The organism is Bacillus sp. FSL K6-2944, assembly GCF_038005385.1.
Taxonomy (GTDB): domain Bacteria; phylum Bacillota; class Bacilli; order Bacillales; family Bacillaceae_G; genus Bacillus_A; species Bacillus_A cereus.
Window position 1 is genome coordinate 286,525 of the sequence record NZ_JBBOTE010000001.1, and the last position, 115,343, is coordinate 401,867.

A 115,343-nucleotide genomic window follows, 5' to 3' on the forward strand; every position below is an offset into this window, starting at 1 on the left:
TTAGAGCAATTAAAAAAGAAAACAAAGGATATATACGTACTGTTTAACAACAATTCAGGTGGGGATGCAGCAGATAATGCGAAACAGCTTATGAAAATGATGAACATTACATATGGTGAGCCGAAGCCGGAGCAATTAAATTTTTTTGAATGATAATAAACAAGAAAGGCACTGTACAAACAGGGGGAATGTACAGTGCCTTTCTATATGAAAAAGAGGGGTAACAATGTTACTGAGCGTTTGGTTGATTCATCAATTGTTGGCTTCATAATAAATGATAATGGTTATCATTATCATTGTCAATGGTTTTTCTAAAAATATATAAAAAACTTTGTATATTTTAAATAGAGATAAAAAAAGAACAGCAATTAATGCTGTTCTTTTCCAGTGATGAATTGTTGTAAATCAAAAGGAGTTATCGCCTGGATAAATTCTTTTGAGATAAGTGTTTGAACAAGAGTACTCTCAGAAATAGAAGCACCTGTTTTCTTTTCGTAAGCTTGTTTTAATAAATCAAGTTTTTCAGCCGTTTCTTTCGGTAATTCAATTGTTAAAGTGTTCATAATTTCTCCCCCTTACTATTAGAGTACCACTACAATATAGGAGAGACAAGAAAAGAGAATGTGAAACATAAAAAAGGTTACCATTTATAAATGGTAACCTTTTTTATGTATAAGAGTTATTAAGCAATACCGATATACTTTAAAGTTTTTGATGGAGTACTATGATCAAAGAAGTGTTGTAAAAATGCGATATCAACACCTGATTTGTATGCACAATATCCCCAAGTTTTTCGAAGTGTATGTGAGCTAATCCCTTCTAATCCAACTTCTTTTGCGGCTTTGTTTAAAATGTACCATGCATGTTGTCTCGTAATAGATTTTGTTCCTTTTTGAGATTTTAACAATGGTTCATTACGTTTCCAAGTTTTACGTTCTTTCATGTAGTCTTCGATTGCGTGCTGTAAGTCTTCATTTACAGCAAACCATTTATGTTTCTTCACTTTTTCATTGTAAAATAAAATGGAATGGCGAACATTTTCATTTTCATCGATTACATCACTAACTTTTAATTGTAAGATTTCACTTACTTTTAAGCCAGAATTTACAGCTAATACGAATAATAAGCCATCACGTTTCGAAGATTGTAAAAGTATATTTTTGATAGTTTCTAATTGTTTTTCATTTTGAATAGGTTGTCCTGCTTGTTTCATTTCACGCACTCTCCTCTTTTATATGTGTAAAGGAAAGGATTAACTTGTTTCTTACTATAAAGGGAGAGTGTGAATTTCATGTGAACTCCTAGTGAAATTAAGACAAATTATTTGACTTCTTTTACTTTTTGTAAATTGAAATAGAATACAACACTGTTAGTCGTATTATACACACCGTATTCGGCATGATGGAGGTCTAAAATGTTTTTTACAATAGATAATCCGAGACCGGTACCTCCAGTGTGACGGCTACGTGATGCATCTAGACGATAGAAGCGATCCCAAATTTTTTCAAGACTTTCTTCAGGGATAGGGTTTCCTGTATTCTCGATTTCGACTTTTACGGTATCTTCTGCTTCTATAATGGAGACTTGTATTTTTTCTCCCTCTGGCGTATAACGGATTGCATTACTTAGTAAGTTCACAACTACTTGCTCAATGCGACTGCGATTTGCTTTAACAAGTATAGAAGGGTCTGCATCGATGTTCACTTGTAAATGTTTTTCTTCCATGCTAAATAATAATTTTGTGTAGACTTGTTGTGTTAATTCACCGATTGAGAACGTCGTCATATCTAGTTTGTAAGTACCAGATTCCAACTTTGCTAATTCTAACATTTCAACAATCAGCCTGTTCATATTTTCTGTTTCTTCTAAAATAACATCAGTATAATACGAAGTATCCTTACTAACACCATCTTTAATTCCTTCTGCAAAACTTCTAATTACACTTAGCGGTGTTTTTAATTCGTGTGATACGCCAGAAATGAATTCTTTTCTTGTTTTTTCTAATTGACGTTCACGTTCAATATCTTGTTGTAACTTTGTATTAGCAACATTTAATCGATCGATTCGATCTTTTAAATTTACAGATAATGTATTGATACTGCCAGAAAGCCCGCCAATTTCATCGTCAGCTGTAACAGGTAATTTCTCGCTGAAATCAAAATTAGCCATTTTTTTTGTAACACGATTTATTTTAATTAATGGCTTAACAATGATTTTTGAGTAGTAGAAGGATAACAAAATAATTACGAGAAACACGATGATTAAGGCATAGACATAATAATCTTTTAAAACGAGCATCGCTTCATTAACAGGCTGCAAAGATGCTATCGCAAAAGCGTATTCTGTAATCCTTCCATTTTCTATAATCGGTTTTACAAAGATACTATTTTTTATATTTTCTCCGCCATCTAATATGAAAGTACTTAATTGGTTCGAGTTAGAAGTTCCCTCTCTAATCATATCTGCAAAATATTGAACGGCTTGTAATGTTTCAATATCATTTGCAAGACGAACCTCCGCTTTGGATGGGAGCTGTAACTTAGTTATAACACCTGTAAAGACGATTCGAGTTGTAGATTTGTATCGGCTTGCAAGTCTGTTCTTAGAAGGGTTACCATTAATTGACTGAAAATCCGAATAGAAATGTTCGTTCTGCCATTGATTATAATTCGTTCCTAATTTTTGTGGTGTGATTATATTATTCTCTTGTACGACTCCATCAACATTGATTATTACATCTTTTTTTAAACCTAAATTTTCGAATTTATTATATTCTTCTGGTGTTAAAAGATTGTTGAGTGGAATGGAATACTGTTTATTATTGTTGGGATTAAATACATCGATATAGTAATTGTTATCACTTTTAATAATACCGTTAGAATCCAAAAACTGCATATCGGCATTTGTTTTATCATGAAATTCTTGTTTTAGTTTTCTAACCTGCTCATAACTTTTATCACTTTTATCATAATTATCTACGAATTTTTCAAAAGCAGTTTGGACTGTTTTTACTTTCTTATTAATATAAAATTTCTCTAAAAATAGAGATTGTCCTAGGAAAAAAAGTAGGAATATGATTGTAAATAAAGTGGATGTTAATAAAAATAGTTTAAAGACAATACTTCTGTTTTTCACTGCGTCACCTCTTATGAGAAATACTGTAAATGATTTCTTTATCCCGTTAAATCCGATTGGTTCAACTAATAATCAGTGGGGGATGGAAAAAACCTCCACTGATTAAAGTTTCACTTCATTATAACAAACGTTACAAGAAAGTAGAGGGGAGAAATCTGTCTCTTTATAAAGTAGTTATTTATAAAAAGTCACATAAAAAGAACTCGCCAGACGTATGACAAGTTCTTTAGTGTATTATTGTTGAATTGCTGCATCTAAAGCGATTTCAATCATTTCGTTAAATGTAGTTTGACGCTCTTCAGATGTTGTTTCTTCGCCAGTGAAGATGTGATCGCTAACTGTTAATACAGATAATGCATTTACACCGTATTTCGCTGCTAATGTGTAAAGAGCAGTTGTTTCCATTTCTACTGCTAATACACCGTAATCTCCAAGTTTTTTAACTATGTCCATGCTTTCACGATAAAACACATCTGCTGTTAAAACGTTACCGACACGAACGTGTAATCCTTTTTCAGTTCCAGCATCATAAGCTTTCTTTAAAAGGTCAAAGTTTGCAGCTGGTGCAAAATCAAATCCTGGGAATGTTAAACGGTTCATATTAGAATCAGTACAAGCCGTCATTGCGATAATAACATCACGAACTTTTACATCTTTTTGAATTGCACCGCAAGTTCCAACGCGAATTAAATTTTTAACTCCGTAGCTTTGGATTAATTCGTTTACATAAATAGAAATAGAAGGAACACCCATACCTGTACCTTGAACAGATACACGTTTTCCTTTATAAGTTCCAGTGAAACCTAACATACCACGCACATTATTATAGCAAGTAACGTCCTCTAGAAATGTTTCAGCGATATATTTTGCACGTAATGGATCACCAGGTAATAGAATAGATTCAGCGATTTCGCCTTGTTTTGCTTCGATATGTACACTCATAAAAAAGTCCTCCTTATAATGTATTGATAGAAATCAATATCATTTGCATTATACACTACGAATCCTTTCAATTAAAATCTTTTTATTATTTGTAATATGTGCAAAATAGGAGGATTTCATAAATCATAATCTAGAATATATATCTTAAGAAGTTTTGTATGAATAGAGACAATAAAAATGGTAGGTGATGTTTTGAAAAATCTTGTCATTGGGCTTATTGCGTTAGTACTTATTGTGGCAGGAGGATTTTACATAAAAAAATATCAAGAAAACGAAGAGACTGTAGGAGATGTTCAGGAAGTAAAGTGGGATGTTTCAAATGGAAAGGGAAATGAGAAAGTAGATATTGTATTTCAGTTGTTAAACAACAAGAATAATGAAATTCGTGGTGTAAATGATCAAATGCGGGCAGTGATTGTAGATGGACAGTTAAAAAACATACAACAAATTAAACCCACATTTGCAGGGAACGGGTCATATAAGTTATCTTACAAAATAGCAAAAGACGAAGAATATACAATATTTTTATACGAAGACAAAAATAAGTCCGTAGAGTCATTCGCTAGGAAGAATTTTGGTAGAACGAAAGAGGAGAACAATAAGAAAAAAGTGAAATTTCCAATCGACAGTGTACTTACAAAAAAAATAGGAGAGTATGAAGTTTCTCTTTTATTTGGCGCATTACATCCGAATGAACCAGTTACGTTAACATTTCAGTTTCAAGCGAAAAAGGGTGAAAAATTGAAATTGCATTCAGAGAGAGGAGAAGTAGAGTCACTCTATATAGTGGATGAAACGAAGGAGAATTTTTTATACGCTATGCCTGTAGATACGGATGAGCAATTACAATACCGAATTACATTTCCTGCCGAGGGCACGTATAAAATGTGGGGGGATTTCTATATAAATGGTAAGAAGTATGAAAAAGAATTTATTGTACAAGTTCAAAAAAGAAAAAACAGCTAAGAATTTAGCTGTTTTTTCTTTTTCCTATTAATTTTGTTACAGAGAGCATTGTAATTGGTAAAGAATGATTCTTCCTAAATGCTAAATATTTACCGCTCCATGCTGGTTTATATTTTTCTTTAAAATGTCGTAATCCGCTGAAACTATACGTATAACGAACGTTATTAAAGATTGCAGCAGCCACTCGTTCAGACCAGAAAGACTGTGTGGATAAACCAACATTTGAAAGTGGTGCCATACCGATATTAAAGGAGTGGTATTCATTTTCTTTTGCCCACTGGAATAAGTGGATGAAAATTGCGTCCATAATGCCGCTAGGCGCATCTGGATAATATCGCATTAAATCGACAGATAATGATCCGTTTTGATATACAGGCATGAATGTTGTGAATGCAATAATTTTTCCATCCGCATCAGATAATGTTGCGATAGGAGCGCGACTAATATATTCACGATCGAAGTATCCGAGTGAAAAACCTTTCTCTTTTTTTCCACCAAGCCATGCATCTGAAACTTTTCTTAACTCTTCATATAATTCGTCGGAGAAAGGTGGCTCATGAATAGAGAATGTATAGCCTTCTCTTTCAAAACGGTTGAAAGTAGCTCGCATGCCAGCGCGTTTCTTTCCTGTTATTGTAAAGGTATTTAAATCAACAACAGCTTCTTCACCAAGCTTAAAGAAGTTATAACCAAAATCGTGGTATAAACTCATCCATTTACTTTCAATTTGATAGAATACACAAATGTATCCAAATCGATCAGCCTCAGCTAAAAACTCTTGCAATACAGTACGATAGGAGGAAGGGTCCCCAATTGGATCACCCAGTACAATAAGTCGTTTTCCAGTTATTGAGAAGAGAATGAGTGCTTTTCCATCACTACTGAAAAAGAACTGTTTATCTCCTAAAAAACCTAAATGACTAAGTACATTTCCACCATGTTCATCTAAGAAGTTTTGTAATCGTTTATCATTAGCTGGTTGCCCGGGAAATTCATTTCGATAACGATTTGCAATGAGTGAACCAATTAGTAAAAAAGTAGGAACAAAAAAGGCAGCTGCTAATGCACTTCGTTTTACTTGTGTAATATTACGAACGACAAAATCAGGTTTGAAAGCTTCTTTTGCACCTGCAAATAAAATACCTAAGTTTTTATATAAATATAACGTTACAAGTAGGAATATAAAAACTTTTACGATATCGGAAAGTGAGACTTCCATTTTCTCACGTACAAACCTTTTACGAAGCATATACAATACAGCGAGTACGATTAATAAAATAAAAGTTTCTTCAACATCAATTCCTTTTAGTGTGTTAAAAATAGCCGCTCCAATTAAAGAAACAATCGTCATATAATAAGAACGTTTTGTTCCGTAATATATCCCCCGCGAAAGAATGAGGAGGAGAATACCGAATGTTAGCGATAAGCTAAAAGAAAATTGAATAAGATGTTTTGGAGCTAGAATATGTAAGGCGTGTGCCCGATTTATACTTGTCGGTAGAATGGTTGATAAAATAACCATTAAGCCAGCAAATACTGTTAAAGCAGCAGATGCCCAAGAACCTAACTTTCCTAGAAAGTCACGCTGCAAAGTCCATATAACACCAGTTGTCTCTAATGCAGGCGCAATAAAAGGTTTATCTTCAAACTTTTTAATGGCTACTCCTGTCATTTCAAAAGCTGCAAAAATGAGACCAAGGCAGAAGGGCAAGATGTAATAGACGAGACGATATAATAACATAGCAGGGAGTAAAACACCTGTATCGATGCCGTATTGCCCAAGCCCAGTTAAGAAGACAAGATCAAATGATCCAAGGCCACCAGGAACAAGACTAACGACACCAGCTAAAGCAGCAATAACATATACGCCTAAAAACTTTTGGAATTCGATTTCAATGCCAAATAATAGTAATATGACGTACATAACAATACCAGCAGATACCCATTCGACTAATGAAACTAATGAGTATAAAACAGTTGGGTTTTTCTCCTCTTCTTCTTGTTCCTCTGTTTGCGTCGCTTTTCTATTTTTTAATTTAGAAAATCCGATATATATAGGGACGAAAAGAGCGAAGAAGATAAGAACAGGCCATAGCCATGGTTTTTCATGCAAAATAAATCTCGTGTCTAATATTCCGATAAGACCAAGAAATGAAAGAATGGCTAATCCATTAATAAAGGCAGTTGTCATCCAAGCGATACTTTTAATAAGTTTTCCATTTTCTTTTATATATGGACGATAAAGCATTGTGCGTACGCCGGCTCCAACAAGACCACCAAACCCGATAAATCCATTTAAAGTATTAGCAATCCACGAGATACGGAAAATCTTTTGGACAGGAATATCAGCTTTTAAGTAACGAAGCATAACATAGTCATAAAAGAACATTGTTGATACAGCGAATGCACCAAGTGTAATTGCTAAAAAGACTCCTCCAGTTGGAATGTTTTTAATTGTATCAATCGCTTCTAAAAAAGAAATGCCCGCTAATTCTTTTTTTGCTTGAAAGAATACAATTGTTAATACAACAAATGGGAAGATAATTTTCCCGATTTGTAAGAAACGTTTCCATGAAAACGACATAAATACAACTCTCCTTGTATAAGAAAACTGAGACAATAATATTATTATGACAAACTTCAAGAAAAATAAAAAGGTAATTTCCTGTATAGGGGAGCTATTTTTTATATAGGTATATTTAAAAGAATATTTTGTTTATCGGAAAATTAAGTTAGAATAAGGTGAAAGAAGGGTGAGGGGGGAGTATATGATTATAAAAGGTTACGTAGGATATGAGTTAGAAAAAGAGAAACCTAATACATCAGAAGATTTTTTTAACAGATCTGAAGTGACATATATATTAAATGGTAAAGAGAAAACTTTTTCGGTTTTATACGTTCGATATTTTGAAGAAGTTTTACAAGAAATTACTCCTTTTGAAGGGAATCCAGTGTATAAAGTAGAAGAACAAAACATATATTTGCGCGATATTGTAGCGATATGTTGTTTAATGAAAGATAAGGATCTTCGTGCGCAAAAACGTTTGTATTTAAATAATATGGAAGAATTTCAACAATATTTTGATGAGGGAACGGTGTCGAAAGTACAAGAAATATTGGCTGAATTACATAAAAATAAAAGAGTAGAAATAGCGTGAAATGGCAAAGGAGAGAGAAAAAATGTCTAATTTGATGGTTGAAAATCAAACAGAACAAGTTTCTATATTTTTAGAAGATGCTATTAATTTGATAACCAATTATGTAAATTATCATACGTTACCTTCTTTATTAGAGGAAACACCAGCAGGGAATGAGCGATATTATAAAGGGTTATTAGCATCAATGAGACGACTTCTCGTTTTTTGCGAAGAAGGACAGGATGCATGTTTTGTTTTGTTGAATAGCCAGCCATTTCGAAAAACAGCAGCTGAAAAAATTTTATATAAGATTTACCATCAAGTAATTGCAGAGTTTTTTTCACCGAAGAGTGATCATTGGTATGAAAATAGTCGGTCTGCATATACAGGGAAAAATTCTATCGTTTTTCAACAAACACCACCTGCATCTTTAGAGCAAGTGATGAAGAGTTTAGAAGGTAAATTTCAATTGATGCGTGAAGAACTAGAATATTATGAGACGGATTATCAGACAAAGATGTTACACAAATATTGATTGAGGAAAAGAAGCTAAGGTGACTTAGCTTCTTTTCCTTTTGTACAGTTATATAAGGGATTTTCATTGAATATAGTTAAGTGGATAGCATTAGGGAGGTGCAACATGAATCAGCAAGGTGTATTTACAGATTACTTTCATGAAGTAGAAAATTGGTGTGAAAGTGTTCTTCACGTGTTAGATAGTCGCGCAATGGAAGTGTATGATGTCCATATGCTTGCTTATAAAATTCAGACGTTATTAGAGCGTATGAAAGAGCATGAGTATGAAACAGATGCAGAGTTTATGTATGAAATAAGCGATGATGTAGAACATATTCAGCATCACTTGCAGGAAGTATTTATGCAAGAAGAAGAGGAATATGAATTATATGAAAGAGGGGATAGTGAACGAGCTGTCCCAATTGGAGGACATACACTCCCGCCATTACCTTATCCATATAATGCGTTAGAACCGTATATTTCTAAAGAAATTATGATGTTACATCATGATAAACATCATCGGAGTTACGTGGAAGGATTAAATAAAGCAGAGAAGATGATGGAAGAAGCGAGAAAAACAAATAAATTTGATTTAATTAAGCATTGGGAAAGGGAAGCGGCTTTTCATGGGTCAGGTCATTACTTACACACGATATTTTGGAATAACATGAAAAAAGACGGTGGTGGAAGTCCAAGAGGAACTTTTTCACAACAAATTGAACAAGATTTTGGGAGCTTTTTACGTTTCCAAAAACATTTTACAGAAGCAGCCTCTAAAGTAGAAGGTTCAGGCTGGGCAATTCTCGTTTGGGTACCCCGGTCTGGAAGGTTAGAAATTTTGCAAAGTACACTTCATCAATTATTTACACAATGGGATACGATACCGCTCCTTGTACTAGATGTCTGGGAACATGCGTATTATTTACAATACCAAAATCGAAAAGATGAATATATTAAAAACTGGTGGAATGTTGTAAATTGGCCTGATGTAGAAAAAAGGTTTGAAACTGCGAAACAAATTGAATGGACACCATATTAGACGCAAATTCTCTGCGTCTTTTTTAATGGAAGTAGAAGGAAGATTTCGTTCATATTTTAAAAGGCCAAGCATACACTTGTACAAAAAGTGCCAAAAGGACGTGGGGGGAAATATGAGACGAATTTGTGTAATCATTACGCTTCTTATGATGTATGCAAGCGTTATGCCGATTCCTACATATGCAAAGATGAACAGCAATGTTAGTGCTCGAAATGCTGTATTAATGGAGCAACAGTCTGGTCGTGTATTATACGGAAAGGCAGAACATGAGCCTCAAAAAATTGCTAGTATAACAAAAATTATGACCGCCTTATTAGCTGCTGAATCAGGGAAGATGAAAGAAATGGTATCAGTTAGTAATGAAGCGGTGAGGGTGGAAGGATCGGCAATCTATTTAAAGCCTGGACAAAAAGTGAAGTTAGAAGATTTAGTATACGGACTCATGCTTAGATCTGGTAATGACGCAGCGCAAGTAATTGCTGAAAGTGTGGGTGGGAGTATAGATGGATTCGTATATTTAATGAATCAAAAAGCGAAAGAAATTGGAATGAAAGATACGCACTTCTCAAACCCTCATGGCTTAGATGGAGATGGATCACATTATTCGTCGGCTTACGATATGGCATTATTAACGAAATATGCAATGGGAAACGAGACATTTAAGAAAATCTTTGGAACCAAAACATATAAATCAGATTCTTGGGATTACCCGTGGAAAAATAAACATAAGCTGGTAACGTCTTATTATGAATTTGCAACAGGGGGAAAAACAGGCTTTACGAAGAAAGCTGGGCGAACGCTTGTTACAACGGCATCAAAAGGTGGACTAGATTTAATTGTCGTAACTTTGAGTGCCTCTAGTGATTGGGATGATCATATGAATTTGTTTGATAAAGGTTTTGACCGTTTCAAACAAACGAAAGTTTTAGGACAAGGAGCAATTGCTGAAATAAATGAAAAGAAGTATGCCAACCATGTTTATACGAAAAATAGTTTTTCGGTACCGTTAACTGAAGAAGAAAAAAAGAACGTAGTATTAAAAGTTGAACTCGATAAAAGTACAAAACTTACGGATGGAGTAAAGGTTGGGAAGACAGACATTTATGTTGGTAATGAAAAAGTTGGAGAACGGAATTTATTTTATAGTAAACGAAAGTTAGTAGCTACAACGGGACTTTACTGGAATAATGTGAAAGAAATTTTTTCTTACATGATAGGTGTTGGGAACGATGGTTAATCTCGTATGGGTAGCGATGGCTGTCATTGGGATTGTATACGCCATGATAAATGGAACGATGGAAGAAGTGAATAAAGCTGTATTTGACGGAGCAAAAGATGCGGTAACGATTTGTATAGGACTTATTAGTGTTTTAGTATTTTGGCTCGGTTTAATGAAAATTGCAGAGGAAGCCGGATTGTTAAAAAAATTAGTTACACTTTTTATGCCGATAGTAAAAAGGTTGTTTCCAGAAATACCAAAGGATCATCCGTCTATGGGATTTATTCTATCAAATATGATGGCAAACTTTTTTGGTCTAGGTAATGCAGCGACCCCTCTTGGTATTAAAGCGATGGAACAACTGAAAGAGTTAAATGGAGGAAAGGATTCGGCGAGCCGTTCTATGGTGACGTTTCTAGCATTAAATACATCAGCTATTACATTAATTCCTACGACAGTCATTTCCATTCGAATGACGTATGAATCAGCGAATCCTACTGAAATTGTTGGGGTAACATTTATTGCACAAGTACTTTCTATGATTGGGGCAATTTGGATTGACCGCTATTTTTACCGAAGAAGGAGTAGAAAGGGGCGGAAAAAATGAGCATTGTAAATACAATTTCCTTATGGGTAATCCCTTGTGTAATTGGTTTTATCCTTTTATATGGCACAATAAAGAAAGTGCCGACGTATGAATCGTTCGTTGAGGGAGGAAAAGAAGGGATTCAAATTGCAATTTCCATCTTACCGTTTATGGTTGGAATGCTTGTGTCTATTTCTATATTCCGGTCTTCAGGTGCGTTAGATGCAATGATATCGGTAATGAAGCCAATGTTAGATTTGATCCATGTTCCAGCAGAAATTGTACCCTTAGCACTTATACGCCCTATTTCAGGCTCTGCTGGTTTAAGTATTACGACCGATTTAATTGCAACATATGGGCCAGATTCGTTTATTGGGAGATTGGCTTCTACGATGCAAGGGAGCACAGATACGACTTTCTATATTTTAACTGTATATTTTGGAGCGGTTGGGATTAGAAAAATGGGGGATGCACTAAAAGTAGGACTTTTTGCAGATTTAATCGGGATTATATGCTCAATTGTGTTCGTTTCTTTATTGTTTCAGTAATACTATTCATTTTTTACGCTATTTCGCTTATAATACGTATACGACCACTATTAAGGTGTAGCTTAATAGTGGTTTTTTTATGTGGTATTTTTGACAAAATGATGAACTTTTATTGTGAGAAATATGAAAAATATGGACAATAATAAAGGGTAAAAACATGATTTGACCTTTATATGTTTATTATCATCGCTATGTTGTTTAAGTAAGATGAAGCGAATAGCCGTAAAGCGTATGCGGTTGCCAAGTCTTTCTAATGTAAGGTAAGATAAATTCGAGGTGAAAAAAAGAAATGGAACGATTACAAAAAGTGATTGCGCAAGCAGGTATTGCATCGAGAAGAAAGGCTGAGGAATTAATTCAGCAAGGAAAAGTGAAAGTTAATGGAAAAATAGTGAAAGAGTTAGGGACAAAAGTAACTCCTCAAGATAAAGTAGAAGTAAATAATATCCCTCTTGAAAAAGAAGAACCTGTTTATTTTTTACTATATAAACCAACTGGCGTAATTTCAAGTGTATCAGACGATAAAGGAAGAAGTGTTGTAACGGACTTTTTCCCGGAAATTACACAACGTTTATTCCCAATCGGACGCTTAGATTATGATACGTCTGGCGTATTATTAATGACAAACGATGGGGACTTCGCAAACGTATTAATGCATCCTAGATATAAAGTTGAAAAAACATATGTTGCAAAAATAAAAGGGCCATTAACAGGTGAGAAAATTCGCATGTTAGAACGCGGTGTTACGTTAGAAGACGGTAAAACAGCACCAGCACGTGTGAAAATTATTTCTTGGGACAAGCGTAAAGAGATGGCTATTGTACAATTAACAATTCATGAAGGACGTAATCGTCAAGTACGTCGTATGTTTGAAGCGTTAGACTGTAAAGTAGTGAAATTAAAACGTGAACGTTATGCTTTCTTAGAAGTAGGAAGCCTGCGACCTGGTGATGCGAGAGAATTGACACCACATGAGGTGAAACAATTACGCGCGCTTGCTTCTACAAAGCCAAGATAAGCTATAGAGTTAAAAATTCACCAGTGGAGTGCTCTGCTGGTGATTTATTCAATACAACATTTACAGAAGATAATACATAACATTTACCGAGGAGAGGAGAGGAGAGGTAATATGAAGAAAAATCGCTTATTATTTCGCGTTATTATTCTACTCATTTTATGTGGTGCTGTAGGATTTACCCTTTATCAAGGATTCTTTGCTAATAAAGAGAAAATGCAAATCGGAAAAGAAGCACCTAACTTTATTGTGACGGATTTAGAAGGAAAGAAAATTGAACTAAAAGATTTAAAGGGAAAAGGTGTATTTTTAAACTTTTGGGGCACGTGGTGTAAACCTTGTGAAAAAGAAATGCCTTATATGAATGAATTATATCCAAAGTATAAAGAAAAAGGCGTTGAAATCATAGCGTTAGATGCAGATGAAACGGATATTGCAGTAAAGAACTTTGTGAACCAATATGGTTTGAAATTCCCAGTTGCCATTGATAAAGGACAAAAGATTATAGGAACATATGGAGTAGGTCCTTTACCGACAAGCTTTTTGATTGATAAAGATGGAAAAGTAGTGGAGCAAATTATAGGGGAACAAACGAAAGAACAGTTAGAAGGGTATTTAAAGAAAATTACTCCGTAATAAAGAAAGCCTTTACATAAGGGGTGCGTGTTTATAGTGCCTCTGGTTTAAAAATTCTGAGTATTGCGGTAACTCGAGGTTAGAATATACAATAGTACATATAGATACAGGGGCGGTGAGAGTGTTGAAAGAAATTAAATGTGAATGTGGACATGTTAATCCGATAGGAACCGTTTTTTGTGAAGCTTGCGGGAAACCATTTGAAAGCAATGAAAATGCAAAACTATTGGATATGCGCTATGAGGGGAGTGCACGGAGATCTCTCACGCAGACAAAAACAATAGTCGATAAAATTTGGAGCTTTTTCTCTTCTGTAAAAGTAGGTGTATGGCTAATCGTAATAACTTTAGCTGCATCAGCGATAGGAACTATATTTCCGCAAGAAATGTACATAACTCCAGGTATTGCACCAGCTGAATATTATAAACAAGAATACGGATTTTTAGGACAATTATACTATCAATTAGGGTTTAATAATTTATACGGTTCATGGTGGTATATGATTTTGATTGCTTCTATCGGTATTTCACTTGTGATATGTAGTTTAGACCGCGTTATTCCACTTTATAAAGCTTTAAAAAAGCAAGGCGTAAAAAGACATCCTAGTTTTTTAAAGAGACAGAGATTATATGGGACTGGTACACCGCAAGAAGGTGACCTGGAAAGAGTGCAAGAGAATTTAAAGAAAAGAAACTATAACGTGAAAGTGGAAGACGGAAACGTTTTAGCAGAAAAGGGACGCTTCTCGCGTTGGGGTCCATATGTAAATCATATCGGTCTTATTATCTTTTTATTCGGTGCGATGCTTCGTTTTTTACCGAGTATGTACGTAGACGAAGCACTTTGGTTACGTGACGGTGAAACGAAAGAAATACCAGGGACGGATGGACAATACTACTTAAAAAACGAGAAATTTATAAAAGAAGTTTATGATAAAAGTAAGGACAAGGAAGTTTTTGATGAAGCGATTGATCGTGTAGGCGATAAAATGATTGCGAAAAACTTCCAAACGAATGCCGTATTATATAAAGCAGTAGGAGAAAATATAGCAGGACAAAAACCGAAATTAGAAAAAGTAAAAGAAGCGGAAATTCGAGTGAATGAACCACTGAAATTTGATCAATTTGCAGTGTATCAAGTGGATTATAAAGAAAGTGAATTTAAAAGTATGTCCTTTAACTTGCAAAATAAAGAAAATAATCAAAAGTGGGGACCAATTAAAGTAGATTTAACGAATCCTAAGGAAAAATATGATTTAGGAAATGGTTATTCTCTAGAACTATTAAGCTATTTTCCTGATTTTTATTTTGATGAGAATGGAAAACCAAATACAAAAACGAAATTACCAAACAATCCTGCATTTGTATTTAAAATGTTTACACCTGAAACACCAGATGGTGAAGTGAGTTTTGTTGGTATTCAGCAAAATATAGAACCAGATGGAAACAACAAATATAAAATGTCGTTTGCAGGTGTTGAAATGCAAAATGCAACAGCACTTACTGTAAGAAAAGATTTAACGCTTTGGATTCTCGGCATTGGAGGATTTATATTTATGGTTGGTGTCATTCAAGGTATGTATTGGAATCATCGCCGTATTTGGATACAACGTGTTAATGATGAATGGTGGATTGCAGGGCATACAAATAAAAATTGGTTCGGTTTAAAGAAAGATATTGAAAGAGTACTAGAAGGTACAGCAATTCCACAGCCAAATGATAAAGTAATTGATAAAAAAATTAGTTAAGGTGGGGAAACGATATGGTGCAAATAAGTAGTAACTTTCTCTTTACCGCATTTATTTTATATTTAATTGCCACTCTATTTTTCGGGGGAGCAATTAAAGAAAAGGGTCATAAATGGGCAAATGTAGGAATAACGATTACAATTTTAGGGTTTATTGCACAAACAGTATATTTTGTTACAAGGTGGATTGCATCAGGACATGCGCCAGTTAGTAACTTTTTTGAATTCGGTACATTTTTCGGCATGATGCTTGTAGGAGCATTTATTGTCATGTATTTTATGTACCGTGTAAGCATAATCGGACTATTTGCATTACCAGTTGCGCTTTTATTAATTGCCTATGCAAGTATGTTTCCGAGGGAAATATCCCCGCTTATTCCATCTTTAAAAAGTAATTGGTTACATATTCACGTGACGACGGCAGCAGCAGGACAAGCCATTTTAGCGATTAGTTTTATTACAGGTGTTATGTATTTATTGAAAAATGTAGATCAATCGACGAGAAGTAAACGTACATTTTGGCTAGAGACGGTAGTATTTACACTTGTTTGTACAGTTGGATTTATTGGAGTAACAACGGTATTTTCTAGTATGAAATATGAAGCGAAGTTTCAATGGATTGATAAAAATGAACAACAAGTGGAAATGAAATACAATCTTCCGGCTTTAGTTGGACCGCACGAAGGGAAGTTACTGACAGAAAATAAATTAGAACCGGCAGTTGAAGTTCCAGCGATTGTAAATGCGAAAAAATTAAATACTGTTATTTGGTCAGTGTTAGTTGGAACATTACTGTATATTGTATTAAGACTTGTTTTACGGAAGCGAGTATCGGCGGCACTTCAGCCGTTAGTAAAGAATACGAATAGTGATTTACTAGATGAAATCGGATATCGATCTATTGCAATTGGATTCCCAGTGTTCACATTAGGTGCATTAATTTTTGCGATGATTTGGGCACAAATAGCGTGGACACGTTTTTGGGGCTGGGATCCAAAAGAGGTTTGGGCACTTATCACTTGGCTCTTTTATGCGGCAGTATTACATTTACGCCTATCAAAAGGATGGCATGGAGAGAAGTCAGCTTGGCTTGCAGTAATTGGTTTTGCAATCATTATGTTTAACTTTATTGTAGTAAACTTAATTATTGCCGGTTTACATTCATATGCATAGAGAAATAAAATAGGGGAGTGCATGTCACTTTCCTATTTTGTTTTTGTCAACTTTTCTTCTTTTTTGAGAAAAACATGACAAAGTAGCGGTTGATTTTGTAAAATGATGTCGAGGACATTATATGCTGTTCAAAAAAAATACATAGTTTTGGAAAAAAAATGAACAAAATTTATTATTCTTGTGAAGCATAATATGGGAAGTGAAACATTTAGAAGATTGCTTAAATAAACGAGAATAGCGCAACATAATAGTTAAAGAAGGGTAGGTGTGAACCGCTGAGGTGAGAGTGCGCAGCGGGTAGAGATGGAAAATGAATCAAGAATTTTAATTGTAGATGATGAGGATCGTATTCGTCGTTTATTGAAAATGTACTTAGAAAGAGAACAATATACGATTGAAGAAGCAGATAATGGTGATACAGCTTTAGAAATGGCGTTGCAAAATGATTACGATTTAATCTTATTAGATCTTATGATGCCTGGTAAAGATGGCATTGAAGTATGTAAAGGGGTTCGTGAGAAGAAAGCGACACCAATTATTATGCTGACAGCAAAAGGTGAAGAAGTAAATAGAGTACAAGGATTTGAAGTTGGAACAGATGATTATATTGTAAAGCCATTTAGTCCACGTGAGGTCGTACTACGTGTGAAAGCGGTATTACGTCGTGCTGTACCAACAACATTCTTTACACAAGATACAACGACAAAAGATGTTACTGTATTCCCGCACTTAACAATTGATAACGATGCACACCGTGTTACTGCAGATGGTAATGAAGTAAACTTAACGCCGAAAGAATATGAGTTACTATTATTTTTAGCGAAAGCTCCTGATAAAGTATTCGATCGTGAGCAACTGTTAAAAGAAGTATGGCAATATGAATTCTTCGGAGATTTACGTACAGTTGATACACATGTAAAGCGTTTACGTGAGAAGTTAAGCAAAAAATCACCAGATGCAGCGAAAATGATCGTTACTGTTTGGGGTGTAGGTTACAAATTTGAGGTTGTGAACGACTGATGCTTTGGAGAAGTGTAGTAGGGAAGTTATGGATGACCATATTACTTCTCGTTTCGTTTGTTCTTGGATTTGTTGCGATTTTACTTTCACAGTTTTTTAGAACGTATTATGTTGATATGAGTGAAGCTAGGCTTCAAAAAGTTGCAACAAGTGTTTCAGAGTTAATTGAAGAAGGTGCCGATGTAAAAACGATTGAGAATATCGCTTACAAATTCTCTGACCCACTTTCAAGGATTATTATTGTAGAAGATGGTAAAGAAATCTCTTCTTCACCGAAACAAGAAGGGTTAGTCACTCTTACAATGGATGACTTAAAAGAAGATAAAGAATTAGCGGCTGTGTTTACAGACAAAAAAGAAATTAAGAATAATATTAGAAAAGCGTCTAATAGTAGGAAGAATAAAAACACCGAAAATGATATTATGATCGTCGGAAAACCAGTGCAATCAAAAAATCAAAGTGCAGTGTTCGTATATGAATCTTTACAAGTACCGATACAAGGTATGGAAAGAACAACTGATTTTATTTTCTTATCGGCTGGAATTGCGATTATATTAACAACTTTCTTTGCGTTCTTCTTATCTACTCGGATTACAGCACCGCTTCGTAAAATGCGTGAGGTTGCTTTTGAAGTGTCACGTGGGAAGTTTGATGCAAAGGCTCCTATGGTATCTCAGGATGAGATTGGTGAGCTTGCAACGGCCTTAAATCAAATGGGAAAACAGTTGAAGTTTAATATGAACGCCTTGCAACAAGAAAAAGAGCAGTTAGCAAGTATTTTGAGTAGTATGGCAGATGGGGTTATTACGTTAAATCAAGAAGGTGAAGTCGTTGTAATCAATCCGCCGGCCGAACATTTCTTACAAGTTTGGCAAGAAGAAAAAGAGATAGAGCTCAGTAAAAAACTACCTTCTGAACTTGTGGAATTATTCCATCTCGTTGTAGAAAGCGAACAACAACAAGTTGTTGAAATTAATTTACAAAAAGGAAACTATGTAGTTCTTATGACGCCGCTTTACAATCAAACGAAAATTCGTGGAGCTGTAGCAGTACTGCGAGATATGACGGAAGAACGTCGTCTTGAAAAGATGCGTCAAGATTTTATTGCGAATGTATCACATGAACTTCGTACACCAATGGTCATGCTGCAAGGGTATAGTGAAGCGATTTTAGATGATATTGTGCAAACGAAAGAGGAAATAGATGAGTTTGTTCAAATTATTTATGATGAATCTGTTCGTTTAGGTAAACTTGTAAATGAATTGTTAGATTTAGCTCGTATGGAAAGCGGTCATGTAGAGTTACATATTGGTGAAGTGGATATACATCCGTTTGTTGAAAAAATTGGTCGTAAATTCCAAGGGATTGCAAAGGATAAAGAGGTCGCGTTAACGGTTGATTTCAAAGGTCCAATTGAACAATACCCGTTTGATGCAGATCGTATGGAACAAGTATTGACGAATTTAATTGATAACGCAATACGTCATACGAATGCAGGCGGACATGTAACGCTTGTAATTGATACGAAAAATAACGGTCTTATTTTTGAAGTACAAGATTCGGGTGCAGGCATTCCAGAAGAAGATATTCCATTTTTATTTGATCGTTTCTATAAAGCTGATAAAGCAAGAACACGTGGGAAAAAGGGTGGAACAGGACTCGGGCTTGCGATTGCGAAAAATATTGTTCAAGGCCATGATGGTAAAATTTCTGTATCAAGTGTTGTTGGAGAAGGAACTACATTCTCTGTATATTTACCGAATCGTATAATTTAGATATGCGTTTTTAAAGTTGATAATGAATAAAGTTCTGCTGTTTTTTATTTTTTTGTAAACTCAATTAAATAAAGAATGGTAGAACTTTTTTCTATGTTGCTCGAATAAAGAATAACAAGAGAGGTGCTGTGAAGAAATGAAATTATATACAAAAACAGGAGATAAAGGAACGACAAGTGTAATAGGTGGCAGGGTTGATAAAGATGATATCCGTGTGGAAGCGTATGGAACAATAGACGAGGCAAATTCTCATATTGGATATGCAATGACTAAGCTTCAAGGCGGGGCTTTTATAGATATTTACAATGAGCTCGAAAATATTCAACATGAACTATTTGATTGCGGAGGAGACTTGGCAATAGTGGAACAAAAAATTCCTTATAAAGTGACAATTGTGATGGTTGAAAGTTTAGAAAGAAAGATTGATTTATATATAGAAGAAGCCCCGCCACTAGAACGCTTTATTTTGCCAGGTGGTAGCGAGGCAGCGGCTACTATTCATATTGCACGTACTGTTGTAAGGAGAGCAGAACGCTCTATAGTATCATTGCAAAAAGAAGTGAAAATAAATGAAGTTGTATTAAAGTATGTAAATAGATTATCTGATTATTTGTTTGCGATAGCTCGAGTAATAAATGCCCGATTACAAGTGAAAGATGTGGAGTATAACCGTAGTGCATTAGTTTTTCGTGATAAGAAAGAGAAGGAAGTGGAGTAATTCACTTTCTTTTTTTGTATACTTTTTTCTGTAATATACCAAAATAGAGAAGGTATGGTGGTAATTAGAAAACGGAGGATGTATATGAAAGTTTTAAAATGCGGTGTCATGTTATTGAGTATACTGTTTGTATCTCAATTACATGTTTATGCAGAAGAAAATCGATGGACATGGCCTGTTGAAGGTCAGATAAGTGATTATTTTGGGACAAGGCATGGAAAACACTATGGTATTGATGTAGCTGCGCCGATTGGAACGCCTGTGGCAGCTATCCAAGATGGTAAGGTAACGAGGTCTTATTATTCAAGTAGTTATGGAAATGTTGTATTTATTAAACACGGAGAATATGAGGCTGTATATGCACATTTAAATAAGAGATATGTGGATCAAGGAGATTATATTTCCAAAGGAGAAAAAATTGGAGAAGTAGGGAACACGGGAGAATCGCGAGGTGCGCACTTACATCTAGAACTTCATCAAGGAAGATGGACGATGGCGAAAAAGAATGCGATGAACCCATTGCTTGTTTTAAGTGAACAAAGAAATGAAGTTGTTTCTTCGTCATTATATGTCGTACAAAAAGGGGATACTTTAGTTAGTATTGCACGGAAATTTAGTATGACACTTAAGGAAATTAAAGAAAAAAATGGATTGCAGCAAGAGCTAATTTATCCTAATCAACAATTATATGTTAAGTAAAGGAAACGCTTCAAAAATTAAACTTTGAACAAATTTATGTTCTTCTTAAATAAGATTCAATGTAAATGAAATTATATGGGCGCTTTTGCTAGAACTATTGAGTGAATCAGAGCATCTATATCTAAAAGAAAACCGTCCCAAAATTTATTTTGGGACGGCTTCTTTTACCAAAAAATAAAGACACATATAAATCCAGAAATAGCTAAATAGCTATATAAGTAAAAAACTTTTGTTCTTGTTTTCTCTTTTGTTCGAAACAGTACGATAGTCGGTTCAATTAAACCGATTGTCAAACAAAGTAGGCCAAGAAGCATACAACCAATCGAGATAGAATACAGGGCGATTTGTGGTGCTTGAAATGGAATCATCCATTTTAATAAAAATGCAATAAGTGCAGTGTAACAAATACTACCGATGTATTTATTCAGTGGTGTATTAGAACGAAAACCAGGAAGTTTTTTTAAGAAAGAGCGGGAAACAACTTCTGTTTGTAAAGATGTATGCTCTTCAATAATTTTTTGAGCTTCTTTTCCTTTTTGAAAAAGAGATAAGATCCAATTTCGCTCACCCTGAAAAATAAATTGAGAAGTTGTCAAATAGTGATCAATCTTCACTTTATTCCAACTCTTCCACGGATGACGCTCACACAATTTTAATTTACTTTCTGTTTTTTTATCATACTGATAAATACTGATGCCATCTTCATCGAAAGTAGCATAGTATGTCTCGTTTGAGAATGTGCCTAAATCAATTGGGCAGTAGAAAAGTAATTCTTTTTTTAAGTAAAAGTATTCTTTTCTTAAGTTTTTTTTCATTGCTTCTCGAATAGAATGTCTCTTGTCTTTTTTCATGACATTTCCTCCATAACTCAGAAAATGTTCTTATCTTAACAATTCAATATCTTATCACTTTTAATTATATATGACTAGGTAATTCAAAAGAGAAATGCCGAATAATAAAAAATATGGATTGTATTGTAAAATATCTCGCAATTTATTTGTTGTTACGAAAAATAAATAACTAATTTTAAATAAGTTACAATTTTTTAGTTCACAATGTTATGAGGTTGTTGTATAATGAAGGGGAAAATAGAATATCGGTCTATCTTCGGGGCAGGGTGAAAATCCCGACCGGCGGTGATGAACTATTTATGATTTTGTTCTAAGCCCGCGAGCCGTTAAGGCAGGATTTGGTGTGATTCCAAAGCCGACAGTATAGTCTGGATGGGAGAAGATGGAGGTTCAAGCGTTCAAAAAAGATATGGATTTGAACGTCTGTTTGATGTGCCTTAAATTCTCCCTTTGTGTAAAACACAAAGGGTTTTTTCGTTCTATGAAAAAATAGGCATAGCAGAACCTTTCCACTTTCCATGAGATGATCGATGGAAAAGGAGAGAGAAAGATGAAACAAAAAAACAGTGTAGTGCAGATGGTGAGTGTAGCGATGCTAAGTAGTATTGCATATTTACTAATGATGTTGGATTTCCCGTTCCCAGGGCTTCCGCCATTTTTGAAAATTGATTTTAGTGATGTACCAGCTCTAATTGCGGTAATTATCTTTGGACCAGTAGCAGGAGTGATTGTAGAGGCGATAAAGAACATTTTACATTACGGGATTCAAGGAAGTTTAACGGGAGTACCAGTTGGAGAAATTGCAAACTTTATTGCAGGATGTTTATTTATTGGGCCAGCAGCTTTCTTATTTAGAAAGTATCGTACTGTGAAGAGTTTAACTACAGGATTAATGCTAGGGACAATTACAATGGCACTTATTATGAGTGTATTAAACTACATCATCATATTCCCGGCGTACACTTGGTTTTTAAATTCACCAGCTATGTCTAGCGAAGCTATAAAAACAACGGTTGTAACGGCAATCTTACCATTTAATTTAATTAAAGGGATTGCTGTAACAATTGTATTTGTAGCATTATTCTCACGCCTGAAAGTATGGGTGTTTGCAAAAATGAAAAATGCATAATATATACTAAAACCATTAGTAGTGTGAAACTACTAATGGTTTTTTATTAAGGAAAATAAAATTTAGATACAAAAAACGCCCCTCATCAATAGGAGGGGCGTTTTTTGAAGTTAATAAAAGACTATTCGAATTTTAAAGCGTCTCCGTCGAATGATTCGTCAGCAACTTTAATTGAGTCAGTTGGACAGCCTTCGAATGCATCCATCATATCTTCAATTAATACATCTGGAATTTCAACGATACCTTGGTTATCATCTAATGTTACAAATGCAATACCTTCATCATCATAGTCATAAATGTCTGGTGCAGCAGCGCCACAAGCACCACATGCAATACAAGTATCTTTATCAACGATTGTATATTTTGCCATCTTTTTTCCCTCCTGATAATATGTATGTGAAAAGCTCGCCATAAAAATTATAACCTTATTGTAAAACGGTTTGTAAAACTTTTCAACATAAAATTATAATGATAATGCTTATCAATTAGAGTGTCAACTTATTTTTGAATTATGTCATAAGATTTTCAAAATACGTAAATATGATTTCGTTTGATACAATAGAATATATACAAGTATATAGTTCTTATATGATAAGTTTAATGAGCGACAGTAGATAGTGTAATTGTACTGAAAAGAATGAAGTTAAGATTGGAAGGTGGAAGCGGTCATGCAAATACAATATACTTTGTTGCATTGTTTAAAACAATTGAATGGTGAAAGAACCGTTTCTTCTATTTATTATTTACTAAAGGGCAAACGTTCTTCGCAAACTTTACAAGATGGAAATATGTTCCGAATTTCTTTTTTGTTCGGAATATATAAATCATTAAATAGAAATGACTATGATGGTGAAGTTGCAAAGTTGTTGCAAGCGGATTTTATTCAAGAAATACATGAAAATACATATGTGTTAACACCTACGGGTAAAATGCAGTTACATAAATGGGAGGAAGTTTATGCTTTTCCGGCGCATTTGCATGGTTTACATTATGGTGAATTAGGTGAAACATTTTGGAAAAGATTATCATTAATTATTCAAACCATATCAAATTTACAACAGAATAATACGAGATTTATTCCAATTCAGCAAGATACAGAAATAATGATGTGGGTGAAACGTTTTCTAACAGGAAGGCCATATAAGAGAAGTGAGTTGGCGAGAAAACTATGGACGGAAGTACATAATCTTTTAGAAAAGAGTAATGCGATAGAAGCGACGATTGTAACATATCGATTAACGGGTTATGAACGCATTGGTTGTACATTGCAACAATTAGCAGAAATTACGAAACAAGATATATTCAGGGTGTATTTTTTATTTTGGGGTACAATACATTTCTTTATACAAGAAGTTCGTGATAAAGAAAATGAATTTCCACTATTAGCTGAAATTATATCTTATCCAAATGAGAGAGCTGAATTATTTAGTTTATCCACGAAAAAAACATATGATTTTTGGAGACAAGGACGTTCTTTAGAAGAAATAGCGACGATTCGGAATTTAAAGGTTGCAACGATAGAAGATCATTTTGTTGAAATTGCTTTGCGAGAAAAAGATTTTTCTATTGAAATGTTTATGGAAAAAGAAAAGATAGACAAAGTAATAAAAGTAATTGAAGCATTGCAAACGCGGAAGTTACGTGTTTTGAAACAAGCGGTTGGAGAAGATATCTCTTATTTTGAAGTTCGTCTTGTATTAGCGCGGATGGAGGGTGTAAATGAAACTTGAAGAATATTTATATAAGTGGTTTGGATATTCTGAATTTCGTCCAGGTCAAAAAGGAGTAATTACAGATTTATTAGAAGGAAAAGATGTGATAGCAATGCTTCCGACTGGAAGAGGGAAATCTATGTGCTATCAGTTTCCGGGGCTTATGCGAGAAGGAACAGTGCTTGTTGTATCACCGTTATTATCTTTAATGGAAGATCAAGTGACACAATTAAAGTATGTTGTGAAAAACCGAGTGATAGCATTTAATAGTTTTCGGACATTAAATGAAAAAAGAGAAGCGATGAAAAAATTATCTTCATATAAATTTATTTTTGTTTCACCAGAGATGTTGCAGTCGGAGTTATTAATTAGGGAATTGAAGAAAATTCATATTTCATTATTTGTTGTTGATGAGGCTCATTGTATTTCTCAATGGGGTTATGATTTTAGACCGGACTATAAAAAACTAAATGTAGTTATTGAAAATATTGGTTCTCCTACAGTATTAGCATTGACAGCCACAGCGACAAAAGGGGTACTGCAGGATATCGCAGATAGTTTAAATTTAAAGGGTGCCGCGGAACATGTATACTCTATTGATCGTCCTAATATTGCAATGGATGTGCAATTTGTAGAGACGATAGAAGAAAAGAAAGAGGCGCTTTTAGAGCAGGTGATGTATTTACAAGGGCCGGGGATTGTATATTGCTCAAGTAGAGCGTGGACAGAAAGGTTAACGGAATACTTGAGAGGGAAAGGTGTTACTGGTGTAGCTTTTTATCATGGTGGTATGGAACATGAAGAGCGTATGTTAATTCAACAGCAGTTTATGAACGATCAATTACAACTTGTAATATGCACAAGTGCATTTGGTATGGGGGTAAATAAGGCGAATACGCGATATATTATTCATTTTCATTATCCAACTAATATAGCCTCTTACTTACAAGAAATCGGAAGAGCTGGAAGAGATGGCGAACCGAGTATAGCTATTTTATTATGTAGTCCGTTGGATCATGATTTACCAATTTCAATCATTGAGGATGAATTGCCAAGTAAGTCACAAATAAAATTTTTATTTTCTTTACTACAAGAAAGAATATTTCAAACGAAGGAATTACCAATAGAAGATGTAGAAGAAATTTGTTATAATGCAGCAAGATTTAATGAGCAATATTGGCGTTTCGTTCGTTATCATCTCGAACAGGTTGGAATTATACAACAACGAAGATTATTATTAGAAGGTTTGTCAGATGAAATCATGAACCGATTAATAGCTGAAGTAGAAATAAGGTTGCGTAATAAATATAGTGAGCTAGAAAATATGAAGTCATGGATACAAGTTAAAGGGTGTAGACGTGAATATGTGCTGCAACAGTTCGGTTATAGGAAAGAGCAAGAGTTAATTAATTGCTGCGATTATTGCGGTATTACCAAAGAAGATTATAAAAAAAGACGAGCGCAACAATCGGATTTCGACTATAATTGGGAAACAGAGTTACAAAAGCTTTTCGGCCTAGAAAAGATGGAGGAATGATGAACATTCAAAGGCATAATGTTGAAGATATGAGTCCGCAGGAAATAAGGCTGAATCTATATATAACACAGTTAATTATTATCGGTATTGGCTGTTTACTGGCATATATATTATTTCAAGATGTAAAAGAAGTCTTTAATTTATGGAAATGGGAACCAGTATCTATACTTATTATAGGTGGTTTGTTAGCGATTGGTATTGTGTTATTAGATTATGTTGCAATGCGAGTGTTTCCGGAGTCATGGTTTGATGATGGTGGTATTAACGATAAGATGTTTCGAGGAATGTCCGTTCTACACTTACTCGTTATTACGTTCTTGATTGGTTTTGCAGAAGAATTTTTATTTAGAGGTGTAGTACAGACTCATTTTGGAATTGTAATTGCGAGCTTCGTATTTGCAGTGTTACATATTCGTTATATAACAAAGCCATTTTTATTTTGTTTCGTCTGTTTTATTAGTTTTGTCTTTGGTTATGTATTTGAATGGACAGGAAATTTGTTTATAACAATCTTTGCACACTTTCTTGTTGATTTTATAATGGGACTCCAATTAAGAAAATAAATGGAAGGTGGTGGTGAACAACATGAGGAAACGAATTCCTGATTTTGAAGAGGAATTAGAAGTTGAGCGAGTGGAAGAAAAAGAAAGTTTACCGCCGCGTAGTGAAATTCATAGAAATAAAGAGAAAAAACAAAAGTTTAAAATAAATCACATTTTCGTCCGGGTTTTAACATTTCTATTCATTCTTCTGCCGATTAGTATTTTGTGGTACACGGATAAATATATTCAGGTGAAGGGTGATAGTAATAATGCTGGAAAAAGTGCGTTTGAAGTAATCTTCTTTGATTCAGCTAAATCTGAGTCGCAGAAACATTCTGAAAAAGTAATAACGCATACTGTGAAAGAGGGAGAAACTTTAGAAAGTATAGCGAAGCAATATTTTTCAGATGGAAATGGAATTGAAGTAATTAAAAAGTATAATAACTTGCAGGAAGATGAAGTGAGTGCAGGTCAAGAATTAAAAATTCCGATAAAAGATAAGTCCACAAAGCAAGAAAGCTAGCGAGTTAAGCGATCACAGTTTGTTATAAAAGCCTAGGATTATCTTTATGAGGAGGGAGTCAAAAATATGATATGGATTATATTATTCAGTACTCTCATAGGCATGGGGATTTTATTACTTTTTGTGATGTATAAAGAAGCGATGCGTAATACGGTGTTGGAACATACTTTAGTATTTAAAGAATTTCCGAAAAGTTTTCAAAAAGTAAATGTGTTTTTTATTTCTGATATTCATAGAAGGGTCATTTCGAATTTGTTAATTGAACAAGTAAAAGGAAAAGTAGATCTCGTAATTATCGGAGGAGATTTAGCAGAGAAAGGTGTCTCTTTATCAAAAATCTCTGCGAATATTCAAAAGTTAAGAGAGATAGGTCCTGTATATTTTGTGTGGGGAAACAATGATTATGAGATAGAATATCATGAATTAGATGCGTTATTATTAGAAAATAACGTAAAAGTTTTAGATAATACAAGAGTGGTATTTGAGTCTGAATTAGGAGAGAAAATTTGTTTGCTCGGTATAGATGATGTTGGATTGCACCGTGATCGTCTAGATTTGGCATTGGCGGATTGTAAAGAAGATGGTTTTCGTATCCTAGTTAGTCACAACCCTGATATAATAAAAAAAATGTCTGGAAATGAACAGATTTCACTTGTGTTAAGTGGACATACGCATGGAGGACAAATCCGATTATTCCCATCTAAAAAATATTTAAAAGGTGGCGTATATAACCATTTGAATACGATTCTCTTTGTTAGTAATGGGTATGGAACAACATTGATACCACTTCGTTTCCGAGCACCTGCTCAAACACATATCATTACATTGTGCGGAGGGAAATGATGCCAACTCTTAGTGGGAAATATAATATAAAAGCCGTTTCGAATATAATTGGAGTTCAGCCGAGTACGCTTCGTGCATGGGAAAGACGATATCAAATTATTGCCCCAAAGCGGAATCAAGCTGGGCATCGCTTATATACAGAAGAGCATATTCAAATTTTAAAATGGTTAATGGAAAAAGTTTCTTCCGGTATGATGATTGGACAAGCAGTTCAGTTATTAGAAGAGAATCGTTTGCAGAGTACAGTTCAAAAAGAGATACATTTCGATAAAGAAGTTGTTTTAGTGGACGATTTGCTACAAGCTTTGTTAAAATTTGATGAAATTACAATTGCTGCATTATTAAACGAAGCTTTTAGTATATATTCAACAGAAAAGGTTGTTGCCAGTATCGTTCTTCGAGTGACAGACAAATTATTAACGTCAAAAAATAATAATGAGATTTCAATGGTGCAATTTCAATATGCACTATCATTTTTACAAACGCGTCTAGGGATGGTGTATCACAATGCCTCAATGTTTTCCTCTTTACACAAAGTTATTGTGTTAGAAAAGGATGCATTGAAAGGATTTATTTTTTTAACTTATTTACGCTTAAAAGGATATGAGGCGATATATATTAGGACAAGCTTAGCTGAAGATGGTATGTTATCAGCGGTAGAGGAAATACAGCCGAAATATGTATTTATATCTTTTGCTGACGAACAAGAAATGAAAAAGACGATGAACTTTATAAATTTATTACAAGAAAAAAGGGAATCTCTTTCTGTTGGATTTATCGGAAAGCTAGGCGTTCTAAACCAGTTGGACATTGAAACAATCTTAATTGGTGATACGAAAGAAGAATGGGATGGATGGTTAAAAATGTCGGAATAGTTGTTCGAAAAGAACCATCTATTTTCTATTTCATATAATAAAAATTAGATGCATTGGTTACGTAGGGAGGGTATGAGATGAGGCTGGAACGATTAAATTACAATAAGATAAAAATTTTTCTAACATTTGATGATTTATCTGAACGAGGATTAACGAAAGAAGATTTATGGAGAAATGCACCGAAAGTACAGCAATTATTTCGTGATATGATGCAAGAAGCAAATAAGGAATTAGGGTTTGAAGCAGATGGTCCGATTGCAGTTGAAGTGTTTTCTCTACAAGCGCAAGGGATGGTTGTAATTGTAACGAAAGAAAATCAAGAAATGGATACAGATGATGAGTTCCGTGACGAGTTTATTGAAATGCAAGTGACTCTAGATGAAAGTGAGCATATATTATATGAGTTTGCTACGCTAGATGACGTAATTAACCTGTCGAATCGCTTATATAACCTTGGTGTAACTGGCGGAAAGCTATATACGTGGGATGAGCGCTTCTATCTTTGGGTGGAAGAAGAGGAACAAATTCAATTGTTAAAGGCGGATTTTATAGCTATTTTAGCGGAATACGGTAATCCGTCTACAGCAACCATTTATCGCATCATGGAGTACGGTAAAGAATTAATGGATGTTAACGCGATAGAACAAATACACAATTACTTTGTGAAAAAACAAAACCTCAGCTAATACAACATAGCTGAGGTTTTGTTTTTATTTGGAGAAGGGAAGGGATGATTGTAAATACTCGAACATACTTTTTGAAAATAAAATATGCAGTTTTATGGGAGTGTGGTTGATGAAAATAAAAAATATTTAAATATTTAAGTATTTTACTTTTCTAAAAGTAATAAAAGGACTATAATAATAGTGAAAACGCTTGCAACAGAAAATAGTTTGTATATATTTGTTAGCGTTTTCTATTGCATTCCAAATTTAAGGGTGTATACTAGGCAATGAAGGTTTACTAAACAAGTGAAATTACAGGGGGTTTACTTACTATGGTAGCCGAAAAGGGAACTCAAACAAAAACACAACAACAAAGGGAACAACATTTTGAACTATTGAATTCAACACAAATTGTTATTAGTGAAGCGTTAGAAAAATTGGGTTATCCAAACGAAGTATATGAATTATTAAAAGAACCAATTCGTATGATGACAGTGAAAATACCAGTTCGTATGGATGACGGGACTGTTAAAATATTTACAGGATATCGTGCGCAACATAATGATGCTGTTGGTCCAACGAAAGGTGGAATTCGCTTCCATCCGAATGTAACAGAAAATGAAGTGAAAGCACTTTCGATCTGGATGAGTTTAAAATGTGGTATTGTTGATTTACCATATGGTGGAGGTAAGGGTGGAATTATCTGTGATCCACGTGAAATGTCATTCCGTGAGTTAGAAAGATTAAGCCGCGGTTATGTACGAGCAATTAGCCAAATCGTAGGTCCGACGAAAGATATTCCAGCTCCAGATGTATTCACAAACTCTCAAATTATGGCGTGGATGATGGATGAGTATAGCCGTATTGATGAATTTAATTCACCAGGATTTATTACAGGTAAACCGCTTGTATTAGGTGGATCACATGGACGTGAAACAGCAACAGCGAAAGGTGTAACAATTTGTATTCGCGAAGCTGCTAAAAAACGTGGCATTGATATTAAGGGTGCACGCGTTGTTGTTCAAGGATTCGGTAATGCTGGTAGCTTCTTAGCTAAATTTATGCATGATGCAGGTGCGAAAGTTATTGCAATCTCAGATGCTTACGGCGCGTTACATGATCCAAACGGATTAGATATTGATTATTTATTAGACCGTCGTGATAGCTTCGGTACAGTAACAAAGCTATTTAACAATACAATTTCAAACAAAGAATTGTTAGAACTTGATTGCGATATTTTAGTACCAGCTGCAATTGAGAACCAAATTACAGAAGAAAATGCTAATGATATTAAAGCGAAAATCGTTGTTGAAGCTGCAAATGGTCCAACAACATTAGAAGCGACTAAAATTTTAACAGATCGCGGAATTTTGCTTGTTCCAGACGTGTTAGCAAGTGCTGGTGGTGTAACAGTATCTTACTTTGAGTGGGTACAAAACAACCAAGGTTACTACTGGACTGAAGAAGAAGTAGAACAACGTTTAGAAAAAGTAATGGTAAGATCATTTGATTCTATTTATGAAACAGCACAAGTTCGTAAAGTGAACATGCGCTTAGCGGCGTACATGGTTGGTGTTCGTAAAATGGCTGAAGCAAGCCGCTTCAGAGGTTGGGTATAAAATATTATATCTTGAGAAAACGTGATTTCCTTTCGAGGGAATCACGTTTTTTTGTTGAAGTATTAAATGAGGTGTTGTATATGGAGAATGAAATGCTGGAACGAGTAGAACAATTAGAAGAGAAGGTTAAGAGGTTAGAGGGAGAACTTGCAAGAACGATGAAAGCTCGAAAAATAAGTACCGTTCGGATGTTCGGGGAAGGGTTACTGTTTTTGGTATTTGGTGTGGTTGTAGTAGGGCCGATTATTGCCGTTGTAATCTCGATTTTTACTTGGCTTGCTGAAAAATAAAATAAAAATAAAAAGAACGCTTGTTCTATACGAACAAACGTGCTATACTCTCCTTAGATAAACAAAACGGAAATGATTTTAAGGAGAGATAAATGATGAAAATGACAGTAGACCAAAGATTTATGATGCCAGCAGATGTTGTAGAGCGAGTGGAAGTATTACGAAACAAACAAAGCAAGCGTGGCACATTATTACAATCGGTAAATAAATTTTTCGGTTTAGATACGAAAGAAGATTGTGTTTGGTTTTACGGTTTTTATGGAGTGGCTGTAAGTATCTTGTTGTTTATGGTGTTCACTTCAAATATTTTCGATTTTCTCTTCGCGTAAGAAATATGCGATAAGGACATTGCTACCGAATACATATATAAGGAAGTAAGGTAATCTTCTAGAGCGGGAGTTGGTAGCAATGGCGATGTTTCCTATAGAGCGCAACTATATTGGATATGGAAGTTCACGACCGGGGATTCCTCTGACTAAAGTGAGATTTATTGTAAACCATGATACGGGGAATCCTGGAAGCAATGCGATAGGGAATCGAGATTACTTTAATGAATTACAACCGAAAGCTTCGGCGCATACATTTATAGATGATAAAACAATATTGGAGATTATTCCTATAAATGAAGTTGCGTATCATGTTCGATATGGTGTGCCGACGGATAATGACTTATATGGCTATGACGCGAATAAGGCGGCCATTGGAGTGGAACTTTGTTATGGTGGTGATGTTAACTTTTGGGAAGCATATAATCGTTTTACATGGTATCATGCGTATTTATGCCAAAACTTTGGCTTAAATCCGAAAAAAGATATCGTGTCACATAAAACGCTTGATCCAGCTAGAAAGATTGATCCTGAGAATGTATTAGGGAAACAAGGTATTAAATTTCAGCAGTTTTTAGCAGATGTCTATCGGATGTACGTTTCGTTTAGATGACAAATATATGAAAAATGAATACAATAAAGATAGGTGCCTACTGCTGTAAGTAGGTTTTTTCTTGTTTTTATAAATAGTGTATTGGTAGAAGACTAGGAGTGGACGAGTATGCAGAAAGAAACAGTTATTATAATCGGAGGCGGTCCGTGCGGATTAGCGGCTGCAATTTCGTTGCAAAAGGTAGGGATAAATCCGTTAGTAATTGAAAAAGGAAACATTGTAAATGCCATTTATAATTATCCAACTCATCAAACATTTTTCTCTTCTAGTGAAAAATTAGAAATTGGTGATGTAGCTTTTATTACAGAAAATCGTAAGCCAGTTCGAAATCAAGCGCTTGCGTATTATCGTGAAGTAGTAAGACGTAAATCTGTACGTGTAAATGCTTTTGAGCGAGTGGAGAAAGTTCAAAAAGATGGAGAAGCTTTTCAGGTTGAGACGACAAAGCGTGACGGAAGTAAGGAAATATATATAGCGAAATATATTGTTGTAGCAACTGGATATTATGATAATCCAAATTATATGAATGTTCCAGGTGAGGAATTGAAGAAAGTAGCTCACTATTTTAAAGAGGGGCATCCTTATTTTGATCGAGATGTAGTAGTTATAGGTGGGAAAAACTCGAGTGTAGATGCCGCGTTAGAACTTGTTAAATCTGGTGCACGTGTAACGGTACTGTATCGTGGAAGTGAGTATTCACCAAGCATAAAGCCTTGGATTTTGCCGGAATTTGAGGCGTTAGTACGAAATGGTACAATTCAAATGCATTTTGGGGCTCATGTGAAAGAAATTACTGAGCATACATTAACGTTTACAGTTGATGGTGAAGCTCTTACAATCAAAAACGATTTTGTATTTGCGATGACTGGTTATCATCCTGATCATAGCTTCTTAACGAAGATGGGTGTTCAGATTGATGAAGAAACAGGACGTCCAATTTATACAGAGGATAGAATGGAAACGAATGCTGAAAATATTTTCATTGCAGGTGTCATTGCTGCTGGAAATAATGCAAATGAAATATTTATCGAGAACGGAAGATTTCATGGAGATGCGATTGCGCAAACCATTGCATCAAGAGAAAAATAAAAAGGAGCTGTCGGGAAAACCTCGACAGCTCCTTTTTATTCGTGCATAAACATATTTTGAATGGATTCATGAGAATTTGTATTCTCTAATGCAACAAGTAATTTAATGCGTGCTTTTTGTGCATTTAAGCCGTATGTGAATACAATGCCCATATCTTTTAAGTGTTTACCGCCACCTTCATACGAATATACGTCTTGAACGATACCGTTGAAACAGCGAGAAACTAATACGACAGGAATACCTCTATTTAATAATCTTTCTAGACTAGGCAGTGTTCTTGGAGGGAGATTACCTTGTCCAAGAGCTTCGATAACAATGCCGTCTACAGGAAGATTTTCGATTGCTGCTAATAATGTATCATCCATGCCAGCATATGCTTTTAGAACAACTACATTTTTAGACACTTTGTTTATCGTATATGTTTCGTGATGTACTAAAGCGTGATGGAAGACAACGCCGCGTTTTGTTACCATTCCAATTGGTCCGTATTGTGGGCTTTGGAATGTTGCAACATTACTTGTATGTGTTTTCGTTACATTTGTAGCGCAATGAATTTCGTCGTTTAATACGACTAAAACACCTTTTTCTGCAGCTTCATCACAACTAGCAACTTTTACAGCTGATAAGAAGTTATATAGACCATCAGCACCTAACTCATTGCTAGAGCGCATTGCACCTGTCACTACGATCGGAATAGTTGCTTGTACTGTTAAATCTAAGAAATAAGCTGTTTCTTCTAATGTATCCGTGCCATGCGTAATGACTACGCCATGAATGTTGTCTTGTTTTACTCTTTCATCAATGATGACTTGTAATTGTAACATTTCGCTCGGTGTCATATGAGGAGATGGTAGGTGGAACACATCTTCAACGATTAAATCAACATCGCCTTCTAAATCAGGAATGAATTTTAAAAGAGGATTTTTTTCACCTGGTTGTACGACCCCAGTTTCTTTATCTTCCTCCATTGCAATTGTTCCACCTGTGTGTAAAACTAGGATTCTTTTCAATGCTTATACCCCTTTCAAGTAAAAAAATACATTTAGAACATAACATGTTTTGAGTAAATTCGACAATGGAAATGTATAAAAGTATGCCTCGAAAATGACAATAAAATTAACTGCTATATGTACGATGTATAAAATCATGAAACGAAATGTGCAAATATAGTATAGGAGGGAAGAATTCCGGTGAAAAAGATGGAGAGAATTTTTATTCGTATATTAATAATACAATTCATTTGTCTTTCTGTTGTGCAATTGTTATTTATACATAAGTCATCAGTGAAATATTTATCTAAAATTGTTTATTATGAGGGTGTCATGGTAAAAAACAAAGTGGAAATCTTGCAGGTGAATAGGTAGTTTTCATTTTCTTCTATGAAGGATTATGCTACAATAATTGAGGATTTAATGACGTGAAGCAAATGAGAAGAAGCAGGGTGAACACCTGCTTTTCGTTTTGTTTTATAAGTGAAAAAATGAGGTGTTACAATGGATAAACGAATTTCAATTGCTATAGATGGTCCAGCAGCTGCTGGGAAAAGTACAGTGGCAAAAGTTGTTGCGAAGGAACTTTCTTACGTTTATATTGATACAGGCGCAATGTACCGTACGCTTACATATGCAGCCCTTGAACAAAAAGTAGACATTGAAAATGAAGAGCAGTTAATGGAAGTTGTAAAGAATGTAAATATTGAGTTTCAGCAAGGAGAAAATACACAGCTTGTATTTTTAAATGGACAAGATGTTTCTGAAGTAATTCGTACACCTGATGTGACGAATCGAGTATCTATTGTAGCGAAACATCGCCTTGTTCGTGAAGAAATGGTACGTCGTCAGCAAGAGTTAGCGAAAAAAGGCGGCGTTGTAATGGACGGCCGTGATATTGGTACACATGTATTACCGGATGCTGAAGTGAAAATCTTTATGCTTGCTTCTGTTGAAGAAAGAGCGGAAAGAAGACATTTAGAAAATTTAAATAAAGGTTTCGATTCTAATTTAGAGCAGCTAAAAGAAGAAATTGCTCAGCGTGATAAATTAGATTCAGAACGCGAAGTTTCTCCACTAAAAAAGGCTGATGATGCATTGGAATTAGATACGACTTCTTTATCAATTGAAGAAGTTGTCCAAAAAATTATGAGCATTGTTTCTGGAGTGTTTGCGAAATAAAGAAAGGGGATAGTCCTCTTTCTTTTTTTGTTTAAATAGAAATGTAAAGGATACGTGAATTGTGAGTCTCTTTCCTTGACAAATGAGCTGATTTGTAAGAAGTTAGTTAAAGAGGAATAAAACTGTCAGAATATATTCGCTATTATATTTCAAAACATACTTTTTTCAAGCTGGTTTTGCTGTATACTATTTATATAGGTTTAATATATTTTCTTGTGAATGTTATTGAAAAAGAGTATGTGATGAGAAATTCTTAAACATGCAAATGAAAACTTTGTTTTCATTTCGTATATACATAAAAAATGTTTTGTCAATTCTGTAGGGAGGTATTTCCATGGTAGAGAAAATGAATGAAGAAGTTATGGATTCAAAGGAATTACAAGTTGGTGACGTTGTTACAGGTTCTGTAACGAAGGTTGAAGAGAAACAAGTGCTTGTAAATGTTGGATACAAAACAGATGGCGTAATTCCAATTAGTGAATTAGCTAACGTTCATATTGAAAAAGCAAGCGATGTTGTAGAATTAGATCAAACACTAGAGTTGAAAATTATTAAATTAGAAGAAGATGATCTTGTCTTATCTAAACGTGCTGTTGATGCAGAAAAAGCATGGGTAGAACTACAAGAGAAATTTACTTCTGGTCATGTATTTGATGTTACTGTAAAAGATATTGTGAATGGCGGATTAGTTGTGGACCTTGGTGTTCGCGGTTTTGTTCCAGCTTCACTTGTAGAAGTACATTATGTAGAAGACTTTACTGACTATAAAGGTAAAACATTAGCGGTGAAAATTGTTGAATTAGACCGTGAAAAAAATCGTGTAATCCTTTCGCATAAAGCGGTAGTAGAATTAGAACTAGATTCTAAGAAAAAAGAAGCAATTTCTTCATTAAAAGAAGGGGACGTTGTTGAAGGAACAGTACAACGATTAACTGACTTTGGCGCATTCGTTAACGTTGGTGGAGTGGACGGTTTAGTTCACATTTCACAAATTTCACACGAACGTGTAGAGCAACCTTCTGAAGTGTTAGAGCAAGGTCAAAAGGTTAAGGTAAAGGTGTTATCTGTTGATGCTGATACACAACGTATTTCTTTATCAATTAAAGCAGCTCAACCAGGACCTTGGGAAAACGTTGCTGGCGAAATAAAAGCTGGAGATATTCGTGAGGGAGTAGTAAAACGCCTTGTTACATTTGGTGCATTCGTTGAGATTTTACCGGGCGTTGAAGGGCTTGTACACGTATCTCAAATTGCAAATCGTCACGTGAAAAATCCGAATGAAGTATTGGAAATGGGACAAGAAGTAAAAGTGAAAGTACTTGAAGTTCACGTAGCAGAGAAACGTATTTCTTTAAGTATAAAAGAAGCGCTTGAGGAAAATAATGTAACTGAAGATTATAGTCAGTATGAGCCAAATGCTGATTCTGCTACTTTCCAATTAAGTGATATTATTGGTGAACAACTGAAAAAATTAAAGAAATAATGAGGGGTACAAGTGGTAAGGGCAAAACGTAAATTAGATCATATTGAATACGCTCTTTCTACTGGTCAGTCTCGTACGCATGGCTTTCATGATATTGATTTTGTGCATCAAAGCTTGCCAAATTCAAATTATGACACAATAACATGTGAAACAAAAATCGGCGAACTTTCACTAAGTTCGCCGATTTTTATCAATGCGATGACTGGTGGTGGAGGAGAGAAAACGTTACATATTAATGAGCAATTAGCATATGTAGCGAAACATCATAACCTTGCTATGGCTGTAGGTTCGCAAATGGCGGCGTTAAAAGATGAAAGTGAAGCTGCTTCTTATAAGGTGATTAGAAAGGTAAACCCAAATGGTATTTTCTTTGCTAATTTAGGTAGTGAGGCAACTATCGAGCAGGCAGAGCGCGCCGTTGATATGATTGAAGCGAATGCATTACAAATTCATTTAAATGTCATACAAGAGTTAACGATGCCAGAAGGAGACCGTGATTTTACTGGAGTACTTCAGCGCATTGAGAAAATTGTTTTAAATAGTAAAGTTCCTATCATTGTAAAAGAAGTTGGATTTGGGATGAGTAAGGAAACAATGCAACAGTTAGTGAACGTAGGTGTAACAGCAATTGATATTGGTGGGCAAGGTGGTACGAATTTTGCTGCTGTTGAAAACGAAAGAAGACAGCGAATGCTTTCTTATTTTAATAACTGGGGCATACAAACAGCAACCTCGATTATTGAAGCAACCTCTACAAATAATAACCTCTCTTTTATTGCATCTGGGGGTATACAAACAGCGCTTGACGTAGCGAAAGCAATCGCATTAGGGGCGAATACAACTGCGTTTGCTGGTTATTTTTTACGTATTTTAATGCAAGATGGTATCGAGAAGTTAGTAGATGAAATTGAGCTTCTACATACAGATTTGAAATTTATAATGACAGCTCTTGGTGCGAAGACGATAGAAGAGTTGCAATCTGTACCTCTTGTTGTAAAGGGTGAAACATATCATTGGTTAATGCAGCGTGGTATTGATACTGCGCATTATAGTAGGAGATAAAAAATCAACCATTCGGTTGATTTTTTTTTTGTTCTATTCTTTTTCGTAATATAAAGTGGAGAATGGAATTAGTATTATATAAAAATATCATTTCGTAAAAATTGTAATTGAAAAAGGGTTGAAAAATGTAGATGGTGTGTTGTCGAATTACTGGAGAGAACTTAATTTTTAATGGGAATAGGTGAAGGTAAAAAGAAGTAATGGGAAGATATAGTATGCGAAATATTATTTCGATATAAATAGAAATCATTAAACTGATTATGTAAAAGACGGTTTCGTACAATATAGAAACCGTCTTTTTGTATTAATTAGTGCTGGTTTTGTTTTCGAGCCTGTTCTGGTGTATCAAGTCCAGTTGCACCTGGATATTGTAGTGATTGATCACGATCGGATTCAACGCGGCGTGATTCTCGTAGTTTTCGTTCTTGGCGATCTTTACCCATAATGAATAACACCTCCTTGTTAAAAGTGTTGCTGTTATAAGAAAAAACTATGCGTAAATAAAGTGGATTAACTTTCATAAAAAGTTCCCATAATGGAAAACATAGGAGGTGAAGTTGATGGATGGAAGTACTTTTTATTTTGTAGCTTGGATAGGGTGGATCATTGTAACCTTTTTTATGAAAAAGGACCCTATCCGATGGAAGTTAGGCGCTTGTATACTGATTTTTATAATTTGCTCTCCGTTACATGTAACGATTGCCTCATTCGTGGTATCAGTAAATGCTCTTTTACTTTGTATTATTTCTTTTATAGGGATCACGCTATATTCCGTCTGGAAAAAATTGTATAGCTTACTTTCGGCACTTATTATTGCAATGTTATATACAAGTTTTCATCTGTTAGAAATATATGATCCGATTTGGATTGTGGTGGATAGAGTGTTTCTGCTAAGTAGTGCTCTTGTGTATGCATCGGTGTTATTGCATGGGGATCGCATATTACGATTATGTTCTCTATATGTAGGGATGTTACAAGGAGAGCTGCTAGTGACATTTATTTTTAGGAAATTGAATTTTCCATATGATTACGGTAGTTTAGCATTTTTTGATATCGTCGCCATTTCTACATTATTCATGGCAATATTGTTTTGGATTGCAAAAGCATCAGTATACATGGAACGGTTTAAGAGAAAAACACGTAAAAGAAAGGCGAGGGTAATACATGACTGAATATACACCAGCCATTTTATGCGGCGTAATAGCGGGGACAGTTACAAGGGTGCTAATGCTTCGGACGGATACGCGGCAATATCCGACGAGGCTACATGGGAAAATTATTCATATTGCAATGGGGTTAATTGCAGCTGCTTTAGGAGCGATTGCAATCCCGTCTATTTTGAAAAAAGATTTTTCTGCCATTACATTTCTTACATTAGCAGCGACACAATTTCGTGATGTACGTAATATGGAAAGAAATACGCTTCAACAATTAGATGGGTATGAGCTCGTACCGCGTGGAAATACATACATTGAAGGAATTGCATTGGTTTTTGAAAGTCGCAACTATTTGGCAATGTTAACGTCGTTTGCAACGACGTTTGCGTATATAGGATTCCGTTCATGGATTGCAGGAGTAATTATGGCTATAATCGCATTTTTTATCGCGAAAAAATTAATGTCTGGTAAAAGGCTACATGATCTTGTTGAAATTGAGCACGTTCCGCTTCGTTTTGAAGGAGCAGGGCTTTATATTGACAATATTTACATTATGAATATTGGATTGCCAGCAAGACAAGAAGAAATTATGAAATATGGTATGGGTTTTATTTTAAAGCCGAAATCAATTGATGCGATGGTTACAATCTCAAATTTAGGGCAACGACAAGCTATTTTACACGATGTTTCAGTAGCGTTAGGGATTTATAGAGATTCTGGTACACCAGCGCTTGTACCGTTAGCAAAGCGTGATTTAGAGGATGGCAGGGTTGGGATTTTTGTCCTGCCGCAAGATCAAGATGCAGAGAAAGCGATAGGTGTCATAGGAAATGTACCAACGTTAGAAAGTGCTGTCCATATGTCATCGGAAGCCCCAAAAGGAAGGGGAGATAAGAGATGATGTTAGAAAGTGTTATTCTGGCAGTTATAACAACGACTCCAGAAAAATTTGCAGGTGGTGCTCCTTTATTCGTTTGCGAATCGACGGAGGAACTAGAATTTGTTGCAAATAATTTAGAAGCAATTTTAGATGGTATAGCACATCGCTTACAAGAGAATGTATATATTATTGTGAAACATTAGCAACGTGTGTTATAATGTGAGGTGTTTTGATACGTTGAGAAATATTCTGGAATGCAAATCCCTTCTTGCACAAAGAAGGGTTTTTTACATAATAAACAGAAGCAAGTTGAAAGGATGAAAGTATATGCCGAAACCAGTAATAGCGATAGTAGGTCGCCCGAACGTAGGGAAATCTACTATTTTCAATAGAATTGTTGGAGAAAGAGTTTCAATCGTAGAAGATATTCCAGGTGTAACGCGCGATCGTATTTATAGCGCTGGAGAATGGTTAAATCATGAATTTAACATTATTGATACGGGCGGAATTGATATTGGAGACGAGCCGTTTTTGACACAAATTCGTCAACAAGCTGAAGTAGCAATTGATGAAGCGGATGTTATCATTTTTATGACAAACGGTCGTGACGGTGTAACAGCAGCTGATGAAGAAGTTGCAAAAATTTTATATCGTTCAAATAAACCGGTTGTACTTGCAGTAAATAAAGTAGACAATCCGGAAATGCGCAGTGACATTTATGACTTTTATGCATTAGGATTTGGCGAACCATTCCCAATTTCAGGTACACACGGATTAGGGTTAGGTGACTTACTAGACGAAGCTGCACAACATTTTCCAAAGATTGAAGAAGACGGATATGATGAAGACACAATTCGTTTCTCTTTAATTGGACGTCCAAACGTAGGGAAATCATCACTTGTAAATGCTCTTCTTGGTCAAGAGCGTGTAATTGTTAGTAATGTAGCAGGAACAACTCGTGATGCTGTCGATACACCATATAGTAAAGATGGAAAAGATTATGTAATTATTGATACAGCTGGTATGCGTAAAAAAGGAAAAGTGTATGAAAGTACAGAAAAATATAGTGTACTTCGTGCGCTAAGAGCGATTGAACGTTCTGACGTTGTTTTAGTCGTTTTAGATGGTGAAGAAGGAATTATTGAGCAAGATAAAAAAATCGCTGGATATGCTCATGATTCAGGGCGAGCTGTTGTTATCGTTGTAAATAAATGGGATGCAGTGAAAAAAGACGAAAAAACAATGAAAGCATTTGAAGAAAATATCCGTGCTCATTTCCAATTCTTAGAATACGCACCAATTGTTTTCTTATCTGCAAAAACGAGAAAACGTACACAAACATTAATACCGGTTATCGATGAGGTAAATGAAAGTCATAGTATCCGTATTCAAACGAACGTATTAAACGATGTAATTATGGATGCGGTAGCGATGAATCCGACGCCAACTCATAATGGTAGCCGTCTGAAAATTTTCTATGCAACACAAGTTGCGGTAAAACCACCGACATTTGTTGTGTTTGTAAACGATCCAGAATTATTGCACTTCTCATATGAGCGTTTCTTAAAGAATCGCTTACGTGAATCATTTGGCTTCGTAGGAACGCCGATTCACATTATCGCTAGAGCAAGAGACTAATGGAGAGGATGTGATTTTATGACAAAAATCACAGTAGTAGGAGCAGGTAGCTGGGGAACAGCGTTAGCGATGGTATTAGCTGACAATGGACATGATGTACGTATTTGGGGAAATCGCCCAGAACTTATGGATGAAATGAATACGAAACATGAGAATAGTCGATATCTCCCAGGCATTACATTGCCAAGCACAATCGTAGCCTACTCTTCTTTAGAAGAAGCATTAGTAGATGTAAATACAGTACTGCTAGTAGTACCAACGAAAGCGTACAGAGATGTATTACAAGAGATGAAAGAAATTGTTACTGAACCAATTACTTGGATTCATGCGAGCAAAGGAATTGAACCTGGTACGTCAAAACGTATTTCGGAAGTGATTGAGGAAGAAATTCCAGAGCACTTAATTAAAGATGTTGTTGTACTGTCTGGACCGAGTCATGCTGAAGAAGTCGGTTTACGACAAGCGACAACAGTTACGTCTGCAGCAAAGCGTATGGAAGCGGCTGAGGAAGTACAAGATTTATTTATGAATAGTTATTTTCGTGTATACACAAATCCAGATATCGTTGGAGTTGAACTTGGTGGTGCGTTAAAAAATATTATCGCATTAGCTGCTGGTATAACTGATGGTCTTGGATTAGGTGATAATGCAAAGGCGGCATTGATGACACGTGGTTTAACAGAGATTGCTCGTTTAGGAAGAAAAATGGGCGGGAATCCGTTAACGTTTGCTGGTCTAACTGGTATGGGAGACTTAATTGTAACTTGTACAAGTGTTCATAGCCGAAATTGGCGCGCTGGAAATATGCTTGGAAAAGGACACTCTTTAGAAGAAGTGTTAGAAAGCATGGGTATGGTTGTGGAAGGTGTAAGAACAACGAAAGCTGCTCATGAATTGGCAGAGAAAATGGAAGTTGAAATGCCGATTACAACTGCTTTATATGACGTGCTGTTCAATGGGAATAACGTAAAAGATGCAGTAGGCTCATTGATGGGACGTGTTCGAAAACATGAAGTGGAAGCTATACCTGATTTACTGTAAAGAAAAGCGACAGAAGTACATTTGTACTTCTGTCGCTTTTTTATTTTTTGGGTCTTTTCACCATTTTTTCATTTTTGCATAGGATGAAGAGTAACTTGAGGAGAGGGTGAAAAGAATGGATAATAATATTTTTAATAATATTGAGAAGGAAGCGAAAGTAAATAAAGAGGATATTTTTAAATTAGCATCATCCGTGCAAAATGCGAATTTACGTGATGAAACTGTACTTCGTCAATTAATTCATCAAGTGGCTCTTATGGCGGGACGTGAAGTGCCGAAAGAGCAAGAGGATCAAATTGTAAAAGCGATTATTAATAATAATATGCCAACAGATTTTGGTTCGTTAAGCAAAATGTTTAAAAAATAAATTATGAGAAACAAAGAGTTTGGAGATTGCATATGATAGCCATGAAAGAATGGGAATAGAGCTGTTTTTGGGCATATTTGGTCAACCGAAGCGAGAGATACAATCGCTTCGGTTTTATTTTTGCCTAGATTGGTGAGAAATGCTGGAAAACCTATTGATTAAAGTTACATACTCGCGATTTGTAGTAAAATGTTCTTTTTGTATTTGTTTAAAGATTTTAATTTGTTAAAATAGTATAAAAATAGATTAATAAAAAGGGGTGTGTATATGTCAGAAGGGCTTATGAAAATGTGGTTGGCTTTAGGGGCAATTGGATTTATGTTTTTTGCAGTAAGTTTTATTTTATTAAGTAGACATAGAATAAAGAATAAATTTTTGAAAGGGATTACAGCGTTAGTAGCGTACACCCTTATGATTGTGTCAGGAATTGTTATTTTTCTTGTTGTATTTAGTGGACCTGTACAGCAGTAAATGGAATGGTCTCGAAAATACTACATACGGAGCAAATTAGATTAGTATGAAAAGGTGATGCTAGTGAAAAAATTCCATATTATTTTAATATTTTGTTGTATGAGCCTTTTAACGGGGTGTCTGTATCCGAAAGAAAATATGAAGCAAAATGCGGTTCCTTATGAAGATCAGCTACAGGTTGTTCAAAAAGCTGTTGTGACATTTAAGGAGCAAAATGATGGGATATTGCCAATTAAGACGAGGGATATGAGTACACCTATTTATCAAAAGTATCCAATCGATTTTCAACAGATTGCCCCGCGTTACATACAAGAAGCGCCAGGGAATGCGTATGAAAGTGGAGGAGTATATCAATACGTATTAATAGACGTTGAAACAAATCCGACAGTAAAGTTAATTGATGTTAGGATGGCTGAACAAATTCAGGAACTATCTTTAAAGCTTAGGATGTATCGTGATGAACATCAATATCCACCTTTTAAAAAAGTAATTTCAGATGGTGTATATGAATTGGATTTCAAAAAACTAGGATATAAAGATGTGCCACAAGTGACAAGTCCATATTCTGGTAAAGGACTTCCTTTTGTAATTAATGAAAAAGGAGAAGTTTTTGTTGATTATAGAATCGACTTATATGACGCTTTGAAAAAAAATGAAGGGCAGTTTACAGAGGGAGAAGATATTCGAAATATACTTTCGAAAGGTTCCCCGTTTGTACCAGCTTATTCTTTACCGTACACAGTAAAGGACGGAGAACCAATTTTTTTAAAATGATAAGTCATGAACCTTTCTTTTAGTGAATAAGTTCTAGAAGAAAGGTTTTTTATGTTATACAACTTACGATGCAAACAAAAGATATTTTTTAATAGTCATATGAAATTGGACAAAATTATATGATATATTGTCCGAACTTCTAGAATACCATTATATTATATCAGATATTATAGGCAACGTTAGAGAAGGTATTAGTTGACTATAAACGCGGAATTATTCCCAAAAATTTTGAGGGAGGGAATCACTTGGAAAAGGTAGATATTTTTAAAGATATTGCAGAACGAACAGGCGGTGATATTTATTTTGGAGTTGTAGGAGCTGTTCGAACAGGGAAATCAACATTCATTAAAAAATTTATGGAACTTGTAGTTATTCCAAATATTGAGAATGAGTCTGACCGTCAAAGAGCGCAGGATGAATTGCCTCAAAGTGCTGCTGGTCGTACAATTATGACGACGGAACCGAAGTTTGTTCCAAACCAAGCGGTTTCTATCGAAGTAGATGAAGGACTTGAAGTGAATATTCGATTAGTAGATTGTGTTGGATATACGGTTCCTGGAGCGAAGGGCTATGAAGATGAGAATGGCCCGCGTATGATTAATACGCCTTGGTATGAAGAACCTATTCCATTCCATGAAGCTGCAGAAATCGGCACGCGTAAAGTAATTCAAGAACATTCAACAATTGGTGTTGTAATTACAACAGATGGAACAATTGGTGAAATTCCAAGAAGAGATTATATAGAGGCAGAAGAACGCGTTGTAAATGAGTTGAAAGAAGTAGGAAAACCTTTCATTATGATAATTAATACGGTACAGCCGTATCATCCAGATACAGAGCAATTACGCCAAAGTTTATCAGAAGAATATGATATCCCGGTTATTGCAATGAGTGTGGAGAGTTTAAGAGAAACAGATGTATATAATGTACTTCGTGAAGCGCTATTTGAATTCCCTGTATTAGAAGTGAATGTGAACCTTCCGAGTTGGGTAATGGTGCTAAATGAAGGGCATTGGTTGCGTCAAAGTTATCAAGAAGCAGTTCAAGAAACTGTGAAGGATATAAAACGTCTTCGTGATGTGGATCGCGTTGTTTGGCAGTTTAGTCAATATGAATTTATTGATCGAGCGAGCCTAGCTGGCATTGATATGGGGCAAGGTGTGGCGGAGATTGATTTATATGCGCCAGATGAATTATATGATCAGATTTTAAAAGAAGTAGTAGGAGTAGAAATTCGAGGGAAAGATCATTTGTTAAAGCTTATGCTCGATTTATCTCATGCGAAAATAGAGTACGATCAAGTGGCGGATGCACTGCGTATGGTTAAGCAAACAGGATATGGTGTAGCAGCACCTGCATTAGCGGATATGAGCTTAGATGAGCCAGAAATTATTCGTCACGGTTCAAGGTTTGGTGTGAAGTTAAAAGCGGTAGCGCCATCTATTCATATGATTAAAGTAGATGTAGAGTCAACGTTTGAGCCGATTATTGGTACTGAAAAGCAAAGTGAAGAATTAGTTCGTTATTTAATGCAAGATTTTGAAGATGACCCGTTATCAATTTGGAATTCTGATATATTTGGACGTTCACTTAGCTCGATTGTTCGAGAAGGAATTCAGGCGAAATTATCTTTAATGCCAGAAAATGCTAGATATAAATTAAAAGAAACGCTAGAAAGAATTATTAATGAAGGATCTGGCGGATTAATTGCGATTATACTATAAGAAAAAATCCCTCTCATTGTAGAGGGATTTTTTGTTTTTTTTGATTATGAAATAGAAAAATAAACAGTCATTATCTAATACATTGTTGTAAATTGTCAAGTTTCATCAGATTTTCACATTTTAAGAGTAACAATTTCCTTAAAAATATTGAATTATAAAGGAGAATCGTATAATATAGGCGTTGATAATGATTTATCTACATCTTTGTAGTATAGAATTTGCAAAAATTGCCTACAAATGAAAGTAAGACTCATTTTATGATCATTATACAGTCTTATCTTTGGGAGGAGGTGAATGGCATGAACAAGACAGATTTAATCAATGCTGTTGCAGAAGCAAGTTCCCTTTCTAAAAAGGACGCAACAAAAGCAGTAGACGCTGTTTTTGATTCTATCTTAGAAGCTTTAAAACAAGGTGATAAAGTACAACTGATCGGATTCGGTAACTTCGAAGTTCGTGAGCGTGCGGCTCGTAAAGGTCGTAACCCACAAACAGGTGAGGAGATTGAAATCGCTGCAAGTAAAGTACCTGCATTCAAACCTGGTAAAGCGTTAAAAGATGCGGTTAAATAATCCTTACATATTAACAGGGAAGAAGAGTTTCCTTTTTGGGAACTCTTCTTTTTGCTTTTAAAAACATAAATATGCTAGAATGTGTTCGTATCACTTTTAGGTTTTCGGGAGGGCTAGCGGATGGCAAAAGTTAATTTAGAACAAATTGAACATGCAGTACGCCTTATTTTAGAGGCGATTGGGGATGACCCAAATCGTGAGGGAGTACTTGATACACCAAAGCGTGTTGCAAAAATGTACGCAGAAGTGTTCTCAGGTATGCATGAAGATCCGAAAGAGCATTTGCATAAAGTATTCGGAGAAGATCACGAAGAGCTTGTACTAGTAAAAGATATACCATTTTATTCGATGTGTGAGCATCATTTAGTACCATTCTATGGAGTTGCTCACGTTGCATATATTCCGCAAGGTGGAAAGGTAACAGGGTTAAGTAAATTAGCTCGTACCGTAGATACAATTGCACGTCGCCCACAACTGCAAGAACGTATTACATCAACAGTAGCGAACTCTATTATGGAAGTACTAGAGCCTCATGGTGTAATGGTAGTAGTAGAAGCAGAACATATGTGTATGACGATGCGTGGTGTGAAAAAACCAGGTGCGAAAACAGTAACGACAGCAGTGCGTGGTGTGCTTGAAAATGATGCTGCAGCGCGCAGTGAAATTTTATCGTTTATTAAAACGAAGTAAAGAAAAGCGGGAAACTGCTTTTCTTTTTTTTTTAGTAAATAAATGATATAGTTTTAACTAGACAGAGTGAGATTAGAAAGATTGCTTACATGAATGGTAGGTGTAGCCAAGTTTTGGTTATAGAAAATAGAGTGTATGTGTTATAATAAGTTTTATGAATTAGAAAACAAGGGTGATTTTTTGTGTGTGACATCTACGGAGGGTATGCGGGTATAAAAGAAAAATTGATGGAGAAATTACGCCATCCTTATTTTATAAACTATATTAAAGAACCATTTATTGATGAAGAAAAGATAGCATTGTTATATGGTGCTTTAAAGAGTGCAAACTTACATATAGAACAAATTGAGCATTACGTAGTAACAATTATGCTTGTACAAATTGCGCTTGATACGCATGAAAGGGTATCAAATAAAGCAGGCGAGGAAGAGATTGAATTCCATAAATGTCGTCAATTAACAGTACTTGCAGGCGATTACTATAGTGGACTATATTATTATTTATTGTCTATGAATCGTGATATTGTTTTAATTCGTGCACTTGCTGAAGGAATTAAAGAGATAAATGAGCACAAAATTATGTTATACCAAAAAGCGCATGAAACGACGGATGACATAATGAAAAGCATAGTAACGATTGAGTCTGCGCTCCTTCAAAAAACATGTGATCATTTTCAGTTATCACATTGGAAGCCATTTATCACATACGTATTAGGTGGAAATCGCCTTCAAAAAGAAATTCAATTGTATGCTGATAAGCAACATTCACCTGTTTTTCAAGCTATGCAAGATGCTTTAGGGGATAAAGCAGAAGTAGTGATTAATGGTTGGATGAAGGAATTGAGAAAGAAAGAAAAACAATTTTTAGAAAATCACACAGACATAAATGAAATAAATTCTGTGTTAAGGAATAAATAGAAGACATAAGCAATTTTACATTGGAAGAAGGTACGAGCATGCAACAATCAAAAGAAGAAAGAGTACATGACGTATTTGAAAAGATTTCTGATAAATACGATGTGATGAATTCTGTAATTAGTTTTCAAAGACATAAAGCGTGGCGGAAAGAAACGATGCGAATTATGGATGTACAACCAGGCAGTCAAGCGCTTGATGTATGCTGTGGAACCGCAGATTGGACAATTGCGCTAGCTGGAGCCGTAGGTGAGCAAGGAAAGGTTGTTGGCTTAGACTTCAGTGAAAATATGTTATCTGTTGGTAAGCAAAAGGTAGAGGCGTTACAATTAAAACAAGTAGAACTTCTACATGGGAATGCAATGGAACTTCCGTTTGAAGATAATACGTTTGATTATGTGACGATTGGGTTTGGTTTACGTAACGTACCGGATTATATGCACGTATTAAAAGAAATGACGCGTGTAGTAAAACCAGGTGGAAAAGTAATCTGTTTAGAAACATCTCAACCAACAATGATTGGTTTTCGACAAGGGTATATTTTATACTTTAAATATATCATGCCGTTATTTGGAAAGATGTTTGCGAAAAGTTATAAAGAATATTCATGGCTTCAAGAATCTGCTAGTACGTTCCCAGGGATGAAAGAATTGGCTCGAATGTTTGAGCAAGCTGGACTTGAACGTGTGCAAGTGAAACCATTTACTTTTGGGGTAGCAGCAATGCATTTAGGAATTAAACCAGAATCAAAATAGAAAAAAGAAGTTTTAGGTTAAGGTGAACAATATGAAGTTACAACTTATGTACTCTTTTTTACGATCGGATATTAATGTGATAGAAAAAGAATTAAAAAAGACAGTCGCTTCTGAACAGCCATTAGTAGAAGAGGCAGCATTACAGCTTATTGAAGCTGGTGGGAAACGAATTCGTCCTGTATTTGTGTTGCTTGCAGGGAAATTTGGAGATTATAAGTTAGATGCGATTAAGCATGTTGCTGTTGCGTTAGAACTTATTCATATGGCTTCTCTTGTTCACGATGATGTTATTGATGCTGCATTTTTACGACGCGGCAGTGCGACTGTGAATGCGAAATGGGGAGATCGTATTGCGATGTATACAGGGGACTATCTGTTCGCTAAGTCTCTTGAATGTATAACCAATATCGAAATTCCAGAGGCACATCAAGCGTTATCACATACTATTTTAGAAGTCTGTAAAGGTGAAATTGAACAAATTAAAGATAAATATAATTATGACCAAAATTTAAGAACGTATTTAAGAAGAATAAAGCGAAAAACAGCATTATTAATTGCCGCGAGTTGTCAATTGGGAGCGATTGCTGCTGGTGCTAATCGTGATACGGTAAATCGTCTATTTTGGTATGGGTATTTTGTAGGAATGTCTTATCAAATTATTGATGACATTTTAGACTTCGTTTCTACAGAAGAGAAACTTGGAAAACCTGCTGGTGGGGATTTACTACAAGGGAATATTACACTTCCTGCTTTATATGCGATGGAAGATCCCGTACTTCGTCAGAAAATCACATCTGTACATGAAAATTCAACAGCAAGTGAAATGCAAGAAATTATTGATGCTGTAAAAAATAGTACAGCAATTGATCAAGCATTTGCGTTTAGTGAACGTTATTTACATAAAGCTTTAGAAATAATAAAACCACTCCCACGTGGAAAAGCAAAGTACGCATTACAAAATGTTGCAAAGTATATTGGAAAACGAAAATTTTAAGGTTTATTCTAAAAAATAAAATAATCTCTCTATTTCAAAACTATTGCACAATTGTGATAAGGGTGATAATATGTGTGTGGGGATATACAATTACATACATAATTCAGAAGTGGAGAGATTTTTTATGGAAAAAACATTTCTAATGGTAAAACCAGACGGTGTACAACGTGCCTTCATTGGGGAAATTGTAGCTCGTTTTGAGAAAAAAGGCTTTCAATTAGTTGGTGCAAAATTAATGCAAGTCACTCCAGAAATTGCTGGACAACACTACGCTGAGCATAAGGAAAAACCTTTCTTTGGTGAGTTAGTAGACTTTATTACATCTGGACCTGTATTCGCAATGGTATGGCAAGGTGAAGGTGTAGTAGATACAGCTCGTAACATGATGGGGAAAACAAGACCACATGAAGCAGCTCCTGGAACAATTCGTGGAGATTTCGGTGTAACTGTTGCGAAAAACATTATCCATGGTTCTGATTCTTTAGAAAGCGCAGAGCGCGAGATTGCTATTTTCTTTAAAGAAGAAGAATTAGTTGACTACTCAAAATTAATGAATGAATGGATTTACTAATTATTTTGAAATAATTTGTAAACGCTTTAATCACTGTGATAATAGTAAAAAGTGCAAGGAGAATAGGGGTATTCTTCTTGCACTTTTTTTATTTTCAGTTAGTTACGAAGTTTGAACTGTTATGATATGTTGATATTTAAATTAGGACTATCGGAAATATAGAATAAGAAAATGGTCGATTTATGATATAATTTCTTTAATATTTTTAGAATGATAAAAGTTAATATAGTGAGATAAATACATATACGAAAAGAGGAATAACGTATGCGATATATTACAGCTGGTGAATCTCATGGTCCACAACTTACAACGATTATAGAAGGTGTTCCGGCAGGATTGTCTTTAGTAGCAGATGATATAAACGAAGAGTTAGCTAGAAGGCAAAAGGGATATGGGCGCGGTAGACGCATGCAAATTGAAACGGATCAAGTGCAAATTTTAAGTGGTGTTAGACATGGAGAAACATTAGGTTCCCCTATTGCACTTGTTGTTGAAAATCGTGATTTTGCACACTGGACAAAAATTATGGGGGCGGAGCCTTTAACTGAGCAAGAAGAAAAAGAGATGAAAAGGAAAGTGACAAAACCAAGGCCTGGGCATGCTGATTTAAATGGTGCGATTAAATATGGTCATAGAGATATGAGGAATGTACTGGAACGTTCGTCAGCGCGCGAAACGACGGTGCGTGTTGCTGCTGGTGCGGTTGCTAAAAAGGTGTTAGCAGAACTTGGTATTAAAGTAGCGGGCCATGTAATTGAAATTGGCGGTGTACAAGCTAAGGAGATTACGTATAGTTCAATTGAAGAATTAAAGAGTATTACCGAAGCATCTCCTGTACGTTGCTTAGATGACGAAGCTGGTAACCAAATGATGAAAGCGATTGATGATGCGAAAGCAAATGGTGATTCAATTGGTGGAATCGTTGAAGTAATTGTGGAAGGGATGCCAATTGGAGTAGGTAGCTACGTGCATTATGATCGAAAACTGGATGCGAAATTAGCAGCTGCAATTATGAGTATTAATGCTTTTAAAGGTGTCGAGATTGGAATTGGTTTTGAAGCAGCGCATAGACCAGGAAGTGAAGTTCATGATGAAATTCTGTGGAATGAGGAGCATGGATATACACGAAGAACAAATAATGCAGGTGGATTAGAAGGCGGTATGACGACTGGAATGCCAATTGTTGTGCGCGGTGTGATGAAACCGATACCTACACTTTATAAACCTCTTCAAAGTGTAGATATTGATACGAAAGAGCCTTTTACAGCGAGCATTGAACGTTCAGATAGTTGTGCAGTGCCAGCAGCTAGTGTCGTTGCAGAAGCGGTTGTGGCTTGGGAATTAGCGACAGCTTTAATAGAACAATTCGGATTAGATCGTATGGAACTAATTCGTGAAAATATTGAGAAACATAATGAATATGCGAGGGGATTTTAATGGGAAACATACATATTCAAACGAAATCAAAAGAATATGATGTACATGTTGGTAAAGAAGTGTTGTCAAACTTAACAACGATCGTTCAAAATATGCAGCCAGCGGTATCTAACGTAATGATTATTTCAGATGAAGCTGTTGCATCACTACATTTACAGACAGTTATCGATGCATTACAAGTAGAGCAGCACGTGTTTTCGTTTGTTGTACCAAGTGGGGAAAAAGAGAAGTCTTTCGAAAATTTCTATGCGGCTCATACGTCAGCTCTTGAAAATAAATTAGATAGAAATTCTTTAATTCTTGCACTTGGAGGCGGAATGATTGGAGATTTAGCTGGTTTTGTTGCTGCATCGTTTATGCGTGGTATTCGCTTTGTGCAGGTTCCGACAACTTTATTAGCGCACGATAGCGCAGTGGGTGGGAAAGTAGCGATTAACCATCCGTTAGGTAAAAATATGATTGGTGCATTCCATCAGCCAGAAGCAGTTGTATATCATACACCGTTTTTACAGTCTCTTCCTGAAAAAGAGTGGCGTTCAGGTTATGCAGAGGTGATAAAGCATGCTCTTATCGGTGATGTGGAGCTATACCATTGGTTAAAAGAAGAAGTGCAAACATTAGCGGATCTTCATGATGAGAAGTTAATCCATATATTAACGAAGGCGATTCCTGTAAAGGCAAATGTTGTGTCACAAGATGAAACAGAGAAGGGTGTACGTGCTCATTTGAATTTTGGACATACGTTAGGACATGCTCTTGAAAAAGAGCTAGGGTATGGAAATATTACTCACGGTGACGGTGTAGCGGTTGGAATGTTATTCGCCATATTTTTAAGTGAGCGAGTGTACAAGGTTGATCTTGCTTATGAAGATATGAAGCAGTGGTTCTTGAAATACGGCTATCCAAAAATGCCAGGAGATTTGAATGTAGAGCGCCTCGTTCAATTGATGAAACAAGATAAGAAAGCAAATGCAGGAGCAATTCATATGGTGCTTATGCAGGAATATGGGGTAGTGAATGTCGTATCTATTTCAGATGAGACTGTTCATATTGCGTTAGAGGCATTTCAAAAAGATATGGTTTAAAATGATAGCGAAGTGCTGTGAAGTGCTCATTTAGAGGTATTCTCGTAATAGTGACGGTTATGACAAAAGATTACAGTAAGGGGCTATAACCGTATTGTAATCAAATTGAATGAAATGACTGGGGGAAGAAAAATGAGAGTGAAAGAGCAATTGTTAACTTTGAGAGCGTATGTGCCTGGGAAAAACATTGAAGAAGTAAAAAGAGAATATGGTTTATCAAAAATTGTGAAATTAGCATCCAACGAAAATCCATTCGGTTGCTCAGCACGTGTGACAGAAGCATTAACTTCTTTAGCGAGCCAATATGCCCTTTATCCAGATGGATATGCCTTTGAACTTCGGACAAAAGTAGCGGAACATTTAGGTGTAAAAGCAGAACAACTACTATTTGGTAGTGGATTAGATGAAGTCATTCAAATGATTAGCCGAGCGTTACTACATGAAGGAACAAACGTTGTAATGGCGAATCCTACGTTTTCACAATATCATCACCATGCTGTTATTGAAGGAGCAGAAGTTCGTGAAGTATCACTTAAAGATGGTATTCACGATTTAGATGCAATGCTAGAGCAAGTAGATGAGAAAACGAAAATTGTATGGATTTGTAATCCGAATAATCCAACAGGTACATATGTTGAGAAACAAAAATTACTTTCATTTTTAGAATCAGTTCCTAAGTCGGCTCTCGTTATTATGGACGAAGCATATTATGAATACGCGGAAGCAGAAGACTATCCGCAAACATTACCACTTCTTGAAAAGTATGAAAATCTTATGGTTTTACGCACGTTTTCAAAAGCATATGGTTTAGCTGCTTTTCGTATCGGATATGCGATTGGGGATGCGAAGTTAATCGGACAGCTAGAAGTAGCTAGGTTACCATTCAATACATCAACTGTAGCCCAATCTGTAGCACTCGCTGCATTAGAAGATCAAGCTTTTTTACAAGATTGTGTGCAAAAGAATGCTGAAGGTTTAAATCAGTATTATGCATTTTGTAAAGAATATAACGTATTCTATTATCCATCTCAAACAAATTTCATTTTCTTAAAACTCGGTATACCAGGTAATGAAGCTTTCGAACGATTAATGAAAAAAGGATATATCGTTCGTTCTGGTGCTGCATTTGGTATCGATGATGGTATTCGTATTACTGTCGGTTTGAAGGAAGAAAATGATGAAATTATAGAGTTACTGAAAGAGCTTGTAAATGAGCAAGTACAGAAAGAAGAAACATATTCTTAAGAGATTGTGAAGGCTCCTATTATAGGAGCCTTTTTTATCGCATTCAAAATAAAGGTTGAAGACTGCTAATTAAGTTATTCTGTAAACCACGGTTTGTATGGCTTGATAATTAGTGAGAGAAGTTATTTGCACGGTCATAAAAGAAAGCGGTACAATAGAAGATGATGATAAGGTATCGGTGTCATATCCGAACCTTTTGAACAATTAACTACTCTGTAGGAAGAAGTATAAGAAGAAGCATGCTCATTCTAAAGGTTGCGTTCTAACAGTGAGTTGCTTATGATAAATGAACAGAAGAGAATATTTTTTAGAATTAAAGGAGACGTTTATGCAAAAGTTTGAACAAGCTGTTTCATATATTGAAAATGGTGAAGCAGAAAAAGGATTACAATTATTAAAAGAACAATTAAAAATTGCGAATGATGAAGAGAAGTATGATATCGCTCGTTACTATCATACACTTGGATTTACAGATGAGGCATTAGCAATTACTGAAGACTTACGTTTACTGTATCCAGAAGAAAGTGAATTCACTGTATTTTTAGCAGAATTATATATTGATCTAGATAAAGAAGATGAAGCGATTGAAGTGCTTCATGATATTCCAGAAAATGACGATTTATATGTTCAATCGTTATTACTTGTTGCAGATTTATTCCAAATGCAAGGTTTTGATGATGTAGCAGAGCAAAAACTATTAAAGGCGAAAGAAATGATGCCTGATGAACCTGTTATTACGTTTGGGTTAGCAGAATTATATAGTAGTAAAGGTGAAGAACAAAAGGCAATTACTTATTATGAATCGCTATTAGCGGAACATAAAGTAATGGGTGGTGTTGTGATCGCACTTCGCCTCGCAGAAACGTTAAGCGCGATCGGAAACTGGGAAGAAGCGATTTCTTATTATGAAGCAGGCCTAGAGGAACAAAAAGATATTCACTCATTATTTGGATATGCCTTCACATTATACCAAGGTGAAGAATATCAGAGAGCAATTGGTGCTTGGCAAGAACTAAAAGAATTAGACCCTGAGTACGCATCACTGTACATGTATTTAGCGAAAAGCTATGAAAAAGAAGGAATGCTTCAAGAAAGCTATGAAACGCTTCATGAAGGAATTAAAGTAGATGAGCTTTCAGTTCCATTTTATGTAGAGTTAGCGAACATTGCGGCGAAATTAGGAAAAATAGTAGAAGCAGAGGAAGTTCTTCAAAAAGCGCTTGAGTTAGATCCAGGGCATTTAGGTGCAACATTAAAATATGCATATATCTTAAAAGAACAAGAAAAGTACGAAGAGTTAATTGCAATTGTAGAGCGTGCTATTGATAGTGGAGAACCAGATACACAACTACTTTGGGATCTTGCGTATGCAAAAAAACAATTAGAAATGTATTCGGATGCATTAAAACACTATGAAAGTGCATATACTTCTTTTAAGAATCATCCAGACTTCTTAGAAGAGTACGGTTATTTCTTATTGGAAGAAGGAAAACGAAAAGAGGCGAAAGAAGTATTTACCCAGTTATTACAACTAGACCCGACACAAATTCATATTGAAGAGTTGTTATATAATTTAGAGGATTTTTCATAAGTTGGAAGGAAACTGAATGCCGCTTCTTGAATCTAAAAAGAAAAGAGAAAGACAGAGGAGGGACTTAATTGCTATGAATACCCCTGTTTCTGTAAACGAGAAGAAGGATTTTGTAAAATGGTTTTTGAATAATTACCAACTGAAACAGCGTGAATGTGTATGGATTCTGAATTATTTAATGAGTCACGACCAATTGATGCATAAAGTCCACTTCGTAGAGCATGCAAAATATTGTCCGCGTGGCTTAGTGATGTCAGCGAATTGTGTGAAAGACACACCGTTTCACTTTTTTAAACAAAATGTTATGACAACAGATGCTGAAAAATCGTTTCATGATATTCGTTTAAATCGAGATGAGGATATTTATATTCAACTCAACTTTAAATCATCGTTTCAAAATGCGAATTATGTAGCTGTATTAGAAGAAAACCCATATCTACCAAAGCATATTGAAGTAAATGAAAAAGATCGTTTACTTGCAGAAAGGTTTTTGGAAGAAAGTGTATTTTCGTTTAGGAGAGAACGCCTTTTGAAACAAATTGATGAAGCGTTAGATAAGCAAGATAAGGAAGCGTTTCATAGATTAACGGCAGAGTTAAAAACTTTATAGAATTTATTTGGATTAATAAATTTTTACAAATTTCAGACTTTCATCAAGAAAAACTACCTATATTGGGTAGTTTTTCTTTTTTTACCTCTTTTAGTATGGTTTAATATATATAAAGTGAAAGTTCTGTCATTTGTAAGTGAAGGAGGGAAGGAATTTGAAGTGGATTGTAAAAGATGTGGAACAGTTTGAGCAAGCAAGAGAGTATGTTGATACAGGAGTAATACCGCTGTTATCAATTTCGGCAGCAAAAGAAATGAAAATGGTTGTAGAACAAGGTGAATTTATCGAATTGTTGAGCACGGAATTGGAAAGAGAGTATAAGGGAAGAGTGCTTTTACTGCCTGCGTTTACGTATTTGGTAGAAAGTCAAAAGAATGAAAAAGGTCGTTTGCAAGAATGGACAAATCATTTACGAAGTGAAGGTTTTAAGCATATTGCTTATGTTACAAGTGATTTTTCATGGAAAGAGGATATGCAAGAGTTACAGGGAGATTTGTTTTGGTTTCCTTCATTAGCATTAGAACAATTTAGTGATCAAGCAAAAAGAGAAGTTATTCATGCACATATAAAAAATATAATGGTGATGTTGGAAGAGAAATGGGGAAACTCATAATAAACAGAAAGTTCTTATTATTATGAGTAGTATGATATTGACCTGTGCATGAGCGTATTATATCATGATAGTGTCCTAGTTTTTATTTTTTATATAATTTATCACGAGGGGACAATTTCTGATAGAGGGGGGAAATTTTCGTGAGCGAGAAAGAACATCGCGTGTCAAGAAGACAATTTTTAAATTACACACTCACAGGGGTAGGAGGCTTTATGGCTGCCGGTATTTTAATGCCGATGACGCGATTTGCGCTTGATCCGGTGTTAAGAAAAGAAGCGGGAACGGATATGGTTGCTGTTGCGCAAGTAAAGGATATTACAACAGAGCCGAAGCGTTTCGATTTTAAAGTGAAGCAGGTTGATGGTTGGTACAAGTCTGAAGAACCAAAATCAGCTTGGGTTCATAAAGATGAAAGCGGAGACATTGTTGCGTTCTCTCCAGTATGTAAACATTTAGGATGTACAGTTAACTGGAATTCGGACAAAGCACATCCGAATCAATTCTTTTGCCCATGTCACGGGGGGCGTTATACAAAAGATGGGATTAACATTAAAGGTACGCCACCCCTTGCTCCGCTTGATGTGTACGAGTCTAAAGTGAAAGATGGAACGCTGTATCTAGGAAAAGCGAAGCCAAGAGGGGGTGCAAAGTAGATGTTAAATAAAATTTATGATTGGGTGGATGAAAGATTAGATATTACACCAATATGGCGTGATATCGCTGATCATGAAGTACCTGAACATGTAAACCCGGCACATCACTTTTCTGCATTCGTCTATTGCTTTGGAGGACTTACCTTTTTCGTTACTGTAATTCAAATTTTATCTGGAATGTTTTTGACGATGTATTATGTGCCTGATATTAAAAATGCTTGGGAATCAGTTTACTATTTACAAAATGAAGTTGCTTATGGGCAAATTGTTCGTGGTATGCACCACTGGGGTGCTAGTCTCGTAATTGTAATGATGTTTTTACATACACTCAGAGTTTTCTTCCAAGGTGCGTATAAAAAGCCCCGTGAGTTAAACTGGATTGTTGGTGTTCTTATTTTCTTTGTTATGTTAGGTCTTGGTTTTACCGGATATTTATTACCGTGGGATATGAAAGCTTTATTTGCTACAAAAGTAGGGATTCAAATTGCAGAGCAAACACCGCTCATTGGTCCTTATATTAAAACATTACTCGCTGGTCATTCCGAAATTGTTGGCGCTCAAACATTAACTCGCTTCTTTGCTATTCACGTCTTCTTCTTACCAGCAGCACTTCTAGGTTTAATGGCCTTCCACTTCATCATGATTCGCAAACAAGGTATTTCCGGTCCACTATAAGAGATTGCTAAATTAAAGGGGAAAGAACTAAAGGAGGGAGATTATGCATCGCGGCAAAGGGATGAAGTTTGTAGGAGATTCTCGGGTACCAGTAGCTCGGAAACCAAATATTCCAAAAGACTATTCTGAATACCCAGGGAAAACAGAAGCATTTTGGCCGAACTTCTTGTTAAAAGAATGGATGGTTGGTGCAGTTTTTTTAATCGGTTATTTATGTTTAACAGTGGCGCATCCGTCGCCGCTTGAGAGAATGGCGGACCCAACAGATGCTGGATATATACCACTTCCAGATTGGTATTTCTTATTCTTGTATCAGTTATTAAAGTATTCGTATGCTTCCGGTTCATTTACTGTAATTGGAGCATTTATTATGCCAGGGATTGCGTTTGGAGCATTACTGTTAGCTCCATTTCTTGATCGAGGTCCAGAAAGACGTCCATTGAAGCGTCCTGTGGCAACTGGATTTATGCTTTTAGCAATTGCATCGATTATCTTTTTAACTTGGGAATCTGTAGCACACCACGACTGGGAAGCTGCAAAAAAACAAGGAGCAATTGTAAAAACAGCGCCAGTTGATAAAAATGATGATGGCTATAAATTAATGCAAAAAAATACTTGTTTAACATGTCATGGTGACAATTTACAAGGCGGGGCAGCAGCACCGGCACTGCAAAACTTAACTTTAAAGCCAGAAGAAATTGCTAAAATTGCGAAAGAGGGAAAAGGTTCAATGCCTAAAGGTGTATTTAAAGGTACGGATGAGGAACTGAAGAAGCTTTCGGAATTCGTTGCAAAGTATAATAAAAAATAATAAAAAAGCTGACTACAAAATTTGTAGTCAGCTTTTCTATTTAGTTGGATGAAGTTTGTTATAATAGAGTAGGATTTAGTGAATGAATTACTTTGCTTGAAAGGTGTTGGACATACGGATTGGTGTACTTGTATGCAATGTTAAGACAACGCTCGGTATTATTATTTTTATTAATTGTTAACTTATTAGGTACAATTTATGGATTTATATGGTACGGAAATCAATTGAAAGAAACGTCACCTATATTTTGGCCGTTTGTACCAGATAGTCCTATGGCGACTCTCTTTTTTGTCTTTGTTTTAATTGCTTTTTTGGCAAAGAGAAACTGGGGATTAATAGAAGCGTTAGCGATTGTAACTTTAATAAAATATGGTATTTGGGCTGTTGTTGTAAACGCGATTATGATTTACGTAAAAGGGCCTATAGGCTTTATGGGCTACATGTTAATGCTTTCGCACTTCGCGATGGCAATACAAGGATTTTTATATGCTCCATTCTATCGTATAAAAAAATGGCATTTTATAGTAGCAGCTGTGTGGACGTTGCATAACGATGCAATTGATTATTTATTTTGGCAAATGCCGCGATATGGAATTATGCATTTGTTTGTAGAGGAAATTGGTTATTTTACGTTTTGGTTAAGTATTGCTGTACTATGTATTACATATTATTGTTGCTTACGTGAGCAAAGAAAACAATTTTCTTTATGATGGTTAGAACATTTAGGGGGAGAACATGGAGAAAAATAAGAGTGGTACAAAAATATTGGATCGATTGATTACTTTAGTTGTTTCATATAGCATAGCATTTTCTATTTTTGCACTCGCAACAACGGCAGTTGTGTATGGAAAATGGTTGTATTATTTTGAAATTGATTTTTTAAATATTCCTGATTTAGCGGATATGACGAAGGATGAAATTAAAAGAAATTACGATGTGCTTATTACATATTTATCCCCGTTTTATGACGGAGCATTACATTTGCCCACATTAGATATGTCCACAAATGGCCGTATTCATTTTGTAGATGTTAAAAATATTTTAGTAAAGATTCAATATGTGATGTATGCGACAATTATGATTGCAGTGATAGGCGGAATTTATTTATTAAAAAAGAAAAATGAAAAGTTTTTACTGCACGGATCGATTTTAACAATCATTTTTCCGATAGCGCTTATGTTACCAATTGCTATTAATTTTGAAAAGAGTTTTGTATTATTCCATAAACTTTTATTTAGTAATGATTATTGGGTTTTTGATCCTGAAAAGGATCCAATTATATTAATGTTACCAGAAGAGTTCTTTATGCATGCTGCGTGTGCTATTTTATTATTCATTTTAGGTGGGAGTATACTTTGTTACAGTTTATATAGATATCTCGTAAAAAAGAAAAGGATGTCACAGAAAAAATTCTCTGCTTAAAGAGAATTTTTTTCTTTGTAAAACGATAATATATTTTTCGGTCTAGTTCTGTTCTATTCTTGTCCAAATTAACATATTTTGTACTAGTAGTTAAGGGGGGACCGGGATGAAGAGAACATTAATTGGATTGATAGCATTTCTAATTATAATGTTTCCGTTACGTATATATGCTGAAGAGTGGAATGAGCTAACAGGGTTGTTAGACGACTCGTTACAGTTAGTGAAGCGTAATGAAGATGAAAAAGCGGTACAAGTATTACAACATTTCTCGGAGCAGTTTTTAATAAAGGGGAATGAAAAGAAGCAGGAAGTAACACCAGATCAAGTTAGAGTTATTTCTTTAGCTTACGATAAGGCGCAACAATCGCTCTCTGAAGAAGGTTTAGGTAAGCAAGCTAAAATTGATAATGTGCTGGCATTACAACTTGCTGTTGATGCACAAGTATCGAAATATCAACCACTTTGGATGGAAAGAGAAAGGAAAGTAATGGATGCCTTTTCTCAAATGGAAAAAGCGATGGAAAAAGAAGATGCTGGGCAGTTTCAACAAACGTTAAATACGTTTTTAAATGAATTCAATATTATTTATCCAAGCTTAATGATTGCTTTGCCAGAAAACGAGGTCCAGCGTGTAAATGTTCATTTATCTTATTTAGATGAATTTCGTAACGTTATGTTAAAAACGAAAGGCGGCCAAATGCAATTAGGGATTATTAAAGGGGATTTGCAAAAGATATTTCACACAGTAAAAAAAGATGAAATTGCACCCTCTCTCATTTGGTTTATGACAATTACTGGGGGACTTATTTTATTCACATTAACTTATGTTGGATGGAGAAAGTATAAAGGAGAGAGAGAAAAAAGAAAAAGTAATGTACATTCTAAAAATAGATAATGCAATAAATAAAGATATGGATTGTAAGGTTTATTCATTGACAATAGTGGCAGAAGAAAATAGAATGAGAAGTACTATAATTAAAACTTCAATGGAGGTTCATGATGTTTTATTTAATTTACTTCGCGATCATAATGATCATACCGTTGTATGCACAGTCAAGAGTACGTAGTGCCTATAGCAAGTATTCACAAGTTTATTCAACATCAGGTATGACAGGAGCGGAAGTGGCTCGAAAAATTTTAGATGAAAATGGATTATACAACGTAGCTGTAGAAGAAACACCAGGTCATTTATCAGACCATTATGATCCAACCGCTAAGACGGTTCGATTATCAACAGATAACTATTATGGACATTCAGTTGCTGGTACAGCAGTTGCAGCACACGAAGTAGGACACGCAATTCAAGATGCACAAGATTATAACTTTATGCGTATTCGTCATTCGTTAGTTCCTGTGGCTAATTTTGGATCGAATATATCATGGGTATTTATTATGATTGGTATATTTGCGACAATGTCAAAACTATTGTTATTAGGTATCATTTTAATGGCAGCAGGTGTTGTGTTCCAGCTCGTTACATTGCCAGTTGAGTTTGATGCGTCAAAGCGCGCAATGCAACAAATTGAAGCGTTAGGTATTGTATCAACAGATGAATATGGGCAAGCTCGTAAAGTATTAAATGCGGCAGCATTAACATATGTAGCAGCTGCAGCTGTAGCTGTATTTGAATTATTACGTCTCGTATTAATGTATACTGGTATGCAGCGTAGCGACGACTAAAGACTATCAATTTTGATAGTCTTTTTTTGTTGTGTGGATTGAATTATATAATGTATTGCAAATAGAAATAATAGAAGTAATGCGGAAAGGTGGTGGGGGAAATGAAATATCCAGACCATTTAGTAAAACAAGTGCAAAAGCGTAGTGCTCCTTATCAACTAGAAGGTTTTTTAAGTGGACAAGGTCCTGAAAATCCCAAATTTATGTTGTTAGGAGAAGCACCTGGTGAAACAGAAATTCATAATGGGATTCCGTTTAGCGGGAGGGCGGGAAAACAATTAATGGTTTTTTTAGAGCGTATCCACGTTACAAGGGAAGAAGTATATATTACGAGCGCTGTTCGGAGTAGACCTTATAAATGGCGAGAGAAAAAAGAACGAAATGGTGAAATCATACAAAAAAAGTATAATAGAACGCCAAATCAGGGAGAAATAGTTGCCCATGCGCCTTTGTTAGATTATGAATTAGAGAAAATACATCCGAAGCTTATCGTCACGCTTGGAAATATCGGTCTTCAACGTTTAACAGGAAAAAATAAAAAAATCACAGATGTACACGGGCAATTATTAAAACAGCCCATTCAAAAATTAAAGGATATGCAAAGTGCAGAGTTTACATGGTCAGAGAAAGAATATCATGTTTTTCCGACTTTTCATCCAGCTTCCATTTTTTATAATCGGAGTTTATTGGAGTTTATTCATGAGGATTTTGAGAAGCTTAAAAGACTTGTAATAAAAAACTAGAAAAGCTAAGGCGCTTTTCTAGTTATATTTAATTATGTAAAGGGTTTTTATTTTCATCTAACGTAAACCCTTCACCAACTACATCATGTACATCACTTACAGCGACAAAAGCATGAGGATCTACAGAAGTAATGATATTCTTTAATTTCACGATTTCATTTTTAGCAACAACGCAATACAATACATTACGTTCCACTTTTGTATACGATCCAACAGCTTTTAAAAAGGTTGCTCCGCGCTCCATTTCAGATAAAATTTTGGCAGCAATTTCATCGTTTTTCTCTGAGATAATAGTCGCTCCTTTGGCAGCATAAGCTCCTTCTTGCATAAAATCAATGACTTTAGCACCGATAAAAACAGCAACTAGCGTATACATGCCCTCACGGTATGATAAATAGGTAAGAATAGAGACGACGATAACGACAGCATCAAACATAAACATTGTTTTCCCCATACTCCAGCCAACATATTTGTGCGCTAGTCGTGCGATAATATCTACACCGCCAGTAGTCCCGCCATATTTAAATATTATTCCAAGGCCGATACCGATAAATGCCCCGGCGAATAAAGCTGCGAGTGTCATATCATTTTGCAAGTTTAAATGTAAGTTGAGTACTTCGTAACGCTGGAAAATCCATAGAAATAAAGATACGCTAAAGGTTCCAATTAATGTATATAAAAATGTCGTTCTGCCAAGTAACCTCCAGCCAATAAAAAATATAGGGATATTTAAAATTAAGTTTGAGTAGGAAGGATCAAACTTAAATAAAAAATACAATAATAGTGTAATACCAGTAAACCCACCCTCTGCAAGGTGGTTTTCAATATTGATATTGACAATACCGAAAGAAAATATAGCGGAACCAATTAAAATAAAAATAATATTTCGCATCTTCAATTTTGATGTCATATAGAAATCCCCCTAATTATGTAATGATTGCATTGCTCCGCTGAAACGGTAAAACATAATAATAAGTAATTTCTAGTTGCTAGTGAAAATAGTAAGAACCTGATTGATGTGGGCTGATTTTTTGTGAAAAGTGCAAAAGAAAGTTTCACTTTATCCCGCTCTAAAGGCTGATAGGAGATGAAGCAAAGAAGAGGGGCAAACCAGCCGTAGGAACCCGGTTGGTGTGGGCTGATCTTTTGCAAAAATCGCAAAAGAAGTTTCACTTTACCCCGTACCAACGGCTGGTAGGAGATAAAGCTCTGAAGAAAGGCAAACCAGCCGTAGGAACCCGATTAGTTCAACTAATCTTTTGCAAAAAAATCGCAAAAGAAGTTTCACTTTATTATAGTCTATCCAAAAATGGGTCGCAAATAGGTGTTTGGCGGGGAATAATATTTGTCAAATCGCGATGAATTGGCTAACATGAAAGAGGAAGGATTAGAGGTGAATAGTATGGAAGCAAAAACGATGAAAGATATGCAGAAAGAAGTAGATGCATATATTGGTCAGTTTAAAGAAGGTTATTTCAGTCCGCTTGCAATGATGGCTCGTTTAACGGAAGAAATGGGAGAGCTTGCAAGAGAGGTAAATCATTATTATGGTGAGAAACCGAAGAAAACAACTGAAAAAGAAAGAAGTATTGAAGAAGAGCTTGGAGATGTATTATTTGTTATGATTTGTATGGCAAATAGTTTAAATATTGATTTAGAGACAGCACATAACATTGTAATGAATAAATTTAATACACGTGATAAAGATCGCTGGACACGTATTGATGAGGGAGAGAAAGAATAATGAAAGAAATTAAAGTAATTATCGCCGGACCAAGAGGACGTATGGGACATGAAGCAGTCCTTCTTATGGAAAGAACGGAACATTTTAATTTAGTAGCAGCGGTGGATTATAAGCATGGTGGTGAGAAGATTTCTGATTTACCTGGCATGCCAGCATTACATGCGCCGATTTACGCTGATTTACATACTTGTTTAGATGAAGTAGAAGCAGATGTGTTGTTAGATTTAACAACACCAGAAGTGGGGAAACAACACGTTACACTTGCAGTTGAGCGTGGACTTCGTTCGGTTATTGGTACAACTGGATTTACAGAAGAAGAATTGACACGTTTAACAGAGAATGCAAAAGAAAAAGCAGTAGGAACAATTATTGCTCCAAACTTTGCAATTGGTGCAGTTCTTATGATGAAATTCTCACAAATGGCAGCGAAATATTTCCAAGATGTTGAGGTAATTGAATTACATCATGATCAAAAATTAGACGCACCATCTGGTACAGCTGTAAAAACGGTAGAGTTAATTCGCCAAAATCGTGAATCAAAGCAGCAAGGTCATCCAAATGAAGTAGAGCAACTAGCAGGTGCACGAGGTGCAAATGTAGACGGTATTCACATTCATAGTGTACGTTTGCCAGGGCTTATTGCACACCAAGAAGTAATGTTTGGTGGAGATGGACAAATGTTAACAGTTCGTCATGATTCATTCAATCGTGCATCATTTATGTCAGGTGTAAAACTATCAATTGAGACAGTAATGAACCTTGATCATCTTGTGTACGGTTTAGAAAATATTATCGACTAAAGGGGAGACAACGGATGAAAATTGCCTTAATCGCACATGACAAAAAGAAAAATGATATGGTTTCGTTTGCATACGCATATAAACCAATTTTTGAACAACATGAATTATTTGCAACAGGAACGACAGGGCTTCGCATTATGGAAGCGACTGGATTAGTTGTAACAAGATATCAATCTGGCCCTCTTGGTGGAGATCAAGAAATTGGTGCAATGATTGCAAAGAACGATTTAGATATGGTGATTTTCTTCAGCGATCCATTAACAGCACAGCCGCATGAACCGGATGTGAATGCATTACTTCGTTTATGTGATGTATATGCGATTCCACTTGCAACGAATATGGCAAGTGCTGAAATGTTAATGCATGCATTAGAGCGAGGAGATTTAGATTATCGTAAGTTAAGAAAATGAGGGGAACAATTATGAGTGGATTACATATATTAGCGTTTGGTGCTCATGCCGATGATGTTGAAATCGGCATGGCTGGTACCATCGCTAAATATACAAAGCAAGGGTATGAAGTAGGTATTTGTGATTTAACAGAAGCTGATCTTTCTTCAAATGGAACGATAGAGTTGAGAAAAGAAGAAGCGAAGGTCGCAGCTCGTATAATGGGAGTAAAAACGAGGCTGAATTTAGCGATGCCAGACCGTGGTTTGTATATGAAAGAAGAGTATATACGTGAAATTGTCAAGGTGATCCGTACATATAAACCAAAACTAGTTTTTGCGCCGTACTATGAAGATCGCCATCCAGATCATGCAAATTGTGCAAAGCTTGTGGAAGAGGCTATTTTTTCAGCAGGAATCCGTAAATATATGCCGGAACTTTCACCACATCGTGTGGAGTCTTTTTATAATTATATGATTAATGGTTTTCATAAACCGAATTTTTGTATAGATATAAGTGAGTACCTCTCTATAAAGGTGGAAGCATTAGAAGCGTATGAAAGTCAGTTTTCAACAGGGAGTGATGGTGTTAAGACACCGTTAACAGAAGGTTACGTTGAAACTGTGATTGCTCGTGAGAAGATGTTTGGAAAAGAAGTTGGAGTCTTGTATGCCGAGGGATTTATGAGTAAGAAACCGGTTTTATTACATGCTGATTTATTAGGGGGATGTAAATGAAATTAAAAATAGGTATTACATGTTATCCTTCTGTAGGTGGTTCTGGAGTTGTTGGAACAGAATTAGGAAAGCAATTGGCGGAACGTGGGCATGAAATTCACTTTATTACATCGGGTTTACCATTCCGGTTAAATAAAGTATATCCAAACATTTATTTTCATGAAGTGACGGTAAATCAATACTCTGTATTTCAATATCCACCATACGATTTAGCGTTAGCAAGTAAAATGGCCGAGGTTGCACAAAGAGAAAACTTAGACATTTTACATGTGCATTACGCAATACCACATGCAATTTGTGCATATTTAGCAAAACAAATGATCGGAGAGCGTATTAAAATTGTTACAACCTTACATGGAACAGATATTACTGTGTTAGGTTCCGACCCTTCGTTAAATAATTTAATTCGTTTTGGTATTGAGCAATCGGATGTTGTTACTGCTGTCTCGCATTCATTAATTAACGAAACACATGAGCTTGTAAAACCAAGTAAAGAAATTCAAACGGTATATAACTTTATAGACGAACGTGTATATTTCAAGCGTAATATGTCTCAATTAAAGAAAGAATATGGTATAAGTGAGAGTGAAAAAGTACTTATTCATATTTCGAATTTCCGTAAAGTGAAACGTGTGCAGGATGTTGTTCAGGCATTTGCTAAAATTGTTAAAGAAGTAGATGCGAAGTTGCTTCTTGTTGGAGACGGACCAGAATTCTGTACGATTTTACAGATAGTGAAGAATTTACATATTGAAGATCGCGTTTTATTCCTAGGGAAGCAAGATAATGTTGCAGAACTACTTGCGATGAGTGATTTAATGTTGCTTCTATCAGAGAAGGAAAGTTTTGGTCTTGTTTTATTAGAAGCAATGGCGTGTGGTGTACCTTGTATCGGAACACGGGTTGGAGGTATTCCAGAGGTTATTCAACACGGGGAAACAGGATATTTATGTGAAGTTGGCGATACAACAGGAGTGGCAAATCAAGCTATTCAGCTATTAAAGGACGAGGAACTTCACCGTAATATGGGAGAACGAGCAAGAGAAAGTGTTTATGAGCAATTTCGCTCAGAAAAAATTGTTTCACAATATGAAACGATTTACTATGACGTACTAAGGGATGACAAAAATGGAAAGATTTAAAAAAGCTAGTTCTATTATTGAGACATTAAAGCAACAAGGACATGAGGCTTACTTTGTTGGTGGGAGCGTACGAGATCTTATTATCGATAGGCCGATTGGAGATATTGATATTGCGACATCTGCTCTACCAGAAGAAGTGATGGCTATATTCCCAAGAAATGTTCCTGTTGGTCTTGAGCATGGAACTGTAATTGTTGTAGAAAATGGTGAGCCCTATGAGGTAACTACTTTTCGAACAGAAAGCGAATATGAAGATTTTCGAAGACCTAGTAGTGTTCAATTTGTTCGTTCATTAGAAGAGGATTTAAAACGTCGTGATTTCACGATGAATGCAATTGCTATGACAGAAGAAGGCAAAATGGTCGATTTATTTGCTGGACAGGAAGCCATTCAACAGAGAGAAATTGTGACAGTTGGAAATGCTGCGGATCGTTTTCAAGAAGATGCCCTGCGAATGATGCGTGGTATTCGGTTTGTAAGCACGTTAGGTTTTTCATTAGAAATGAAAACGAAGCAAGCGATTGAAACGTATGGGCATTTGCTAGAACATATAGCAATTGAGCGTATTACAGTAGAGTTTGAGAAACTGTTAACTGGTACATATTGTGTGAAAGGTCTCAAAGAATTAGTAGAGACGAAGCTATTTTCTCATTTGCCATATTTACAAATGTCAGAAGAGAGACTGTTAAAAGCTACGCAGTATAAATGGGATTCTTTCGAAACGGATATTGAGGCGTGGGCATTTTTCTTATATTGTATCGGAGAAGAACATCCATCTGTCTTTTTACGTCAATGGAAGTTTTCGAATAAAAAAATAAAAGATATTGTTGCAGTTTTATTGACAATCCGTACTAGAAAGGAGAAGGATTGGGATACAGTCCTTCTTTATAAAACGGGAATTCATATCGCTGAAATGGCAGAGAGAGTATATGAAGCGATGATTGAACGCTATGACCCTACATCTGTTGAACGAGTACAATCAATGTTTCATGCATTGCCAATCCAGGAGCGTCAAGAAATGAATGTGACTGGTAATGATTTATTAAACTGGGCAAACAAAAAGCCTGGTCCGTGGGTTGCTGAGATGCTTCAGAAAATCGAAGAAGCAATCGTACAAGGAAACGTAGTTAATGAGAAAGAGCGTATAAGGGAGTGGCTACAAGGATGCAATCTACTATAAGAAAGCAGTTATTGCAAGTTTTTTCTGAAGCGGATGGCGAGTTTGTATCCGGCCAAACAATTAGTGATAAACTTGGTTGTTCAAGAACTGCTGTGTGGAAACATATGGAGGATCTGCGGAGTGAGGGATATGAACTTGAAGCTGTGCGTCGATTAGGTTACCGAATTGCAAGTAAGCCAGACAAAGTGACCGCTAATGAAATTCAGTTAGGGCTACAAACGCAGCGGATTGGTAGAACAGTGTATTTTGAAGAAACTGTTGAATCAACGCAGCACATTGCAGCAAAACTTGCTTATGAAGGTGCAGAAGAAGGAACAGTCGTTGTAGCAGAAGAACAAACAGCGGGAAGAGGTCGTTTAAGCAGAAAATGGCATTCACCAAAAGGAACAGGGATTTGGATGAGTATTATTTTACGCCCATCAATACCAGTTCATCATGCACCGCAACTTACTTTGTTAGCGGCCGTTAGTGTTGCACAGGCAATTGAAAAATGCACGGGTGTAAACGTAGGAATAAAATGGCCAAATGATATTTTAATTCAAGGTAAAAAGGCTGTAGGTATATTAACAGAAATGCAAGCGGATCCTGATAAAATTAATGCTGTCATTATGGGCATCGGTATTAATGCGAATCAAAAGCAAGAACATTTTGATGAAGAAATTCAGCACATTGCTACTTCATTAGCGATTGAATCAGGTAAGCCGATTGTTCGTGCAGAACTTATGCAACAAATCTATTTACAACTAGAAAAATTATATGAAGAGTATTTACAAAATGGTTTCTCTGTCATTAAAATTCTTTGGGAAAGTTACGCTGTGAGCATCGGGAAAGAAATTACCGCTCGAACGATGAGAGAGACAATTACGGGGTTAGCAAAAGGAATCACAGAGGATGGTGTATTACTTCTGGAGGATCATGAGGGGAAAGTACATCATATTCATTCTGCAGATATTGAAATTAAGTAAAAGAAGTTCCTCTTTTGGAACTTCTTTTTATTTCAATAGTTTTGAGTTGAATTTGTAACATGATAATAAATTTTTTTCATATTTAAAGTTCATTTCAAAATATCTTCCGCCTAATTGGCAGGGCATGTTATTTGACGATTACTTTGCCTGCCATTCCTTTAAGAAGATGGTATCGACATATTAATTCATATGTACCAGTATTTTTAGGTTTCACGGTAATATTCTTTTCTTTTCCTGACTCGATTACGACGTCAATGCCGAGTTTTTTCACTGTAAAGGTGTGCTCGTTTTTACCTTTATTTTTCAATAGTAATGTTGTTGATCCTTCAAGCGGAATCGTGATAACATTTGGATTAAAGTAATCATCATTTAGTTCAACCTCAATCACTTTCGTTAAATCGGTGGGGGATGTTACGACAGTAACTGAGGCAAATACATGGGAGGATCCTAAAGACATCCACCATACAATCATTACAAGCAAACTGCTGAATCGAAATAACCACCTGTTCATAGACATCTGCAATTCTCCTTTGTTAAGTACTTTCCTCAATTAACCTGCATCATTAGTTTAAGAGTTATACTATACAGTTAAATGGATTACAGAAAAAATTAACTTGGACTTTTTTAGCATGCGTTGAAAAAACATGTATCTTTTCAGGATTGAATTCTCCATAAAAACTGTATAGCATATATACTCTCGTGTTAAATTTCATATACCGTAATAAGAATAAAAAATTATTTTTTCAAAAAAATGTAGTAATTCCTTTTTGTAGTTTGCTATAATTAGTTCGAATGTGGGCAGTATCAGAGCGAACTGCACCATGATTCGAAGTCATACGAAAAATAATAACTTGGATTCTGCCTTGATCCAATAACGGACTGGGACAGAGGGATGAATAATGCCGACTAACACACAACCCTTCTGCCCTTTTATGGTCAGAGGGGTTTTTTATATGATTTCGGCCATCTCCTCTCTCCTGCATAAAGGAGGAGTAGTTTTTGAAAACAAAAACAGATTTTTTGAAGATGAAAGAGCAAGGTGAGCCGATTACAATGCTAACGGCGTATGATTATCCATCTGCTAAATTAGCAGAAGAAGCTGAAGTTGATATGATTCTAGTTGGAGATTCTCTTGGAATGGTTGTACTCGGATACGATTCAACAGTACCTGTAACAGTAGAGGATATGATTCATCATACGAAAGCTGTACGCCGTGGAGCGAAAGAGACGTTTATTGTAACTGATATGCCATTTATGTCGTATCACGTATCATTACAAGAAACGATGGTGAATGCACGTCGCATCGTTCAAGAGAGCGGGGCACACGCACTGAAGGTAGAAGGTGCTGGAGAAGTTATATCGACGATTCAATATTTGACGAACGCAGGAATTCCTGTTGTAGCGCATTTAGGTTTAACCCCTCAATCTGTAGGAGTGTTGGGTGGATATAAAGTGCAAGGAAAAGATGCGGAGAGTGCAAAAAAATTAATAGAAGATGCAAAGAAATGTGAAGAAGCTGGTGCAATAGCGCTTGTGTTAGAATGTGTACCAATGCAGTTAGCAGAACTTATTTCAGAGCAACTAACAATACCAACAATTGGGATTGGTGCAGGACAAAAAGTAGATGGGCAAGTGCTTGTTTATCATGATCTTATCTCATACGGCGTAAATCGTGTTCCGAAATTTGTGAAGCAATATACGTCTGTTCAAGAGGAGATTGTGCGTGGGATTTCACAATATGTTACTGAAGTAAAGACAAGGCAATTTCCTGAAGAAAAACATTCGTTCACAATGAAAGAGGAAGAATGCTTAGCGTTATACGGAGGAAAACAATAATGAAAATCGTAACTACAGTGCAAGAGATGCAGCAAATTACAAGCGAACTTCGTGCAAGTGGAAAGAGTATTGGTTTTGTTCCAACAATGGGTTATTTACATGAAGGCCATGCTACTTTATTACGTAAGGCAAGAGAAGAAAATGAAATTGTAGTTTTAAGTGTATTTGTAAACCCACTACAATTCGGCCCAAATGAAGATTTAGATCGATATCCTCGTGATATTGATAGAGATGAAAATGTAGCAAAAGAAAACGGTGTAGATTATTTATTTTATCCGAGTGTAGAAGAAATGTATCCAGCAGAACAAACAACAACAGTAGAAGTTGTGAAGCGCACGGACGTATTATGCGGTCAACAAAGACCTGGTCATTTCGCTGGTGTTGCAACTGTACTGATGAAACTATTTAATATTACGGTGCCAACGCGTGCTTATTTCGGTATGAAAGATGCTCAACAAGTTGCAGTAATTGAAGGATTTGTAACTGATTTCAATATTCCAGTTACAATCGTACCAGTTGATATTGTAAGGGAAGAAGATGGTTTAGCGAAAAGTTCTCGTAACGTGTACCTATCACAAGATGAACGTGAAGAAGCTCTTCATTTATACCGCAGCCTATGTATAGCGAAAGAAAGAATTGAGGCAGGTGAACGTAATCCGGAAATCATTACAAATCTTGTGAAAGATTATATTGAGACGCATACGAAAGGCACTGTAGATTATGCGGATTTATATGCATATCCGTCATTAACAATGGTAGAGAAAGTCGAAGGAAGAATCATTTTAGCTATTGCAGTTAAGTTTGAAAATGTAAGATTAATTGACAATATAACATTAACGGTTAAATAAGGGGGAGCATCTATGTTTCGCACAATGATGAGAGCAAAGTTACATCGTGCAACTGTAACGGAGGCAAATTTAAATTATGTAGGTAGTATTACAATTGATGAAGACTTAATGGATGCAGTAAATATTGTAGAAAACGAAAAAGTCCAAATTGTAAATAATAATAATGGTGCTCGCTTAGAGACATACGTTATTAAAGGGGAACGCGGTAGTGGTGTTGTTTGTTTAAACGGTGCGGCGGCAAGACTTGTACAACCAGGGGACAAAGTAATTATTATTTGTTATGGGCTAGTTACGGAAGAAGAGATTCATACACAAGAACCAAAAATTGCAGTACTAGACGATAATAATCAAATTATTGGAATGTTAGGTGCTGAAAAAGCGGGTACGATATTATAAGTAGAAAGGCTATCTCCATTGCGGAGATAGCTTTTTTGTGCATCTTTTCATTAAGATGAGATAAAACGTGGTATAGTAACATTATATAAATTATTGTTGTTTGAAAGGTAAGAAATTGAGGTGTTACATATATGAGTAAGCGTTATGTCGTTGTTGATTTAGAGACGACAGGGAACTCCTGGAAAGATGGGAAGGATAAAATTACCCAAATTGCAGCTGTTGTAGTAGAAGATGGAGAGATATTGGAGATTTTTTCGTCTTTTGTTAATCCAAAGAGAGAGATCCCACCATTTATTACAGAATTAACAGGGATTGATGAAAGTCTTGTAAAACAAGCCCCGTTATTTCAAGATGTAGCCCCGATGATTGTTGAGCTATTACAAGGTGCGGCTTTCGTTGCGCATAATGTTCACTTTGATTGGAATTTTTTAAATGAAGAATTAAGGCAAGCTGGATATACAGAAATACATTGTCCGAAAATCGACACGGTTGAATTGGCTCAAATTCTTTTGCCGACAGCCGATAGTTATAAATTACGTGATTTAGCTAAAAAGCATGAACTAGAGCACGATCAACCACATCGTGCGGATAGTGATGCTCTTGCAACAGCGGAATTATTTTTACAATTTTTAAATGAAATTGAAAAGTTACCACTTGTCACGTTGCAATCGCTTTATGAATTAAGTGATGTGTTCCAAAGAGATATAGCTGATGTGCTTTCTGAAAATATTTTAAAGAAAGTAATGCACGGTAAAGAAGATATAGCGGAGTATGAAATACATCGAAATATTGCGCTGAAAAAGCGGAACTATTCCTTAAACCTTGGAGAAACGTGTTCATCAAAGTTTGATGCTTTCTTGAATAAAACGATGGATAAATTGGAATCACATATGCCAAAGTTTGAAAGAAGAGAAAGTCAACAACTGATGATGAAAGAGATATATACGGCGTTAAGAGATTCTCGTTTTTCACTAATTGAAGCCGGTACAGGAACAGGAAAGACTCTCGCTTATTTGCTTCCTAGTCTTTATTTTGCAAAGAGAAAAGAAGAACCTGTCATTATAAGTACACAAACGGTACAACTCCAACAACAAATATTAGAAAAAGAAATTCCGTTATTACAAAAAATAATGCCATTTTCATTTGAGGCAGCTCTTCTAAAAGGAAGAAAGCATTATTTATGCTTACATAAATTTGAGTATGCTTTGCAAGAGGAAGAAAAAAATTATGATATGGCACTTACAAAGGCGAAGATTTTAGTTTGGCTATTGCAAACTGAAACAGGTGATCGAGACGAATTAAATATTCCTGAGGGCGGAAAGTTACTTTGGAATCGTATTTGTAGCGATGCGTATAGTCCAGGCGGTATGCAAAGTAATTGGTTTAGTCGTTGTTTTTACCAGCGAGCGAAGAATAAAGCTTTATTTGCAGATATCGTTATTACAAATCATGCGTTATTATTTCAAGATTTTTCAAGTGAAGAACCGTTGTTTGCTTCATGCGAACATATTATTTTTGATGAAGCTCACCATATTGAAGAAGCCGCGAGTAGAACATTGGGTGAACAGTTCTCTTGTATGTATTTTCAATTGGTTATATCTCGTCTTGGGACACTAGAAACAGAAGATGTGCTCTCCAAAGTATATAAAATGATGAAAAAATCAGAGCAAGCATCTCGTTCAACTTTCCGTATGATAAGTTATAGTTTGAAGGAACTTAAGTTTGATGCGGATGAACTCTTCCAAATGTTACGTACTTTTATATTTAAACAAACAAAGCAAGAGCAAGGAACGAATAATATGCCGCTCATCTATAGGTATAACGCAGAACTAGAAAAAGGTAAGTTGTGGGATAGTATCGTCGAATTAACAAATCGTTTTATATATGAATTAAGAAGGGTAGTAACTGCTCTTGAGAAGCAAGTGGATATATTGCAAAGTAAGTTAGAATGGGAGATGCATGTTGTAACAGGTGAATTTATGCATTTAATTGAGTTGCTGAGAAAGATGGCAGAATCATTACAGTTACTCGTATTAGAAAAGAATTCGTATGTAACTTGGATGGAGACTGAAACGAAAGGGACGATTCATTCAACAGTTCTATATGCACAGCCTGTTCATATTGGTGAAAGATTTGCTGATGAATTTTTAACAGAAAAAAAGAGTGTTATTTTTACATCCGCAACACTAACAGTTAACGATACGTTTGATTATATAAAAGAGGAACTTGGTTTACATGATTTCGCTCCAAATACTTTAAAGGTTCCGTCGCCATTTCGTTATGATGAACAGATGAAATTAATGGTGTCAACGGATGTACCTTTTATTAAGCAAGTAAGTAATGAGCGATATATTGAATCTGTATCGGAACATATTGCAAAGATAGCGAAAGCCACAAAAGGCAGAATGCTCGTTTTATTCACTTCGTATGAAATGTTAAAAGAAGCGTATGCGAATTTAAAAAATAATGATGAATTAGAGGGGTATTTATTACTGACCCAAAGTGTGAATAATAGAAGTCGAAGCCGCTTAATTCGAAAGTTTCAAGAATTCGACAAATCAATTTTATTAGGGACGAGCAGTTTCTGGGAAGGAATAGATATTCCAGGAGATGCCTTAAGTTGTCTTGTTATAGTCCGTCTACCATTTACACCTCCTCATCAGCCGATGATGGAAGCGAAAGGTGAGTGGCTAAAAAATCAAGGTGAAGATGTATTTGCTAAATTAGCGCTTCCACAAGCAATATTACGTTTCAAACAAGGATTCGGCCGCTTAATTCGAACGAATACAGATACAGGAACGGTAGTAGTGTTAGATCGTCGTTTGACGAGTTCTTCCTATGGAAAACGATTTCTACAATCGATTCCTAACGTACCTCTTTATGAAGGGCCATTAGAAGAATTGTTAGTACAATTAGAAGAACCACCAAATGAATAAAAATGGAAGAAAAATACGCCTGAAGTACTTATAAACTTCAGGCGTAAAAAATGTGGGTAGGAGGAATTTTATTTTTCTTACTTCTTGTATACAAAATGTGTTGGTTTTCGACTTGAAACCTTTTTTTGCTGTACATGTCCTGCTATAATAGATGGGTGATGAAGCAGGGGTTGTAAAGAATGTACTCTTATTGTAACCGCATTGCGTTCTTCTATAATTAGAAATTTTTGTGTAACGGAGGAGTTTTTTCATGGAGAAGAAAATCGAAGTACTATCAACGACGCGTATTAAATATTCGTCGGATTTGTATAAAATTGTTGATAGTTTAAATCGTACGTTAAAAGAGCAGGACCTCATGTTCGGACTAGCATTAGACGAAAAAGATAAAGAAACAGCTGTATTTACGATTTACAGAACGTAGTGATACAATGAAAAAGTGGATCTTTGCAATCATTATTGTTATCGTTGCTAGCGGAATATATGGGGCGTATGTTTATAATAAAGCGATGGGAAAGAAAATTCCAAAAGAGTCGAAATTTGTAGAAATTGCTAAAGAAAAAGCAAAGCTTACAAAGGTGAAATCTGTTGATTATTACAACGGAAAATCTGCATATATAGTCGTGCAAGGTACAGATGAAAAGGGAGAACAACTTATCGTTTGGGTGCCTGAGAAAAAAGGGGATACTGTAGTAAGGAAAAAGAGCGAAGGTATTTCTGAAAAAGAGGCTATACAAAGAACAATAGAGCAAGTCGGCAATGAAAGTAAGGAATCAAAAAGTAAGCCGAAAGAGATTATGAAAGTGAAATTAGGCTTTGAAAATGATGTACCACTATGGGAAGTTACATATATTGATGATGACAATCGTTATAGTTATTACTATCTTGAATTTAAAGATGGAAAATTTTTAAGACGATATAGCATTGAAAAATAGATGTAGGGGGAACTACAAATGAAATTAGCAAAGCGAGTAGCTGCTTTAACACCGTCTTCAACTTTAGAAATTACAGCAAAGGCACAAGCATTAAAAGCAGAGGGTCATGATGTAATTGCATTAGGGGCAGGGGAACCTGACTTTAATACACCAGAGCATATTATGGATGCTGCACATAAAGCGATGTTAGAAGGGCATACGAAGTATACACCAACAGGTGGATTACAATCGTTAAAACAAGAAATTGTGAAGAAATTTACTCGCGATCAAGGTATTGCGTATGATCCATCTGAAATTATTGTATGTAATGGTGCAAAGCATGCATTGTATACATTATTCCAAGTATTACTTGATGAGGGAGATGAAGTTATCATCCCAACTCCTTACTGGGTAAGCTATCCAGAGCAAGTAAAGCTTGCTGGCGGTAAGCCGGTTTATGTAGAAGGTTTAGAAGACAATGAGTACAAAATTACAGCAAAGCAGCTGCGTGAGGCAATTACAGAGAAAACGAAAGCAGTTATTATTAATTCACCGAGCAATCCAACAGGAATGATTTATAGCAAAGAAGAATTACAACAGCTTGGAGAAGTATGTTTAGAACATGATATTTTAATCGTTTCTGATGAAATTTATGAAAAATTAATTTATGGTGGCGTAGAATATACTTCAATTGCCCAGCTTTCTAATGCATTAAAAGAACAAACACTTATTATTAATGGTGTATCTAAATCTCATTCTATGACAGGATGGCGTATTGGATATGCTGCAGGAAATAAGCAGCTTATTAAAGCGATGACGAACTTAGCGAGTCATAGTACGTCAAACCCTACTTCAATCGCTCAATACGGCGCAATTGCGGCATATGCAGGCTCACAAGAACCTGTGGAAACAATGCGTCAAGCCTTTGAAGAGAGATTAAACATCATTTATGATAAATTAATTCAAATCCCTGGCTTTACTTGCATTAAACCGCAAGGTGCATTTTACTTATTCCCTAACGTAAAAGAAGCTGTAGCTTTATCAGGATATGCAACAGTTGATGATTGGGCAAAAGCTCTATTAGAAGAGGAGAAAGTGGCTCTTGTACCAGGTACAGGATTTGGTGCTCCAAATAATGTTCGCTTATCATATGCGACATCTCTTGAACAAGTAGAGAAAGCATTAGAGCGTATCCATACATTTATGAAAAGTAAAGTGCAAGCTTAATTTTATATTTCATTCATGTAATATAAAAAACCTCCCCATTAATAGGGAGGTTTTTTTGACGAATTGTGGCAAAAAGAAATAGCTAAAGGTGTGTTATACTAGAGAGCGAGGTGTTTGGTGATGAAAAAGAAAATGATGTTACAGTGGTTTGAGCAGGGAAGCATTGCAATTCCAAAATTACTTATGATGCATTATAAAAAATTAGGTTTAAATGAGACGGAATTTATGGTCGTACTTCATGTACACACATTTTTAGAATCAGGTAATTCGTTTCCGACTCCATCAGAGATTTCTGAACGGATGACGATAACGGAAATGAAATGTATGGAAGTAATTCAAGCATTGATTCAAAAAGGGTTTTTATCACTAGAAGGTGGACAAAGATCAGAAGCGATGATGTGCGAAAGTTATTCTTTACAACCGTTATGGGAAAAAATATTACATTTCTTAATGGATGAATCAATAGAGGAAGAGCAAAAAGAAAAAAAACAGCTGCAAGTAAATTTATATACAGTATTTGAAAAAGAATTTGGAAGACCACTTTCGCCGTTCGAATGTGAAACGTTAGGAATGTGGGAGGACCAAGATCAACATCATCCAAATTTAATTCAAGCGGCTCTTAGAGAAGCTGTAATGAGTGGAAAACTAAATTTCCGATATATTGATCGTATTTTATTTGAGTGGAAAAAGAATGGAATTAAAACGGTAGATCAGGCTCAAAATCAAGGTCAAAAATTTAGAGCGAATCAACAAAGAGCACAACAAATGACAAAACAAGAGACGAAATTTACTGGAAAAGTGCCTTTTTATAATTGGTTGGAGCAGTAATATAGGAGGAAAAATATGCTTAACAAAACGCAAATCCGTTATTGTTTAGACACAATGGCGGATATGTATCCAGAAGCACATTGTGAATTGGTTCATGATAATCCATTTGAACTTGTAATCGCGGTGGCGTTATCTGCACAATGTACGGATGTACTTGTAAATAAAGTGACAAGAAATTTATTTCAAAAATATAAAACACCAGAAGATTATTTAAGTGTTTCTCTAGAAGAATTACAACAAGATATACGCTCTATCGGATTGTATAGAAATAAAGCAAAAAACATTCAAAAATTATGCCGAATGTTATTAGATGACTATAATGGAGAAGTACCGAACGATCGAGATGAACTTACGAAATTACCAGGTGTAGGAAGGAAAACAGCGAATGTTGTAGTTTCCGTAGCGTTTGGAATTCCGGCAATTGCTGTTGATACACATGTGGAGCGAGTGAGTAAACGATTAGCTATGTGTAGATGGAAAGACTCTGTGTTAGAAGTAGAAAAAACATTAATGAAGAAAGTACCAATGGATGAGTGGGGAGTTACACATCATCGTATGATTTTCTTTGGACGTTATCATTGTAAAGCACAACGACCGCAATGTGAGGAATGCAGACTGTTAGAAGTATGTCGTGAAGGAAAGAAGCGAATGAAGGTGAAATAAAGGATGGAACGAGTTATAGAAATACCGAAAGAATTTCACTGTTTACCATTTTTTAAAGAAAGTGTAAATTTAATTAAGTATCATACAGACAATTCTTTTGAAGAGATAATACAAAATACTTACTTTATATTTGATATTGAAAGACAGTATGAGCCATGGAAGGAAATTGAAAACAGCATTCCAGTGATGTTGAATGTATGGAAAAATAAGCATGAAGACATTGCTATACTGTTTCGAAATAGAAATAAGCAAGAGGCTGAGGGACCAATGATTCTTTTTGCAGCTCACTTGTTATCGGTTGTCTATTGGCTAAATGAACAACCTGTTCATAGTTTGAATGAAATGCAAATAAATACGAATAAATTAAAAGTGCAACCTGTTAATTTTATGGAAAGATATTCATTCATTATAAAGAAACCGAGTAATTATCATTCTTATATTCAATTAGCGCAGTTGTATATCGAAATAGAAAAGCTGTATGTAAAGAAAATGATAACAAAAAAGAAGTCCGCTTCTCGTTAAGAGAAACGGACTTCTTTTTTTGTATATTAGGACTCTGTTGTAACAACAGCACCGTCTGCGTGAGGTGTATCTCCTCCGGGATTTTGGTGTTGCTGTTCTTGTTGTTTCTTAGCCTCTTCTTCAGCTTTTTTCTTGGCCTCTTCTTCAGCTTTCTTCTTAGCTTCTTCTTCAGCTTTCCTTCTAGCTTCCTCATCAGCTTTCTTTTGAGCTTCTTCTTGCTGTTTACGTTGTTGTTCTTGCTGTTGTTCTTGTTGTTTCTTAGCCTCTTCTTCAGCCTTTTTCTTAGCTTCGTCTTGTTTTACTTTATCTTCATTAGCCTTTTTCTGGGCTTCCTCATCAGCTTTTTTCTTAGCTTCTTCATTGGCCTTTTTCTTAGCCTCTTCTTCAGCTTTTTTTGCATCTGGAGTTCCGCCAGGCGCAGTGAAGGATGCACCAACTGCTGGGCTTGTGCCAGTACCTTTTTTCGCTACTACAGAGAAGCTGTAAGTAACACCTGGTTTAATACCACCAAGAGTAGCTGTCGTACCACTTATTGATAGGCTACCACTTGAACCGTCAGTTGCTTTATAGCTGGCTGCATATGCATCAACTTCTGCTGGTCCAGACCAGTTTAGTGTAACTGTGCTAGCGCCATCAAAAGTGACATTCAGACCACTAGGGGCATCTACTTTAATTTGTTTAATTGCATCTTTTTTCGCACCTTTTACGTATAACTCTCCGTTTATTTCTTGTACAGAAGAAGGACGTTCAAAGCGTGATTTATCTGTAGCGAATTTGCTCATCATTACTTGGAACATTTGCTGTGCAATTCTAGTGGAGCGATCGCTAACATAATTTTTTGGACCATCTTTTTCGTAACCGGTCCAAACAGCCATTGTGTATTGTGGCGTATATCCAGCAAACCAGCTATCTCTGTTTGCATCAGCTGGGATGTCATATTTTTGAAGAACTGATTCATCAAAGTTTTGTGTTCCTGTTTTACCTGCTACGTCAACACCTGAAACGTATGCTGTTGGACCTGTACCACCAGAACCAGGTTTTACTACGTCACGAAGAACGTCAGTAACCATATAAGCTGTATAGTCTTGCATTGCGCGATGTTCTTTCGGTTTAAAGCTTTTCTTTTTCCCGTCCGGGAAGGTTACTTCTTTTACGAAGTGTGGTTTATTATAGTTACCACTATTACCAAAGGTTGCATATGCACCTGCTACTTCTAATGGAGAACTATCGTTACTACCGATTGCTGTTGATTCGTAGACTTTTCCTTCTTTAAAGGTCATGCCTAAACCTTCAGCAAATTCTTTTGACTTATTAAGACCAACTGTTTGTGCTGTCTTTAAAGCTGGAATGTTTAATGACTTTTTCAAAGCTTCACGTAGTGAAACGTCACCTTTGTAACTCTTTGTTGCATTTTGTATTTTCTTACCATTGGAATACGTATACTCTGAGTCGTTTAATTGATGGTATGTAGACCATTGTAAATTTTCAATTGCCGGACCGTAGTCGAAAATTGGTTTCATTGTTGAACCAACTTGGCGTTTTAAATCAGTTGCCATATTATGACCTTTGAAAGTAGACTTACTTTCTTTACGTCCAGCACCAATTGCTCGAACTTCTCCAGACTGTGTATCCATAAATACGAATGACCCTTGGAATTGATCGTCCGGATACTTAATAAGATTGCCATCCATAATTTTGTCGGCGTAATCTTGAGCATCTTGATCAAGTGTTGTATGAATCGTTAAACCATCTGAACCGATATTTACATCAGGATATTCTTTTTCAACTTCTTTTACAACCGCATCTAAAAATGCTTGATACTTCATCTCAGTTACTTCTGAAGACGGTTGAAGGCCCTCGGTTACTGGAATCTTAACGGCGTTATTCATTTCTTCTTTTGTTATATAACCATGTCGATTCATTAATGATAATACGACATTACGACGATTTGTTGCTCGTTCAACATTTTCCTTTTTTGTTGGATCATAAATGTTTGGACCTTGGGGTAAACCAGCGAGCATAGCAGCTTCATGTAATTGCAAGTCTTTTAAATCTTTACCATAATATTTTTGCGCTGCTGTCGCAATACCGTATGAACGGTTACCTAAATTAATCTTATTTAAGTACATTTCTAAAATCTCATGTTTAGAGTATTGTTGCTCTAATTTGTAAGATAAGTACCATTCTTGTACTTTTCTTTTAGCAGTTTTGTCCATCGTTAGAAAGTAGTTTTTAACGACTTGCTGTGTAATCGTACTACCACCTTGGGAACCGAAACCACCAGTGACATTTTCCATAACTGCTTTTGTAGTTCGTTTAAAATCAATTCCATTATGATCATAGAAACGCGAATCCTCAGTTGCAAGGAATGCATTTTCAACTACTTTTGGAATTTGATCATAAGTAACGTGTGTTCGTTTTTCAGCACCGTATTCATAGAAGAAATTCCCGTTTTTATCAAGAAACTTTGTTGATAAAGGATTAACAAGTTTGGCTTTGTCTAATTTTGGAGCATCCTTTACCATAACAAAGAAAGCGGAAACGCCGGCTACAAGACCAACGATACCAAGAAGTAGACAACCTATAAGAAATTTCTTGAAAAAGGAGCCTTTTTTCTTTGGTTTTTCTTCTTTATGTGTTTTTTTCTCTTGATTTTTCACATGATTTCGTTCTGTACGAGAACGATAATTATCTGACATTATACTTTCTCCTACCTTTCATTCTCTCCCCCAAAAGTCGAAAAAAGAGCCTTAGTGATGACTCTATCACGAAAAATAAACCATGTCTAGTACACGGATATAGTCAATCCGAGGGTGATAACCGCATGATAATAAGGATCCATGCTCTTCTATTTCTTCTTTCGTAATCGACTTGCGTCCACCAGTATTTTGACGATTCCAAAATGCAATAATATGTTTTGCATCTAGTAAATAAAATTCATCAAAAAGTGTAAATTTAATAATAACAAATGCAATTCCATTATGAGCAACCACTTGCTTCATATGTTCAATTTGATGAAGGTGGAAGTTTTGAAGTGGGAAACTAGTTTTATTTTTTGTTTCCTTTGCTTCAAAATCGATGTATTTCCCTTTGTATACACCGTTGTAATCTGTTGTAGAAGGTTGTTTAAAATACGCTTCTTTTACCACTGCAGCACTTCGAGCGGGGTAATCTACTTTTACAATTTGAAGAGGTGTAGGCTTTTTATGTACACATGCAATATTATGGGTTAAGTAATATTGATTTGTTTCATTCAATTCCTCTTCAAGGGACATACCTCTATTACTATAAGTATGTGTTTTTATAGGTGTTTTTTGAGGTTGTGAAGCTTGATTATACCTTTTTCCATTTGGGTAACGAATGGTCATAGTGTGTCCACCCCCAACTTGCTAAGAATTACTTACAAAGGTGATTATATCAAAAAATGAAAAAAGATGTGACCTTTTTGATGAAAGGTATGATGACTTATTTATGTTTACATGGAATGATTATATGAAAATGAAACAAAATCGAGAAAAAAATTTTTGTACAGAGGAAGAAAAAGCAATCATTCACAATATTAAAAAGAAAACAGAAATAGCTAATGTGGACAATATTTCTCGGACACAATCTTATCAAGAATATTATTTAAGAAATAGTGAAATCAGGTGGGCCTTTTTAGCGAGTATGGTTTCGAGAAATGCGGGCTGGAATATGACTGATTTAGAAGGGAGATATTATGCTACTGTTTTACCTAGAACGGTAAAAAAACATTTATTTATTCTGTACGAACAGGCTAATTGGATTATTTTTTTAGATGCATTTCCTCAGCTATTATTGTATGAGGAAAGTAAGAAGAGACGTGCACCTCTCTTTCATTTGTTGCAATATTTCAACGTATCAATTTTTATGGAAAAAGAATGGTTACTTTTCTGGGAAAGAAGAGATATGAATAGGCTTATGACAGCGCTTATTATAAATGAACAAAATAAAATTCAAAAACCAGTCATTGAGAACACATATTTTAAAAAACATGTATTCCATACTGCACTTTTTAAAGTACAAGAAAGACTTCATATTAGTGCAGTTATCTTCCCAACAATTGAAGGGAGAATGTATGGATTTTCGGTTTATCAATTTGAAACGTTACAACAGCGCATAGAACTAGGAAAAAAATTAGCATGGTTATTGTTTCATCCAATTTATAATGGTTCGTTTTATAAGTTTGCATTGCAAACTACACATACTGGGTCTAGAGAAGATTATGAAGTTTACGCAAAGGAAACTCGAAAGTCTTATACGCCAACACTTAGAGATATTTATCCTGTTATTTTACATGAAGAAATAAAAATGAGAGATTGGTTTTGTGCAAATATGAAAATGAATGTGCTATTTGTACCTGAAGAACCTAAAGGGGAAGTTAATATAACAGAATGGTATAGAAGAAAGAGAGAACAAATCTATAGGCTATCTATCGCAAATCGTTTTGCTAAAAGGATGGATGAGTTCATGATATAATAAAAAAGAAGTCCCGTCTTCCATTTTGAAGACGGGACTTCTTAATTTGAAATAATCCTGCTATGTGTGCTACAACTTTAATCTCAAAACGTAATGCTAGTAGGAGATTAAGGGTGACTTGAAATTTAACTGTTCGTAATAAAGTCTCGCTTTATGTAGCAGGGAAGTTTGGACCATCTAGCTTTGGATTGCCAGTCTCGGGTTTATTTTGTTGTTTGTTTTGGTTTTTCTTTTTTTCATTTTTGTTCTTTGCCATTGTAATACACCTCCTTTTTGTATTGTTACCATTTCTATAAATGACATACGAAATGATTTCTTTGACGAATAACAACTAGTTTTGTCATGTGGGCAGGAGTGGTGAATCATTCGGCGAAATTACATGACAAAGGAAAAGCAAAGAAGGAGGCGTTTTGTATATGGCGATGGTTCAGAAGGAAGATGTAATGAAAAAAATGGATCAAATGTTAAGTTCTCTCGATTTGCTGGAAATGAATATAGGGATTAGAATGAATCATGCATTAAAGGATGCGAGTGAAAAAATATGCAATAAGATAGAAATAACAGAAATGCATATTGAACATATGGAAAATAAATTAGTGCATCACGAAGAGAAAGGGAATTGGGTAAAGACATTTCAAAACGTCGTAGTGAGTGCATAATAAGGTGGGAAAGAAATGAAGAATGAAGCATTAATACAGTCTTCAGAAAAACTCATGCAGTATAATAATGAAGCGAATGTAAAAAAGAGAGAACTAACCGAATACGACTTTTATAAGGATATGAAACCGTTTGTAGATATGGTAGATGAGGAATTAAAGAAGTGGAAAGAATTAGCTTATAAGTGGATTAAAGAAGAAAAGCCAAAATATATACATGTACAGCAAATTGATCAAGTATATGATAATTTACAAACGAATGTGTTGCAATGCTTTGTAAATAAAGGTAAAGGTAAACGATTCTTTGAAACACACCAAGCCATTTCGTATACTTTGCAAAATATAGTTGAGCAATGTAAATAACAAGAGGGAGAGCCCTCTTGTTATTTTTATGCTTCTGTCATTGTTGTAGGTTTTGTTGCGCCGTTTATTTCTAATTCTTTTATTAATGTTCGATAATCTGATATGCATATTTTTCCTTCGAGATACCAATGTCTCGCAAAGTCTAATAATTCATTTGCATTCTCTGTGCAATACCCCTTTTTTTGAGAAAACGCTTGTTTTAAATCCCCTAATACCATGTTGATTCCTCCCCCATGAGAATCTTCTTCTTCATTATCATAGCATGGAAGGGTTTTCTTTTTTAATTTTTTAAAAATTTAAACTTCCGACAAAAATAGACAGATACTCCATCACACATATTATTTTATAGGTACATATTATATATGTAGAAACTTATGTGAAGGAGGAGAGAATGCATGTTTCAACAACCTAACTTATATCAGCAAACGAATCCATATGCACAGCAAAATATGTACCAATATAATACGGATACATATTTACGGTATAATATGTATCCTTTCGAGCCTTATTATGGAAATCAAAATTATTATCAACCGTTTGAAGTGTCCTTTATGAATCAAGCTCAACAACCACAACAGCAGCAGCAACCTTATGTGAATCAAGCTCAACAACCACAACAGCAGCAACCTTATGTGAATCAAGCTCAACAATCACAAGCTCAGCAACCATACATGAATCAACCACAGCAGCAGCCTTATATGAATTCGCAATATTATATGCCACCACCATCTCCGTATGCTAATCAACAAGCGATGTTTTTTCCGCCAAAACAACCGTACCCGACGCAGGGTAAGCAAAAGCAACAACAGCCAAGTCAGTTTTCTAGTTTTGTTTCTCAATTTAAAACATCAGATGGTAACTATGATGTAAATAAAATGATGAATACAGCTGGACAAATGATGAATGCGATGAATCAAGTGACAGGTATTGTAAAGCAAGTTGGAGGCTTTTTTGGTAAGTGATGTTGAAGGATTGTCTATAAAAACAATGTAAATGAAATAAAGGACTAGACAAATTTCCTTGTAATAAATGGGTATATATAACAAACGGCTTTCTCTCTTTTCTCATACTGTAAAGTGTAATCAGATTTTTTTAACGAGAGAGGAGAGAAAAAACTATGCATCATTGTCATCCTTGCTTTGGAGGGCATAAGCCTACAGGACCTATTTGTACGACTGCTCCTGTCATTCATCCGACGAAACAATGCGTAACACACTCTTTTTCAACAACGGTGGTGCCACACATTTTCCCAACACATACAACACATGTACATCATCAACAAATTAAAAACCAAAACTTCTTCCCGCAAACAAATTCAAATGTAAATGTTGTGGACCCAATCGACCCAGGATTCGGTGGCGGATGTGGACCGTGTGGCCATGGTCATCATCATCATCACCACGGACATCAAATATCTCCATTTGGGCCAGGACCGAATGTATCACCGTTTGGACCAGGACCAAATGTATCACCGTTTTTACCAAACAATGTATCACCAGTAGGTCCAAATATCGGACCAAACGTTGGTGGAATATTTAAAAAGTAAATGATATGTTAGAACTAGCGAAATGCTAGTTCTTTTTTTGTAATTGGAGTGTTGATATGAAAGTTATTGCAGTAACAGGATATAAGCCATTTGAACTTGGAATATTTAAAAATGATCATCCAGGAGTGGAGTGTATAAAGAAAGCATTACACCGTAAATTAATCACTTTTGTAGAAGATGGTTTAGAATGGGTTATAATAAGCGGCCAATTAGGTGTAGAATTATGGGCTGCTGAAGTTGTTTTTGAAATGCAAGTAGAATATCCTGATTTAAAATTAGCGGTATTCACTCCGTTTTTAGAACAAGAAGAAAATTGGAAAGAAGATAATCGTGAATATTACGAATTTATTCTTTCTCAAGCAGACCATGTTGATAGTATCACGAAACGGAAGTATGAAAGCCCAGAGCAATTTAAATTAAAAAATCAATTTTTTATTGAAAAAAGTGATGCGCTTTTAGCGGTATACGATGAAGAAAAACCAGGAAGTCCCAAATATATTGTAGAATCAGCAAAGAAAAAAGGGGAAATAGAAAATTATCACAGTTATTTCATTCTTTTTTCTGATTTACAAGATATAATAGAAGAGGAACAGTGGAATAATGCAGAGTAATATGTAATATAGTACTCGTATATATGATTGACAAAAAGCATTGTTTCTGAAAAAATTTAGTTAATGAAAGTTTTGGTAAAAATTTGAGGTGAAGAAAATGATTTCGGATAAAATTAAATTAACAGCGAAAGATATTTTAGAAAAAGAATTTAAAACAGGTATGAGAGGTTATCAGCAAGAAGAAGTAGACAAGTTTCTTGATATGATCATTAAAGACTATGAAGCTTTCCACAAAGAGTTTGAGCAATTAAAGCAACAAAATGCTCGTTTAAAGCGTGAATTAGAGGAACAAAAACTAGCAGTAACGCAAGTTCCACAACAACCTGTACAAACACCAGTTGCACAACCGGTTTATAACAACACGAATACGGATATTTTAAAACGCTTATCTAACTTAGAAAAAGCTGTATTTGGAAGTAAGTTATACGAATGATGTAAGGTGGGAAAAGGTTTAAGCATTTTACATAGAAAAAAACGTTGCAAAATCTTTTTGTTTCCACTATACTAATGGATGTCATAACGTTTGGGTAATCGCTGCAACGCCAACGTTGTAGAGGAAAGTCCATGCTCGCACGGCCTGAGATGGCTGTAGTGTTCGTGCCTAGCCAATTCATAAGCTAGGGTATTCTGGCTGTAAGGCTGGTTTAACGGCAGGGAAAAAACCTAAGTCCTTTCGGATATGGTTTGACTACCTTTAAAGTGCCACAGTGACGAAGTCCTTGAAGAAATGATAGGAGTGGAACGAGGTAAACCCCACGAGCGAGAAACCCAAATAATGGTAGGGGAATCTTTTCCAAGGAAATGAACGACGGGAAAGGACAGGTTTTATAACCTGTAGATAGATGATTGCCACCGGAGTACGAGGCGTGGGCCGTTTGTAGTACAAAGGAACAGAACATGGCTTACAGAACGTTATGAACCAACTATGAAATAACTCAGCTCTCCTTTGTTAGAGGAGGGCTTTTTATTTGTATGAAGTTATAAAGTATGAGTTAAAATGGTTAATGAGAAAATTTTTCGTAAAATGTAATAATTAATAGGACCAATTGCTATTAATTATTGTTTGAATATACATAAGAGGTGAATGCAAATGGGAAAAGTTACTTTAATTGCAACAGCGGCAATGGGTATTGAAGCGTTAGTTGCCCGAGAAGTTCGCGATCTTGGTTATGAATGTCAAGTAGAAAACAGCAAAGTAACATTTGAAGCAGATGAAAAGGCGATTTGTCGTACGAACTTATGGTTACGTACTGCGGACCGTGTAAAAATTAAAGTTGGCGAATTTAAAGCAACGACATTTGATGAGCTATTTGAAAAAACGAAAGCATTAAACTGGGGAGATTATATTCCAGAGAATGGTGAATTCCCTGTTATCGGTAAATCTTTAAAATCTGAATTATTCAGTGTTTCGGATTGCCAACGTATCGTTAAAAAAGCTGTCGTTGAAAAATTAAAAACAACATATAAACGTACAACTTGGTTTGAAGAAGATGGTCCGTTATTCCGTATCGAGATTGCAATGCTCAAGGATATTGCAACATTAACAATTGATGCGAGCGGTGTTGGGCTTCATAAACGTGGATACCGTATGGATCAAGGGGAAGCTCCGTTAAAAGAAACATTAGCTGCGTCTTTAATTAAATTAACAAACTGGAAGCCAGATCGTCCATTTGTTGATCCATTCTGTGGATCAGGTACAATTCCGATTGAAGCAGCATTAATTGGACAAAACATTGCACCAGGATTTAACCGTGGTTTCGCATCTGACGAGTGGGGCTGGGTAGGTAAACAAAACTGGCGTGAAGCTCGTCAAGAAGCTGAAGATTTAGCGAACTATGATCAACGATTACAAATTATTGGATCAGATATTGATCATCGTATGATTCGAGTTGCTCAAGATAACGCAGAAGAAGTAGGCTTAGGCGATTTAATTACATTTAAACAAATGCAAGTAAAAGATTTCACAACAAAAGAGGATTATGGCTACGTTGTAACGAATCCTCCATACGGAGAACGTTTAAGTGAAAAAGCACTCGTTGAACAACTGTATAAAGAAATGGGACAAGTATTCCGCCCATTAGATACATGGTCAGCGTATGTATTAACAAGCTACGAAGCATTTGAGAAGTGTTACGGAAAAGATGCGTCGAAGAAGCGTAAGCTGTTTAACGGATTTATCCGTACAGATTACTACCAATACTTCGGAAAACGTCCACCTCGTAATCAAGACTAATTAGGCTTTTAAGCGACTTATAAATAATTGGTTCACTTAGAACTCATTATTGAATATCTGCCCTAGGTAGATCCTCATTCTTTTTTCTGAATAGAAGAAAGGGTGGGGATTTTTTTGTTGCTTAAATTTGCGATTAAGGAATTTTTAGATGACAGAGAGCTTAGGAATTTAAGTTTTCACACGGTTAAGTCTTACAGGGGTATTCTAAGGCAATTTGAATCTTTCTGTGTTGATAAAGGATTATTTGATACTCATAAGATCACTACAAAGATAGCTAAAGAGTTTCTTGTGTATTGCAAATATGAATTGAAAAATACAGTGTCTACGATCAATGCGAAGACAAGAACACTTAAGATTTTCTTTAGGTACTTGGAAGAAGAGGAAATAGCTGAAGAGAACCCGTTTAAGAAGATTAAATTTAGTAAAGAAGACCTTGTGATGGATGTGTTAACTGATCAGCAAGTAAAGAAAGTCTTGGATTATTTCGATAGAGGGTATTTTAAGGGGTCTAACTTTGCTCTAATGCGTAATCGAATGGTAATAGTCCTTTTGATTTCTACAGGGCTTAGACGTGAAGAGTTAGTCAATTTAAAATGGTCAGATGTTGATATGAAGAATAGAACGATTATGACTTATGGAAAGAAAAGAAGTGTCGCCACTATTCCGTATACTAGAAAATTACAGAAGGAATTAGCTGAATATAAAATGTTCTTAGATTTCTACTTTGAAGATGAGGATGAGTTTGTATATGTGTTCCCTGACAAGACAAACCGTCAGTTGTCTACGGAGGCAATCTCTACACTGTTTAAGAGGCTTAAAAAAGATCTGAAGATGGATGGACTTTCTTGTCATGCGTTTAGGAGATATTTTGCTTCTAAGTGTCTGAAGATGGGAATGGACTCATTGAACTTACAAAGGCTTATGAGACATGAAACTCTACAAATGACTGACCGATATGTGAAGCTCTACGGTCATGCCTTACATGGTGTAAATGATAAGTATAATCCGCTGAACTTTATTGAAATTTAAGCAAAATAAAGAGAGTCGCTCCCGCCAAGAAAACGACTCTGAATAACACCGACAATGGAGTTTTCTCCACTGTTCCCAACTAAATAACGGACAATCCCGTACATTCAGTACCTTCATTCTATCTAAAAAATTTGAGGAATGCAAGGCGTCTTTAGAGATGTCTTTTTTAGCTGCTGAGCTTCGAGATTTCCGAACGAGGCAATGACCTAACACTCGTAAAACTTGAACAGGTGAGAACCAGCCAACGTCAGAAAATGGGTTCGTATACTCTCAAAAGCGTTTCCTTGTTTACGCTGAGTATAGTCTAGGTGTGAACGACCATTAAAAGGTTCGGCGGTTGCTTGGTGTCTTGCGAGACAGGTGGCAACGGATAGATATAAGCTCACAGGACAAGCTTTGTGAGTAGAAAGTCCGTTGAGGGAGGAATCCCTGTGTTTAAACAAGGTGATACAATACGGATACTTCAACAACTCATCCTAGCTCAGTATTAAGGCATCTACTTTATGTTGCTTTGACTTTTGTTTTTGCGATGTAAGGTAGATATTTTCTGTCCAAGCCGTTGCTTAAGCAATCTAAGCCATGCTCAGTAAAGGGGAGACCTAAAGTCAACACCTTTTAAAGAAAATATCATCGCCTACAATCAGAGGGGGAATGAAGGGGTTGCAGACAAAAAGGAGTCATAGGCAAGTATAAGAGGATTTGTATTAAGAATGAAAATTAATGTCTCAAAATTTGAGTTATCTGGTACATATAAAGGTGTAGGATGAAAATCAATATAAGCAATTGTAATTTTAAAACAGATGAAAAATGATGAATTTAAAAAGACGGTGAATAGTATGGTAATCATTAAAGTGGAAAATACGCCTGAAAAAAAGTTTCTAGGAAGGGATGTGATAGAGGTTGTTAAAAGTTTGTTTTTATGATTAATAAATTTATTTGCATGAATTTTTTCTTGGTATACTATCAATTTTCTTATTAGTTGTTTCATATTACTGGAGAAATATATTCCTCAAGCATCTATCGTTTTAAGACAAAATAAGAATATTTACGTACAAAAAACGTGAACCTTATTTTAAAAAAATAAGGTTAAATTCGTTGACAACTTTTTGGGGAATCGCTTTATTGGCGTGAGTTTTAGAATGTTGTTTTATAGCTGTTCTATTAAAAGAAAAATGGCTATCATGTCGAAAATTAAAAGTTAATTAAAGAAAGAATTTATACATATATCTTGTGTCTTATTTTGAAACGTAATACAATATATACAGAAGTCACCAAGAATTTACATAATATGAATTGGTATGAAAAGTAACTCTAGCACACTATTGTAGATTTTGCGGTTTTTCATCTCTCTTTCCGTTTTTCGGGAGAGGAGGTGATATTATGTTCGGAATGTTAGGTACAGTATTCTTGATTGGGTTCGCAAAAGGTTTGGTTGGTGTTGTTGGAGTCAAGGCGGGAACGTTAGTTGGAAATTACCTATATAAAAAAGCGAAAATCATCCTATTCCCTCAGAAAGATAAGGATGATTCCCGCAATGAAAAATAACATATGGATGACTTAACCGCACCATCTATTTTCTCAGAATAGTGATGGGTTACTAAAGACAGGAGTTTCTCAGGCTTCTGTCTTTTTAGTTTACGTAAAATGTTAACCCTGATATACATTAACTTCAATATTTTTATTTACAAAGCGATATTACTCAGGTAATACCTTGAAGGTGTTTTCTAGGAGTTAACTATCTGTTTACATTATAACATGATTTATCGGTAAAAATGCAAGCGAAAAAGTTCTCGTAGGGGGAACTTGATTTATTAGTGAAAATATAAGAGAGACTAAATGATACTGACAGCTAAGTAGATTCTGCTTAGCTGTTTTTTTTATTCTAATAATTACTTATATGTACCGTTAGATTTTGATGTTATTCGTAAATGAAAAACTCTACAGAATAGTTGGGGGTAATCAAGGGGGACAATTTGATATGAAAGCCTTGTATGGATATGTCACTAATGATACGTTGGAGGATGAAAAAATGTAGAAAGGAACGAAAAAGAATGAGTATGACCGAACAACAAATGATTGAGCATCTAGTGAGTAAGGGGATGACGATCTTATCAGAAGGACAAAAGAATCAAATGGACGCATACAGAGATAAGCGAGAGAGGCAAGATAAGAAGCACTTTGCATGGCAAAATACAGTCAATCATGTGAGCCAAAGTCAAAGCCTAACAGATATACAGAAAGGCTCTCTGCTGATAATGAGCACATTCCTAGAATTTGAAGGAGAGGGAAAGTGTCACGATACCAAAGGTGCGGAACTGACTAATAAGAAGTTTGCTAAGCTTATAGGAAAATCATTGAAGACGGCTAACAGGATTCTAGACGACTGTGAGAGTATTGGAGCTATTACACTGGAGAAGTCAGGTAGAGACAAAATTATAAAGTTTACTGATATGTTATACACTTGCGGAAAGCCATCAGGAGACAAGAAACAGTTTGTGAAGGTCTTCAAGTTAGCTGTAAGGGATTTAATCCAAACATTCAACCTAAAGGAATTAGGGCTCTTTGCAGATTTGTTACCTCATTTTCATTGGAAGACACATATCCTATGTGAGAACCCTACTGAGATGGATGTCAGCAAGATTAAAGTATGGAGACGGAAAGATATTATTGAGAAGTTAGGATACAACAAAGATAAGCTTCCAAGAATGATGACTAGGTTTAAGCGTAACAGAGCAACGATTGAGATTTCAAGCACAATAGATGTAATCTGTTTGAGTCCAAGTCTAGTAAGCCGTCAGTCTGATAAGGTGACTTTAGATGATATAGAAAAAGTCGCCCAACAGATAGCGGACGACCTCACGAGTAAATCATATTGTTAAAACGAGTTAAACACTAAAATCTTTTTACGAGTACGAGACAGTCCCTCCAAGATCTGAACCGTACGGTCAAACCCCTAAGTCCCTCCAAGGCTTGGGGGTTTCTTATAACTATAGATAGATTATCACTGATGACTAATCTTATCAAGTCTAAATTTTGTCCACTTAGAGCACTTTGAACTCTAAAAAATGTCCACTTTGAAAATAGGAAGATTCCTTGGGGGAGTAAGGTTGGTGGTGTTTGAGGTGAAATTCTCTTCTTTATATCTTGTTAGTAGACACTTTATAGATATAGATTTATAAAACTGAATACATAGAGCCGTCACGCTGTTCCGTCTGACGCTCATTTCATTTCCGTCCACTAGCATTATTAATTCTGTAGGTAATCGTGCAGCCGTTCAAATAGATACTTATAGAGTATACATAGAGATATGGAGGAGCGTGAGCGAGTACAGGACGGAGTCCTATCCTTTAAAGTATAAAGTACATGTCTGTATATCAGACAAGAAGCCTACTCTACATATCTGTAATAATCTTACAGTTCTCCTCTTTATAGTAGAATCTGGAAAGACTATACTTGATTGAATGTGATCTATGCGGACTAATCTCCAGAGAATGAGCTTTGAAGACTATCAGCGTGTGAGACACCTGAGAGCCCTCTATTTAAAGACTTAGGGGCTTGCATGACACTTCCCAGCTCAGATTGAAAGCCTAGTCCTTAGAAGCTATACAAGAAGCCGTCTAGCTCTCTCAGATCAGAAGCCTAGACAATCCTATATAGTACGGCTAGAAGGGAAGTCTATAAGCCAATCTGAGAGCCTAAAGGTGAGACCTATAAGCTCAGTCTAAATAGCTAGGCTGGAATGCTAGTCTTATATGCTAGGGCTGAAAGCTGAGTCCTGAGAGCTGAGTTATACTCTATGCAGAACATATACAGACGGCTGTGAGGAGGCTCTTGAGAGTGTATAAGATAATGCATAAATGATTGATAGAATGCTGTGAGATAGCTGCTTATATGCATATTCATACAAATTTCACGAATGATTGAGCGATTGAGAAGATGATACGATTATTCATCAATTGACGAAAAACTTCGCGAACCTTTGGGAGAGTAAGAGCGAACGGACTTTGACGACTTCAAGATTAGTTTACATAATAAATCTTATTACTAGTAAAAATAATAAGTAACTTACAAAAATAAAGTAAGAAATTCTTTCGAGCGAGTAAAAAAGAAAAAACTTTCAAGATCTTCGAAGGTGGGGGGTCTTTAAAATCCGAGCCGTTTCAGAGGTGAGTATCAACCTACAGGAAATCTCAAAAATTGAAATTCAGGAAATCCCAAAAATTTTACCCCTATACGATTTAGGCGCTTGGAAGGTGGATCAGGGGAGGAAAGCATGAAAGCCGTCAAGCTCCTGAGAGTCTCATACATTCACAGACGGAAAGTAAACTATTAATCATATCACATTAAAACTATTTTAAAAATAAAAACTTGTCAGAATACGTCTATCGTGAGAAAATTAAATAGTAGTCAAGAGCCACGCTGAAAGCTCATATGAGACTATATCACGTTACAATTTAACTTGTTTTGATTCCATTATTCAGGAGGGCTCAGGCTCTCCAATCTCCCCTAGTAGAATATTTTCACTAGATACTCACATGAGACCTTGAGAGTCTCATAGAGGGCATTCTTAACACCTCATTACAGTGCTTTCTATGAGGTTCTTACCTCAGTTGTATGTATGGGTAGTGTCTAATAGTACGAGAGACGCCTACAAGGTGTTTCCCGTTGAGGCTTTGACCCTTTAATGATTCGAGGCTTGAACGGGGAATAACCCCCACAAAATATACGGATATTTGCTTCCTAGATATTTTGTAGCAGCTTATGAGCTGAAAATGAATGGTTTTACTAGTAGAATTTTTTATTGTCATTGAAGCCAGTTGAGAAACTCGCGCGAGATTCCTTTGAATCAAATAGGCTTGGGAACAGGGAACTCCCTAGTCTACTGAAGGGCATTCCATAACGGAGTGCTTTTCATTAGGCTGAAATTAGCCCACATGAGACAAAATAGAAAGGAAAGAACTACATGACCAAACTTAAATTAACAGTCAAAAGTGACAAGCGAATAGAGACAGAAGCGCGAGCGATCCTCTCATATATCATAGTGACGAATGAGACTGTAAAAAGCTTTGCTGAACGGGTAGGAATAAACCGCAGATATATTTATAGGTTATTTTCTGGAGAGGGATCTTACCGTCAACAATCAGCAACAGCATCAAAGATTATTGAGACCCTCAAACTTACGAGCTCAGATCTCTACAAGCTTAATACTGGATTAGATAAACTGGAAGAGCTCTCAGCTCACATACTAGGCGGTGAAGCAAATGGCTCATAACTTCCTAGACCCCTCTGAAAAATCCCTCATCCTCAAAAGTCCCTCTACTACGGATAACCTCCGAGAGACACTAGTTGAAATCCCTATCGAATTAACATCAAAACTATCAACCAAGAGGCAAAACTTTGTACATGCCTTAGTCAAGAATAATCTTAATGTAGCTAAAGCATGTGAAGAAGCTGGAATCTCAACTGCATATGGCTACAGGCTACAAAATGACCCTCTGATCCGTTCATACTATACGGCTCTCATGAATCAACGCTCATTTTGGCAAGTTACAAGCCATCAAGAAGCCCTTTCACTTGCAACGGATATAGCCCGAGGAAACTGTGAAGGTGACGAAGTTGTCAATATGAAGACTGGGGAAGTACATACCCTGAAGGTGAGCAATCGGGATCGCTTAAAAGCCTTGGATTTACTTTATAAGTATCACAAGTTAGTCGAGCCTGAGTCTTCAAGAGATTCTCAACCTGTAAATATTGTCGTTGATATCGAAGGACTTGACGAGCTCAACCCCTACTATGTCCCACCAAAGACGCGAAAAGATATTACCCCAGACGGTGACTACCTTGAGTATTAATCCCAGAGTAAATCAATTTGCAGCAAAAACAAAACTAATCGAAAGAAGGAAATTAATCATGAATACAACTCAACAAATGCAATCATTCTTAAATAGTTCAGTAGGTCGCCGCATGATGGCAATGGCTACGAAGGAGCAGGAAGCATACACGAAGAAACTTAACGGATTGAAATCAGAACTGACAGAACTGAAAAGCATGTATCAATGGCAAATGTATGGAGAAGACCAGAATGCTCAGAATCTAGTAATGCTGGACGGTCATCCAGTCATCGTTGAGACTGACGGAGCTTCTCGAGTGAAGAACGTTAAGGACTTAACTCCTCAAGTGTATGCAGAGCTCCCAGCTTTAGACCGTAACAACTTAAAAGAGGCTATGCCCGTACTTGCAGGACGCTTGGAAGCAAATGACATGCCTCAAGTAAGCAAGTCAGACCGTTACTACCATATGAAGAATACTTCAGTAGGGCAACGAATTGAGCTTTTCCGAGAGCTTGCCGAACATCAAGAAACAAATGACCCTCAAGCTAGTAAGAATTACTCTTCACCTGAGCAACGCTTAAAAGGTATCACTAAGACGGCTGAGACGTTACAAAAACAATTCAGCGCCGAGGGAATCCGAGAAATGCACTCAAATATCTTATCATTAGAGAGTCAGATTCAAGTCTCTGAAGATACAAATGAGATTGCTCCATATGTGAATGTAATCTCAGGGGCAACTCCTGAAGGCGGAGCAGAAGAGTAAAGCACAATTAAAGGCACTCTGGAAAGGGGTGTCTTTCTTCATATCGTAACTATATAAAATTTATACATTAAAGGAGAGTAGAGGAATGTTTGAAAGTAACTGTCATGTATCAAAGATTTATCCCGTATCAGATCAAGAAAAAGAGTCCATCATGCTGAGGCTCATCACCCCGAAAACTTTCGAGGAGCTCCAAGAAGAGGGCTCTCTCATTTTGGGGCTATCCCGAGAGATTCAACTTTATAGAGATATTAATCTATTCGCAATCCAACGGAAAGAAGGGGAAAGCCGTCTCACTTGGTATCTCTTGAAAGGCTCGTGCGATCTCATACAGCCTGTAAGGGATGTAGATTGGAAAGTCTTACATGGTCTAGTAAGCTCATTTACTCAAGAGGACTATAATCTATTAGCAGGAAAAGGACGGGGAGTCAGACGCTATCAGCCACCAGAAAGGAATACAACGGAAAGACAAAGGAGGCTCGCATAGAGTCTCTTTTTGTTTGCCTATAATAGAAGGAAAAACTTTTTGAAACTAATTGCCGAAATTGGTGTAGAGTATTACTTATAAGAGAAACAGAGGTGATTTCATGAATGAGACTACTCAGAAATTTTATGAACGGATTCAAGAAGAGCTTAACTTACAAGACATCAAGCAAGCGAAGAGCGTTTACAGATTTTATACTTCATTAAAGGGGGTTGCTAAGATCGTAGGCGAGGAAGAGTTGCAACGCCTTGTAGACAGAGCTAAGAAGGGTGAACCGTTACTTTCTGAAGATAGACGCTTTAAGGGATGATAAGTAGTCCCTTAATTTTATTCAGTAATTGCCGAAATTACAAACTAAATAAAAAGCCCAGTGAGGACTAGTCACCGAGCTAGGAAGGAGCAATACATTAATGCCGAAAATAGAAATCAAACGAGGTCTAATCGTATCAACTGGATTCATCAGTTTAATGTACGCAAAGGTTTACATTGTAGCACTTGGCGTATAAACTTACAAGTTAGGTCAAGTGATGTACATACATATATACTAGAAGTGACTGATTAACTTAATTGGTTTAAACGCACAAATTGGAGGAATTGACAAATGAAACTAGATAAAATTGAATCAGGCGAGACTAAAAAGAAAATGCCTTTAGGACGTAAAATTGCTATTGGCGCAATCGGTATATTATTCTCAATGAATATCATTCAGAATTTAGATAGAAAAAATCTTAAAAATGAAATTAAAGAGTGGGAAGATAAATGGAAGCTTGCCGAGGAGGTCTATCAGGAAGCGCATGACGAGAATGTTAGTCTTAAATCTGAGTTGAAAACCCTGAAGGCGTCTAATGAGCCTGAACTTGAAGTAGAAAAACCTGAAGAAGCCGAGCAGGTAGATGAACGCGTAGAGGAACTGAAAGAGTCTCAATACAAAGCTAGAGAGCAAAAGGCTCATAAAGGTTTGAATGCCTTAGGGTCTGAAGAAGCTCAGGCGGAGTATAAAAAATTAATCAAGCCGAAGCTTGAAAGGTGGGCTTCCGAAGATATGCTCAGTGTCGCTCAGGAAGGGACTAGTTTTCATGAAATAGATGATAGTCACCTACCTTGGACAGATGCTACAGAGCCGAACGGGACGAATACAAAGCACATCTACAAGAACGGCTATGACCAACTAGAAATTACATATAATCTTGACGGAATCATTACAAAATCTGAATGGAAAAAGGGAGTGAATAAATAATGCATACACTTGAAAGATTACTAGAAGCGCAATCTCAAATACAAGAGCTACATATTGAAGGTCTAATGAGTGATGATACATTCTCCGAGATGTCATTATACATTAGGTTATTAATTGAAGAAGAGAAGGAAGCTCATAAGGAATCCGTGCATTAATTTAAGGTAAAACCTTTATAAAGAAGACTCGAAAGACTTTATTCTTTGTTAGCACCTGAAATATTAGTCTTTCGAGTCTTCTTAGATTCTGATTTGCCTGTTTTACCGCTTCTTAGGATGCCTCGCGCTTCACTATGTTTGCAATTGCCTCAGCCAATGCTTTACCGTTAAAAGTTCCCTTTGTAGTTACCTTTATCTCTACATCGTCTCTTTTTTTACTCAAATCGAATCACTCCTTTAGATTTATACTATAAATTGTATCAGCTATGAGTAAACTTGATGAGGAAGTTTTGCCTTGAAGCTAAAATAAATATGGATTCCTTTAACATTTCGAAAGGCTTATAATGTTTTAAAGTACACGCAAGGGGGGGGGCGTATGTATATCTGGTGTTGGTTGGGTATGCACAATTGGTGCTTTCTAGTGGATGTAGATAAAGAGCGTAATGTCACAACAAAGACACGGCTTTGTATGGAGTGCGGGAAGAAGGAAGTCGTGTGGGTGAAATAAATGATTCTAATGTCTATATTCTCCTACAGTTTCTACTTTCATAGATCAATCACTCCTTTAGGTTTTATACTGTAGATTGTATCAGTTGATATGGAGAATGGACTTAAGAAAGCTTCGTAAGTGAATATATAAAATTTTTAATATGCATTTTGGTTGATGGAAACTTAAAGGGATGTTAGTATAAAAAGGTTGTATTTAGAGACAGACCGTATTATTATTGAAGTAACTGAAAAGTTGTACGGAAAAAAGAATTGAGGAAATGCTTATAAGTCAAGGCTTGTTTAGATTAGAGCCCGTACAGATTACTACCAATACTTCGGAAAACGTCCACCGCGTAATTCATAGTATAAAACTCCTCTAGCGCGCATATACTGGCTATTATGTAATGCGTAAAGGAGGAAGTCATATGGATAATTTTCAATTATCAATGATTCAAAAAGCTATTCACCGTACGTATGATGAGCTCGGAAAAGAAGTGGATAGTCAAGGTGCGATTGTAGATGAAATACAAAAAGCACAAGAAGAATATTTGTCAGCTCTTTCACATGAAACAGCGATTGATAAACGGTATTTAAAGTCATTAATATAGAAGAAAATTTTCCTTTTTCGAAAGGAAAATTTTTTTTTCGTGAATTTCTATGTATTGCAACAGGGGAAAGTGGCTGCACACATATGCGTAGCAGTTGCTATTATCTTTTTATAGAAAAACTTTTTGGTTGGAGGCTAAGGATGTTTACTGAGAAGAGATTACCATTTGAAGTAGGAAAACAAGATAATTTTTATGATAAGTTGAATGAGTGGATTGGAGATGTGTTTTACGACATCCTTCCGGAAAAAGGCTTTGAAGAGCGTGATGAACAAATTTTTATGGCGTTTCAGTTAGAACGCGCTTTCCAAGAAAAGAAAGTTATGTTCGCAGAAGCTGGTGTAGGAACAGGGAAAACAATTGTATATCTTCTATATGCAATTTGTTACGCGCGTTATACTGGGAAACCAGCTATTATTGCTTGTGCAGATGAAACGTTAATTGAGCAGCTTGTGAAAGAAGAAGGGGACATCGCTAAGTTATCTGAAGCATTAGGGCTATCTGTTGATGTAAGGCTTGCAAAATCAATGGATAATTATTTATGCTTACGTAAACTTGAAGATGTTATGAGTGGACGAGCTCCAGAAGTAATTGAAGACGTATATTACGAGTTACCACAGTTTGTATTCGATCATGGTACGATGCAAAACTTTACTCACTATGGTGACAGAAAAGAATTTCCACTTTTAAATGACGAAGAATGGTCAAAAGTAAATTGGGATTACTTCCAAGATTGCTTTACTTGTGATTCTCGTCATCGTTGTGGACAAACTCTTTCTCGTGAACATTATCGTAAAGCAGCAGATTTAATTATTTGTTCTCAAGATTTCTATATGGATCATATTTGGACGTACGATGCTCGTAAGCGTGAAGGGCAAATTCCATTATTACCAGAAAGTAGCTGCGTTGTATTCGATGAAGGACATCTTGTAGAATATGCAGCTCAAAAAGCTTTAACATACCGTTTAAAGCAAACGATGATGGAGCAACTATTAACGAGATTGCTACAAAACGATATTCGTGAGGAGTTTGCACATTTAGTAGAAGAAACAATTTGGCAAACTGAACGATTCTTTGATGTGTTACAAGAGAATAAAAAGGAAATTGCCGGTTCTGATCGTCTAGAAATTACTGTGACAGAAAAAGTAACAGCTGAAGCGAAACGACTTTATGCAAAAATCGGTGAAGTTGGAGATGCATTAGTATTCGAAAGTGAAATGCATACAGTAAACACGTATGATTTAAATATTGTTGATGAGCATTTAGATGTATTAGAACATTCACTTCGTCTGTTCATGCACGAGAAAAATGTAATTACTTGGGGTGAAGAAGGTGATGGTGCCTTCACGTTAGTTATTATGCCGCGTGCAGTTGAAGAAGTGTTACAAGAGAAAGTATTCTCGAAGAAAATACCGTATATTTTCTCTTCTGCGACATTATCGAACAACGATTCATTCGCTTTCACAGCTAATAGCCTAGGGGTAAAAGATTACTTGTCATTCTCAGTTGCTTCACCGTTTGATTACGAAGAGCAAATGACAGTAAACTTACTATCACATACGAAAGAAAATGAATGGGAAAGAAAGTGTCAATATACACTTGAAAATATACAAAAAACAAATGGACGTACGCTTGTATTATTCCGTACAACGCAAGAGCTTGCAGCGTTCAAAGAGTATGTAAGTAAAGAGCAAATGTCGGTTCCGTTCTTATATGAAGGAGATCAGGAAATTAGCCAGCTCGTTTCTCGTTTCCAAAATGAAGAAGAGACTGTACTTTGTGCGGTTCATTTATGGGAAGGTTTAGATATTCCTGGTTCATCATTATCGCACGTTATTATTTGGTCTTTACCATTCCCTCCAAACGATCCTGTGTTTGAAGCGAAACGTAAGCACGTAAATGATCCATTCTGGGATGTAGATGTACCATATATGATTTTACGACTTCGTCAAGGAATTGGGCGTTTAATTCGTACAAGTGAAGATAAAGGTGCTATATCAATTTTCTTATCTGATTCAGAAGATGAGAAAGTAGTTGCAGCTGTGAAAAATGTACTGCCAGTAGAAGGTAAAGAATTATAAGGAGAAAGCTTGGCGCTTGCCAAGCTTTTTTTCTATTATAAAAGGAATTTATGTTTCTGTGTCGAATTAAATTTGAGGTAGGAAAAGGAGGCTTTTATACGATGACAGTTGCTACATATGAAGTAGAAAAACAATTTTTAACATACGTGAAGAAGATACAAAATTACGGAGAAGCATTAAGTTTAATGTTTTGGGATTTAAGAACAGGTGCACCAAAAAAAGGTGTAGATCAGCGTTCAGAAGTAATTGGTATGCTTTCGTCAGAAGTGTTTGCTATGTCGACTTCAGATGAGATGGGAAACTATTTAACAGAGCTTGAAGCTTTAATACGTGAAGATAAACTTTCTGAAACAACGAAGAAAATGGTTGAAGAGTGTCGGAAAGAATATGATAGAAATAAAAAAATTCCACAAGCTGAATATGAGGCTTATGTGAAATTAGAAGCGAAAGCAGAGAGTGTGTGGGAAGAAGCTCGTGAAAAATCTGATTTCGAAATGTTCCGCCCATACTTAGAAAAAATTGTTGAATTTAAAAAGAAATTTATTACATATTGGGGTTATGAAACATATAAATATAATACATTATTAGACATGTATGAGCCAGGTATTACAGTAGAAGTTTTAGATCACGTATTTGGTCAACTTCGTGAGCGCATCGTGCCGCTTGTAAAAGAAATCTCTGAGTCTAAAAAAGGATTAAAAACAAGTGCTTTATCGGAACAATTTTCAAAAGAAAAACAAAAGAACTTTACATTAGAACTATTAAAGCAATTGAATTATGACTTTGAAGCAGGTCGTCTTGATGAAACAGTGCATCCTTTCGAAATTACATTAAATAGAGGGGATGTTCGTATTACGACACGCTATGATGAAAAAGATTTTCGTATGGCTGTTTTTGGAACGATTCATGAATGTGGTCATGCAGTATATGAACAAAATATTGCAGAACAATTTGAAGGTACACCACTTTGCAGTGGTACATCTATGGGTATTCACGAATCACAATCATTATTCTTTGAGAACTTTATCGGCCGTAATAAATCATTCTGGAAGAAAAATTATGATTTATTAAAAGAGTATAGCAATGGTCAATTTGATGATATGTCAGTCGATGAATTTTATGATGCAATTAACGAATCGAAGCCGTCATTCATTCGTATAGAAGCAGATGAGCTTACATACCCGCTTCATGTTATGGTGCGTTATGAATTAGAGAAAGAATTATTTGATGGTACATTACAAGTGAAGGACTTACCAGCAGCTTGGAATGATAAGATGGAAGCATATTTAGGAATTCGTCCGGAAAATGATGCACAAGGTGTATTGCAAGATGTTCACTGGGCTGGTGGCTCATTTGGATACTTCCCATCTTATGCGCTTGGTTACATGTATGCAGCGCAATTTAAGCAAAGAATGTTAAAAGACATTCCGAACTTTGATGCATTATTAGAAGAAGGAAACGTAACACCGATTCGTGAATGGTTAACAGAACATATTCACCAATATGGTAAAACGAAAAAGCCGCTTGAAATTTTAGAAGATGTAACAGGTGAAGGCTTAAATGCAAACTACTTAGCCGATTATTTAGAAGCGAAATATAAAGAGATTTATGAGTTGTAAAAAAAGAGCTGCTTAATTGCAGCTCTTTTTTAAAGGGGGATGGGAGAATGGACTATACATATACAGTAATGACGCAAGAAGAAGCAGAAGAAATTGCATACAACTGGCATTATGAAGGGAACTATTCCTTTTACGATATAGAGGCAGATGAAGAAGATTTAGCTGAATTTTTACATGATGAAAGTAGAGGGAATCATACATTTTCTGTGAAGGAAAATGGCACTCTCATTGGTTATTTTACTGTTTGTAAAATAAATGACGGAACGGTTGATATTGGTCTTGGAATGAGACCTAATATAACTGGGAACGGATTTGGTTTACAGTTCTTAAACGCTATACTAGCTTTTAGTAAAGAAAAATATGGATGCAAGTATATAACACTATCAGTAGCTATATTTAATGAGAGAGCGATTAAAGTGTATAAAAGGGCAGGATTTGAAGTAGTTGGAACGTTTATACAGAAAACAAATGGTAGTTGTTTTGAGTTTTTGAAAATGAATTATATATGTAAAAATGATTAAAAAACAGAAGAATCTCCTTCTGTTTTTTTATGCAGAAATAAATCATACTTTTTGTAATTGGAAGTTTTGAAATTTTGGAAGAGGATGTGTATGATTGAAGTTTAATAGTAAATAGCAAGTTTAGTAAGGAGAGACAGCATGAGTATAATTAAAACGAAAAATGAAATAGAGTTAATGCATAAATCTGGAAAATTACTTGCTTCATGTCATAGAGAAATTGCGAAGATGATGAAACCAGGTATTACTACAAAAGAAATTAATACGTTTGTTGAAGCATATTTAGAACAGCATGGTGCAACGTCTGAGCAGAAAGGGTACAACGGATATCCATATGCGATATGTGCATCTGTAAACGATGAAATGTGTCATGCGTTTCCGGCCGATGTTCCTTTAACTGAGGGTGATATTGTAACAATTGACACGGTAGTAAACTTAAATGGAGGTCTTTCAGATTCTGCTTGGACGTATAGAGTTGGAAAAGTTTCTGATGAAGCAGAAAAGTTGTTGTTAGTAGCTGAGAATGCTTTGTATAAAGGAATTGACCAGGCGATAATCGATAACCATGTAGGAGATATTGGCTATGCAATTGAAAGTTATGTAACAAATGAAGGTTTTTCTGTTGCAAGAGACTTTACGGGACATGGAATCGGTAAAGAGATTCATGAAGAACCAGCAATTTTTCATTTTGGGAAACAAGGACAAGGACCTCAGTTACAAGAAGGAATGGTAATTACAATTGAACCGATTGTAAATATAGGTATGCGATATTCTAAAGTAGATTTAAATGGGTGGACTGCACGAACGATGGACGGGAAATTATCAGCTCAATATGAGCATACAATTGCGATTACAAAAGATGGGCCAATCATTTTAACGAAGTTGTAATTGGAAATGAAAGAGTTTGCAAAACTCGAACAAAAATAGTAGTTTTTAAAAATTTGTACGTGTTTTTTCGATAAATGCTTTTCAAAGCATAAAAAGTACGTTATAATCCTTCTATAAAATAAATAGTTAGCTACACTCATATAATCGCGGGGATATGGCCTGCAAGTTTCTACCGAAGTACCGTAAATACTTTGACTATGAGTGAGGACGAATATAATTGCTTGTTTAGCATTCTTTTTTTGCGAAACTCCAAAAGCGCGTCTCTCACTTGTAACGAGTGGTGGTGGCTTTTGGAGTTTTTTTATTGCATAAGAGGGGGAACAAACATGAAAGTATTACAAGAAAAGATTTTGAACGAAGGAAAGGTTTTATCTGGTGACGTATTAAAGGTAGATGCTTTTTTAAATCATCAAATTGATCCAGTACTTATGCAAGAAATCGGAAAAGAATTTGCTAAACGTTTTAAAGAAGAGAACATTACAAAAATCGTGACGATTGAATCTTCAGGCATTGCACCAGCAGTTATGGCTGCATTAGAGCTTGGTGTAAAAGTAATTTTTGCACGAAAACGTAAATCGTTAACGTTACAAGATAATATGTACGTTGCAAACGTATATTCATTTACAAAACAAGAAACAAATGAAATTTCATTATCTCGAAATCATATCGATGAAAATGATCGCGTGCTAATCATCGATGACTTTTTAGCAAACGGTCAGGCTGCTTTAGGTTTAATGAGTTTAGTAGAGCAAGCTGGAGCGAGTATTGCAGGGATTGGAATTGTTATTGAAAAAGCATTTCAAGATGGAGGAAAGAAGCTTCGTGAACAAGGCGTTCGTGTTGAATCACTAGCAGAAATTGCATCACTTGATAACGGCACAGTTACATTTGTACAGCAAAAAACTGCGGAGGTGAAATAAACGATGAAGCAGCATCCATTTAAAATTGCATCGCTTGGTATGCAGCATATGCTTGCAATGTATGCTGGAGCAATTATCGTTCCGCTTATTGTGGGCGGTGGACTTGGTTTAAATCAAAAAGAGTTAACATATTTAGTCTCAATTGATTTATTAATGTGCGGCGTTGCGACAATTTTACAAGCATTATCAAATCGCTTTTTCGGTATAGGACTTCCCGTTGTACTTGGTTGTACATTTACAGCCGTTGGACCGATGATTGCGATTGGAAAACAATACGGTGTGTCTTCAATTTATGGAGCAATTATTGCTGCTGGGTTATTCGTTGTTATTTTTGCGAAATTATTTGGAAAACTTGTAAAACTGTTTCCACCTGTTGTAACAGGATCTGTTGTTACTGTAATTGGAGTTACACTTGTTCCAGCAGCAATTAATGATATGGCTGGAGGAGTAGGAAGTAAGGATTTCGGTAGTCTTGAAAATTTAGCATTAGCATTTGGTGTGTTATTATTTATCATCATTATGTATCGTTTCTTTGATGGATTTATTCGTTCAATCTCTATTTTACTAGGTCTATTGTTCGGTACTATCGTTGCAGCGTTTATGGGGAAAGTAAGTTTGCAAGCGGTTGGAGAGGCGGATTGGTTCCACGGTATTCAACCATTTTACTTTGGTACACCAACATTTGAATTAACACCAATTATTACGATGATTCTCGTTGCTTGTGTAGGGATTGTAGAAGCAACGGGTGTATACTTTGCATTATCTGATATTTGCAATAAAAAAATCGGTGAAAAAGAATTAACAAAAGGCTATCGCGCAGAAGGATTAGCGATGGTGTTAGGTGGTATTTTCAACGCGTTCCCATATACAACATACTCTCAAAACGTAGGACTTGTTCAATTAACTGGAGTAAGAAATCGCGTTATTATTTATACTTGCGGTGGTATGTTAATCGCACTTGGTTTCATTCCTAAAATCGCAGCTATTACAACAATTATTCCGAAATCAGTACTGGGCGGTGCGATGTTAGCGATGTTCGGTATGGTTATGGCATATGGTATTAAAATGTTAAGTAGCGTTGACTTCGGAAGACAAGAAAACTTATTAATCGTTGCATGTTCTGTCGGAATTGGGCTTGGCGTAACAGTCGTTCCTACATTATTTTCACAACTTCCAGAAAGCATTCGTATTTTAACAGATAACGGAATTGTACTTGGAAGTGCTTCAGCAGTACTTTTAAATATCGTATTTAATATGGTGCCGCAGCGCAAAGTGAAAGTAGAAGAAGAGCCAGTATCTATGCAAAATGCAGTAAGAGAAGCGTAAAAAAGCAAGGTCTCGTTATGAGACCTTGCTTTTCTTTTTAAGTGGCATCATTTTCCCGTAAGTACCAAGACGCCAAATGTACTCAAGTGGCCCGTATTGGTAATGTGAAAGCCACCAGCGGCTAATAAAGATTTGTAACGTGTAGAAACTAATGCAGAATATTGGTCCAACCCATAATGGAGCAGGATAATAATTTTTAAGAAATAGACCAAATACAAGTAATGTAACAATTGTATGCGAGATGTAATTTGTTAATGCCATTCGTCCAACGTATTGGAATGGACGTAATAACGTTTGCCATTTTTCTTTTTGTAATAAACGCATTAGTGTGAAAATGTAGAATATGAATAACGTTTTTCCGCTAAACATTGTAAAGACCTGCATATAAATTGGTTCATAAAATGGTTTTGATAAGAAGTAACGAACCATGAAGAACCACATTGGTAATGTAAAAAGGAACATAATAATTTGCCATTTTTTAAGCTTTGGATCTAACTCTTTCGCGCGGCGGAAAATATCCTTTTTGCCGGCGTATAAACCAAGTAAAAACAGCCCAACTGTTTCTGGGAGCATAAGTAAATTTAATCCAATTCCATCAGCGTAAAATGCATGGAAACGATTTTGTATTTGTGACAGCCAGTCTTCTAATGGCATGATAGGTAAGGAAAAACCTAGCTCTTCCTTTGGTACCAATGCAACCGTAATACCAGCCATTAGCATAATGAATTGAAAAATACTCAATAAAACGATAGCCCATATTAAAATAGTACGAGGTTCTCTCTTATAAAATAAAAATAAGAAAAATCCAGCAATCGCATAAGTATGTAAAATGTCTCCGTCCCATAAAAGAACGTAATGTAAGAAACCGAATAATAATAAAATAAGTAAGCGGCGAACAAATAAAATTTTTGGATGATCTGTTTTCGCTTCAGCACGACTCATAAAAATATAAAAACCTAATCCGAATAAAAACGAAAAAATTGTATAAAATTTCGTTTGAATAAACATATCGTAAAATAGGCGAATGTAGCTGTCTATCCCTTCGTAAATTCCTGAAAGATCACGTGAGTCAACCCCGGCGATAACAGGCCAATTCACAAGAAAAATACCTAGTACAGCTATTCCTCTAATAATATCAATGGAGTGTATCCTCTTGCCTTGTGTGAGATTTTGTGTCATTTTTTTCCTCCTTGTTAAGTAATTCCCTTTTATTATACGAAATGTAAGGTGGAGGGGATAGGGGATATTTCCATTTTTTTAAACTGTTAAGTTATGTAGGATGAGATATAATAAGAGTGCACAACAAGTTTTAACCTTTTTCAAAACAGGCAGTAAAGCTCCTTCTTATAAGGAGCTTTCTTTATGAAAAGTGTTGATAATGATTCTCTTTAATGATAAACTGTATTCAAAAGTGATAATCATTATCAAAAAAAGGTTGGTGCGTAAGTATGGTATATGCATTAGTAGCAGGTACAGTCGCTGTATATGCAGTTATTGCGAAGTATGTTTTAAATGGAGTAGGAACAGCAAAATGAGTGATATGACATAAAATCCCTTTCATTTGTAAAAAGAATGAAAGGGATTTTTTATTTTTAATGAGAATATGCTGAAAATTTAGTATGATAGTAAAGTGAAACTGTAATCAATGGGTAGGTGTAACTCTCACTGGTTATGAGCTCGCAAATAGCGAGGAAAAGTATATACATCTTGGATAAAGGGGAACAAGGGGATGACAAACATAGTACAGACAAACGGTATGAAAAAACTTGTTTGTTTTTATGAAGAGTGGCAAAAACACGGCGATGCAGAGAATAGTTTAAAGTTGTTTGAGGTAATTCAAAAATATAAACAAGAACAGCTTATGATAGCGTTCTGCGGTCACTTCTCTGCAGGGAAATCAACGATGATGAATCATCTATATAAAGCGCAGTTGTTACCGACAAGTCCAATTCCGACAAGCGCTAACGTTGTCAAAATTGAAAAAGGAATGGATCGTGTTGTTGTAACGGTTAAATCTGGAGAGCAGTACGAATATGACGGTGCATATTCAGCAGAAGAATTAAAACAAATTTGTAAAGACGGCGATGAAGTAATTGGTGTTCATATTTATCGAAACGACGCGCCGATTCCTGAAGGGGTTATGTTAGTTGATACACCAGGGATTGATTCAACAGATGATGCCCATCAATTAGCGACAGAGTCGACACTTCATCTGGCAGATGTCATTTTTTATATGATGGATTATAATCACGTCCAATCGGAAGTGAATTTACAATTTGTTAAAGAATTGAAACAACGTAATAAAACGGTTTATCTCGTTGTAAATCAAATAGATAAACATAAAGAAAATGAATTATCGTTTGAGAATTATAAAGATAGTGTAAAACAATCATTCTCTAACTGGGATATTGAAGTAGATGGTGTTTATTATACGTCATTACGAATGATGAACCATCCACATAATGAAATTAGAAGCTTAGAAGCGTTAATTACTTCTATTATGAAAGAAAAAGAGCAGTATGTAAGGACTGGAATGGAGCGAGAAACAGAATATTTAATGGGAGAACATTTCTCGTTTATTGTTTCTGAAAATGAAAAAGCTCTCTTGAAATATGAGGAAGAGTTAGCATCACCACTTTCTATTTCAGAGGTAGTTGAAAAGAAGGAAGAGTTAACGGAAGCGAAAAATCGTGAGGCAAGTAAAGAATCTTATGTGAGAAATGAATTTATAAAAGGTTTACAAGCTATATTAGATAACGCATATTTAATGCCGTTTGAAATGAGAGAATTGGCAAATGCATATTTAGAAACGAAATTAACAAAATTTAAGGTCGGTTTGCTATTTGCGAAAGGAAAGACGGAGCAAGAAAAACAAAGACGTGTAGAGGCGTTTTATTCTGCCCTTCAAAAGACTGTTGAAACGCAGCTTGATTTTCATGTGAAGGAATTTATTGTAGCCTTCTTAAAAGAAGAAGGATTGTTCACGGAGGAAATTGGGAAAGACATATATGGGTTAGAAATTGCTTTCGGACCAGAAATGTTGGCTGAAGTAATTAAACAAGGCGCAGGTTTCACAGGTGATTACTTACTTCTTTATACAGCGGATGTAGCGAATGAACTGAAGAAACGTTATTTTATAAAAGCACAGCAAATTTTTGATAAAAGTGCGGTCGTTTTAAAGCAAAAGGTGAGAGAAGCAGTTGCTCGTATTGAAGAAGAGATTGAAACATATACGATGCTGCAAACGGCGAAAGAAACACAATTACAATACAGTAACAATTTGGAGGCATATGAAGACTATTTACGAAATGTTTGGCACGATCATGTTGCTACGCCTGAAGGGCTGCAAATAGATGAGATATTGCAAAGGGAAAAGCAAATTGTTAGTGAGAAATTTACACTACAAGAGCAGGAAATCGTAAGCGATAACGTAGCGGTTCATGAAGAAGAGCTGAAAGGAACGGCGGCTTTAAATATTCAGCGGATATTAGAGAAAGTGAAAAAAGCTGAAACGATATTAGAGCCATTGCCAGCGCTGAAACATGTACAGCAAGAGGTAATAGAGAAAAGAAGACGTGTGGAAACAAAACAATTTACAGTAGCGTTATTCGGGGTATTTAGTGCTGGAAAATCATCATTTGCCAATGCCTTACTCGGTGAGAAAGTACTTCCTGTATCACCAAACCCGACGACGGCAACGATTAATCAAATTTTGCCGGTTACAGAGGAAAAACCACACGGAACAGTAATTGTTCAGTTTAAATCAAAGCAAGCGTTATTAGAAGATATGAAAGCTGTTTATAAGCTGTTTCATTATGAGATTGCTACGTTAGATGAAGCGTTAGCACAAATTGATAAAGTTATGAAATATCCTTCACCAACTGGGAAGCAAAAAACAACATTTAGCTTTTTACGAGCGGTACAAAAAGGATATGATGCAGTTTCTACTTATTTAGGAGAACAAGTACAAGTTACATTAGAAGAGTTCTCTGATTATGTAGCGAATGAAGAGAAATCATGCTTCGTTGAGTATATGGAACTTTATTATGATTGTGCTTTAACAAGGCAGGGAGTAGCGCTTGTAGACACACCTGGAGCGGATTCTATTAATGCTCGCCATACGGATGTTGCATTCCAGTATATTAAAAACGCAGATGCTATTTTATTTGTAACATATTATAATCATGTATTCTCTCGTGCTGACCGTGAATTTTTAATTCAGCTTGGTCGTGTAAAGGATACTTTTGCCCTTGATAAAATGTTCTTCTTAATTAATGCGGCGGATTTAGCAGAGTCTGAAGAAGAACTTGAAATGGTAAAAGGTTATATCGCAGATCAGCTGCTGCAATACGGTATTAGAAATCCGCGTTTATTTGCAATTTCAAGTTTATGTGCGCTTGAAGAGAAACAAGGAAAGAATGTTGAAAAAGAGAAGTATGGTATTTTACAAAACTCTGGGATTACGAAGTTTGAGGAATCATTTACGTCCTTTATGATGAGAGATTTAATGCTTGTTTCTGTGCATGCTCTATATGGTGCTTTGCAAGGGGCAGATCAGCTTTTAGTAAACATGATAAAGGGTGCAAAACAGGGGAATGAAGAGAAAGAGAAGCAAACGAAAAAATATGAAGCAGAGCGTGATCAACTACTTCATATCATTTCATCATATAGTGTACTTGCTGAAGAACAGGCGATGCAAAATGAAGTGAAAGAGTTGCTTTATTACGTGCAACAGCGTCTATTCCTGCGCTATAACGATGTGTTTACTGAATTTATTAATCCGGCGTCACTTCGAACGGATGGAAATGTGAAAACACAATTGCAACAGTGTGTTATGGAATTAGTAGCATTTATTCAGCATGATTTATTGCAAGAAATGCGTGCGACATCATTACGCCTTGAAAAATGGATAGACGAAGCGATGAAGCGTGCAAAGGACGAAATTGTAGTGAACTGTAAAGTAGAAAATGAATCAATTTCTATGAATGGAATAGTGGAGTATGAATATAAAGATATTACACATAAAGAACCGTTCCCTTCAGTTGAAATAAAAGATTTCAAAAAAGCACTGGCACATTTTAAAAATGAGAAAAGCTTTTTTGAAAAGAATGACAAAGCTTTTATGCAAGAAGACGCTAAATCTGTATTAGAACCGTTCGTATCAAACTATGTAGCTGATGAAAAAGATTTATTTGTTCATCATTATAAGCAAGAGTGGGATATGAAGTGGAACTTATTCCAAAAAGTGATGCAGCAAGATGTGATGAACTATTATGAAAGTATATTGTTTGCATTGGCTGAAACGATCGATGTATCTCTATATGAACAAAGTAAAGAACAATTGCAAAAGCAGTTAGTAGAGATTGAAAAAGAAATTTATGTTATATAGTCGTTATGAGAAAAAGATTCGTTCAATTTTCTTTTGCAGTACAGTATCTAAAGATTTTACAAATCCAGCAAATTCATCGGTAGAAATCATATGAGTAAGAACGAGTCGTCTGCCATCTGGTGTTTCACCGCATAAGACGAATGAAGAAAATTCATATGTTTTGTTTTCAACTACTAATTTTGGATAGGAATACGTGTCGCTTTTCTTCTTCTTTCCATCAATAGAGATGACGTTGCATTTTTTCTCATTGTTGTCCATGGTGAATCCCTCCTTTCTATTACTTATGGTAGACAAGGAGGGTTTAGAACAATAGAGAAGGGGGAATTTTTTATGTCTGTTGTAATAGAACGTATTCCAAAAGAGGCTATACCGAAGTCTTTATTGCTACTTGCTGATCCAAGTGAACGGCAAATAGCTACATATGTACAAAGAGGATTAACATACGTAGCTAAGCAGGGGGGGAGCGTTATCGGTGTATATGTTCTTTTGGAAACAAGGCCAAAGACGATGGAAATCATGAATATTGCGGTTGCAGAGCATTTACAAGGAAAAGGGATTGGGAAGAAGCTATTAAGGCATGCTGTAGAAACTGCTAAAGGATATGGTATGTCAAAACTTGAAGTTGGTACAGGCAATTCTAGTGTTTCACAACTTGCTTTATATCAAAAATGTGGATTTCGTATTTTTTCTATTGATTTTGATTACTTTTCGAAGCATTATGAAGAAGAGATTATTGAAAATGGGATTGTATGTCGTGATATGATCCGGCTTGCAATGGAATTGAATAAAAACGTATAACTATTTAGGGGGAAGAGAAGATGGAAGTACATAAAGCAATTACAGCACATTCTCGTAAACAAAATGAAAGTGTAAAAGCATGTTTACAATTAGATGCACAGCGTGAAGCAGCTATTGAAGCTGCCGTATCTCTTGCGTCAAATGGAAAAGAATTTTCGGTTGATGTCATTAATGTTGTAACGAAGCAAATTAATGATCTTGCAAAAAATGGTGTTACCTTGCAGCGTAAATATGTTACAGAAGAAATGGTTATGGAGTATGTAAGTCGTTTGAAAGAGAAAGAAGGTCGTTAAAGATGATAGTTACAGTCGAATGGTTACGTGAGCATATAGAAGATGAGAATGTCCGTATAATCGATTGTCGTTTTGATTTAGCGAATCCTAATTGGGGTAGAGAAAAGTATGAAGAAGGACATATTCCTCATGCGTTATATTTTGATTTGAATTTAGATTTATCAAGTCCTATAGCAGAACATGGTGGCCGCCATCCTTTACCAAATATTGAGGAGTTTGCAGACAAGCTTTCGGAGGCTGGTATTGATGAGCATACGACAGTAATTGCGTATGACAGTCAAGCCGGTGCAAATGCTGCTCGTTTATGGTGGTTATGTAACTATGTAGGACATGAGAAAGTATATATATTAGATGGTGGTTTCCCGGCTTGGAAAGAGAATGGACTACCGACAACAACGGAAATTCCTGTTGTTATACGAAAAACATTCAAAACAAACATACAAGATCATATGCTTGTAACGATGGAAACGGTCAGAGAGAATATCCGTGCAGGTGCGGATGTTACATTAATTGATTCTAGAGAGCCAAAGCGTTATGCTGGTGTCGAGGAACTTGTCGATCATAAAGCAGGTCATATT

Annotated in this window: 124 protein-coding genes, 1 other RNA gene and 2 riboswitches (2 of these 127 only partly in view); of the genes, 108 read left to right on the forward strand and 17 right to left on the reverse strand. The window is 35.8% G+C overall.

Features of this window, described 5'->3' with window-relative positions; genetic code table 11:
• On the forward strand, positions 1-153 hold the final stretch of the coding sequence (locus MHH55_RS01585) for a DUF72 domain-containing protein (RefSeq protein ID WP_000897361.1). The gene continues 693 nt to the left of window position 1, outside the view; only the last 153 of its 846 coding nucleotides appear in the window; the start codon falls outside the window, past its left edge; the stop codon is at positions 151-153.
• Positions 154-368: 215 nt separating this feature from the next.
• Here MHH55_RS01585 and MHH55_RS01590 read toward each other — a convergent pair whose 3' ends face one another.
• The 4 genes from MHH55_RS01590 to deoD form a co-directional block, all read right to left on the reverse strand.
• Positions 369-563 (reverse strand): DUF3924 domain-containing protein, encoded by a 195-nt coding sequence (locus MHH55_RS01590; protein WP_001094858.1) that lies wholly within the window; start codon positions 561-563, stop codon positions 369-371.
• Positions 564-682: 119 nt separating this feature from the next.
• A complete protein-coding gene (locus MHH55_RS01595) occupies positions 683-1,213 on the reverse strand; it encodes a tyrosine-type recombinase/integrase (protein ID WP_000806236.1) in 531 nt (176 codons plus the stop codon).
• 107 nt (positions 1,214-1,320) lie between these two features.
• A complete protein-coding gene (locus tag MHH55_RS01600) occupies positions 1,321-3,135 on the reverse strand; it encodes a sensor histidine kinase (protein ID WP_000797516.1) in 1,815 nt (604 codons plus the stop codon).
• A 234-nt stretch (positions 3,136-3,369) separates the two neighbouring features.
• Positions 3,370-4,077, reverse strand: a complete 708-nt coding sequence (gene deoD / locus MHH55_RS01605; protein ID WP_000110703.1) for a purine-nucleoside phosphorylase — start codon at positions 4,075-4,077, stop codon at positions 3,370-3,372.
• 177 nt (positions 4,078-4,254) lie between these two features.
• Here deoD and MHH55_RS01610 point away from each other — a divergent pair, with 177 nt between their 5' ends.
• A complete protein-coding gene (locus MHH55_RS01610; protein ID WP_000232612.1) occupies positions 4,255-5,043 on the forward strand; it encodes a hypothetical protein in 789 nt (262 codons plus the stop codon).
• Positions 5,044-5,047: 4 nt separating this feature from the next.
• On the opposite strand, the gene mprF is transcribed toward MHH55_RS01610, so the two are convergent.
• Complete coding sequence (gene mprF, locus MHH55_RS01615) at positions 5,048-7,627, reverse strand: bifunctional lysylphosphatidylglycerol flippase/synthetase MprF (RefSeq protein ID WP_000010848.1); 2,580 nt, start codon at positions 7,625-7,627, stop codon at positions 5,048-5,050.
• A 184-nt stretch (positions 7,628-7,811) separates the two neighbouring features.
• Between mprF and MHH55_RS01620 the strand changes: the two genes are divergently transcribed.
• The 14 genes from MHH55_RS01620 (at position 7,812) to MHH55_RS01685 (ending at position 20,870) form a co-directional block, all read left to right on the forward strand.
• A complete protein-coding gene (locus MHH55_RS01620) occupies positions 7,812-8,201 on the forward strand; it encodes a hypothetical protein (RefSeq protein WP_000584366.1) in 390 nt (129 codons plus the stop codon).
• A 22-nt stretch (positions 8,202-8,223) separates the two neighbouring features.
• Positions 8,224-8,715 (forward strand): YpuI family protein, encoded by a 492-nt coding sequence (locus tag MHH55_RS01625; RefSeq protein ID WP_000067557.1) that lies wholly within the window; start codon positions 8,224-8,226, stop codon positions 8,713-8,715.
• A gap of 105 nt (positions 8,716-8,820) precedes the next feature.
• The gene (locus MHH55_RS01630) at positions 8,821-9,735 is read left to right on the forward strand and encodes a superoxide dismutase (protein ID WP_001075741.1); all 915 of its coding nucleotides are present in this window, start codon (positions 8,821-8,823) and stop codon (positions 9,733-9,735) included.
• Between the two features lie 112 nt (positions 9,736-9,847).
• A complete protein-coding gene (gene dacB, locus MHH55_RS01635) occupies positions 9,848-10,972 on the forward strand; it encodes a D-alanyl-D-alanine carboxypeptidase DacB (protein WP_001252638.1) in 1,125 nt (374 codons plus the stop codon).
• Positions 10,965-11,561, forward strand: a complete 597-nt coding sequence (gene spmA / locus MHH55_RS01640) for a spore maturation protein SpmA (RefSeq protein WP_000247811.1) — start codon at positions 10,965-10,967, stop codon at positions 11,559-11,561. Before dacB ends, spmA begins: the two co-directional genes overlap by 8 nt.
• Positions 11,558-12,088: a spore maturation protein SpmB gene (spmB, locus tag MHH55_RS01645; protein ID WP_000029514.1), complete on the forward strand. Its 531-nt coding sequence runs from the start codon at positions 11,558-11,560 to the stop codon at positions 12,086-12,088. The genes spmA and spmB overlap by 4 nt, the downstream gene beginning before the upstream one ends.
• A 289-nt stretch (positions 12,089-12,377) precedes the next feature.
• Positions 12,378-13,106, forward strand: coding sequence for a 23S rRNA pseudouridine(2605) synthase RluB (rluB, locus tag MHH55_RS01650; protein WP_000440556.1), 729 nt, complete (start codon positions 12,378-12,380; stop codon positions 13,104-13,106).
• A 111-nt stretch (positions 13,107-13,217) separates the two neighbouring features.
• The gene (resA, locus tag MHH55_RS01655; RefSeq protein ID WP_000742192.1) at positions 13,218-13,739 is read left to right on the forward strand and encodes a thiol-disulfide oxidoreductase ResA; all 522 of its coding nucleotides are present in this window, start codon (positions 13,218-13,220) and stop codon (positions 13,737-13,739) included.
• 121 nt (positions 13,740-13,860) lie between these two features.
• Positions 13,861-15,486 carry a cytochrome c biogenesis protein ResB gene (gene resB / locus MHH55_RS01660; protein ID WP_000910522.1) on the forward strand — a complete coding sequence of 542 codons (1,626 nt, stop codon included), beginning with the start codon at positions 13,861-13,863 and terminating at the stop codon, positions 15,484-15,486.
• A 14-nt stretch (positions 15,487-15,500) separates the two neighbouring features.
• Positions 15,501-16,658, forward strand: a complete 1,158-nt coding sequence (gene resC / locus MHH55_RS01665; RefSeq protein ID WP_000250083.1) for a cytochrome c biogenesis protein ResC — start codon at positions 15,501-15,503, stop codon at positions 16,656-16,658.
• Positions 16,659-16,961: 303 nt separating this feature from the next.
• Positions 16,962-17,678, forward strand: a complete 717-nt coding sequence (gene resD, locus MHH55_RS01670; RefSeq protein ID WP_000426861.1) for a DNA-binding response regulator ResD — start codon at positions 16,962-16,964, stop codon at positions 17,676-17,678.
• Positions 17,678-19,453: a sensor histidine kinase ResE gene (gene resE, locus MHH55_RS01675; protein ID WP_000964677.1), complete on the forward strand. Its 1,776-nt coding sequence runs from the start codon at positions 17,678-17,680 to the stop codon at positions 19,451-19,453. The genes resD and resE overlap by 1 nt, the downstream gene beginning before the upstream one ends.
• 136 nt (positions 19,454-19,589) lie before the next feature.
• On the forward strand, positions 19,590-20,171 hold the full coding sequence (locus tag MHH55_RS01680) for a cob(I)yrinic acid a,c-diamide adenosyltransferase (protein WP_000781268.1): 582 nt from the start codon (positions 19,590-19,592) through the stop codon (positions 20,169-20,171).
• A gap of 84 nt (positions 20,172-20,255) precedes the next feature.
• The gene (locus MHH55_RS01685; protein ID WP_000866117.1) at positions 20,256-20,870 is read left to right on the forward strand and encodes a peptidoglycan DD-metalloendopeptidase family protein; all 615 of its coding nucleotides are present in this window, start codon (positions 20,256-20,258) and stop codon (positions 20,868-20,870) included.
• 164 nt (positions 20,871-21,034) lie between these two features.
• On the opposite strand, the gene MHH55_RS01690 is transcribed toward MHH55_RS01685, so the two are convergent.
• Complete coding sequence (locus tag MHH55_RS01690; RefSeq protein ID WP_000710837.1) at positions 21,035-21,721, reverse strand: hypothetical protein; 687 nt, start codon at positions 21,719-21,721, stop codon at positions 21,035-21,037.
• A 248-nt stretch (positions 21,722-21,969) separates the two neighbouring features.
• Positions 21,970-22,109, forward strand: a riboswitch (FMN riboswitch).
• Positions 22,110-22,271: 162 nt separating this feature from the next.
• Between MHH55_RS01690 and MHH55_RS01695 the strand changes: the two genes are divergently transcribed.
• A complete protein-coding gene (locus MHH55_RS01695) occupies positions 22,272-22,850 on the forward strand; it encodes an ECF transporter S component (RefSeq protein WP_078186186.1) in 579 nt (192 codons plus the stop codon).
• A 121-nt stretch (positions 22,851-22,971) separates the two neighbouring features.
• Here the strand turns inward: MHH55_RS01695 and MHH55_RS01700 are convergent, their stop codons facing one another.
• Positions 22,972-23,220, reverse strand: a complete 249-nt coding sequence (locus MHH55_RS01700; RefSeq protein ID WP_001151993.1) for a ferredoxin — start codon at positions 23,218-23,220, stop codon at positions 22,972-22,974.
• A gap of 298 nt (positions 23,221-23,518) precedes the next feature.
• Here MHH55_RS01700 and MHH55_RS01705 point away from each other — a divergent pair, with 298 nt between their 5' ends.
• The 12 genes from MHH55_RS01705 to MHH55_RS01760 all read left to right on the forward strand — a co-directional run bounded on the left by MHH55_RS01705 (position 23,519) and on the right by MHH55_RS01760 (position 33,484).
• On the forward strand, positions 23,519-24,580 hold the full coding sequence (locus MHH55_RS01705) for a helix-turn-helix domain-containing protein (protein ID WP_001167003.1): 1,062 nt from the start codon (positions 23,519-23,521) through the stop codon (positions 24,578-24,580).
• Entirely contained in the window at positions 24,570-26,099 is a 1,530-nt protein-coding gene (recQ, locus tag MHH55_RS01710; protein ID WP_000762973.1) for an ATP-dependent DNA helicase RecQ, read from the forward strand. The genes MHH55_RS01705 and recQ overlap by 11 nt, the downstream gene beginning before the upstream one ends.
• Entirely contained in the window at positions 26,099-26,662 is a 564-nt protein-coding gene (locus MHH55_RS01715; protein ID WP_001025780.1) for a CPBP family intramembrane glutamic endopeptidase, read from the forward strand. The genes recQ and MHH55_RS01715 overlap by 1 nt, the downstream gene beginning before the upstream one ends.
• A gap of 22 nt (positions 26,663-26,684) precedes the next feature.
• Positions 26,685-27,164: a LysM peptidoglycan-binding domain-containing protein gene (locus MHH55_RS01720; RefSeq protein ID WP_001231553.1), complete on the forward strand. Its 480-nt coding sequence runs from the start codon at positions 26,685-26,687 to the stop codon at positions 27,162-27,164.
• Between the two features lie 66 nt (positions 27,165-27,230).
• Entirely contained in the window at positions 27,231-28,007 is a 777-nt protein-coding gene (locus MHH55_RS01725; RefSeq protein WP_000637791.1) for a metallophosphoesterase, read from the forward strand.
• A complete protein-coding gene (locus MHH55_RS01730; protein WP_139362396.1) occupies positions 28,007-28,882 on the forward strand; it encodes a MerR family transcriptional regulator in 876 nt (291 codons plus the stop codon). Before MHH55_RS01725 ends, MHH55_RS01730 begins: the two co-directional genes overlap by 1 nt.
• Positions 28,883-28,959: 77 nt before the next feature.
• Entirely contained in the window at positions 28,960-29,568 is a 609-nt protein-coding gene (locus MHH55_RS01735) for a genetic competence negative regulator (RefSeq protein ID WP_001235402.1), read from the forward strand.
• A gap of 311 nt (positions 29,569-29,879) precedes the next feature.
• On the forward strand, positions 29,880-31,166 hold the full coding sequence (gene gudB, locus MHH55_RS01740) for an NAD-specific glutamate dehydrogenase (RefSeq protein WP_000225173.1): 1,287 nt from the start codon (positions 29,880-29,882) through the stop codon (positions 31,164-31,166).
• Between the two features lie 80 nt (positions 31,167-31,246).
• A complete protein-coding gene (locus tag MHH55_RS01745) occupies positions 31,247-31,456 on the forward strand; it encodes a hypothetical protein (RefSeq protein ID WP_000426763.1) in 210 nt (69 codons plus the stop codon).
• Between the two features lie 92 nt (positions 31,457-31,548).
• The gene (locus MHH55_RS01750; RefSeq protein ID WP_001983018.1) at positions 31,549-31,785 is read left to right on the forward strand and encodes a DUF3961 domain-containing protein; all 237 of its coding nucleotides are present in this window, start codon (positions 31,549-31,551) and stop codon (positions 31,783-31,785) included.
• A 79-nt stretch (positions 31,786-31,864) separates the two neighbouring features.
• Positions 31,865-32,395: a peptidoglycan recognition protein family protein gene (locus MHH55_RS01755; RefSeq protein WP_078186184.1), complete on the forward strand. Its 531-nt coding sequence runs from the start codon at positions 31,865-31,867 to the stop codon at positions 32,393-32,395.
• Between the two features lie 108 nt (positions 32,396-32,503).
• Complete coding sequence (locus MHH55_RS01760; protein WP_001168522.1) at positions 32,504-33,484, forward strand: YpdA family putative bacillithiol disulfide reductase; 981 nt, start codon at positions 32,504-32,506, stop codon at positions 33,482-33,484.
• Positions 33,485-33,519: 35 nt separating this feature from the next.
• Here MHH55_RS01760 and ansA read toward each other — a convergent pair whose 3' ends face one another.
• Positions 33,520-34,494, reverse strand: a complete 975-nt coding sequence (gene ansA / locus MHH55_RS01765; RefSeq protein WP_000822010.1) for an asparaginase — start codon at positions 34,492-34,494, stop codon at positions 33,520-33,522.
• A gap of 180 nt (positions 34,495-34,674) precedes the next feature.
• Between ansA and MHH55_RS01770 the strand changes: the two genes are divergently transcribed.
• From MHH55_RS01770 to MHH55_RS01785, 4 genes are all read left to right on the forward strand, one after another.
• Positions 34,675-34,848: a YpfB family protein gene (locus MHH55_RS01770; protein WP_000738057.1), complete on the forward strand. Its 174-nt coding sequence runs from the start codon at positions 34,675-34,677 to the stop codon at positions 34,846-34,848.
• 129 nt (positions 34,849-34,977) lie between these two features.
• A complete protein-coding gene (gene cmk, locus MHH55_RS01775; RefSeq protein WP_000361252.1) occupies positions 34,978-35,655 on the forward strand; it encodes a (d)CMP kinase in 678 nt (225 codons plus the stop codon).
• A 334-nt stretch (positions 35,656-35,989) separates the two neighbouring features.
• Entirely contained in the window at positions 35,990-37,138 is a 1,149-nt protein-coding gene (rpsA, locus tag MHH55_RS01780; protein ID WP_000229562.1) for a 30S ribosomal protein S1, read from the forward strand.
• 12 nt (positions 37,139-37,150) lie between these two features.
• Entirely contained in the window at positions 37,151-38,200 is a 1,050-nt protein-coding gene (locus MHH55_RS01785) for a type 2 isopentenyl-diphosphate Delta-isomerase (protein ID WP_000251036.1), read from the forward strand.
• 308 nt (positions 38,201-38,508) lie between these two features.
• Here MHH55_RS01785 and MHH55_RS01790 read toward each other — a convergent pair whose 3' ends face one another.
• Positions 38,509-38,643 (reverse strand): YpzI family protein, encoded by a 135-nt coding sequence (locus MHH55_RS01790; RefSeq protein WP_000513900.1) that lies wholly within the window; start codon positions 38,641-38,643, stop codon positions 38,509-38,511.
• A gap of 117 nt (positions 38,644-38,760) precedes the next feature.
• Between MHH55_RS01790 and MHH55_RS01795 the strand changes: the two genes are divergently transcribed.
• The 29 genes from MHH55_RS01795 to MHH55_RS01935 all read left to right on the forward strand — a co-directional run bounded on the left by MHH55_RS01795 (position 38,761) and on the right by MHH55_RS01935 (position 63,313).
• Complete coding sequence (locus MHH55_RS01795; RefSeq protein ID WP_000349103.1) at positions 38,761-39,372, forward strand: YphA family membrane protein; 612 nt, start codon at positions 38,761-38,763, stop codon at positions 39,370-39,372.
• Positions 39,365-40,258 carry a YIEGIA family protein gene (locus MHH55_RS01800; protein WP_000141596.1) on the forward strand — a complete coding sequence of 298 codons (894 nt, stop codon included), beginning with the start codon at positions 39,365-39,367 and terminating at the stop codon, positions 40,256-40,258. The genes MHH55_RS01795 and MHH55_RS01800 overlap by 8 nt, the downstream gene beginning before the upstream one ends.
• The gene (locus MHH55_RS01805) at positions 40,255-40,440 is read left to right on the forward strand and encodes a capping complex subunit for YIEGIA (protein ID WP_000979059.1); all 186 of its coding nucleotides are present in this window, start codon (positions 40,255-40,257) and stop codon (positions 40,438-40,440) included. The genes MHH55_RS01800 and MHH55_RS01805 overlap by 4 nt, the downstream gene beginning before the upstream one ends.
• A 124-nt stretch (positions 40,441-40,564) precedes the next feature.
• A complete protein-coding gene (der, locus tag MHH55_RS01810; RefSeq protein WP_001125893.1) occupies positions 40,565-41,875 on the forward strand; it encodes a ribosome biogenesis GTPase Der in 1,311 nt (436 codons plus the stop codon).
• Between the two features lie 18 nt (positions 41,876-41,893).
• On the forward strand, positions 41,894-42,916 hold the full coding sequence (locus MHH55_RS01815) for an NAD(P)H-dependent glycerol-3-phosphate dehydrogenase (protein WP_000161766.1): 1,023 nt from the start codon (positions 41,894-41,896) through the stop codon (positions 42,914-42,916).
• A 115-nt stretch (positions 42,917-43,031) separates the two neighbouring features.
• Complete coding sequence (locus MHH55_RS01820; protein WP_000369754.1) at positions 43,032-43,283, forward strand: stage VI sporulation protein F; 252 nt, start codon at positions 43,032-43,034, stop codon at positions 43,281-43,283.
• 267 nt (positions 43,284-43,550) lie between these two features.
• Complete coding sequence (locus tag MHH55_RS01825) at positions 43,551-43,754, forward strand: DUF2768 domain-containing protein (RefSeq protein ID WP_001289008.1); 204 nt, start codon at positions 43,551-43,553, stop codon at positions 43,752-43,754.
• 63 nt (positions 43,755-43,817) lie between these two features.
• Complete coding sequence (locus tag MHH55_RS01830) at positions 43,818-44,528, forward strand: hypothetical protein (protein WP_000713407.1); 711 nt, start codon at positions 43,818-43,820, stop codon at positions 44,526-44,528.
• Positions 44,529-44,773: 245 nt separating this feature from the next.
• On the forward strand, positions 44,774-46,252 hold the full coding sequence (gene spoIVA, locus MHH55_RS01835; RefSeq protein ID WP_000416519.1) for a stage IV sporulation protein A: 1,479 nt from the start codon (positions 44,774-44,776) through the stop codon (positions 46,250-46,252).
• 299 nt (positions 46,253-46,551) lie between these two features.
• Positions 46,552-46,824, forward strand: a complete 273-nt coding sequence (locus tag MHH55_RS01840; RefSeq protein ID WP_001043860.1) for an HU family DNA-binding protein — start codon at positions 46,552-46,554, stop codon at positions 46,822-46,824.
• Between the two features lie 120 nt (positions 46,825-46,944).
• Entirely contained in the window at positions 46,945-47,514 is a 570-nt protein-coding gene (gene folE / locus MHH55_RS01845; protein WP_001151482.1) for a GTP cyclohydrolase I FolE, read from the forward strand.
• Positions 47,515-47,696: 182 nt separating this feature from the next.
• A complete protein-coding gene (locus MHH55_RS01850; RefSeq protein WP_000332857.1) occupies positions 47,697-48,431 on the forward strand; it encodes a heptaprenyl diphosphate synthase component 1 in 735 nt (244 codons plus the stop codon).
• A gap of 38 nt (positions 48,432-48,469) precedes the next feature.
• Positions 48,470-49,183 carry a 2-heptaprenyl-1,4-naphthoquinone methyltransferase gene (menG, locus tag MHH55_RS01855; protein ID WP_001187675.1) on the forward strand — a complete coding sequence of 238 codons (714 nt, stop codon included), beginning with the start codon at positions 48,470-48,472 and terminating at the stop codon, positions 49,181-49,183.
• Between the two features lie 31 nt (positions 49,184-49,214).
• Positions 49,215-50,177 carry a heptaprenyl diphosphate synthase component II gene (gene hepT / locus MHH55_RS01860; RefSeq protein WP_000776077.1) on the forward strand — a complete coding sequence of 321 codons (963 nt, stop codon included), beginning with the start codon at positions 49,215-49,217 and terminating at the stop codon, positions 50,175-50,177.
• 124 nt (positions 50,178-50,301) lie between these two features.
• The gene (gene ndk, locus MHH55_RS01865) at positions 50,302-50,748 is read left to right on the forward strand and encodes a nucleoside-diphosphate kinase (RefSeq protein WP_000415883.1); all 447 of its coding nucleotides are present in this window, start codon (positions 50,302-50,304) and stop codon (positions 50,746-50,748) included.
• A 264-nt stretch (positions 50,749-51,012) separates the two neighbouring features.
• Entirely contained in the window at positions 51,013-52,185 is a 1,173-nt protein-coding gene (gene aroC / locus MHH55_RS01870) for a chorismate synthase (RefSeq protein WP_001269384.1), read from the forward strand.
• The gene (gene aroB / locus MHH55_RS01875) at positions 52,185-53,270 is read left to right on the forward strand and encodes a 3-dehydroquinate synthase (RefSeq protein WP_000526822.1); all 1,086 of its coding nucleotides are present in this window, start codon (positions 52,185-52,187) and stop codon (positions 53,268-53,270) included. The genes aroC and aroB overlap by 1 nt, the downstream gene beginning before the upstream one ends.
• A 132-nt stretch (positions 53,271-53,402) precedes the next feature.
• Complete coding sequence (gene hisC, locus MHH55_RS01880; protein WP_001264023.1) at positions 53,403-54,515, forward strand: histidinol-phosphate transaminase; 1,113 nt, start codon at positions 53,403-53,405, stop codon at positions 54,513-54,515.
• 328 nt (positions 54,516-54,843) lie between these two features.
• Positions 54,844-56,106, forward strand: a complete 1,263-nt coding sequence (locus MHH55_RS01885) for a tetratricopeptide repeat protein (protein WP_001168671.1) — start codon at positions 54,844-54,846, stop codon at positions 56,104-56,106.
• A gap of 73 nt (positions 56,107-56,179) precedes the next feature.
• Positions 56,180-56,716 carry a ReoY family proteolytic degradation factor gene (locus MHH55_RS01890; RefSeq protein ID WP_001095925.1) on the forward strand — a complete coding sequence of 179 codons (537 nt, stop codon included), beginning with the start codon at positions 56,180-56,182 and terminating at the stop codon, positions 56,714-56,716.
• Positions 56,717-56,870: 154 nt separating this feature from the next.
• Entirely contained in the window at positions 56,871-57,329 is a 459-nt protein-coding gene (locus MHH55_RS01895; RefSeq protein WP_000871313.1) for a YpiF family protein, read from the forward strand.
• 140 nt (positions 57,330-57,469) lie between these two features.
• Positions 57,470-57,982, forward strand: coding sequence for a menaquinol-cytochrome c reductase iron-sulfur subunit (gene qcrA, locus MHH55_RS01900; protein ID WP_001290418.1), 513 nt, complete (start codon positions 57,470-57,472; stop codon positions 57,980-57,982).
• Positions 57,983-58,657, forward strand: coding sequence for a menaquinol-cytochrome c reductase cytochrome b subunit (gene qcrB, locus MHH55_RS01905; protein ID WP_000932700.1), 675 nt, complete (start codon positions 57,983-57,985; stop codon positions 58,655-58,657). It abuts the gene before it with no gap.
• Positions 58,658-58,700: 43 nt separating this feature from the next.
• Complete coding sequence (gene qcrC, locus MHH55_RS01910) at positions 58,701-59,468, forward strand: menaquinol-cytochrome c reductase cytochrome b/c subunit (RefSeq protein WP_000554603.1); 768 nt, start codon at positions 58,701-58,703, stop codon at positions 59,466-59,468.
• Between the two features lie 119 nt (positions 59,469-59,587).
• Positions 59,588-60,178 (forward strand): DUF1405 domain-containing protein, encoded by a 591-nt coding sequence (locus tag MHH55_RS01915; RefSeq protein ID WP_134266030.1) that lies wholly within the window; start codon positions 59,588-59,590, stop codon positions 60,176-60,178.
• A 25-nt stretch (positions 60,179-60,203) separates the two neighbouring features.
• On the forward strand, positions 60,204-60,890 hold the full coding sequence (lit, locus tag MHH55_RS01920) for a lipoprotein intramolecular transacylase Lit (protein ID WP_000414378.1): 687 nt from the start codon (positions 60,204-60,206) through the stop codon (positions 60,888-60,890).
• Between the two features lie 106 nt (positions 60,891-60,996).
• Positions 60,997-61,785: a sporulation protein YpjB gene (gene ypjB, locus MHH55_RS01925; protein WP_000831584.1), complete on the forward strand. Its 789-nt coding sequence runs from the start codon at positions 60,997-60,999 to the stop codon at positions 61,783-61,785.
• A gap of 101 nt (positions 61,786-61,886) precedes the next feature.
• Complete coding sequence (locus tag MHH55_RS01930; protein WP_011109966.1) at positions 61,887-62,570, forward strand: zinc metallopeptidase; 684 nt, start codon at positions 61,887-61,889, stop codon at positions 62,568-62,570.
• Between the two features lie 101 nt (positions 62,571-62,671).
• Positions 62,672-63,313: a uracil-DNA glycosylase gene (locus MHH55_RS01935; protein WP_000876877.1), complete on the forward strand. Its 642-nt coding sequence runs from the start codon at positions 62,672-62,674 to the stop codon at positions 63,311-63,313.
• Positions 63,314-63,341: 28 nt separating this feature from the next.
• Here MHH55_RS01935 and MHH55_RS01940 read toward each other — a convergent pair whose 3' ends face one another.
• Positions 63,342-64,223, reverse strand: a complete 882-nt coding sequence (locus MHH55_RS01940) for a YitT family protein (protein WP_000202121.1) — start codon at positions 64,221-64,223, stop codon at positions 63,342-63,344.
• A 492-nt stretch (positions 64,224-64,715) separates the two neighbouring features.
• Between MHH55_RS01940 and MHH55_RS01945 the strand changes: the two genes are divergently transcribed.
• From MHH55_RS01945 to MHH55_RS01975, 7 genes are read left to right on the forward strand one after another with little or no spacing between them, the layout of a single operon-like run.
• Entirely contained in the window at positions 64,716-65,057 is a 342-nt protein-coding gene (locus MHH55_RS01945) for a nucleotide pyrophosphohydrolase (RefSeq protein WP_002108639.1), read from the forward strand.
• Positions 65,057-65,857 (forward strand): dihydrodipicolinate reductase, encoded by an 801-nt coding sequence (dapB, locus tag MHH55_RS01950; RefSeq protein WP_000658813.1) that lies wholly within the window; start codon positions 65,057-65,059, stop codon positions 65,855-65,857. Before MHH55_RS01945 ends, dapB begins: the two co-directional genes overlap by 1 nt.
• A gap of 14 nt (positions 65,858-65,871) precedes the next feature.
• Entirely contained in the window at positions 65,872-66,267 is a 396-nt protein-coding gene (mgsA, locus tag MHH55_RS01955; RefSeq protein ID WP_078186183.1) for a methylglyoxal synthase, read from the forward strand.
• Between the two features lie 11 nt (positions 66,268-66,278).
• Positions 66,279-66,983 carry a bacillithiol biosynthesis deacetylase BshB1 gene (gene bshB1, locus MHH55_RS01960; protein ID WP_000015673.1) on the forward strand — a complete coding sequence of 235 codons (705 nt, stop codon included), beginning with the start codon at positions 66,279-66,281 and terminating at the stop codon, positions 66,981-66,983.
• Positions 66,980-68,125, forward strand: coding sequence for an N-acetyl-alpha-D-glucosaminyl L-malate synthase BshA (bshA, locus tag MHH55_RS01965; protein WP_000768305.1), 1,146 nt, complete (start codon positions 66,980-66,982; stop codon positions 68,123-68,125). The genes bshB1 and bshA overlap by 4 nt, the downstream gene beginning before the upstream one ends.
• Complete coding sequence (locus MHH55_RS01970) at positions 68,112-69,305, forward strand: CCA tRNA nucleotidyltransferase (protein WP_000439321.1); 1,194 nt, start codon at positions 68,112-68,114, stop codon at positions 69,303-69,305. Before bshA ends, MHH55_RS01970 begins: the two co-directional genes overlap by 14 nt.
• The gene (locus tag MHH55_RS01975) at positions 69,290-70,270 is read left to right on the forward strand and encodes a biotin--[acetyl-CoA-carboxylase] ligase (protein ID WP_078186182.1); all 981 of its coding nucleotides are present in this window, start codon (positions 69,290-69,292) and stop codon (positions 70,268-70,270) included. The genes MHH55_RS01970 and MHH55_RS01975 overlap by 16 nt, the downstream gene beginning before the upstream one ends.
• 127 nt (positions 70,271-70,397) lie before the next feature.
• On the opposite strand, the gene MHH55_RS01980 is transcribed toward MHH55_RS01975, so the two are convergent.
• Entirely contained in the window at positions 70,398-70,787 is a 390-nt protein-coding gene (locus MHH55_RS01980) for a cupredoxin domain-containing protein (protein ID WP_000062391.1), read from the reverse strand.
• 482 nt (positions 70,788-71,269) lie between these two features.
• On the opposite strand from MHH55_RS01980, the gene panB reads away from it, so the two are divergent.
• The 10 genes from panB to MHH55_RS02030 all read left to right on the forward strand — a co-directional run bounded on the left by panB (position 71,270) and on the right by MHH55_RS02030 (position 80,437).
• Positions 71,270-72,106 (forward strand): 3-methyl-2-oxobutanoate hydroxymethyltransferase, encoded by an 837-nt coding sequence (gene panB / locus MHH55_RS01985; protein WP_000851108.1) that lies wholly within the window; start codon positions 71,270-71,272, stop codon positions 72,104-72,106.
• Complete coding sequence (gene panC, locus MHH55_RS01990) at positions 72,106-72,954, forward strand: pantoate--beta-alanine ligase (protein ID WP_000707025.1); 849 nt, start codon at positions 72,106-72,108, stop codon at positions 72,952-72,954. The genes panB and panC overlap by 1 nt, the downstream gene beginning before the upstream one ends.
• Positions 72,955-72,966: 12 nt before the next feature.
• Positions 72,967-73,350: an aspartate 1-decarboxylase gene (panD, locus tag MHH55_RS01995; protein ID WP_078186180.1), complete on the forward strand. Its 384-nt coding sequence runs from the start codon at positions 72,967-72,969 to the stop codon at positions 73,348-73,350.
• 131 nt (positions 73,351-73,481) lie between these two features.
• On the forward strand, positions 73,482-76,286 hold the full coding sequence (gene dinG / locus MHH55_RS02000) for an ATP-dependent DNA helicase DinG (protein WP_000044949.1): 2,805 nt from the start codon (positions 73,482-73,484) through the stop codon (positions 76,284-76,286).
• A gap of 250 nt (positions 76,287-76,536) precedes the next feature.
• A complete protein-coding gene (locus MHH55_RS02005; RefSeq protein ID WP_000412179.1) occupies positions 76,537-76,707 on the forward strand; it encodes a YpmA family protein in 171 nt (56 codons plus the stop codon).
• A gap of 7 nt (positions 76,708-76,714) precedes the next feature.
• Entirely contained in the window at positions 76,715-77,218 is a 504-nt protein-coding gene (locus MHH55_RS02010; RefSeq protein WP_000758739.1) for a cell wall elongation regulator TseB-like domain-containing protein, read from the forward strand.
• Between the two features lie 18 nt (positions 77,219-77,236).
• A complete protein-coding gene (gene aspB / locus MHH55_RS02015) occupies positions 77,237-78,424 on the forward strand; it encodes an aspartate transaminase AspB (RefSeq protein WP_000761560.1) in 1,188 nt (395 codons plus the stop codon).
• Positions 78,425-78,544: 120 nt separating this feature from the next.
• On the forward strand, positions 78,545-79,252 hold the full coding sequence (gene dnaD, locus MHH55_RS02020; protein WP_000728542.1) for a DNA replication protein DnaD: 708 nt from the start codon (positions 78,545-78,547) through the stop codon (positions 79,250-79,252).
• Positions 79,253-79,267: 15 nt separating this feature from the next.
• A complete protein-coding gene (gene nth / locus MHH55_RS02025) occupies positions 79,268-79,915 on the forward strand; it encodes an endonuclease III (protein WP_000933034.1) in 648 nt (215 codons plus the stop codon).
• Between the two features lie 3 nt (positions 79,916-79,918).
• Positions 79,919-80,437: a YpoC family protein gene (locus MHH55_RS02030; RefSeq protein WP_000442652.1), complete on the forward strand. Its 519-nt coding sequence runs from the start codon at positions 79,919-79,921 to the stop codon at positions 80,435-80,437.
• Between the two features lie 26 nt (positions 80,438-80,463).
• Here MHH55_RS02030 and MHH55_RS02035 read toward each other — a convergent pair whose 3' ends face one another.
• Positions 80,464-83,136, reverse strand: coding sequence for a PBP1A family penicillin-binding protein (locus tag MHH55_RS02035; RefSeq protein ID WP_078186179.1), 2,673 nt, complete (start codon positions 83,134-83,136; stop codon positions 80,464-80,466).
• Between the two features lie 66 nt (positions 83,137-83,202).
• Positions 83,203-83,805 carry a Holliday junction resolvase RecU gene (gene recU, locus MHH55_RS02040; RefSeq protein ID WP_000155598.1) on the reverse strand — a complete coding sequence of 201 codons (603 nt, stop codon included), beginning with the start codon at positions 83,803-83,805 and terminating at the stop codon, positions 83,203-83,205.
• A 103-nt stretch (positions 83,806-83,908) separates the two neighbouring features.
• Between recU and MHH55_RS02045 the strand changes: the two genes are divergently transcribed.
• Complete coding sequence (locus MHH55_RS02045) at positions 83,909-84,934, forward strand: DUF2515 domain-containing protein (RefSeq protein ID WP_000495658.1); 1,026 nt, start codon at positions 83,909-83,911, stop codon at positions 84,932-84,934.
• A gap of 151 nt (positions 84,935-85,085) precedes the next feature.
• Here MHH55_RS02045 and MHH55_RS02050 read toward each other — a convergent pair whose 3' ends face one another.
• Positions 85,086-85,265 (reverse strand): hypothetical protein, encoded by a 180-nt coding sequence (locus MHH55_RS02050; protein WP_001987054.1) that lies wholly within the window; start codon positions 85,263-85,265, stop codon positions 85,086-85,088.
• An 85-nt stretch (positions 85,266-85,350) separates the two neighbouring features.
• Between MHH55_RS02050 and MHH55_RS02055 the strand changes: the two genes are divergently transcribed.
• Positions 85,351-85,593, forward strand: a complete 243-nt coding sequence (locus tag MHH55_RS02055; protein ID WP_001252036.1) for a hypothetical protein — start codon at positions 85,351-85,353, stop codon at positions 85,591-85,593.
• 15 nt (positions 85,594-85,608) lie between these two features.
• The gene (locus MHH55_RS02060) at positions 85,609-85,953 is read left to right on the forward strand and encodes a YppE family protein (RefSeq protein WP_000786939.1); all 345 of its coding nucleotides are present in this window, start codon (positions 85,609-85,611) and stop codon (positions 85,951-85,953) included.
• Between the two features lie 26 nt (positions 85,954-85,979).
• Here MHH55_RS02060 and MHH55_RS02065 read toward each other — a convergent pair whose 3' ends face one another.
• The gene (locus MHH55_RS02065) at positions 85,980-86,171 is read right to left on the reverse strand and encodes a YppF family protein (RefSeq protein WP_000242652.1); all 192 of its coding nucleotides are present in this window, start codon (positions 86,169-86,171) and stop codon (positions 85,980-85,982) included.
• Positions 86,172-86,348: 177 nt separating this feature from the next.
• Between MHH55_RS02065 and MHH55_RS02070 the strand changes: the two genes are divergently transcribed.
• The 22 genes from MHH55_RS02070 to pbuX all read left to right on the forward strand — a co-directional run bounded on the left by MHH55_RS02070 (position 86,349) and on the right by pbuX (position 108,285).
• Entirely contained in the window at positions 86,349-86,915 is a 567-nt protein-coding gene (locus tag MHH55_RS02070; protein WP_078186178.1) for a YppG family protein, read from the forward strand.
• Between the two features lie 155 nt (positions 86,916-87,070).
• Positions 87,071-87,499: a CotD family spore coat protein gene (locus MHH55_RS02075; protein WP_000546270.1), complete on the forward strand. Its 429-nt coding sequence runs from the start codon at positions 87,071-87,073 to the stop codon at positions 87,497-87,499.
• A gap of 56 nt (positions 87,500-87,555) precedes the next feature.
• Positions 87,556-88,110 carry a DUF1273 domain-containing protein gene (locus tag MHH55_RS02080; RefSeq protein WP_000862908.1) on the forward strand — a complete coding sequence of 185 codons (555 nt, stop codon included), beginning with the start codon at positions 87,556-87,558 and terminating at the stop codon, positions 88,108-88,110.
• Between the two features lie 97 nt (positions 88,111-88,207).
• Positions 88,208-88,543, forward strand: a complete 336-nt coding sequence (gene gpsB / locus MHH55_RS02085) for a cell division regulator GpsB (RefSeq protein ID WP_000622431.1) — start codon at positions 88,208-88,210, stop codon at positions 88,541-88,543.
• Positions 88,544-88,629: 86 nt separating this feature from the next.
• Positions 88,630-89,020: RNase P RNA component class B (gene rnpB, locus MHH55_RS02090), an RNA gene on the forward strand.
• 180 nt (positions 89,021-89,200) lie between these two features.
• Positions 89,201-90,343, forward strand: a complete 1,143-nt coding sequence (locus MHH55_RS02095) for a THUMP domain-containing class I SAM-dependent RNA methyltransferase (protein ID WP_078186177.1) — start codon at positions 89,201-89,203, stop codon at positions 90,341-90,343.
• Positions 90,344-90,457: 114 nt separating this feature from the next.
• Entirely contained in the window at positions 90,458-91,372 is a 915-nt protein-coding gene (locus MHH55_RS02100) for a tyrosine-type recombinase/integrase (protein ID WP_078186176.1), read from the forward strand.
• 1,380 nt (positions 91,373-92,752) lie between these two features.
• Positions 92,753-92,917, forward strand: coding sequence for a hypothetical protein (locus MHH55_RS02105; RefSeq protein WP_176116523.1), 165 nt, complete (start codon positions 92,753-92,755; stop codon positions 92,915-92,917).
• A gap of 506 nt (positions 92,918-93,423) precedes the next feature.
• The gene (locus MHH55_RS02110) at positions 93,424-94,251 is read left to right on the forward strand and encodes a hypothetical protein (RefSeq protein WP_139362395.1); all 828 of its coding nucleotides are present in this window, start codon (positions 93,424-93,426) and stop codon (positions 94,249-94,251) included.
• Between the two features lie 2,084 nt (positions 94,252-96,335).
• Positions 96,336-96,644 (forward strand): hypothetical protein, encoded by a 309-nt coding sequence (locus tag MHH55_RS02115; RefSeq protein ID WP_078186174.1) that lies wholly within the window; start codon positions 96,336-96,338, stop codon positions 96,642-96,644.
• Positions 96,634-97,224, forward strand: coding sequence for a terminase small subunit (locus MHH55_RS02120; RefSeq protein WP_078186173.1), 591 nt, complete (start codon positions 96,634-96,636; stop codon positions 97,222-97,224). Before MHH55_RS02115 ends, MHH55_RS02120 begins: the two co-directional genes overlap by 11 nt.
• Positions 97,214-97,966: a hypothetical protein gene (locus MHH55_RS02125; protein WP_254849729.1), complete on the forward strand. Its 753-nt coding sequence runs from the start codon at positions 97,214-97,216 to the stop codon at positions 97,964-97,966. Before MHH55_RS02120 ends, MHH55_RS02125 begins: the two co-directional genes overlap by 11 nt.
• Positions 97,967-98,550: 584 nt before the next feature.
• On the forward strand, positions 98,551-98,757 hold the full coding sequence (locus MHH55_RS02130; RefSeq protein WP_078186170.1) for a hypothetical protein: 207 nt from the start codon (positions 98,551-98,553) through the stop codon (positions 98,755-98,757).
• A 291-nt stretch (positions 98,758-99,048) separates the two neighbouring features.
• Positions 99,049-99,684 (forward strand): hypothetical protein, encoded by a 636-nt coding sequence (locus MHH55_RS02135; RefSeq protein WP_078186169.1) that lies wholly within the window; start codon positions 99,049-99,051, stop codon positions 99,682-99,684.
• Positions 99,684-99,839, forward strand: a complete 156-nt coding sequence (locus tag MHH55_RS02140) for a hypothetical protein (RefSeq protein WP_176116521.1) — start codon at positions 99,684-99,686, stop codon at positions 99,837-99,839. The genes MHH55_RS02135 and MHH55_RS02140 overlap by 1 nt, the downstream gene beginning before the upstream one ends.
• 914 nt (positions 99,840-100,753) lie before the next feature.
• Positions 100,754-100,936, forward strand: a complete 183-nt coding sequence (locus MHH55_RS02145; protein ID WP_000368570.1) for a DUF3921 domain-containing protein — start codon at positions 100,754-100,756, stop codon at positions 100,934-100,936.
• 140 nt (positions 100,937-101,076) lie between these two features.
• Positions 101,077-103,014 carry an ATP-dependent DNA helicase gene (locus MHH55_RS02150; protein WP_000493709.1) on the forward strand — a complete coding sequence of 646 codons (1,938 nt, stop codon included), beginning with the start codon at positions 101,077-101,079 and terminating at the stop codon, positions 103,012-103,014.
• A 101-nt stretch (positions 103,015-103,115) separates the two neighbouring features.
• Positions 103,116-104,633, forward strand: a complete 1,518-nt coding sequence (gene ypwA / locus MHH55_RS02155; protein ID WP_000215077.1) for a carboxypeptidase — start codon at positions 103,116-103,118, stop codon at positions 104,631-104,633.
• A 47-nt stretch (positions 104,634-104,680) separates the two neighbouring features.
• A complete protein-coding gene (locus MHH55_RS02160; protein WP_017657091.1) occupies positions 104,681-105,154 on the forward strand; it encodes a GNAT family N-acetyltransferase in 474 nt (157 codons plus the stop codon).
• 138 nt (positions 105,155-105,292) lie between these two features.
• Positions 105,293-106,039, forward strand: coding sequence for a type I methionyl aminopeptidase (locus MHH55_RS02165; RefSeq protein WP_000022490.1), 747 nt, complete (start codon positions 105,293-105,295; stop codon positions 106,037-106,039).
• Between the two features lie 116 nt (positions 106,040-106,155).
• Positions 106,156-106,257, forward strand: a riboswitch (purine riboswitch).
• A gap of 108 nt (positions 106,258-106,365) precedes the next feature.
• Positions 106,366-106,959: a xanthine phosphoribosyltransferase gene (locus MHH55_RS02170; RefSeq protein ID WP_017657090.1), complete on the forward strand. Its 594-nt coding sequence runs from the start codon at positions 106,366-106,368 to the stop codon at positions 106,957-106,959.
• A gap of 3 nt (positions 106,960-106,962) precedes the next feature.
• Positions 106,963-108,285: a xanthine permease PbuX gene (pbuX, locus tag MHH55_RS02175; RefSeq protein ID WP_048538184.1), complete on the forward strand. Its 1,323-nt coding sequence runs from the start codon at positions 106,963-106,965 to the stop codon at positions 108,283-108,285.
• A gap of 15 nt (positions 108,286-108,300) precedes the next feature.
• Here the strand turns inward: pbuX and MHH55_RS02180 are convergent, their stop codons facing one another.
• Positions 108,301-109,464 (reverse strand): DUF418 domain-containing protein, encoded by a 1,164-nt coding sequence (locus MHH55_RS02180; RefSeq protein WP_078186168.1) that lies wholly within the window; start codon positions 109,462-109,464, stop codon positions 108,301-108,303.
• A 550-nt stretch (positions 109,465-110,014) separates the two neighbouring features.
• Between MHH55_RS02180 and MHH55_RS02185 the strand changes: the two genes are divergently transcribed.
• A complete protein-coding gene (locus MHH55_RS02185) occupies positions 110,015-113,674 on the forward strand; it encodes a dynamin family protein (RefSeq protein WP_078186167.1) in 3,660 nt (1,219 codons plus the stop codon).
• A 3-nt stretch (positions 113,675-113,677) separates the two neighbouring features.
• Here MHH55_RS02185 and MHH55_RS02190 read toward each other — a convergent pair whose 3' ends face one another.
• Positions 113,678-113,932, reverse strand: a complete 255-nt coding sequence (locus tag MHH55_RS02190; protein WP_000369740.1) for a DUF3931 domain-containing protein — start codon at positions 113,930-113,932, stop codon at positions 113,678-113,680.
• Positions 113,933-114,004: 72 nt separating this feature from the next.
• On the opposite strand from MHH55_RS02190, the gene MHH55_RS02195 reads away from it, so the two are divergent.
• The 3 genes in view from MHH55_RS02195 to MHH55_RS02205 are tightly spaced (at most 20 nt apart) and all read left to right on the forward strand, a layout consistent with a single transcriptional unit that may run on beyond the window.
• Positions 114,005-114,472, forward strand: a complete 468-nt coding sequence (locus MHH55_RS02195; protein WP_000117689.1) for a GNAT family N-acetyltransferase — start codon at positions 114,005-114,007, stop codon at positions 114,470-114,472.
• Between the two features lie 20 nt (positions 114,473-114,492).
• On the forward strand, positions 114,493-114,765 hold the full coding sequence (locus MHH55_RS02200) for a YpbS family protein (protein WP_000451818.1): 273 nt from the start codon (positions 114,493-114,495) through the stop codon (positions 114,763-114,765).
• 2 nt (positions 114,766-114,767) lie between these two features.
• Positions 114,768-115,343, forward strand: partial view of a sulfurtransferase gene (locus MHH55_RS02205; RefSeq protein ID WP_000637560.1) — the 5' portion only. The gene runs 258 nt beyond the window's last position; only the first 576 of its 834 coding nucleotides appear in the window; it begins with the start codon at positions 114,768-114,770; its stop codon lies beyond the right edge, outside the window.

Coding starts and splice junctions, on each gene's coding strand:
- MHH55_RS01590 (WP_001094858.1), bottom strand. CDS start 563: ATGAACACTTTAACAATTGAATTACCGAAAGAAACGGCTGAAAAACTT.
- MHH55_RS01595 (WP_000806236.1), bottom strand. CDS start 1,213: ATGAAACAAGCAGGACAACCTATTCAAAATGAAAAACAATTAGAAACT.
- deoD (WP_000110703.1), bottom strand. CDS start 4,077: ATGAGTGTACATATCGAAGCAAAACAAGGCGAAATCGCTGAATCTATT.
- MHH55_RS01610 (WP_000232612.1), top strand. CDS start 4,255: ATGGTAGGTGATGTTTTGAAAAATCTTGTCATTGGGCTTATTGCGTTA.
- mprF (WP_000010848.1), bottom strand. CDS start 7,627: ATGTCGTTTTCATGGAAACGTTTCTTACAAATCGGGAAAATTATCTTC.
- MHH55_RS01620 (WP_000584366.1), top strand. CDS start 7,812: ATGATTATAAAAGGTTACGTAGGATATGAGTTAGAAAAAGAGAAACCT.
- MHH55_RS01625 (WP_000067557.1), top strand. CDS start 8,224: ATGTCTAATTTGATGGTTGAAAATCAAACAGAACAAGTTTCTATATTT.
- MHH55_RS01630 (WP_001075741.1), top strand. CDS start 8,821: ATGAATCAGCAAGGTGTATTTACAGATTACTTTCATGAAGTAGAAAAT.
- dacB (WP_001252638.1), top strand. CDS start 9,848: ATGAGACGAATTTGTGTAATCATTACGCTTCTTATGATGTATGCAAGC.
- spmA (WP_000247811.1), top strand. CDS start 10,965: ATGGTTAATCTCGTATGGGTAGCGATGGCTGTCATTGGGATTGTATAC.
- spmB (WP_000029514.1), top strand. CDS start 11,558: ATGAGCATTGTAAATACAATTTCCTTATGGGTAATCCCTTGTGTAATT.
- rluB (WP_000440556.1), top strand. CDS start 12,378: ATGGAACGATTACAAAAAGTGATTGCGCAAGCAGGTATTGCATCGAGA.
- resA (WP_000742192.1), top strand. CDS start 13,218: ATGAAGAAAAATCGCTTATTATTTCGCGTTATTATTCTACTCATTTTA.
- resC (WP_000250083.1), top strand. CDS start 15,501: ATGGTGCAAATAAGTAGTAACTTTCTCTTTACCGCATTTATTTTATAT.
- resD (WP_000426861.1), top strand. CDS start 16,962: ATGGAAAATGAATCAAGAATTTTAATTGTAGATGATGAGGATCGTATT.
- resE (WP_000964677.1), top strand. CDS start 17,678: ATGCTTTGGAGAAGTGTAGTAGGGAAGTTATGGATGACCATATTACTT.
- MHH55_RS01680 (WP_000781268.1), top strand. CDS start 19,590: ATGAAATTATATACAAAAACAGGAGATAAAGGAACGACAAGTGTAATA.
- MHH55_RS01685 (WP_000866117.1), top strand. CDS start 20,256: ATGAAAGTTTTAAAATGCGGTGTCATGTTATTGAGTATACTGTTTGTA.
- MHH55_RS01690 (WP_000710837.1), bottom strand. CDS start 21,721: ATGAAAAAAGACAAGAGACATTCTATTCGAGAAGCAATGAAAAAAAAC.
- MHH55_RS01695 (WP_078186186.1), top strand. CDS start 22,272: ATGAAACAAAAAAACAGTGTAGTGCAGATGGTGAGTGTAGCGATGCTA.
- MHH55_RS01700 (WP_001151993.1), bottom strand. CDS start 23,220: ATGGCAAAATATACAATCGTTGATAAAGATACTTGTATTGCATGTGGT.
- MHH55_RS01705 (WP_001167003.1), top strand. CDS start 23,519: ATGCAAATACAATATACTTTGTTGCATTGTTTAAAACAATTGAATGGT.
- recQ (WP_000762973.1), top strand. CDS start 24,570: ATGAAACTTGAAGAATATTTATATAAGTGGTTTGGATATTCTGAATTT.
- MHH55_RS01715 (WP_001025780.1), top strand. CDS start 26,099: ATGAACATTCAAAGGCATAATGTTGAAGATATGAGTCCGCAGGAAATA.
- MHH55_RS01720 (WP_001231553.1), top strand. CDS start 26,685: ATGAGGAAACGAATTCCTGATTTTGAAGAGGAATTAGAAGTTGAGCGA.
- MHH55_RS01725 (WP_000637791.1), top strand. CDS start 27,231: ATGATATGGATTATATTATTCAGTACTCTCATAGGCATGGGGATTTTA.
- MHH55_RS01730 (WP_139362396.1), top strand. CDS start 28,007: ATGCCAACTCTTAGTGGGAAATATAATATAAAAGCCGTTTCGAATATA.
- MHH55_RS01735 (WP_001235402.1), top strand. CDS start 28,960: ATGAGGCTGGAACGATTAAATTACAATAAGATAAAAATTTTTCTAACA.
- gudB (WP_000225173.1), top strand. CDS start 29,880: ATGGTAGCCGAAAAGGGAACTCAAACAAAAACACAACAACAAAGGGAA.
- MHH55_RS01745 (WP_000426763.1), top strand. CDS start 31,247: ATGGAGAATGAAATGCTGGAACGAGTAGAACAATTAGAAGAGAAGGTT.
- MHH55_RS01750 (WP_001983018.1), top strand. CDS start 31,549: ATGATGAAAATGACAGTAGACCAAAGATTTATGATGCCAGCAGATGTT.
- MHH55_RS01755 (WP_078186184.1), top strand. CDS start 31,865: ATGGCGATGTTTCCTATAGAGCGCAACTATATTGGATATGGAAGTTCA.
- MHH55_RS01760 (WP_001168522.1), top strand. CDS start 32,504: ATGCAGAAAGAAACAGTTATTATAATCGGAGGCGGTCCGTGCGGATTA.
- cmk (WP_000361252.1), top strand. CDS start 34,978: ATGGATAAACGAATTTCAATTGCTATAGATGGTCCAGCAGCTGCTGGG.
- rpsA (WP_000229562.1), top strand. CDS start 35,990: ATGGTAGAGAAAATGAATGAAGAAGTTATGGATTCAAAGGAATTACAA.
- MHH55_RS01790 (WP_000513900.1), bottom strand. CDS start 38,643: ATGGGTAAAGATCGCCAAGAACGAAAACTACGAGAATCACGCCGCGTT.
- MHH55_RS01795 (WP_000349103.1), top strand. CDS start 38,761: ATGGATGGAAGTACTTTTTATTTTGTAGCTTGGATAGGGTGGATCATT.
- MHH55_RS01800 (WP_000141596.1), top strand. CDS start 39,365: ATGACTGAATATACACCAGCCATTTTATGCGGCGTAATAGCGGGGACA.
- MHH55_RS01805 (WP_000979059.1), top strand. CDS start 40,255: ATGATGTTAGAAAGTGTTATTCTGGCAGTTATAACAACGACTCCAGAA.
- der (WP_001125893.1), top strand. CDS start 40,565: ATGCCGAAACCAGTAATAGCGATAGTAGGTCGCCCGAACGTAGGGAAA.
- MHH55_RS01815 (WP_000161766.1), top strand. CDS start 41,894: ATGACAAAAATCACAGTAGTAGGAGCAGGTAGCTGGGGAACAGCGTTA.
- MHH55_RS01820 (WP_000369754.1), top strand. CDS start 43,032: ATGGATAATAATATTTTTAATAATATTGAGAAGGAAGCGAAAGTAAAT.
- MHH55_RS01825 (WP_001289008.1), top strand. CDS start 43,551: ATGTCAGAAGGGCTTATGAAAATGTGGTTGGCTTTAGGGGCAATTGGA.
- MHH55_RS01840 (WP_001043860.1), top strand. CDS start 46,552: ATGAACAAGACAGATTTAATCAATGCTGTTGCAGAAGCAAGTTCCCTT.
- folE (WP_001151482.1), top strand. CDS start 46,945: ATGGCAAAAGTTAATTTAGAACAAATTGAACATGCAGTACGCCTTATT.
- menG (WP_001187675.1), top strand. CDS start 48,470: ATGCAACAATCAAAAGAAGAAAGAGTACATGACGTATTTGAAAAGATT.
- hepT (WP_000776077.1), top strand. CDS start 49,215: ATGAAGTTACAACTTATGTACTCTTTTTTACGATCGGATATTAATGTG.
- ndk (WP_000415883.1), top strand. CDS start 50,302: ATGGAAAAAACATTTCTAATGGTAAAACCAGACGGTGTACAACGTGCC.
- aroC (WP_001269384.1), top strand. CDS start 51,013: ATGCGATATATTACAGCTGGTGAATCTCATGGTCCACAACTTACAACG.
- aroB (WP_000526822.1), top strand. CDS start 52,185: ATGGGAAACATACATATTCAAACGAAATCAAAAGAATATGATGTACAT.
- hisC (WP_001264023.1), top strand. CDS start 53,403: ATGAGAGTGAAAGAGCAATTGTTAACTTTGAGAGCGTATGTGCCTGGG.
- MHH55_RS01885 (WP_001168671.1), top strand. CDS start 54,844: ATGCAAAAGTTTGAACAAGCTGTTTCATATATTGAAAATGGTGAAGCA.
- MHH55_RS01890 (WP_001095925.1), top strand. CDS start 56,180: ATGAATACCCCTGTTTCTGTAAACGAGAAGAAGGATTTTGTAAAATGG.
- qcrB (WP_000932700.1), top strand. CDS start 57,983: ATGTTAAATAAAATTTATGATTGGGTGGATGAAAGATTAGATATTACA.
- qcrC (WP_000554603.1), top strand. CDS start 58,701: ATGCATCGCGGCAAAGGGATGAAGTTTGTAGGAGATTCTCGGGTACCA.
- lit (WP_000414378.1), top strand. CDS start 60,204: ATGGAGAAAAATAAGAGTGGTACAAAAATATTGGATCGATTGATTACT.
- ypjB (WP_000831584.1), top strand. CDS start 60,997: ATGAAGAGAACATTAATTGGATTGATAGCATTTCTAATTATAATGTTT.
- MHH55_RS01930 (WP_011109966.1), top strand. CDS start 61,887: ATGATGTTTTATTTAATTTACTTCGCGATCATAATGATCATACCGTTG.
- MHH55_RS01935 (WP_000876877.1), top strand. CDS start 62,672: ATGAAATATCCAGACCATTTAGTAAAACAAGTGCAAAAGCGTAGTGCT.
- MHH55_RS01940 (WP_000202121.1), bottom strand. CDS start 64,223: ATGACATCAAAATTGAAGATGCGAAATATTATTTTTATTTTAATTGGT.
- MHH55_RS01945 (WP_002108639.1), top strand. CDS start 64,716: ATGGAAGCAAAAACGATGAAAGATATGCAGAAAGAAGTAGATGCATAT.
- dapB (WP_000658813.1), top strand. CDS start 65,057: ATGAAAGAAATTAAAGTAATTATCGCCGGACCAAGAGGACGTATGGGA.
- mgsA (WP_078186183.1), top strand. CDS start 65,872: ATGAAAATTGCCTTAATCGCACATGACAAAAAGAAAAATGATATGGTT.
- bshB1 (WP_000015673.1), top strand. CDS start 66,279: ATGAGTGGATTACATATATTAGCGTTTGGTGCTCATGCCGATGATGTT.
- bshA (WP_000768305.1), top strand. CDS start 66,980: ATGAAATTAAAAATAGGTATTACATGTTATCCTTCTGTAGGTGGTTCT.
- MHH55_RS01970 (WP_000439321.1), top strand. CDS start 68,112: ATGGAAAGATTTAAAAAAGCTAGTTCTATTATTGAGACATTAAAGCAA.
- MHH55_RS01975 (WP_078186182.1), top strand. CDS start 69,290: ATGCAATCTACTATAAGAAAGCAGTTATTGCAAGTTTTTTCTGAAGCG.
- MHH55_RS01980 (WP_000062391.1), bottom strand. CDS start 70,787: ATGTCTATGAACAGGTGGTTATTTCGATTCAGCAGTTTGCTTGTAATG.
- panC (WP_000707025.1), top strand. CDS start 72,106: ATGAAAATCGTAACTACAGTGCAAGAGATGCAGCAAATTACAAGCGAA.
- panD (WP_078186180.1), top strand. CDS start 72,967: ATGTTTCGCACAATGATGAGAGCAAAGTTACATCGTGCAACTGTAACG.
- dinG (WP_000044949.1), top strand. CDS start 73,482: ATGAGTAAGCGTTATGTCGTTGTTGATTTAGAGACGACAGGGAACTCC.
- MHH55_RS02005 (WP_000412179.1), top strand. CDS start 76,537: ATGGAGAAGAAAATCGAAGTACTATCAACGACGCGTATTAAATATTCG.
- MHH55_RS02010 (WP_000758739.1), top strand. CDS start 76,715: ATGAAAAAGTGGATCTTTGCAATCATTATTGTTATCGTTGCTAGCGGA.
- aspB (WP_000761560.1), top strand. CDS start 77,237: ATGAAATTAGCAAAGCGAGTAGCTGCTTTAACACCGTCTTCAACTTTA.
- dnaD (WP_000728542.1), top strand. CDS start 78,545: ATGAAAAAGAAAATGATGTTACAGTGGTTTGAGCAGGGAAGCATTGCA.
- nth (WP_000933034.1), top strand. CDS start 79,268: ATGCTTAACAAAACGCAAATCCGTTATTGTTTAGACACAATGGCGGAT.
- MHH55_RS02030 (WP_000442652.1), top strand. CDS start 79,919: ATGGAACGAGTTATAGAAATACCGAAAGAATTTCACTGTTTACCATTT.
- MHH55_RS02035 (WP_078186179.1), bottom strand. CDS start 83,136: ATGTCAGATAATTATCGTTCTCGTACAGAACGAAATCATGTGAAAAAT.
- recU (WP_000155598.1), bottom strand. CDS start 83,805: ATGACCATTCGTTACCCAAATGGAAAAAGGTATAATCAAGCTTCACAA.
- MHH55_RS02045 (WP_000495658.1), top strand. CDS start 83,909: ATGTTTACATGGAATGATTATATGAAAATGAAACAAAATCGAGAAAAA.
- MHH55_RS02055 (WP_001252036.1), top strand. CDS start 85,351: ATGGCGATGGTTCAGAAGGAAGATGTAATGAAAAAAATGGATCAAATG.
- MHH55_RS02060 (WP_000786939.1), top strand. CDS start 85,609: ATGAAGAATGAAGCATTAATACAGTCTTCAGAAAAACTCATGCAGTAT.
- MHH55_RS02065 (WP_000242652.1), bottom strand. CDS start 86,171: ATGGTATTAGGGGATTTAAAACAAGCGTTTTCTCAAAAAAAGGGGTAT.
- MHH55_RS02070 (WP_078186178.1), top strand. CDS start 86,349: ATGTTTCAACAACCTAACTTATATCAGCAAACGAATCCATATGCACAG.
- MHH55_RS02075 (WP_000546270.1), top strand. CDS start 87,071: ATGCATCATTGTCATCCTTGCTTTGGAGGGCATAAGCCTACAGGACCT.
- MHH55_RS02080 (WP_000862908.1), top strand. CDS start 87,556: ATGAAAGTTATTGCAGTAACAGGATATAAGCCATTTGAACTTGGAATA.
- gpsB (WP_000622431.1), top strand. CDS start 88,208: ATGATTTCGGATAAAATTAAATTAACAGCGAAAGATATTTTAGAAAAA.
- MHH55_RS02095 (WP_078186177.1), top strand. CDS start 89,201: ATGGGAAAAGTTACTTTAATTGCAACAGCGGCAATGGGTATTGAAGCG.
- MHH55_RS02105 (WP_176116523.1), top strand. CDS start 92,753: ATGTTCGGAATGTTAGGTACAGTATTCTTGATTGGGTTCGCAAAAGGT.
- MHH55_RS02110 (WP_139362395.1), top strand. CDS start 93,424: ATGAGTATGACCGAACAACAAATGATTGAGCATCTAGTGAGTAAGGGG.
- MHH55_RS02115 (WP_078186174.1), top strand. CDS start 96,336: ATGACCAAACTTAAATTAACAGTCAAAAGTGACAAGCGAATAGAGACA.
- MHH55_RS02120 (WP_078186173.1), top strand. CDS start 96,634: ATGGCTCATAACTTCCTAGACCCCTCTGAAAAATCCCTCATCCTCAAA.
- MHH55_RS02130 (WP_078186170.1), top strand. CDS start 98,551: ATGAATGAGACTACTCAGAAATTTTATGAACGGATTCAAGAAGAGCTT.
- MHH55_RS02135 (WP_078186169.1), top strand. CDS start 99,049: ATGAAACTAGATAAAATTGAATCAGGCGAGACTAAAAAGAAAATGCCT.
- MHH55_RS02140 (WP_176116521.1), top strand. CDS start 99,684: ATGCATACACTTGAAAGATTACTAGAAGCGCAATCTCAAATACAAGAG.
- MHH55_RS02145 (WP_000368570.1), top strand. CDS start 100,754: ATGGATAATTTTCAATTATCAATGATTCAAAAAGCTATTCACCGTACG.
- MHH55_RS02150 (WP_000493709.1), top strand. CDS start 101,077: ATGTTTACTGAGAAGAGATTACCATTTGAAGTAGGAAAACAAGATAAT.
- ypwA (WP_000215077.1), top strand. CDS start 103,116: ATGACAGTTGCTACATATGAAGTAGAAAAACAATTTTTAACATACGTG.
- MHH55_RS02160 (WP_017657091.1), top strand. CDS start 104,681: ATGGACTATACATATACAGTAATGACGCAAGAAGAAGCAGAAGAAATT.
- MHH55_RS02165 (WP_000022490.1), top strand. CDS start 105,293: ATGAGTATAATTAAAACGAAAAATGAAATAGAGTTAATGCATAAATCT.
- MHH55_RS02170 (WP_017657090.1), top strand. CDS start 106,366: ATGAAAGTATTACAAGAAAAGATTTTGAACGAAGGAAAGGTTTTATCT.
- pbuX (WP_048538184.1), top strand. CDS start 106,963: ATGAAGCAGCATCCATTTAAAATTGCATCGCTTGGTATGCAGCATATG.
- MHH55_RS02180 (WP_078186168.1), bottom strand. CDS start 109,464: ATGACACAAAATCTCACACAAGGCAAGAGGATACACTCCATTGATATT.
- MHH55_RS02185 (WP_078186167.1), top strand. CDS start 110,015: ATGACAAACATAGTACAGACAAACGGTATGAAAAAACTTGTTTGTTTT.
- MHH55_RS02190 (WP_000369740.1), bottom strand. CDS start 113,932: ATGGACAACAATGAGAAAAAATGCAACGTCATCTCTATTGATGGAAAG.
- MHH55_RS02195 (WP_000117689.1), top strand. CDS start 114,005: ATGTCTGTTGTAATAGAACGTATTCCAAAAGAGGCTATACCGAAGTCT.
- MHH55_RS02200 (WP_000451818.1), top strand. CDS start 114,493: ATGGAAGTACATAAAGCAATTACAGCACATTCTCGTAAACAAAATGAA.